This window comes from Roseateles sp. GW821-FHT09B06 (assembly GCF_059418245.1).
On sequence record NZ_JBWKPM010000011.1, the window covers coordinates 1 to 114058 of the forward strand.

Consider the following 114058-nt stretch of genomic DNA (forward strand, 5'->3'; position numbering starts at 1 on the left):
CGGTGGCCGATACCGCACCGGCCGCGGCCGCCGCGGCCGCCAGCGCGGCCTCCGCCGCCAACGCGGCCGCCGTCAACGCCGACTCGGCCGCGAGCGCGGCCATCCCGGCAGCGGCAACGCCGGCCAGCGCCCCGAAGCCCTGATCCGATCCGCCGCGCGCCACCCATGGCGGCACGAAGTATGTACAATCAATGCATACTTTTCACTCCATATCACGGAGAGCCGCCATGGAAGCCACCGTTGCCGAGCGCGGGCAGATCACGCTGCCCAAGGCCGTTCGTGATGCACTGGGGCTGACCAAGGGCACGACGCTGAAGGTCGAGCTCGACGGCGCGCGCATCATCCTGCGCAAGAACGTCGACGACGCGATCTCCCGCGCCCGCGGCAAGTTCAAGCTGGACGACGGCTTCGAGTCCGTGGACGACGCGATGCGCGCGATCCGCGGCCGCGCCCCTGGCGACCCGGTGGAACGCTGAGCGCCGATGATCGCCATCGATTCCTCGGTATTGATCGACCTGCTGTCCGGCAACGTGCGCGCCGACATGGCCGAGGCCGCGCTGCGTGAGGCGCTGAGCCATGGCCCGGTGGTGGTCTGCGACGTTGTCGTCTCCGAGGTCTCGTCCTCGCTGCAGGGCGGCGATCTCGCGATGCAGGTGCTCGAGGAGATGGGCGTGCGCTACAGCCCGGTCGAGCAGAAGGCCGCGATCCGCGCCGGCGAGATGCAGCGCCGCTACCGCACGCGCGGCGGCCCACATACCCAAGGCGGTCAGCGAGCCGTTCCCGATTTCATCGTCGGCGCCCATGCGCTGCTGCAATGCAGCGCGCTGATCACCGCCGACGACGCATTTTTCCGCGACTACTTCAAGGGGCTGAAGCTCATCGTGCCGACGACGCCGGCCTGATGGCGCACTGCCCCATCCCCACCTACTGCCAGCCAACCAGGAGTCGACATGCTGCAAGCCTATCGCCAACATCAGTCCGAGCGCGCCGCGCTGGGCATCCCCCCGCTGCCCTTGGACGCCAAGCAGGTCGCCGAGCTGATCGAGCTGATCAAGAACCCGCCGGCCGGAGAGGACGCCTTCCTGCTGGACCTGCTGACGCATCGCGTGCCTCCGGGCGTCGATGACGCCGCCAAGGTCAAGGCCAGCTTCCTGGCCGCGGTCGCCCATGGCGACCTGAAGGTGGCCCTGGTCTCCAAGGCCAAGGCCACCGAGCTGCTGGGCACCATGGTCGGCGGCTACAACGTGCATCCGCTGATCGAACTGCTGGACGATGCCGAAGTCGCCGAGGTCGCCGCCGCGGGCCTGAAGAAGACCCTGCTGATGTTCGACTACTTCAACGACGTGGCCGCCAAGGCCAAGGCCGGCAATGCCAAGGCCAAGGAAGTGATGCAGAGCTGGGCCGATGCCGAGTGGTTCACCTCGCGCCCCGAGGTCGAGAAGAAGATCACCGTCACCGTCTTCAAGGTGCCCGGAGAGACCAACACCGATGACCTGTCGCCTGCCCCCGACGCCTGGAGCCGCCCGGACATCCCGCTGCACTACCTGGCGATGCTGAAGAACACCCGTCCCGACTCGGCCTTCAAGCCCGAGGAAGACGGCAAGCGCGGCCCGATGCAGTTCATCGAGGACCTGAAGAAGAAGGGCCACCTGGTCGCCTATGTGGGCGACGTGGTCGGCACCGGCTCCAGCCGCAAGTCCGCCACCAACTCGGTGATCTGGGCTACCGGATCGGACATCCCCTTCGTGCCGAACAAGCGCTTCGGCGGCGTGACCCTGGGCGGCAAGATCGCCCCGATCTTCTTCAACACGCAGGAAGACTCGGGCTCGCTGCCGATCGAGGTGGACGTGTCCAAGCTGGAAATGGGCGACGTGATCGACGTGCTGCCCTATGAGGGCAAGCTGGTGAAGAACGGTGAGACGGTCGCCGAGTTCAAGCTGAAGAGCGACGTGCTGTTCGACGAGGTGCGCGCCGGCGGCCGCATCAACCTGATCATCGGCCGCTCGCTGACCGCCAAGGCACGCGAGTTCCTGGGCCTGGCAGCAAGCACGCTGTTCCGCCTGCCGCAGGCTCCCGCCGAAACCAAGGCCGGCTTCACCCTGGCCCAGAAGATGGTCGGCCGCGCCGTCGGCCTGCCCGAGGGCCAGGGCGTGCGCCCGGGCACCTACTGCGAGCCCAAGATGACCACGGTCGGTTCGCAGGACACCACCGGCCCGATGACCCGCGACGAGCTGAAGGACCTGGCCTGCCTGGGCTTCTCGGCCGACCTGGTGATGCAGAGCTTCTGCCATACCGCCGCCTATCCGAAGCCGGTCGACGTCAAGACCCACCGCGATCTGCCCGCCTTCATCAGCAACCGCGGCGGCGTTTCGCTGCGTCCGGGCGACGGCGTGATCCACAGCTGGCTGAACCGCCTGCTGCTGCCCGACACCGTCGGCACCGGCGGCGACTCGCACACCCGCTTCCCGATCGGCATCAGCTTCCCGGCCGGTTCCGGCCTGGTGGCCTTCGGCGCCGCCACCGGCGTGATGCCGCTGGACATGCCCGAATCGGTGCTGGTGCGATTCAAGGGCCAGATGCAACCCGGCGTCACCCTGCGTGACCTGGTGCATGCGATTCCGCTGTACGCGATCAAGGCCGGTCTGCTAACCGTCGCAAAGGCAGGCAAGATCAACGCCTTCTCGGGCCGCATCCTGGAAATCGAAGGTCTGCCGGACCTGAAGGTCGAGCAAGCCTTCGAACTGAGCGACGCCTCGGCCGAGCGCTCGGCCGCCGGCTGCACGATCAAGCTGAACCCCGCGCCGATCAAGGAATACCTCACCAGCAACATCGTGCTGATGAAGAACATGATCGCCGACGGTTACGCCGACGCGAAGACCCTGCAGCGCCGCATCGAAAAGGTCGAAGCCTGGCTGGCCAAACCCGAGCTGCTGGAAGCCGACAAGGACGCCGAATACGCGCATGTCATCGAGATCGATCTGGCCGACATCAAGGAGCCGATCGTCTGCTGCCCCAACGATCCGGACGATGCCAAGTTCATGTCCGAGGTCGCCGGCACCAAGATCGACGAGGCCTTCATCGGTTCCTGCATGACCAATATCGGCCACTTCCGCGCCGCGGCCAAGCTGCTGGGCGGACAGCGCGACATCCCGGTCAAGCTGTGGGTCGCGCCGCCGACCAAGATGGACCAGAGCGAGCTGATCAAGGAAGGCCATTACGCCGCCTTCGGCACCGCCGGTGCGCGCACCGAGATGCCCGGCTGCTCGCTGTGCATGGGCAACCAGGCCCAGGTCCGCGAGGGCGCGACCGTCATCTCGACCTCGACCCGCAACTTCCCGAACCGCCTGGGCAAGAACACCAATGTGTTCCTGGGCTCGGCCGAGCTGGCCGCGATCGCATCCAAGCTGGGCAAGATCCCGAGCGTGGCCGAGTACCACGAGGCGATGGGCATCATCAACAAGGATGCGGACAGCGTCTACCGCTACATGAACTTCGACCAGATCGAGGAGTATGTCGAGGGCGCGAAGGCCGTGCCGGCCTGCTGAGCTTCGCATCGTCCGATCCAAGCCCGCTTCGGCGGGCTTTTTTTGCGCCCGCGTCGCGCCGCTTTGTTGCTAGCATCGCGGGCGGGAGGCGAAGACCGATCCATGACCATGCCCAAGCCCACCAGCGCCTTCAAGGTGCTGGTGATCGACGACCAGCAGCAGGTGCGGCACATCATCCGCGAGTCGCTGTACCGCCTGGGCATCCGCCAGGTGCTGCTGGCCGCCAACGCGGCCGAGGCGCTGAAGGCCCTGCGCGCCGACAAGGTCGACCTGGTGCTGAGCGACTACAACCTCGGCGAAGGCCCCGACGGCCAGCAACTGCTGGAAGCCGCGCGCGGCGGCCGGCTGCTCAGCCCGGTGGCGCCCTGGGTCTACATCACGGCCAATGCGCTGCGCGCCGACATCCTGGCCGCCGGCGACTTCATGCCCGACGGCTATATCGTCAAGCCCTTCACCGACCAGCTGCTGTCGCGCTACATCGAGGGCCTGTCGGCTCGCAAGCAGGCGCTGGCGCCGCTGCTGCTGGCGACCGATGCCCGGCAATGGGACCAGGTGCTGGTCGAGGCCGAGCGTTTCATCAAGCGCGGCGACGCGCTCTCCATTGAGGGCCTGAAGCAGAAGGCTCAGGCGCTGATGCGGCTGGCCCGCTTCGACGAGGCCCAGGCCTGCTACGGCCTCGCGCTGGACCTCAACTCCGAGCTGGCCTGGGCGCGCCTGGGCCATGCGCAGGCGCTGCGTGCCCAGGGCAAGCTGGAGGCCGCGCGCAGTGCGCTGGAGCAGCTCACCAAGAGCCAGCCCTCCTTTGCCAGCGCCTACGACATCCTGCTGGAGATCGCCGAGGAGCAAGGCGACCAGCAGGCCGCGCTGGACACCGCGCGCACCGTGGCCGAGCTGGTGCCCAATGCCAAGCGCAAGATCCGCCTGGGCAGCATGGCCCTGGCCGCCGGCGAGGCCGAGCTGGCCGTCAAGGCCCTGGAGCAGGCCGTGGCCAGGAATCGCCATGCGGTCACGCCCTCTCACCGGGAAAGCGTGCTGCTGGCCCAGGCCCTGCTGGACAGCGGCGAGCCCGGCCGCGCCGCGACCCTGGCGGCCGAGGTGGCCAAGCGCTTCGGCGACCAGGCCGAGGCCCGGCTGCTGGCCAGGGCCGTCAATGCCCAGGCCCAGCAGCGCCTGGGCAACGAGAGCGCGGCGGCGGCGCTGATGGACGAGGTGGCGCAAGACCTGGCACCCGGCGGCGCACTGGGCGCGCTGGACGAGCAGCACAAGCTGCTGCTGGCCAAGAGCGCGCTGGCCACCGGCCGCAACGAGCTGGGCCAGCAGCTGATCGCCGAGGTGGCGCGCAGCGACCGCCCGCTGCTGCTGGCCAGCGCGCTGCGCGCCGCCGCGGGCACCCCGGCCGAGGCCGAATGCCGCGCGCTGGTCGAGCGGGCCAATGCGGAGATGGCCGAGGCCCTGGCCGGACTGCAGCGCGCCAAGCGCAGCGGCGACATGGCCCAGGCCCTGGAGGTGGGCGAGCGGGCGCTGCAGCTCGCGCCGCAGAACTTCAATGTGCTGATCGAGCTCTGCACCCTGCACCTGATCGCGATGGGCCGCTCGGGCCAGGCCGAGCCGCACCGCGAGCGCGCGCGCGACCTGCTGGCCCGGCTGGAACGCGACCACCCGAATCACGACCGCGTGGCCGCGGCCCGCAAGTTCTTCCGCGAGCGCGCCGGCGCCGCCTGAGCGACAGATCCTCATGACCGGCCTCGACCCGCGACTCAGCGCCCTGGTCGTGCATGACCTGAAAAACCGCCTCGCGATCCTGACCGACGAGCTGGCGCGGCTGGGCCGCCTGCCCCTGCCCGCAGCGGCCCATGGCCATGCGCGGCATGCCGGCGAGCAGGCCCATCTGCTGACCCGCCGGCTGATGGAATTCCTGACCGCGCACCGCGCCGCCGAACAGGGCGGACTGCGCGCCCTGCCCGTGGAGGACATGCCGGACGCCCTGCTGCTGGAGCTGGCCGCCGATGCCCAGCCGCTGCTGCACGGCCGGCTGGCGATCCATCAACGGCTCGACGAGGCGCCGCCCTTCTGGTTCTTCGACCGCCAGCTGGTGCGCCTGGCGCTGGATTCGGCCATCTACAACGCGCTGCGCTTTGCCCGCAGCCGCATCACCCTGGGCCTGCGGTGCGAGGACGGCATGCTGTGCTTCTACGTCTGGGACGACGGTCCTGGCCTGCAGAGCAAGCCCTCGACCACCTCGACCGGCCTGGGGCGCCTGGTCTGCGACGAGGTCGCCCGGGCGCACCTGAACCATGGCCGCCGCGGCCGCAGCCTGCTGCGCGACCATCAGCAAGGCGGCGCGGTGTTCGAGCTGTTCCTGCCCTGAATAACCCTTCCCCCATTCACGGGGATCACGTCGGCACGCCGACCCGAGTCCGGGTTAGCCCCTTGGACGCCGGGGTGCGGGCGCCACGATCATCGCGGCACCGAAAGCCATCGCGCGCTTGCGCGCCAGGCAAAACCATTGGGGGACCAGCGCCGCGTCGATGTCGTCCGCAGGGCCGCGGCGGGTGCTGGATGGGCATCGTTTCATTGCATTGGGTCGGCGCCGCCCCCAGCCCGACGATGCGCAGATGAGAGGCTTCACCATGAAGAGTTCGCACACGGCGCGCGGCGCCATCGTGGCCAGCACCCTGGCCCTGGCCATCGCCGGCGCCTATGCGCAAAGCCTGCCCCTGTCGGCGAGCGAGGGCAGCAATCTCTGGTTCGTCGAGCTGTCCGGCGCCCCGGAGGCCGACGGCAACAGCCGCGCGGCGGTCAAGGCCGAGAAGGCCGCCTTCCGCAATGCGGCGGCCGCGGCGGGCGTCCAGTTCAAGGAACGGCGCAGCTACGACAGCCTGTTCAACGGCTTCGCCGTCGAGGTCGGCCCGGCCGAGCGCAACAAGCTGGCCCGCCTGCCCGGCTTCAAGGCCATGTACCCGATCGAGATCATCATGGCGCCCAAGCCCGAGGGCGGCGCCGGTGCCGCGCCCGACATGATCTCGGCCGTGGGCATGACCGGCGCCAATGTGGCGCAGGCGGCCGGCTGGACCGGCGCCGGCGTCAAGGTCGGCATCATCGACTCGGGCATCGACATCGACCACCCGGCCCTGGGCGGCAACGGCAGCCCGGGCTCGACCCCCTTCCCCAGCAGCCGCGTGGCCTATGGTTGGGACTTCGTCGGCGACGCCTACAACGCCGACTCCTCCAGCCCCGCCTACAACCCGAATCCGGTGGAGGACTTCAACCCCGACGACTGCGGCGGCCATGGCACCCATGTGGCCGGCATCGTCGGCGCCAATGGCGCGGTCAAGGGCGTGGCCCCGGGCGTGACCTTCGGCGCCTACCGCGTCTTCGGCTGCGCCGGCTCGACCAGTTCCGACATCATCCTGGCGGCGCTGGAGCGCGCCCATGCCGACGGCATGCAGGTGATCAACCAGAGCCTGGGCTCGGGCCGCCAATGGCCCCAGTACCCCACCGCCCAGGCCACCAGCCGCCTGGCGGGCAAGGGCGTGGTGGTGGTGGCCTCGATCGGCAACAACGGCCCGGGCGGATCCTCGCCGGACGGTCTCTACGCGGCCGGCGCCCCGGGCGTCGGCGAGAAGGTGATCGGCGTGGCCGCCTTTGACAACGCCCAGCAGGCCTTCAAGGTCAACGGCACGCCCTACGGCTACAACGCCGCCACCGGCGCGCCGCTGCCGCCCACCAGCGGCAGCCTGCCGCTGACGCGCACCGGCACCACCACCACCACCAACGACGCCTGCGTTGCGCTGCCGGCCGGCAGCCTGGCCGGCAAGGCCGTGCTGATCCGTCGCGGCAGCTGCAGTTTCTACATCAAGGCCGCCAATGCCCAGGCGGCGGGCGCCGCGGCCGTGGTGCTCTACAACAATGCCGCCGGCGCCCTGAATGCCACGGTGGCCGGCACGCCGGCCATCGGCATCCCGGTGGTGGGCATCACCGCCGACCATGGCGCGGCGCTGGACGGCCTGATCGCGGCCGGCGCGACGATGCTGAACTGGAGCGGCGACTATGTCAGCTATCCCTATGGCAGCGGCGGCCTGATCTCGGGCTTCAGCTCCTTCGGCCTGGCCGCCGACCTGAGCATCAAGCCCAATATCGGCGCGCCCGGCGGCAATATCTACTCCACCTATCCGCTGGAGGCCGGCGGCTTTGCCACGCTCTCGGGCACCTCGATGTCCTCGCCCCATGTGGCCGGCGGCGTGGCCCTGCTGCTGCAGGCGCGCCCCAAGACCCAGGTGGACGAGGTCAAGGTGCTGCTGCAGAACAGCGCCGATCCCAAGCGCTGGGCGGGCAATCCGGCCCTGGGCTTCCTGGACAATGTGCACCGCCAGGGCGCCGGCATGCTGGACATCCCGGCCGCGATCGCCGCCAAGACCGTGGTCGAACCCAGCGAGATCGCGCTGGGCGAGAGCGAGGGCGGCCCGGTCAGGACCAAGCTGCAGATCAAGAACCTGGGCCATGCCGGCGTCGTCTACGACATCAGCCATGAGCCCGGCTTGGCCACCGGCCCCAACACCTTCAGCCAGCAGGGCATCCAGTACCGCGTTGCGCCCGCCACGGTGAGCTTCAGCAAGTCCACGCTCACGGTGCAGGCCGCCAGCAACCAGAACGTCGACGTGACCATCGCCGCGCCGACCGGCGCCACGCTGGAGGACCGCGGCATCTATGGCGGCTACATCGTGCTCACGCCCCAGGGCGGCGGCGAGACGCTGCGGGTGCCGTTTGCCGGCTACAAGGGCGACTACCAGGCCATCCAGGTGCTGGCCCCAACCGCCAACGGCTTCCCCTGGCTGGCCAAGCTGTCGAGCGGCAGCTTCTTCAACCAGCCCGCGGGGGCCAGCTACAGCCTGGTCGGCGGCGACATTCCCTACTTCCTGCTGCACCTCGACCACCATTCCGAGATGGTGCTGCTGGAGGCGCTGGACGCCGGCACCGGCGAGCTCAGGGGCAAGGTCAGCGTGGAGGAATGGGTGACGCGCAACACCACGCCCACCGGCTTCTTCAACTTCACCTGGGACGGCACGGTCTTCAAGAAGGACCCGAACAAGCCCAATCAGTGGAGCACCCTGCCCAACGGCGCCTACAAGGTGCGGGTGACCGTCAAGAAGGCGCTGGCCGACAAGAAGAACGAGGCCCATTACGAGACCTGGACCTCGCCGGTGATCACGCTGGCGCGTCCCTGAGCGTCGCGCCGACGGCGCCGCCGCCTCGCGGTGGCTCCGTCCTCTGGCCGGGCGCGCTGCTAGCATGCCGGCTCGAATCGATTCGAGCCCTCAAGCCAGCATGCGAGCCCAGCCCATTCATTCGTTCATCATCCGTGCCGCCGCCGCCCTGCTGGGCGCGGCGGCTTTTTTGTCGAGCAGCGCCCGGGCCGCCGAGCTGCAGTTGCGCATCCTGCAGACCACGGATGTGCACATGAACCTGCTCAACTACGACTACTACCAGGACAAACCCACCGACGAGTACGGCCTCGCCAAGGCGGCTGCCCTGATCAGGGCGGCGCGCGCCGAGGCGACGAACAGCCTGCTGTTCGACAATGGCGATCTGCTGCAGGGCAACCCGCTGGGCGACCTGATCGCACGCGTGAAGCCGCTCCCCCGCGGCGCGGTGCACCCGGCCTACAAGGTTTTGAACCTCTTGAACGTGGACGCCGCCAATATCGGCAACCACGAGTTCAATTACGGCCTGTCCTTCCTGCGCCAGGCCATTGCGGGCGCCGAATTCCCCTACGTCAGCGCCAATGTGGTCGAGGCGGCGAGCGGCCGGCCGGCCTTCACGCCCTATGTGATCCTGGAGCGCAGCCTGCGCGACGAGGGCGGCGCGGCGCGCAAGCTCAAGATCGGCGTGATCGGCTTCGTGCCGCCGCAGATCATGCAGTGGGACCGCCAGCACCTGGAAGGCAGGGTCAGGGCCTTGGACATCGTCGAGACCGCGCAGCGCCTGATCCCCGAGATGCGCGCCAAGGGCGCGGACCTGGTGGTGGTGATCGCGCACAGCGGCATCGAGAAGATCGAGCAGCCGCGCTTCGCGGAAAACGTCGCGGCCCAGTTGGCACGGATCCCGGGCGTCGATGCGCTGCTGCTGGGCCATGCCCATGCCGAGTTCCCGGGGCCGGGCTTCGCCGGCTTTCCCGGCGTGGACCTGGCGCGCGGCAGCATCCACGGCGTGCCCAGCGTGATGCCGGGCCGATGGGGCGATCATCTGGGCGTGATCGACCTGAGCCTGGACGATGCCGGCGGCCGCTGGAAGGTGGTCGGCAGCCAGGCCAGCCTCCGGCCGATCTTTCAGCGCGGCACGCGCAAGGCCCTGGTCGAGGCCGACCCGGCTGTGGCCCAGGTCATCGCAGACGAACATCAGGCCACCCTCGACTATGTGCGCAGTCAGGTGGCCGTCACCGAGGCACCGATCCACAGCTATTTCGCCCAGGTGGGCGACGACCCCTCGGTGCAGTTGGTGGCGCAGGCCCAGCTGGCCTATGCCCAGCGCGCCGTGCGCGGCACCGTCTATGAAAAGCTGCCGCTGCTGTCGGCCGCGGCGCCCTTCAAGTCGGGCGGTCGTCAGGGCACGGGCAACTACACCGACATCCCGGCCGGACCGGTGGCGATCAAGCATGTGGCCGATCTCTACGTCTACCCCAACACGGTCAAGATCGTGAAGATCACGGGCGCCGAATTGCGCGAGTGGCTGGAGATGTCGGCCGGCCAGTTCAAGCGCATCGACCCGCGGGGGCCGGCAGCGCAGGAGCTGCTGGACCCGGCCTTCCGCTCCTACAACTTCGACATGATCGAGGGGGTCAGCTACCAGATCGACGTGAGCCAGGCCGCGCGCTACACGGCCGAGGGCCGGCGCACCGAGGCCCAGGGCCAGCGCATCGTCAACCTGCGCCATCAGGGCAAGCCGATCGACGAGAAGGCCGATTTCCTGGTGGTCACCAACAACTACCGTGCCAATGGCGGCGGCGGCTTCCCCGGCCTGTCCGGCGAGCGCATCGTGGTGGACGCGCCGGACGAGAACCGCGAGACCCTGGCCCGGTACCTGGCCTCGGCCAAGCGCTTCAACCCCAGCGCCGACGACAACTGGCAGATCCTGCCGGTCAAGGGCGTCAAGCTGCGCTTCCTGTCCGGCGCCGGCGGCATCGCGCATTTGCCGCGCACACCCTCGGTCAGGCTGGTCGGGGACCAGGGCGACGGCTCGGCCCTGTACGAGCTGGCGGACTGAGCGGCAGGCCGGCAGCGCGCCTCAGCCGACCAGCACCTCGGCGCAGCCGGGGTGCCCCAGGAAGCGCTGCGGGCTGGCGCTGGCGCCATAGGCGCCCGACTGGAACACGACGGCCAGGTCACCGACCTCGGCCGCCGGCAGCTCCATCCGGTCGGCCAGCAGGTCCAGCGGCGTGCACAGCGGGCCGACGACCGAGGCACTTTCGAGCCCCGTCTCGCCGCGGGTCTGGCTGATCGTCACCGGATAGTTCTTGCGCAGCACCTGGCCGAAATTGCCCGAGGCGGAGAGGTGGTGGTGCAGGCCGCCATCGGTGACGAGAAAGACCTGACCCCGCGAGACCTTGCGATCGACGACGCGCCCCACATAGACGCCCGCCTCGCCCACCAGATAGCGGCCCAGCTCGATCACGAGGCTGGCCGCCGGCAGCTCGCCGGCGGCTCGCTCGCTCAGGGCCTGCAGATTGGCGCCGATCGGCGCCAGCTCCAGCGGCGTCTCGCCCGGGAAATAGGGAATGCCGAAGCCGCCGCCCAGGTTCAGGAAGCGCACCGGCGACGGCGCCTGCTCGGCCAGACGCAGGGCCAGCGCATAGGACTTCTGCTGCGCCTCGCAGATCGACTCGGCCTTCAGGTTCTGCGAACCGGCGAACAGATGGAAACCCTCGAAGGCCAGCCCCAGGCGCCCGATCTCGGCCAGCACCGCAGGCACCAGCTCGGTGTCGATGCCGAACTGCTTGGGGCCGCCGCCCATCTTCATGCCCGAGCCCTTGAGCTCGAAGTCCGGGTTGACGCGCAGCGCCACCCTGGCCGGCAGCCCCAGCGCCTGCGAGGCCGCGGCCAGCACGGGCAGCTCGCGCGCCGATTCCACATTGACCAGCACGCCGGCCGCCACCGCCTGGCGCAGCTCGATGTCGCGCTTGCCCGGCCCGGCGAAACTGATCTCCGCCGGGTCGGCGCCGGCATCCAGCGCCACCTGCAGCTCGCCCGCCGAGGCCACATCGATGCCGTCGACCAGCCCCGCCATCAGGCCCACCAGGGCCGGCATCGGGTTGGCCTTCATCGCGTAATGCAGCTTCACCGCGCGCGGCAGCGCCGCGCGCAGCAGCGCCACCCGTTCGCGCAGCAGGCGCCGGTCATAGGCGTAGAACGGCGTCTGGCCGATGCGCTCGGCCAGCACCGACAGACGCTGGCCGCCGACGATCAGCTCGCCGTCGCGCAGGGGGAATTGCGCCATCGGCGCGTGGACGGGCGGGCGCTTGGGCGGCACGGCTTCACTCATAGATTTTTCTCCACCCAGGCGGTGGACAGCAGTTTGCGATCGATCTTGCCGTTCGGGTTGCGCGGCAGCGGTCCGGGCTGCTGTTCGATGCCGGCGGGCACCATATAGGCCGGCATGCGCTTCCTGCACTCGGTCTGCAAGGCCGCAAGGTCGACGTTGCTCGCGCCGGCCGGCGCCGTCGCGATGATCTGGATGGCCTGGCCCAGGCTCGCATGGTCGACGCCGAAGGCCACGCATTCGCCGACCAGCTGGGTGGCGTAGAGGATCTCCTCGACCTCGGTCGGGCTGACCCGGTAGCCCGAGGTCTTGATCATCTCGTCGCGCCGGCCGATGAAATACAGAAAGCCCTCGGCATCGCGGCGCACCGTGTCGCCGGAGAACACCGCGTACTCGGGCAGCTGCAGGCCGCCCTCGCGCCCGCCCACGCCGGCGGGCAGCGGCCTGTAGCGCTCGGCGGTCTTCTCGGCATCGTTCCAGTAGCCCTGCCCGACCAGCGCGCCGCGATGCACCAGCTCGCCCGGCTCCTCGGGCGCGCATTCGCTGCCGTCCTCGCGCAGCACCAGGATCTCGGCGTTCGGGATCGCGCGGCCGATCGAATCGGGCCGCCGATCGACCTCTTCGGGCGGCAGGTAGGTCGAGCGGAAGGCCTCGGTCAGGCCGTACATCAGGAAGGGCTTCGCGGCGGGCACGCGCCGACGCAGCAGGTCCAGGGTATCGCGCGGCATGCGGCCGCCGGTGTTGGCGAAGTAGCGCAGGTGCCGGTCGATCACGGCCGGCCATTCCAGCTGCGCCAGCTGGATGTACAGCGGCGGCACCGCGGTCAGGCCCGTGACCTGCTCGCGCTCCATCGCCTTCAGCACGTCGCGCGGCAGCAGGTAGTTCAGCAGCACGACGCGTGCACCGGCATGGAAGGCCGTGGTCAGCTGGCTGAAGCCGGCATCGAAGGACAGGGGCAGCGCCGCCAGCAGGGTGTCGTCGGCCCGGTTGTCCAGGTAGGAGGCCACGCTCTTGGCGCCCGCCACCATATTGCGGTGTGACAGCACGACGCCCTTGGGCTTGCCGGTTGACCCGGAGGTGTAGAGGATGGCGGTCAGATCGGTGTCGATGACGCGGTGGCCGGCGCACGGCTCGGCATCGAGCAACGCGCTCCAGCGATGCAGGGCATGGCCGGGCTGCGCCGCCGGTTCGCCGGCGGAATCGGTCAGCACCACATGGCGCAGCGCCGGGCAGGCCGCCAGCACCGCGGGCAGCGAGGCATAGCGGTCCGGCGAGGTGACGAGCACGCGCACATCGCAGTCGCGCAGGATGAAGCCGACCTGCTCGGGTTTCAGCAGCGGATTGAGGGGCACGAAAACACCGCCCGCGGCCGGCGCGCCGAAACTGGCGATGACCGTCTCGAAGCGCTTCTCCAGATAGATCGCGACGCGCTCGCCGCGCGCCAGCCCCAGCGCGATGCAGCCGGCCGCAAATCCCTGCACCCCATCGGCCAGGGCCTGATAGTCCAGGCCCGTCTCGCCATGGCGCAGGGCCTCGCCCTCGGGACGGCCGCTTGCCGCGTTCAGGATCAGTTCATGCAAGAGGGTCGATTCGGGCATGCTGCGCGGGGTCTGCACCAGGGAGAACCAGGGAGAAAAAGTATCGCACAGCGACCGCGCACGCCCCCCGTGCAAAGCTCGGCCGAAGGGCCCCGATCTTGGGGGGCCGAGCCAGCCGGCGGTGCTGGGCCTGCCGTTATGATGCCGCCACCCTAGGCGCCGGCGCCGCGCTTGCCGCACCGCGCGTCCCAGTCCGCGCAACGCGCGCCTCCGAGAGCAGCTCATGGACATAGAAAAACAGGTTCTTCGCATTCTGGACGAGGTACTGAGCCTGGAGGGCCGCAGCAGCGCCTTCACGCGCGACACCGCCCTGCTGGGCGCGATTCCCGAGCTCGACTCGATGGCCGTCGTGTCCCTGATCACCGCGCTCGAGGAGCAGCTGGGGATGAGCGTCGACGACGACGAGATCGATGGCGAGACCTTCGCCAGCGTCGGCGCCCTGGTGGATTTCGCGCGGAGCAAGACCCAGCTCTGACGCTGCCATGCAGGCCTTCTTTCTGACGGCAGGCGATGGCGGTCAGCGCTTTTGCGTCTACCACCCGGCCCGGGGCGAGGTGGCGCGCGGCGCGCTGCTCTATGTCCATCCGTTCGCGGAGGAAATGAACAAGGCCCGGCGCATGGCGGCCCTGCAGGCCCGCGCGCTGGCCGAGGCCGGCTATGCCGTGCTGCAGATCGACCTGCGCGGCTGCGGCGACAGCAGCGACGATTTTGGCGATGCCGGCTGGAGCGATTGGCTGGCCGATGTCGAGCTGGGCCTGGACTGGCTGGCGGGCCAGCACCCCGGCCGACCTCTGTGGCTGTGGGGCCTACGCGCGGGCTGCCTGCTGGCTAGCCAAGCCGCCCAGCGCCGCGCAAGCGACGTCGCGGGCCTGATCTACTGGCAACCGATGCTGAGCGGCAAGCCGCAGCTGCAGCAGTTCCTGCGCCTGCGCCTGGCGGCCGATCTGGCCGGCGGGCAGGGCCAGGCCCAGATGGCTGATCTGCGCGCGGAGTTGCGTGCGGGCCGATCGGTCGAGATCGCCGGCTATGTCTTGGCGGCGGCACTGGCCGAGGGCCTGGAGGCCGCGCTGCTCTGCGCACCCGCCCCGCAGCAGACGCTGCTGTGGCTGGAGCTGTCGGCGCGGCAGGAGTTGCTGCCGGCGTCGCAGGCCTGGCTGGAACCGCATGCGGGGGATGCCCGTATATCGGCGCATGCGCCGGCCGGGCCGGCCTTCTGGAGCACCACCGAGATCGAGGACGCGCCCGACCTGATCGCCGCGACGCTGGCGGGACTGCTGGCGCACAGCCCGACCGGCCACGAGGTGCCGGCATGAACTCTCTGGAGCAGGTGCTGCCGCTGCGCTGCCAGGGCGAGCCACTGATCGGCGTGCTGAGCCGCCCGGCCGGGAATGCTCAGCCGCAGCAGAGCGACACCGCCGTGCTGATCATCGTCGGCGGCCCGCAGTACCGCGTCGGCAGCCACCGCCAGTTCGTGCTGCTGGCGCGCCGGCTGGCCGAGGCGGGACATGCGACGCTGCGCTTCGACCATCGCGGCCTGGGCGACAGCGGCGGCGCGCTGCGCGGCTTCGAGCAGCTGGACGAGGACATCGGCGTCGCGCTCGACGCGCTGCAGCAGGCCCAGCCGGCGTGCCGGCGCGTGGTGCTGTGGGGCCTGTGCGATGCGGCCTCGGCCGCCCTGCTTTATTGCCAGCGCCGGCGCGACCCGCGCGTGGCCGGCCTGTGCCTGCTCAACCCCTGGGTCCGCTCGGCCGTCAGCCAGGCCCGCACCCAGGTCAAGCATTACTACCTGCGACGCCTGCTGAGCCGCGGTTTCTGGGGCAAGCTCTTGCGCGGCGGCGTGGCGCTGTCGGCACCGCTCGAGCTGTTGCGTGCGCTGCTGCGCATGCGCGGCGGCAGGATGGCAGACCAGGCCTCGATGGCCTATCAGGAGCGCATGGCCGAGGGCTGGCTGGGCTTCGCGGGCCCGATCCTGCTGCAGCTCAGCGAGCTCGACTACACGGCGCGCGAGTTCATCGAATATGCACAGGGCTCGCCGCTGTGGAGCCGGGCGCTGCGGCGCCAGGGCCTGCGGCGTGAACTGTTGAGGGGTGCGGATCACACCCTGTCCTTGAGTTCGGCCCGCCGCGAGGCCGAGAATCAATTGCTGGACTGGCTGCAACAACTGGGATCGGCCCCGGCCCTTCCTCACCCGCCGAGCGCTTACACATGAACATCTCCACCGCCGCTCCCTCCTGCCCCGCCCGCCCCGCCGGCCTTGGTTCGCGCCCTGGGACCGCCATGCTGCTGGCCATGCTGCTCGCCGCCGCGCCGGCATGGGCCCAGGACGACAACACCTGCGGACCGCTGACCAGCTCCTACGGCCCGTTCGACTACCGGCTCGAGCGCAACGGCCAGCTGAAGGTGGTCGATGCCCATCACTTCACCAGCGAGGTCGAGGGCCTGCTGCGCGGCAAGACCGGCAGCATCGGGGGCGACATCGACTATGTGCTGCATACCTCGCCGAACCATCACCGCGCCCTGATCTCCCTGCAGCGCTATGCGGCCAAGCTACGCCTGCCGCGCGTCCCCGATATGCGTTACTCGGTGGACTGCTTCTTCGAGCGCGCCCTGCGCTTCAAGCGCGACGATCAGGTCGCCCGGATGATCTTCGTCACCCATTTGCTGGCCACCCAGCGCGCGGACATGGCGCGCGGCGAACTGGCCACCGTCGCCGCGGCGGCGGGCGACAATGCTTTCACCCATTACAACCTGGGCCTGCTGTACTTCGAGATCAAAGACTATGACAAGGCGCTCGAGCATGCCCATCGCAGCCAGGCCCTGGGCCTGCAGCGCCCCGACCTGCGCGACAAGCTGACACAGGTCGGCCGCTGGCAGGAACCGCCCCCGCCGCCCGCCGAGGCTGCGTCCGAGGCCCAGGCGGCCTCGGCACCCCGGTCCTGAGTGCGGCCGCACGCATGAAGAAGGTCCTGCTGATCGCCTACCATTTCCCGCCGCTGGCCGGCAGCAGCGGCATCCAGCGCGGCCTGCGCTTTGCCCAGCAACTGCCGCAGTTCGGCTGGCAGCCGCTGGTCCTCTCTGCGCATCCGCGCGCCTACGAGCGCTGCAGCGACGAACTGCTCGATCAGATTCCGCCCGGCATGCCGGTACGGCGCGCCTTCGCGCTCGATGCGGCGCGCCATCTGTCATTGCGCGGCCGCTACGCCGGTTTCACGGCCCGGCCCGATCGCTGGGTCAGCTGGCGCTTCGATGCCCTGCGTCAAGGTCTGGCCATGATCCGTGAATTTCGCCCCGATGCGATCTGGTCGACCTATCCGATCGCCACTGCGCACCTGATCGGCCGCGGCCTGATGCAGCGCAGCGGCCTTCCCTGGATCGCCGACTTTCGCGACCCCATGGCCCAGGACGGCTACCCGAGCGACCCCAAGGTCTGGCAATCGTTCAAGGATATCGAATCGATGGCGCTCGCCGAGGCCCGGTTCTGCACCTTCACGACGCCGTCGGCGGCACGCGGCTACGGCCTGCGCTATCCGGCCGCGGCGGAGCGCATCGCGACCCTGGAGAATGGCTACGACGAGGAGAGCTTCGCCGGCCTCGGCGAGTTCGAGCGCCAGCCGCTCAATCCGGGTGCGCTGACCTTGCTGCACAGCGGCATCGTCTATCCCGAGGAGCGCGACCCCACGCAGCTGATCGAGGCGCTGGCGCTGCTGGCGGCGCGCGGACAGATCGCGCCGGGCCGCTTCAGGCTGAGATTTCGAGCCGCTGTGCACGAGCAACTGCTGCGCGACCTGGCGGCACGGCACGGCATGGCCGACTACATCGAGCTGTTGCCGCCCCTGCCCTATGCCGAGGCGCTGCGGGAAATGATGCGTGCCGATGCGCTGCTGGTGCTGCAGGCCGCCAATTGCAACGAGCAGGTACCGGCCAAGCTCTACGAATACCTGCGCGCCGGCCGGCCCATCCTGGCGCTGACCGACCCGGGCGGCGATACGGGACAGGTCCTGCGCGCGGCGGGCATCACCGACCAGGCTCGCCTCGACGCCGCGGGCGATATCGCCGCGCTGCTGGCACGGCTGCTCGCACGCGCACCCGGGCTGCGCCTGCTCCCCAGCCAGGCGGCCGTGGCGGGCGCCTCGCGCCTGGCACGCACCAGGCAACTTGCGCAGCTGCTGGACCTGGCCACCACGCCAAGCGCCTCATGAAGGCCTGGCTGGCCCGGCTCGGCGCACCCTGGCGGAAGCTGGGGGCGCTGGATGGTTCGCTCTACCTGATCAATCGCCTGCTGGAGCGTCTCAGCGGCGGCCGGGCACGTCTGCACAAATATTATCTGGTGGCGCAGCCGGTGCGGCCCGCCGCCCAGGCGCTGCGTCCCAGCGCCGACACGGTGATCGCGCCGGCCGCGCCCGACTCGCCCTTGCGCGCGAGCTTCCCGCGCCCGGCCGAGGTGATCGAGCAGCGCTACCGCGACGGGGCCCTGTGCTTCGCGGCCGTGGTGAAGGCGCAGTTCGCCGGCTTCCTCTGGCTGCAGCGCGAGCGCTACCGGGAGGACGAGGTGCGCTGCGACTATCTGCTTGTCCAGCCGGCGGTCTCGGTCTGGGACTACGACGTCTATGTCGAACCTCGCTATCGACTGGGCCGCTGCCTGGCCCGCCTCTGGGACGAGGCCAACCGCCATCTGCAGGCCGAGGGGGTGCGCTGGACCTTCAGCCGCATATCGGCCTACAACCCGGCCTCGCTGAAGGCTCATGCCCGCCTCGATGCCCGGCCGCTGCACAGCGCGCTGTTCCTGTGCCTGGGTCGCCTGCAGTTCAGCTGGTTGCCGCAGGCGCCTCATCTCCATCTCTCGCTGGGCCCGCAGCAACGCCCCTGCATCCCGCTGGCCCCCCCGGCGGAGTCGCCGTGATGAAGACAGAACACGCCTTCCTCGCCGGACTCAAATGGGTGGCCATCGGCCGCTTCTCGGCCCAGCTGATCTCATGGGTGGGCACCATCTACGTGATGCGGACGCTGGCGCCGCAGGACTTCGGCCTGGCGGCAATCTGCTCGACCCTGGTTGCCATCATCACGATGGGCGCGGAATTCGGCATCGGCGCCGGCATCATCCAGGCCCAGTCGCTGGACAAGACCCAGGTGCGCAGCGTCTTCGGCGCGGCCCTGCTGTTCGGCCTGGCCGGCGCCCTGCTGATGCTGGTTGCCGCGCCGGCCATGACCTGGTACTTTCGCGCGCCCGAGGCCCTGCTGTTGATCCAGGTCTCGGCCCTGCACCTGCTGCTGGCGCCGCTGGCGACCATTCCCGACGCCTTCTTGCGCCGGGCCATGCAGTTCCGGGGCGCCTCGCTGGTCGAGTTCGGCAGCGCCCTTGCGGCCACGCTCGGCACGGTCTCGCTGGCCTGGGCGGGCAAGGGAGTCTGGGCGCTGGTGCTGGGGCCGCTCGGCGGCGCCGCGGCCCGCGTGCTGCTGCTCCATGCACTGGCGCCGCAGCGCCTGAGCCCCAGCCTGGACCTGCGTCCGGCGCGCGGCTTGATCGGCTTCGGGCTCAAGGTGGCCGTGTCGCGGGTCGGCAGCTATGTGTTCGGCCAGAGCGACGTGCTGGTGGCCGGCCGCAGCCTGTCGAAGACCGCGCTGGGCGAGTACTCGGTGGCGATGCATCTGGCCATGCTGCCCGTCAGCAAGGTCATGAACATCGTCAACACGGTGGCCTACCCGACCATTGCGCAGATGAATCGCGACGGGGAAAGCGTGCGGCCGGCGCTGCTGACCGGGCTGCGCCTGTTCGCCTACCTGCTGGTCCCGGTGCTGTGGGGGCTGGCGACCGTCGCGCCCTGGCTGATCGAACTGCTGCTGGGGACGCCCTGGGCCGGTGCCGTGCTGCCGCTGCAGATCGTCTGTGCCGTGCTGCCGCTGCGCCTGGTCAGCGTGCTGCTGTCCAGCGTGCTGCAGGGCCTGGGGCATGCGGGGCTGGAGCTGCGCAATACCCTGACCGGCGTGATCCTGCTGCTGCCCTGCTTCGTGCTGGGTGCGCAGTTCGGCGCCGTCGGCCTGGCGGGCGGCTGGGTGCTGGGCCTGCCGCTGATGGTGGCGCTGAACCTGCGCCGCGCGCATGGCGTGCTGCAGATCGGCATACTCGACGCGCTGCGCGCCGTCGGCCGGCCGATGCTGTGCAGCGGCCTGATGTGCGCCGGCGTCACCGCCGCCGGCCTGGCCCTGGGCCGGCAGGGCAGCACGGTGCTCGGCGTCATGGGCTTGGTACTGACCGGCATGCTGGCCTACGCGCTGGCGCTGTGGCTGCTCGATCGCGCGAGCGCGATCCGTCTGCTGGGCCTGGCCCGCGGCGTCGCCCACTGATTCCCGACCACAAGATTCGATAGGAGCAAGCGCATGGCCGTCTTTCTTGCCGCATATGCCCTGCAACCGGAGGCATTGGATCCGCGCCTGGGCGAGCGCCTGGGCGAGATCCTGCGGGAGGCCGGCGACGTCCGGCTGGTGCAGACGCCTCATTGCCAGATCGCCCATGTCGATCTGGGCCTGTGGCCGGGTGCATCGTCATTGCAGCAGGGGGACGACATGGCGGTGTTCGCCGGCGACCCGGTGGTGGAGGCCGACGGCGTCGAACTGGACCGCCCGCAGGGCCTGGCCTGGCTTGCGGAGCGCCTGCTGGCCGGCCCCGCGACGGCGGCGGCGCAGGCCCATGGCACCTTCAGCGGGCTGCTGTACCGCAGTGCCGACCGCGAGCTGCTGGCCATCACCGACAAGCTGGGTGTGCGGCCGATCTACTGGGCCCGCTGCGGCGGGCTCGTCTTCGTCTCGTCGGCACTGTGGGCGCTGGAGCGGCTGGACGAGCTTGACAAGACGCCCGACTGGCGCGCCGCCGCCGAGAGTGCGGCCTTTGGATTTCCGCTGGGCGACCGCAGCCCCTATCTGGCCGTGCAGTTGCTGACACCGGGCACGCTGCTGCGACTACACAGGGATGGCATCGAGCTGTTGCGCTATTTCGACTGGGCGGCCCTGCGGCCGCACGGCCTGCAGGGTCAGGCCTTGCGGGAGCGGGTGCAGCAAGCCTTTGCGCGGGCCTGCGCTCAGCGCGGCCGAGGGCAGCCGGAGGTGATGGCCTTCCTGTCCGGTGGCATGGACTCGCGGCTGCTGGTGTCCGCGCTGCGTAGCGGTGGCCACGCCGTGCACAGCCTGAATTTCGCGCCCGAAGGCTCGCAGGACCTCGTGTACGGCCGCCTGGCGGCGCGGTCGCTAGGCAGTTCGCATTTCGAGTACGGGGCCGGCGAGGAGAGTTTCGCCGTGCGCCAGGGCCAGGCGCTGCGGGCCTGGCGCGAGGCGCATCCGGCCGTGCATGCAAGGCTGCATTGCCCGCGCCTGATCTGGTCGGGCGACGGCGGCAGCGTAGGCCTGGGGCATGTCTACCTGAACCAGGCCATCGTCGATGCGGCCCGCAGCCAGGGCTTGGACGCGGCCGCGGCCCTGATCCAGCAGGCCAACCGGTCCTGGGTCTCGCCGCATGTTTTCAAGAGGGCCTCGCGCCCGCTGGCAGATCTGCCGCTGCGCTCGATCCGCGAAGACCTGGCCCAGCGTCCGGACGTCGAGCCCGGGCGCAACTGCCATCTCTTCTTCATGCTCAACGATCAGCGTCGCCATCTGACGCGCCACTACGAGCAGGTGCACCGCCATCGCATCGACCTGGTGCTGCCCTTCTTCGACAGCCGTTTTCTGCAGGTCGTCATCGGCGCCGCGGTCGATCCCTTCATTGGCCACCGGCTCTACAACGAATTGCTGCTGAGCCTGCCGGACGGATGCGGCCGGATCCCCTGGCAGTCCTACCCGGGCCACCAGCCCTGCCCCGTCGAGTTGCCGGAATCCCTGCGCGAAAGCCTGCGCGCCCAATGGTCGGACGGCTGGTTCGATGCGCATGCGCTGCGTCGCCAGCGCCGCGCCGCCTTGCGCCAACGCTGGCAGCTGCTGGCCGGCTGCCCCGAGTCGGCCCAGATACTGAACCGCCCGCTGTTGCTGGGGCTCAACGCACTGGCCCTGGCCGGCCCGGCGCGCTTCGATCACCTGATCGAGGCGAGCCGGCCCTTTCTGCGCGCGCTGCGACCGGGTGTGGCGATCGACGGTCTTTAAGGCGGACCGTCGGCCCCGCAACGCTCAGGCGCGGCGGCGGCGCTGCATCAGCAGCAGCCCGGCCAAGCCGGCGAGCATCATCGCCCAGCTGCTGGCTTCGGGCACCGGGACCGTCAGGTCGAAAGGCTTGTAGAGCCAGACGCCGGCGTCGTTGTTGCGGAACTCGTCGAGCGCGATGAACGCTCCCAGCTCGGCCGAATACTGCCACTTGCCCAGCACGCCGGTGACGAAATTGCCCTCGGGCTGCGCGGCCGTGCTGCTGGTGCGCTTGACGACCTCCCAGGTCGTCAGCAACTGCCCCTGGGCATCGCGCATCACATGGGTCGAGTAGACGGTCCCCTGCTTCTTGCCGTCCCAGATCAGGAACTGGCCGTTGGCCGCGTCGTACTCGACCGCCATGAAGGAGTTGACGCTGAAGTCGGTGCCATCGCCATAGACCAGGCGGATGGGCCGGTCCTTGTTGGCGTCGGGATTGCCGGGCGTGGCCAAGCCCAGATCCCACAGCGTCAGATCGTAGTCGGCCGCCGTGTTGCTGTTCACGGTTCGCACATAGTAGTTATTGGCCGAATCGAGCGTGGCCGTTCCTTGATAGCCGGCGCTGTACCACATGCGTCCGATCGCCTCCCAGCTGTCACTGCCGCCCTGGCGCACATCGCCGAGCGTGTAGCGGTACAGGGTCGGGAAGCCGGAGGCATTGCTGTCCGATGTCAGATAGACGACGTCCTTGCCGTTCTCGCTGCGATAGGCCGTCGTGCTGTTGACATAGCTCGGGCCTTCGTTGCCGGTCCAATGCCCTTGGCGGTTGGTCCACATCTGACCACCCAGCGAGCTGGGGTCATAGCCGGAGCCGGTCGTGCCGCCGACCTTGTTCGGATCGGCCTTGGTGGGATCCCACAGCCAAGGACCGGTGCGGCCCCCTGCACTGGCGAAGTTGCCACCGCTCTGGAACGCCGCCCCACCCAGCGTCAGGAACATGCCATTGTTCTTCAGGTAGAGGTTGTTGTCGTAGGTGTGGGCCGACTGCGGAGCGGCATTGTCGACAACGTAGTAGTTGGCATCGAGACGGCTGGCCAGCGAGCCGCGTGACCAGTTGCCACTGGCACCGTCCCAGGCGTAGACCTCATTGCCGGCATAGTTGGCGTGGCCACCGCCCCAGAGCAGCAGGTCGCCGCGGGTGGAGTCCCAGGCAAAAGAACTCCAGGCGGTGACGATGGACGCCGGGTTGCTATAGCTGGGGAGATTGACCGCGGTCGAACCGGTGGCCCAGGCCTCGGGGAAGGTGCCGATGCTGGCCTTCACCCAGCCTCCCTGCGGCGTGGCGGCGAGCAGGCCGGCGAGCCGATCGAATTCATTCGCCTCGGCAATCGGGAAGCCGCTCGCCAGCAGGCAAGCGACGGCAATCCGGCGGACGCGGGCTGAGGGAGAAATGCAGCGAACGGTGGTCATGCGGATGCCCCCTGAGTTGTCTATATCGGAGCGCGAATGCTAGCAAGCCCCTAATACCGATCAACACTCATTCATGGGATGTCGCAAGGCTGGGCGCCGACAAACTCTGGCACACTGCGCCGCAATCCGGCAGGCCCCTCTGCACACGATAAAAAACAATGCCATCGCCCGAGTCTTTGTCCCTCCTCAGCCGCGGCAACCCGAAATTCCAAGATCAGGAACTGGCCCGCATTGCAGCAGAGCATGGCGCCGGCGTCGCCTGGACTCAGGCCTTCGCAAGGCTCGGTGGCATGGCCGCGGCGCAGGTGGGTGGCGACTTCGCGGTGCTGGTGCACGATGCCGAGCGCCGCAGCAGCTTCGCGGCGGTCGACCGTTTCGCGATCCGGAGCCTGTGTTATCGGGTGGTGGATGGTGAGTTGCGCTGCGCCGAGCGCGCCGACCAGTTGGCGGACGCCGCGACGGACATCGACCCGCAGGCGCTGTTCGACTACCTCTACTTTCACTGCATCCCCTCGCCGCGCACGGTCTTCAAGGGCGTCTACCGCTTGCCTCCCGGCCATTGCGCGCTGCTGGAGAACGGCCGGCTGACCGTCCGCCCCTACTGGCAGCCGGCCTTCCGGGAGCCGCAGGACGCGGATTTCCCGGCACTGAAGGCGCGCTTCCAGACCCTGTTGCAGCAGGCCGTGGCCGACGAACTCGACGCGGGCAAGGCCGGTTGCTTCCTCAGCGGCGGCACCGACAGTTCGACCGTCGCCGGCATGATCGGTCGGGTGCAGGGCCGTCCCGGTGCGAGCTATTCGATCGGCTTCGATGCCGAAGGCTATGACGAGATGGTGTATGCGCGCCTCGCCGCCAAGGCCTTCGGCACCGAGCACCATGAATACTATGTGACGCCGCAGGACCTGGTGGACAGCGTTCCCGCCATGGCCGCCCACTGCGACCAGCCCTTTGGCAATTCTTCGGTGCTGCCGGCCTACTACTGCGCGCGCATGGCGCGTGCCGATGGCGTGACCAAGCTGCTGGCCGGCGACGGCGGCGACGAGCTGTTCGGTGGCAACAGCCGCTATGCCAAGCAGCGCGTGTTCGGTGGCTACCAGGTGCTGCCCGCGGCATTGCGCGGCTGCCTGGTCGAGCCCCTGCTGGAGCGCACGCCGCTGGGTGGCCTGCCGCTGCTGAAGAAGGGGCGCAGCTATGTGGAGCAGGCCAAGGTGCCCATGCCCGATCGCCTGCAGATGTACAACCTGCTGCTGCGCCTGGGGCCGGCCGAGGTGCTGACGCCGGCGCTGCTGGCCCAGGTGTCGCTGCAAGCCCCCGCGGAACTGCAGCGCCAGGTCTGGGCCCAGGCCGGCGACTGTAGCGAACTGAACCGCACCCTGGCCTTCGACTGGCGCTTCACGCTGGCCGAAAGCGATCTGCCCAAGGTCCGCAGCAGCTGCGGACTGGCCGGCATCGCGGTCGGCTTCCCGATGCTGAGCCAGGATTTGCTGGATTTCTCGCTCGGCCTGCCGACCGCCTACAAGCTGCGCGGGCTCAGGCTGCGCTGGTTCTTCAAGGAAGCGCTGCGCGGCTTCCTGCCAGACGAGATCCTCAGCAAGAAGAAACAGGGCTTCGGACTGCCCTTCGGCGTCTGGCTGACGCGCACGCCCGCCCTGATGGAGTTGGCCCGCGCCTCGCTGGACAGCCTGCGCGGACGCGGCCTGGTGCGGGCCGAGTTCCTGGACGCGCTGCTGCGGCAGCATCTGCCCGCCCACCCGGGCTATTACGGCGAGATGGTCTGGATCCTGATGATGCTGGAGCAATGGTTGCAGGCCCATGCTCCGGCCTATAGGCTGGCGTGAGCGCCGGGGCTCAGACCCGGACCGGCCGGCGCCGGTAGTTGTCCAGCATGCGCAGGCCCCAACGCAGGGGATCCCGGTCCCAGGGTGAAAAGCGTGGCAGCTGATAGGGGTCGCTGGCGCCGTCGGCCGCGCCCCAGGCCGTCGTGAACGCCGCGGCAAAGCCCAGTTCCCGTGCCAGCTCGACGCTCTCGGCCTTGAAGTCGGTGTGCGGCTTGCCATTGGGATAGGCGAACAGGCTGATCTCCTCGCCCAATGCGGCCCGCAGCGCCTCCCTGCCCATCAGCATCTCGCGGCGTGCCTCGGCCCGGTCCAGGGTCGCCAGGATCGGGTGGCGCACCGTGTGCCCGCCGATCTGCATGCCGGCAGCGCGCAGCCCGCGCAGCTGTGCCGTGCTCATCATCAAGGCATCGCTGGGCGTGGCCCGGCAGCGCTGCAGCAGCTCCGCCGCCCAGCGTTCGCGTTCCGCCAGCTCGCAGTACTTGAGGCTGCCGATCAAGCGCTGCACGGCCTCGCGCTTGTCGTCCCAGTTGTCCAGCGCCAGCGTCGAGGCCCCGTCGGCCCGATCCGGCAGCCAGCCGTCAAGGTCCAAGCGGGCGACGCGCGCGTGCCGCACCGCCTCGATCACGGTGTCGTTCCACATGCGCCCGCCATCGAGAAAGCCGCTGGCCACGAAGAAGCAGGCCGGCAAGCCATGCTCGCGCAGGATCGGCAACGCCACCTCGTGGTTGTCCGCGTAGCCGTCATCGAAGGTGATGGCCAGCGCGCGCGCCGGCAGGCTGCCCTGCTTGAGCCGCTCGGTGGCCTGGTCCAGCGGCAGGACCTGAAACCAGCGCTTGAACCATCCGCACAGGCGCGCGAACTGGGCCGCGTCGACCTCGCCGGGAAACAGCGGGTCGGGCGCGGGCAGCACACGGTGGAAGATCACGATGGCCAGCCGGCCTCCCGCGCCGGGCGGTGACGCCAGCCGCAGCGCGGCCCTGAACATCATGGCTTGGCCTCGGCCGGCGGAGTCGGCCCGATGCCCAGCAGGCGCCACCAGCGGGCCACCGGTACGGTCTCGGTCTGCCATGACTTGGTCTCGACCCAGACACGCGTCGCCACCAGCACCGCCATCAGGTTGTAGGGCAGATCGAAGTACGACAGGCTCAGGAAGGCCCCACCGACCGCATAGCCGACCAGCGCCACTTGGCAGTAGTTGCCCAGGTCGACCGTCCAGGCGGCCTCGGGAATCTTGGCGCCGTGCACCCGCAGCCAGCCCGCGATCCGCCAGCTCGAGATCCAGATCGCCAAGAACAGGCCCAGGCCGACAAAGCCGTGGTTGCCGAGGATCTGGAAATAGATGCTGTGCGCCGCGTGCACGAACTCGGGATAGGGCGAGAAACGCGCGAACAGCTCGGGCCTGGCGGCATTGAAGCCCACGCCCAGGGGGTAGTGGAAGGCCAGGTTCCAGGCATTCCACCAGGCACTGATGCGGCCCATCGCCGAACGGTCCTCCTCATAGGTCTCGATCGAGTTCATGCGCGTGACCCATTCGTCCGGCATGAAGGCGATCAGCCCGATGGCCACCGCGCCGATCACCAGGGCGCCCAGCCCCTTGCTCCTGCTGCGCCACCACAGGAACAGGGCCATGGCGCTGATGGCCAGCAGGCCGCCGCGCGAATGACTGCCCAGGGCTGCGGCCGCGCACAGCAGCATCAGCAGGGTCATGCCTGTGCTGACCCAGCGCTGCTGCACCTGGAGTTGGAGGAAGCGCAGCAGCGGGATCGTGATCACCAGCGCGCAGGCGAATTCGTTGTTGTCGGCAATGAAGGAGCCCGACGGCCCCCAGACCCGGAAATTGCCCCCGTTCAGGACCGTGAACAGTCCGCCCTTGGCCCCCAGCAGCGCCAGCGAGCCCGCAGCCACCCACAGCAGCGTCATGATTTGCAGCTTGCTGCGCATCAGCGCCAACGCGACCAGGATCATCAGATCGACCTTCATCACCTTGGACCATTGCACATAGTCGTCGGCGACATCCAGCCCATTGAGCCAGGACAAGGTCATCCACACCATCAGCACCGCCAGCAGAATGGGCGCCGGAGCCGTGAAGGGCGAATGCTTGTCGCGGGTGATCAGCAGGCCGACCAGCGTGGCCGCCGCCGCCAGCGCAGCCAGCGGCGCATCGTAGGCAAAGCCCCAGGAATAGCGATGCGGATTCATGATGCTGAGCCAGGTCCAGACCAGCACGCCGATCCAGGGCCGGCGCAGCGCCACCAGCGAGCCCCAGACCACCAGGGAGACAACGATCAGATCACGCATAGCACCCCAAATTCAGACCGCATGGCTGACCACATAGCGGAACTTGCCCGATTGTTCGGTCGGGATGGTCTCGACCAGCCGCACATTCACCTCCACCGTCGCACCCAGGCGCTTCTTGAAGCCCGCGACGATCTGCGCCGGCGCACCCGGCGCGAAATCGGGCTCGGCCACCAGCAACACCTCGGTGTGGCTGCGGCTGTGCTGCACCACCTTGAACGAGCGCAGCCCGGCCAGGTCGCGCAGGATATAGATCAGCGCCAGGCCATGCATCACGGTGCCGTCGGCCGCGACGACGAAGTCGGTGCTGCGCCCCTGGATCTCCTTGAGCATGGGCAGGCCGCGGCCGCAGGCGCAGCGCTGGGTGTCCAGCACCGCGATGTCGCCGGTACGGTAGCGCACGAAGGGGAAGTCGCCGGTCGCCAGATGGGTGACGACGATCTCGCCGGCCGCGCCGGCCAGTACCGGGCAGCCCTCGCGGTCGACCAGTTCGACGACCACATCCTCGGCCGTCAGGTGCATGCCGCCCGAAGGGCATTGATGGGCGATGAAGCCGGCGTCGCGGCCGCCATAGCCATTGGCCACCCGGCAGCCGAAGACGCGCTCGAGCAGCGCGCGCTGCTCGTCGTAGAGCCGCTCCGAGGTCACGAACGCCACCGCAATGCCCAGGTCATCCATGCGCTGGCCCTGCTGCTCGGCATGGCGCGCGATATGCGACAGGGCCGAGGGATAGCCGAACAGCATCTTCGGCCGCTTGCGTCGGATCGCGGCGACGAATCCGTCCAGCTTGGCCGGTGACATCTGGAAGGCGGGCAACAGCTCGGTGCGCAGCAGTCGGTCGCGCCAGGCGCGCACGCGGTCCTGTGCCCCCAGCTCGATCGGCGAGCCCCAGACCACCATCTCCGGGTCGCCGATGTCGACGCCCCACCAGCGGGTCGCGCGCCACTTGGCCGCCACGTCATGGCTGACGCGCTGTTTGCCGATGAAAAACACCAGAGGCTCCCCCGAGGAGCCGCCGGTGTTGAAGCGGGCCAGCCCCTGCGCCGCAGCGCTCTTCAAGGCTTCCGTATGGGCGCGTATCAGGGGTTTGGTCAGAAAGGGCAGGCGCTGCAGGTCGGAGAGCCGCGTGAACCGGCCGGCGGCAATGCCTTCGCGCGCGAACAGCTCGCGGTAGTAGGGCACGTCGCGGGCCGCATCGCGCAGCAGCGTGTTGAGCCGCTGCAGCTGCAGCGCCTCCAGCTCGGCCGGCGCCAGCCATTGACTGCGCTCCAGCTCTTGGCGCAGGCGCACGCTGTCATGGCCCTTCAGCCGCTCGTGCAGCGGAAAGATCAGCGAGGAGACCAGGCGGGTATAGACGGACATGGCTCAGGGATGCGGGGCAAGAAGATCGGCCGCCGGGGTCTGGAGGCTGCGCCGGTAATAGGCGGCCAGCTGGGGTCCGATCTGGGACCATGTGTAGCGCTGCACCTCGTCCAGTCCGTTGCGGCGCAGCGCGGCGCGCAGCGCGGCATCGCCCAGCAGGCGCAAGATGGCATCGCTCATCGCCTGGACATCCTGCGGCGGCACCAGCAAGGCGGTCACGCCGTCCTGGACCAGATGGGGCACGCCGCCCACATTGGTCGAGATCACCGGCACGCCGCTGGCCAGCGACTCCAGCACCGAGTTGGGCATATTGTCGGCCAGGCTGGGGTTCAGGCTCAGCGCGCTGTCGCGGTACAGCGCCGCCATCGCCTCGCGTTCGACCCGGCCGGCCAGGCACAGCGCCTCGCCCAGACCCAGGCTGTCGCCCAGCTCGCGCAGGCGCTGCGCCTCGGGCCCGGTGCCGGCCACCGTCATGCGCAGCCCGGGCAGGCACTCGCGTGCCCGGGCAAACGCGCGGATCGCCGTGGCGTTGTCGTACAGCGGCTCCAGGTTGCGCGCCACCAGCAGGTGCGACGCCGCCGCTACAGGCTCGGCGGACTCGGCCGGCCGAAAGCGCTGCAGGTCGACCACATTGGGCAGGATCTCGGCCCGAAAGCCATGGCGCGCGAACACCTGCTGCAGAAAGCCCGAAGGCACCAGCAGGGCCGAGGCGCGGCGCAGGCTCAGCCCCACCAGGCCGGCCGAGCGCGCCAGGAAGCTGCCGGCCTCGCCGCCGCGGTAGTTGACCAGCACCGGCACACCGCGCAGGCTTGCGATCCAGATCGCCGGCGCGGCGAACAGATGCCAGGACCAGCCCGAGTTGGCCATCAGATGCATCAGTTCGGCGCGCCCGGCGGCCCGCCACAGCGCCCACAGATAGGGCAGCAGCCGGCAAAACGCCCGCAGTCCCGGCACGCCCTCGATCCAGGCCGGGCGGTAGGCGGCATTGGTCTGCACCAGTTCGATCCGCGCGCCCTCCCCGCGCAGCAGCTCGGCCAACTGGCGCGTCTGGTTGGCCATGCCGCCAGCCGGTGGCGGCAGCGGCCCCACCAACGCGATGCGCAGTCCTTGCATGTCCATCAGGCCAGCGCCTCCGCGCCGGATGCGTCCAGCAGCCCCCGGTAGACGGCCGGGTAATGCGCCACCGAAGCGCGCCAGTTGCGCTCGGTTTCGACGAAACGGCGGCCCTGCGCGCGCAGCTCCGGCCAGCGGGCCGGATCGCCCAGCAGGCGCAGCACGGCCGCGGCCAGGGCATCGGCGTGGCCGGCGGCAAACAGCAGACCGGTCTCGCCGTCGCGGATCAGTTCCTTGTGACCGCCCACGTCCGAGGCCACCAGGATGCGTCCCTGGGCCATTGCCTCCAGCGGCTTGAGCGGCGTCACCAGTTCGGTCAATCGCATCGAGTGGCGCGGATAGACCAGGGCATCGACCAGGTCGTAGTAGCGGTTCACCTCGGCATGCGGCACGCGGCCGGTGAACACCACCTTGTCCTGCAGGCCCAGCGCCCGGGCCTGGGCCTTCAGCGCCGCCTCCTGCGGGCCACCGCCGACCAGCAGCACGCGAACGTCGGGACGCGCGGTCAGGATGGCCGGCAGCGCCCGCAGCAGCAGGTCCAGGCCTTCGTAGGCGTAGAAGGAGCCGATGAAGCCCAGCAAGGTGCAGCCGGCCAGGCCCAGGCTCGCCTTCAGCGCCTCGTCGGGCCGGCCGCCGGGCTCGAAGGACTCGATGTCGACCGCGTTCGGGATCACCGTCACCTTGGCCGCGGGAATGCCGCGCGCGACGATGTCGCCGCGCAGGCCTTCGCAAATCGTGAACACATGGTCGGCGCGCTTCAGCGCATGGGTTTCCATCGCGCGCGTCAGCCGGTAGCGCAAGCTGCCCTCGCGCGTCGTGCCATGGTCGACCGCCGCGTCCTCCCAGAAGGCGCGCACCTCGTAGACCACCGGGATGCCCAAGCGCCGGCCCACCTTCAGGGCCGGCAGCGCATTCAGCACCGGCGAATGGGCATGGATGATCTGCGGCCGCAGCGCCTCGGCCACCTGCTGCAGGCGGGTCTCCAGGCGGCGCATCAGGCGCAGCTCGCCCAGGCCCGGCAGGCCACCGGCCGGCAGCGTTGGCGTGCGGTGGAAATGCCAGCCGTCGACCGTTTCCTCCAGGGCGCCGGCCACCTGCTCGGCCTTGTCGGCCAGGCCGGCCGCATGTTTGGGGCTGGTCAGGTGATGCGTGTCCCAGCCCAGGCGCCGCTGCTCGCGCAGCAGCGACAGGGTGCGGAAGGTGTAGCCGCTGTGCAGCGGGATCGAGTGATCCAGGACATGAAGAACGCGCAGACTCATGGCAGGGCAAGCGCCTCCTCGCCGGTATGCGTGGGCCTGGGGGCGAACGGCAGCGAGGCCTCGCCGCCGTCCACCACCTGACGCAGAAAGGCCTCGAACATCAGCAGGGTCCACAGCGGCGCGCTGTGGTCGCTGGCGCCGCTCTGGTGGCTGTCGACCAGCTGGCGCAGGTAGTCTGCGTTGAACCAGCCGCTGTCGGCCAGGCGCTCGCCCAGCACCGCATCGCGCACGCGCTGCTTCAGCGGGCCGCGGAACCAGCGCGCCAGCGGCACGGCGAAGCCCATCTTGGGACGGTAGAGGATGTCGTCGGAGAGCTGCGGCTCCAGCGCCTTCTTGAGCAGGTACTTGCCCTCCTGGCCGCGGATCTTCAGGCTCGAGGGCAAGGTGGCCAGCCACTCCACCAGCTCATGGTCCATCAGCGGCTCGCGCACCTCCAGCGAATGGGCCATGCTGGCGCGGTCGACCTTGGTGTTGATGTCGCCGACCAGATAGGTCTTCAGGTCCAGGTACTGGATCAGGGCCAGGGGGTCGTCGGTGCCGGCGCGCAGCGCGTGGCGCTCGAACACCTGGCGCGCGTCGTAGCCGGCCAGCTCGCTCTTGAAGCGACGGCCGAACAGCTGCTCGCGCTGGGCCCCGCGCAGGATCGAGACCGAGTGGAAATAGGCCTCCACCGAGCCGCGCGCCATGCCTTCGAAGGTGGTCTTGGCGCGCAGCACGCGCGGCGCCCAGTCCGCCTTGGGATAGACCCGGCCCAGCAGGCCGAACAGCGGCTGGCGCAGGCCGGCCGGCAGGGCCGAGCGCATGCGCTCCTCCATCAGATGCAGGCGGTAGCGGCGGTAGCCGCCGAAGCTCTCGTCGCCGCCGTCGCCGGACAGCGCCACCGTCACATGCTTGCGCGCCAGCTGGCAGACACGGTAGGTCGGGATCGCCGAGCTGTCGGCATAGGGCTCGTCGTAGAGCCGCGCCAGCCGGTCGATCAGCTCGAAGTCGTCGCTCTTGACGGTCTCGACGCGGTGGTTGGTGCGGTAGCGGTCGGCGACGATCTGAGCGAAGGCCGATTCATTGAACTTCGGATCGTCGAAGGCGATCGAGCAGGTGTTGACCGGCCCGTCGGACAGGCCTGCCATCGCCGCCACCACGGCGCTGGAATCGACGCCGCCCGACAGGAAGGCGCCCAGCGGCACCTCGGCGATCATGCGCAGGCGCACCGATTCGCGCAGGCGCTCGCGCAGCTCGGCCTCGGCATCCTGCCGGCCGATCGGGTTGTCCAGCGTGAAGCGCACATCCCAGTACTCGCGCGGCTGCGGCACGGGCTGGCCGCGGCGTAACGTCAGGCAGTGGCCGGGAGCCAGCTTGCGGGCCTGCTTGAAGATGCAGCGCGGCTCGGCCACATAGCCCAGCGCGAAATACTCCTCCACCGCCAGCGGATCGATCTCGCGCCGCATCTCCCCATGGGCCAGCAGGGACTTCAGCTCGGAGCCGAACAGCAGCATGCCGTCGTCCAGCAGCGCCCAGTACATCGGCTTGACGCCCAGGCGATCGCGCGCGATGAAGAGCGTCTGCCGATTGCGGTCCCAGATCGCGAACGCGAACATGCCGCGCAAGCGCTTGACGCAGTCCTCGCCCCAGGCCTCCCAGGCGTGGACGATCACCTCGGTGTCGCTCTTGGTGTGGAAGCGGTAGCCCAGCGCCTGCAGCTCGGCCATCAATGCCTGGTAGTTGTAGATCTCTCCGTTGAAGACGATCACGACCGAACGGTCGGCGTTGAACAGCGGCTGCTGGCCGGTGGCGATGTCGATGATGGAGAGGCGGCGATGCCCGAAACCCAGGCCCGGCTCGAGATGCAGCGAGCCCTCGTCCGGGCCGCGGTGCCATTGCGAGTCGTTCATGCGCTGCAGCCGGGCGGGGGCGATATCGCGCCCCGCTCGGGTGTCAAAGATTCCGGTGATTCCGCACATCGCTCAACTCCTCGTCCCGATGACCGCGGCCTGCCCTGCCCCCGCCTGCGGTCGATTGTCATACACGGCCTGGTAGCCCTCCAGCATCGCTTGCATGCTGAAACGGCGCTCGACCCGCTGTCTCCCGCCCTGCCCCATGCGACGCGCCAGCGCGGCATCGGTCGCCAGTCGCACCAGGGCCTCGGCCAGCGCGCTCGGCTCGGCCGGCGGCAGCAGCAGCCCGGTCTGTCCCTCGTCCACCAGCTCGGCATTGCCGCCGACCCGGGTCGCCAGCACCGGCAGACCGCTGGCCATCGCCTCCAGGATGGTGTTGGAGACGCCCTCCGCCAGCGAAGGCAGGACGAAACAGTCGAACCCGCGCATCAGCTGCGCCACATCGCTGCGGTCGCCAGGCAGCCAGGCCAGCTCGGCCAGGCCCTGGGCTTGCAGCTCGGCCTGCAGCTCGGCGCGCAGCGGCCCAGCGCCCACCATCACCAGGCGCAGCCGCGACCGCAGGGCGGGCGCGATCTGCAGCGCCAGTGCGAAGGCCCGAGCCAGGTTCAGCGGATCCTTGACCGCCTGCATGCGGCCGACGCTGCCGATGATGAATTGCTCCGGCGCGCCGAAGGGGCAGCCGGCCATGGCCTCGCGGGCACCGGCCGCCGGATGGAAAGCCGCGGTGTCGACGCCGTTGTAGATCTGTCGGATCCGCTGCGGCGCGATGCCGACCTTGCGCTCCAGATAGTCGCCGAGGTCGCGCGACAGCGCCACATAGCGATGGACGAAGGGGCTGTAGGCGCGACGCAGCCATTGGTAGCGGCGCCGGTTGCCGTCCAGGTCGCTGACGTCGCGGCCATGCTCGCCATGCACGCGCAGCGGCACGCGCGCGGCCCAGGCCGCCAGCTGGAACTCGAGCGCCGCCAGGTTGCGCGTGTGTACGACCGCCGGCCGCAGCCGGCGCAGCAAGCGGTACAGCCGCGGGTACAGCCCCCAGCCATGGCCCGGAGGTTTGTGCAGCGCGATGAACTCGACCCCGGGCTGCAGCACGCGCAGACGGAAGTCGGTGACCTCGGTCAGCGCGATCACCACATGGCGGTAGCGCCCCGGCGGCAGGCGGTTGATCAGGTTGACGACGCCGTTCTCCAGCCCGCCGGTATCGAAGCGATACAGCAGATGGACGATCAGCGGCGGCGTGGTCTCGTTGGCCATGTTCAGCGCCCCGCCTCGCACCAGGGATCGTCCTTCGGCACGCGATACAGCGAGGCCGCTTGCGGCTGCGCCAAGGCGGCCAGTCGCGGCTCGACCCGCGCCAGGCCCGGCACGCCGGCGGCCAACCGCGCCAGTCCGCCGGCCAGCAGATTGCCCGCCCCCAGCTCGACCGGCTGCAAGGCCTCGATCCGCTGCCAGCAGGCCGGCACCCGGCTCGGTGCCGCCGCCCCGGCGAACCAGGCCGCGGTCTGCGGATCATGGACGCCGTAGACGGCGCCGCTGCGCCGCAGGGCCTCGGACAGCAGTGCCGGCTCGCCACGCGCCTCGCGCCAGCTGAGCACCTGCAGGGGCTGGCCGGCCTGCCGGCCCAGCATCGTCGCCAGGCTGGCATTGTTGGTCGAGCCCAGCACCAGATCCTGCGGATGCGCGGCGGCGAAGGCCGCCACGGCCTTGCTGTTGGCCGTGAAGGCGCGATAGTCGGCCTGCTGCAGCGCCGCCAGCGCGATGCCCAGCAGCGCCGCCAGCGCCATCACCCAGCGCGCGCGGCGCGCGGGCCATTGCGCCAGCAAGGCCCCCGCCAGAACGGCCAGTGGCGCCAGCAGCAGACTCAGGTAGTTGGACTGCTTGAGCGTGAAGCGCAAGGGCGCCAGCGACACCGGGAAGCAGCTCAGCACCAGCAGCAGCCCGGCGGCCCACAAGGTCAGGAACAGCCGCACCGATGGCTGCTGCGCTTGCTGTTGGGGCGGCGGACGGCGCCACAGCGCCACCAGCCCCAGCAGGCTCATCCAGCCCAGCAGCCCGACATGGCGCAGGTCGACGAACAGCAGCGGCAGGTAGTACCAAGCCTCGTCGCGCCCGTCGCCGCCCTGGACAAAATTGCGCTGCAGGGCGCCGAGCACCACCTTGATCGGGTGCAGCGGGTCGCCGGCAATCCAGATCATCAGCAGGCCGTTGAGCATCAGCATCAGCAGCACGCCGGCCAGCACGCTGAGCACACGGCTCGGCTTGCCGCGGAAGAAATACAGCAGCGGCAGGTAGGCGAAATAGCAGACCGCGGCCAGTTCCTTGGCCCAATAGACGAAGCCCATCGCCAGGCCGGCGCCAAACAGCAGCCGCGGGCTGTCGAGGCGCAGGCCATGGTAGAGCCCGACGAAGCCCCAGGTCAGCGCCGCAGAGACGATCGGATCGGCATGGATGCGCGTGGCCACCGCCACCTGCAGCGGCGTGCAGGCCAGCAGCAGGCCGGCATAGAGCGCCGCCGTGCGGCCGAAGGCGCTGCGCGCCAGGCCGTAGACCGCGACCAGTTCGGACAGCGAGCACAGCAGCGACCACAGATTGGCGGCCGCCACGCTGTGCCCGAACAGATACATCAGCGCGCCGGCCGGGAGGTTGAAGCCGTAGCGCAGCGCGCCGTTGTACTGGGCGCTCGACCAGTCCCCCCGGGCGACGTCCCAGGCGCGCTGGAAGTAGGTGACGTCGTCGGAGCCGAAGGCACCGTTGAACAGAGCCAGGCGCAGCAGCAGGCCCAGCCCGAGTACCAGCAGCCAGTCCGCCCAGGCGCCCGACTCTGGGCGCCCGCTCGCGAGGGGAAGGCTGGCCGCGCTCATCAGACGCTCCGTTCGATGAAGTAGCGTGGCCGACGCTTGGTTTCGAGATAGATCTTGGACACGTACTCGCCAAGAATGCCGACGCACAGCAGCTGAATGCCACCGAGGAAATAGATCGGCACGACCGAGGACGCCCAGCCGGGAATCGCCGCCTTCAGCACCAGGGTGCCGTACAGGATGAAGACGATCATCGCGAAGCTGAGCGCCGACACGGTCAGGCCCAGCAAGGTGATCAGGCGCAGCGGCACCACGCTCAGCGAGGTGATGCCCTCGATCGCGAACGCCAGCATCTTGCGCAGCGGATATTTGGACACGCCCGCGAAGCGCTCGGCGCGGTCGTACTTCACCGTGGTGGCGCGGTAGCCGATCATGGGCACGACGCCGCGCAGGAACATATTGACCTCGCCATAATCGCGCAGGGCATCGACGGCGCGACGCCCCATCAGGCGAAAGTCGGCATGGTTGTGGACCAGGTCCACCCCCATGCGCCGCAGCAGGCGGTAATAGGTCAGTGCGGTGTTGCGCTTGAAGGCGCTGTCGCTGTCGCGTGAATCGCGCACGCCATAGACGATTTCTGCGCCGGCGATGAATTCCCGCACCATCGCCTCGATCACCGTCACATCGTCCTGCAGATCGGCGTCGATGCTCACAACGGCATCCCCTTCGACGCTCAGCATGCCCGCCATCAGGGCCGACTGGTGCCCCTGGTTGCGCGACAGCTTGAAACCATGCACGCGCGCATCCGCGCCGGCCATCTCCTCGATCAATGCCCAGGTGCGATCGCGGCTGCCATCGTCGACATAGTGGATGGCGCTGGTCGATGTGGTCAGACCGAGTTCGTGCAAGCGCGTCAGCACATCGAGCAGCCTGCGGTTGGTCTCCGGCAGCACTTCCTCTTCGTTGTAGCAGGGCACGACGATGGCGAGTCGAACGCTCATAGATGACTCTCCTGGCAAGCCTTGCTGCCGTCGCCGGCTTGCGGAAGCTCATGGAAAACGTAGAACTTCTGCACCAGGTAGGAGGCCAGCGCGGTCGGCGGCAAGGCGACGGCCCCGGCCCAATAGGCATCCAGCCCGCAACGCATCAGCAGACCGATCAGCAGGATGTTGGCCAGCCAGATGAGCATCCAGTTGCCGAAGAACCGAACCATGCGCCGCGGATCGGTGTTGCGGAACACGAGTTGGCCGTGCGAACGGAAGCTGAAGAGGATGCCCAGCACCGTCGCCACCAGGTTGGCAAGGACATAGTTCAGCCCCAGCCAAACCAGGCCCGCATACAGCCCGTAGCTGAAGGCCGTATTCACCCCGCCGATCAGCAGGAAGCGAATGAACTGATAGTTCAGAAGTCGCCGCATCCCGTCAACTCCGTCCCATGCTTCGGTTGATTCTGGAACTCATCGCCATGATCAGCCACCCCATGAGTTGCTTCCATACCGGATACAGCCATTTCACCAGGCCGCGCGCATGACGCGACTGGACCGCCTGCGCCTCCTGCAGAGAAACCCGGCGGTTGGAGATCGTCAGTGATCCCGGGTGCCAGCAGAATGCGGCCTGAACCCGCGGGGCCTTCACGAAGCGCCCCAGGCGCCGCAGCTTCAACAGCAGATCCAGATCCATCGTGTACTGGAGGCTCTCGTCCAGCCCACCGGATTCGATCAGCGCCGCGCGTCGGAAAAGGCAGGTTTCCTGCTTGATCAGGCCGGGCACGAACTGCAGCAGAAAGGGCGAGCACCCAGGCGGCGTGCGGGTGAACAGCAATTGCCCGTCGATGTCGATGTAGTCGCAATCACCGTAGCAGACAACGGCGCCGGGATCACCATCCAGCAGACCGCTCGCCACGGCGAGCGCATCGGGACGCAGCAGATCGTCGTCCCCCAGCCAGAGAGCGAATCGATGGACCGCGGTCGCTTGTGCAAAGCCGGCATTCACCGCGGCCGAGATATGTCCGGGGTTCAGCAGCAGGCCGGCGCCATGCCGCTGCGCCAGTTGTGCCAGTTCCGGGCTGGCCTGCTTGCCAACCAGCCAGATGTCGACGGCGACACCGGCCTGGCTGGCGATGGAGTCGAGCGCTCGATCCAGCGTGTCCAGCCGTCGACCCAGCGTGGGAATGACCGCCAATATGCGCGCCGCTTGATCGGCGGACGCGCCCGCGACGGAAGACCCTGCCATGGCACTGGGCGCATCGGCCACCGGCGACTCCGTGAATTCGCTGTTCATGTGGGCCCGCTCAAATGCGCCGGGCTGCCCGCGGCAGAAAGTGCATCCCCCCGTAGCGCGACGATCTCGATGGAGCGATAGCGAGGGATCGGCAGCGCCAAGGCCTCCATCCAGGCCATCGATGGCTTGAGAAACATGCGCTGCACATCCGGGATGCGGCGTCGGGCATGCAAGCAGCGAACCAAGGGATGCACCAGGGGAAAGAACAAGCGTGACAGTCGGATCCGCCGGATCACGAAGCCGCCGGCCTCAACGAGCCGCACGACGTCCGGCACGGATGCATATTCACGGACATGGGTCGAATCCAGCACCCTGCGCCCGTCAGGGGCCTTGCGGAAGTACCAGGCACCACGCTTGCGGATCACGGTGCTGAGATAAAGAAGCCCGCCCGGCTTGGTGATGCGGCCCAGTTCGCGCGCATGACCCAGATCATCCGGCACATGCTCGATGACCATCGTGCTCAGGGTCAGATCCACCGTGCCGGTGCCCAGCGCCGGGATGCGGTGCCCCTCCGGCATGATGCCGGAGTACCCTGTAAAGGCATGAAAACGCTGCAGCCGCAAGGGCGAAAGATCCACGCCGATCACCTTCGCGCCAGGCGGGAGATGCCCCGTGTCCGACAGCGCCCAGACCAGATGACCATCACCACATCCCACGTCGACGATGGTCGCCCCCTCATCCATGCCCCTCAATGCTTCCGACAGAAGTTCCGGCACCTGCCGGCTGAAAAAATGGACCGACTGCTCGGAGTACTCCTCGAAACTTGGTTCCGACATATCGCACTCCCGTAGTTCCCGTCAGATCACGCGCGTTGGGCTGAGGCTGCAGCGAATGCCTTGGCGTCGCGGCTCATCCCATCGCACATCGCTGCGCACGTCGGCTCACAAACGCCAGACCTTGTAGCCGGCCTCGACCAGGGCCGGCTGGTCGAAGGCCGCCTTGACATCGATGAAGGCGCCGTTCTTGACCAGCTTGCGGCCCAGCTCGTCGATGCCCAGCGCCTCGAATTCCCGGTGCGCCACCGCCGCCACGATGGCGTCCGCACGTGGCAGCTGCTCCCAGGGCAGCAGGTTCACGCCGTATTCGTGCATCGCCTCCTCGGCCTCGGCCTGCGGGTCGGTGACGAACACCTCGACGCCATAGCTCTTCAGCTCGTGGATGATGTCGATCACCTTGGAATTGCGCAGGTCGCCGCAGTTTTCCTTGAAGGTCAGCCCCAGCACGTTCACCTTGGCACCCTTGATGTAGCTGCCGCCGGCGATCATGTGCTTGATGGTCTGCTCGGCGATGAACTTGCCCATGCTGTCGTTGATGCGCCGGCCGGCCAGGATGACCTGCGGGTGGTAGCCGATCATGTCGGCCTTGTGCGTCAGGTAATAGGGATCGACGCCGATGCAGTGACCGCCCACCAGGCCCGGCTTGAACTTCAGGAAATTCCACTTGGTGCCGGCCGCCTGCAGCACCTCGGTGGTGTCGATGCCGATCTTGTCGAAGATGATGGCCAGCTCGTTCATCAGCGCGATGTTCAGATCGCGCTGGGTGTTCTCGATCACCTTGGCGGCCTCGGCGGCCTTGATGCTGGAGGCGCGGTGCACGCCGGGGATGATGATGGTCTCGTACAGCTGGGCCACCTTGTCCAGGGTGGCCGGGCTGTCGCCCGAGACGATCTTCAGGATCTTGGTCAGCGTGTGTTCCTTGTCGCCCGGGTTGATGCGCTCGGGGCTGTAGCCGATGAAGAAGTCCTGCTTCCACTTCAGGCCGGACTCGCGTTCCAGCACCGGGATGCAGACCTCCTCGGTGGCGCCGGGGTAGACGGTCGATTCATAGACCACCGTCACGCCCTTCTTCATGTGGCGGCCGACGCTGGTCGAGGCGCCGATCAGCGGCCGGAAATCGGGAATATGGGCCTCGTCGACGGGCGTGGGCACGGCGACGATGATCATGTCGGCCTCGGCCAGCAGGGCCGGATCGGCCGTATAGACCGCCTGCTTGGCCTCGCGCACCTGCTCGTCGCTGAGTTCGCGCGAGGGATCGACGCCGCGCTGGCAGGATTCGACCTTGGGCACAGAGATATCGAAGCCGATGGTGCGCATGTGCTTGCCGAACTCCACCACCAGGGGCAGGCCCACATATCCCAGGCCGATCACCGCAACCGTGCTCATCTGTCAAATCCTTTCGATGGGAAATACCGCATTACCGTTCAGGGAGCGGCTCGCGCCCGCTCCAGTTGCGCTTGCACAGGGGCCCAGTTGTCCCGCAGGAAGCCCGTGAGTCGCTGGCGTGCCTGCACGCCATTGTCAGCGTCCTTGGGCGTAGCAAGAATGATGGCCGCCGCGTCGTCGCCGCGGCCCAGCAGGCGGTCCAGCACACCATAGGCCTTGGCACGCAGGTCGCTGGCGGTCAGCCGGCCATTGACCCAGTAGAACTGCCAGACCAAGAGGCGCTGCTCGGGTTGGCCGGGGCCCATCAGCGCACGCAACTCGACCTCGCGCAACCGCAGCGGCTCGCCGCCAAGCTCCATGCCGTGAGTCGCACTGCCCACGCGGGCCCAGCGCCGGTCTTCTTCCAGCACGAGCTGGTTCTGCGACGTGATCAGCTTGCTATGGAAGTCCTGATGCCGGTAATAGGCCAGGTGCAGCCCGACCCTTGCGGCCGGATCCGCTCCCGCATAGGTTGCCTGCAACTCGGCCGCCGGGTTCTCGAACAGGGGCTTCCAATCGCTCAGCGGCCCGGCCGTCGCCCGCCAACCCGGCAGGGTCGGCGCGTCCAGGGGGGGCCTGGGCCCGCCGTCTCGATGATCGTAGGCACGCAGCAGCTGCAGCGGCGCGGCCAGCAGCGCCAAGGCCAGGGCGGCCGCCGCCCAGACCGGCCACGCTCCGCCGGTCCTCTCGGGCCATGCTGCGACCGGGACCGGGGCCGGCTGCGCCATAGGTTCGGCCCAGCGGGCACCGATCATGAACATGATCAGCATGACGAAGCCAAAGAAGACCCAGCCGTAGATCAGGTGGTCGGCGCCGGTGGCCAGCTCGTTGTTCGACAGATGGCCCAGCATCACGATCAGGTAGGCCCGCACCCAGTTGGCCACCAGCGGCAACAGGATCGAGAACGCGACAAAGCCGAGCCGGCGCCACATCGACCGATAGTTCAGATGGGCGAACAGGGTGCCCACCATCACCGAGGCCATCAGATAGCGCAGCCCGCTGCAGGCCTCCACCACCGACCAGTTGCCCGACGGAATGACGAAATGCTGCCCCTCGCGGTAGACCGGGATGCCGCTGAGCCGCAGCGCCGCGACGGTGAAGTCCGCCGTGGTCTCCATCAGTTGCGGCATCATGAACTCGCCGATCGGCACCGCGAAGAAAAGGAAACCGAGCGGAAAGACCAGCGCGCGCGCGACCCGGGGCCCGAGCAGCAGCGGCACCAGCAGCACCAGCATGGCGACCAGGGCCAGATGGGTCAGGGCATTGACGGCTGCCAAGTCACCCAGCGCCGCGAGCAGGGCCGCCAGTGCCAGTGGCAGGAGAAACCAGTAACAGGGCCGCGGCTGCAACAGCGCCAGCGCGGCGCGCTGGCGCCAGATCAGCCAGGCCGAGATCGGCGGCACGACAAAGGCATGGGCAAAGGTGGCGGAACGCTCCCAGATCCCGACCATCGCGAGCGCGGACTCGCGGTACAGCAGCAGCAGGCCCAGCACCGCCACCAGGATGGCGGGCAGCGCGGCGCGCCAGGCCGGCGGCAGCGGGCGGACTCCCGGCATTGGCGGCAGCACGCTGCTCATGCGGCCTCCACCGCCGCCGAGGCCGCCGCTACGGCACCCGGCGCCAGGTAGCGATCGATGCCGCCCAGATGGGCCTCCCAGCTGTAGCCCTGCAGGACCCGCTCGCGACCGGCCCGACCGATCGCGGCGGCCTGCTCCGGCGCGGCCAGCAGCCGGCTCAGCGCCTGCACATAGTCCTGCGGATGCTGTGCCGCCAGCAGCTCGCTGCCGATGCGCGCGTCGATGGCCTCGGCACAGCCTTGCGCGGCCACCACCGGACGCCCCATCGCCATCGCCTCCAGCACCTTGTTCTGGATACCGCGCGCCAGCCGCAGCGGCGCCACCACCGCAGCGGCATGCTGCAGATAGGGGCGGACATCGGCCACGGTGCCGGTGACCACGACATCGGAGCCGGCCAGGGCCTGCACCGCCGGGCTCGGGCTGCGCCCCACGATGTAGAAACGCAAGGCGGGCCAGGCTTGGCGCAGCGCGGGCAGCACCTCGGCGGCGAACCAGGCGACCGCGTCGACATTGGGCCAGTAGTCCATCGCGCCGGTGAACACCAGCGGCAGCACCCCGGCGGGATAGGGCGAGGCCCGCGCGGCATCCGGCGCGAAGAACGCCGCATCGACGCCATTGCCCAGGGCCTCGATCGTGGCGCGGCATGTCGGTGCCAGGCGCCGGAACAGCGCGGTCTCCTTGTCGGTCACGAAAAAGGCACAGGCCGCCCGCTCGGCGATGCGCGACTCGAAGTCCAGCAGGCGCTCGCCTTCGCGCCGGTACAGCCAGGACAGCGGCCAGGCATGGGCCCCGGCATACTCGCTCCACTTGGCCGAATCGACATCGACGAAGTCGACCAGCATCGGCAAGCTCGGCAGCTCGCTCGCATATTGGGCCATCGAGGAAGAGAACACGACCATGGCGTCCAGCGTCTCCCGCTCGGCCACGCGCCGCACCCAGCGCGCCAGACCGGCATCCCGATAGTAGGGCAAGGTCAGTGCCTCGCCGGTCAGCAGCCCGCGCAGGCTGGCCAGCTTGGCCGCACCGGGGCTCAGCCGCGCCACATGCAGATCGGCGCACAGCTCCCGCACCACCGGCAGATACTGCTCGTCGTCCGGGTCGTCGATGAAGGTGCCCAGGTAGACCTCGTGCCGCGCCGCCAGATGCTTGAGCAAATGGTAGGAGCGCACCTTGTCGCCCTTGTTGGGCGGGTAAGGCAGGCGGTGGACGAGGTAGAGCAGCTTGGCCATGCCGTCCTCAGCCCAGATTCCGCACGATGAACGGTCCCAGCCAGTTGGCCCAGCTGAGGGGCATGCGCCGCCAGGTCTTGATCAGCAACTGATACTTGGCGTTGGCGGGATTGTTCTGAGGCACGGCGTCACGCTTGTAAAGGCAGTACTCGTAATGCAGGGGCGTGGGCTCGAAACCCCAGTTCTTCTTAAAGGCATAGGAACCCGTGCCCTGCTTGCTGCGGCCATAGTCGAAGACCTTGAGCCCGCGGGCACAGGCCCGGCGCATCAGTTCCCAATATTTGAAGTCATTCGCCGCCAGATCGCGCGCGCTCTGGGCGTCGCCGGCATAGTAGGGCAGCACTTCATCACGAAAGTAAAAGCTGAGCACCGAACTGAGGGGGGTGTCACTCGCATCGGTGACGGTCAGGACCTCGCAGTCCGCACCGAACTCGCGCTGCAGGGCCTCGAAATAGCGCTTGGGCAGGGCCGGCGTGCCGTGGCGATGCACGTTGTCGGCATAGAGCGCGAAGAAGCGGTCGACGCTCGTATCCCGATGGGCCAGCAAACCGTTCTTGATGCCCTTGCGCACCATCGCCCGCTGCTTGCGCGGGATCGCCAGCAGATTGGCCTCCTCCTCGGGCAGGATCTCCTTGCGGAAGGTCACATACAGGTCCTGCCGCGGCCAGTCGGGATGGCGCGGCTCGATATTGCGCAGTTCCAGGTGCTCCGCATCGAGCCGGCGCGCCAGGCGCTGCGCCTCCTGCTCCAGCGCGTCCGCGGCCTCGAGGCTGTCCGCGGCGACGCCGCCGTACACGGCGAACGGCAGACCGACCAGCGCATGGCCGAACAGGCGGCTCTTGACCTGGGCCAGCGGCAGCACGCCCTCGATACGCCCGCCCCGCTCGGCATAGAGGAAATGGCAGGCATGGCCGAACACCTCGCCGATCAGGCGCTGCCACGCGGCGCGATGGAAGAAGGTGGCCTGCGGGCAGTCCAGCACAAAGGCGTCCCAGGCGGCGCAGGCCGGAACGTCAGCGGCCGACAGGCGCCGGACTTGCAGCGCGCCGCTCATGCGACGCGCGCGGCCGCGCTTGCCTGGCCCAGGAAAATCTCGTCCATGCGCCCCCAGGCAAAATCTTGCAGCAGTCGGCCGATGCGCGCCTCGGTACGGGAGATATTGACGTAGTGGCGGAAGCGGGTCCTGGCGTCGATGCCGGCCACGCGCGGCTGCTCGACATCGATCTCCCACGGGTGGAAATAGAACACCGCCGACTGCTGATCGACGCGATTGACCTGGCCGATCATCCAGCGCGACAGTGCATAGGGCAGCAGGCGGAAATAGCCCCCGCCGCTGGACGGCAGATTCCGGCCGCGCAGGCGCAGGGTCGTCACCGGCACCTCCAGCAGCCCGTCGCGCACCGGGTAGGCGAAGCGCGGCGAATCGGGCATGCCGTAGTGGTCGTGCCGAATCGGGTAGATGCTGGAGCTGTAGCGGTAGCCGGCTTCCCGCAGCAGGTCGAAGGCCCAGAGATTGGCCTCGGCGATCGAGAAGCTCGGCGCCCGATAGCCCAGCACCGCCCGCCCGCCGATGTCCTCCAGCAGGGCCTTGGCGCGGGTCACGTCGGCGCGGAACTGCGCGGGGCTCAGATCGCTGGCGCGCTCGTGGCCATAGCCGTGGCTGGCCAGCTCATGACCCGCCGCGACGATGCGGCGCACCATGGCCGGATAGCGCTCGGCCACCCAGCCCAGCGTGAAGAAGGTGGCGCGGGTGTCATGGCGCTCGAGCAGCGCCAGGATGCGCTCGATATTGCGCTCGACCCGGCATTCGCAGGCGTCCCAGGCGCCGCGCGCGATATAGGGCGCGAAGGCGGACACCTGAAAGTAGTCCTCCACGTCGATCGTCATCGCGTTGCGCAGCGGTGGCCGGTGCTGTGCCATCAGCATCGCGAACCTCCCCCGGCATTGCGATGCATGCGCCGCAATGCGGCCGACAAGCGAATGGCGGCCAGGCTCATGGTGGCGTCTCGCTCGATGAGGGCTTGACGGCCTCGACCAGCTTCTGCATCAGACCCAGGGTCTGCAGATTGATATGCTCCAGACGCATCAGGCTGGCCTCCAATCGCCCCAGACGTTCCGCCTGCTGCTCACGCGACAGCGCAGCGATTTCCCCGGCCAGACCGCCAAGATCGCCCGATTGGAAACGGCCCGGGTCGATCTCCCCCAGCCCCGGCAGGCTCGGATGGGCGCCGTTGAGCGCCGGTTTTCCCGCGGGTATTTCGCTCTCGCGCGCGATGTCCTGCAGCACCTCTTCGACGTCGCTCAGACTCAGGTGCGCCTTGTCCGCCATGAAGCCCAGCAGCAGCAGGCGGTCACACAGCGAGTTGATGCGCCGCGGAATGCCCTGGCTGGCCCGGTGGATCGCGGGGAAGGCATCGGCCTCGAAACTGGGCTTCCCGCTGCTGCCGGCACATTTGAGCCGATGCTCGATGTAGCGTTGGGTTTCGTCCTCGTCGAGCGGACCGATATGGCAGGTCGCCGCAACGCGCTGGCGGAACTGCTCCATCTCGGGCCGCTGCAGGATGTTGCGGAACTCCGGCTGGCCGACCAGGAAGGTCTGCAGCAAGGACTGGTTGCCGAACTGGAAGTTGGACAGCATGCGCAGTTCCTCGACCGCGCGCGCGGTGAGGTTCTGCGCCTCATCGACCACCAGCAGGCAGCGCTTGCCCAGGCTGGTCTGATTGACGAAGAAGGCCTCCAGCGTCATCAGCAGCTCGGACTTGGGCTGGTCCTTGACCCGCACGCCGAATGCCGCCCCGACCATGCGCAAGGTGTCTTCCGCGTCCAGCTGGGTCGTGACGAGGTTGCCGATCACGACATTGCTGCGGTTCAGGCTGTCCAGCAGACCGCGCAGCAAGGTGGTCTTCCCGGCGCCGATCTCGCCCGTGATGACGATGAAGCCGTCGTTGCGCAGCACGCCATAGTCCAGATAGGCCTTGGCGCGACGGTGCTGCTTGCTGCCGAAATAGAAACTGGGGTCCGGGCTCAGCTGGAACGGCTTGCTGCTCAGCCCGTAGAAGGCTTCATACATGGGCTAGAACTGCTGAACGAAGGTGGCAAAGATGGCGTTCTCCCGGTACGGCTGCGATAGGCTGTCGAACTCCGCATGCCGCACGCCCAGTTGCACGCTGGTGCGCATTCCCAGGCGCCTGGTCCAGTTCCCCACGATGGTCTTCAGCTCACTGGAGAGACTGCTGCTGTCGCCGCGATTCTCCTGGCGCATCAGGATCAGAGACAGCGACGAGGTGGGCGTCAGTTGATAGGCCAAATTGGCGGTGACGCCGCGCTGCAGCACATGGGTCGATTGCGACAGGTCATCCTGCACCTGGGCCAGCGCGTCGAGCCGGCGGCTGTTGCTGCGGCTGAGGAGCAGGGTCAGGGTCGTGCGCACCCCCAGCAGGGCCAGCGACAACTCCTGGCGACGCGCCAGGCTGGCCGCGTTGGTCAGAAAGCCCGAGGTCGCGATCGCATCGGGGCTCAGGCCGTTGCGCTGCAAAAAGCTGTTGACCAGTTGCTCGCGCCTGATCGGATCGGGCTCGATCGAGGCGAACTGCAGAAACAGCAGATCGTGGTTGCTCTGCCGACCCGAACCGTTTTGCTGGCCGCTGTTGTTGACGCTTTGGGAATCGACCACACGCCAGACCGAGCGTGCCATCCGGTGCTCGACGCTGAAATTGTGCGTGTTGCCATAGGAGTGGTACTGCCAGTCGGCATTGGTCGTGGTACGCGGCGTCGGCGTCCAGTTCACGGTCAGGCCGTAGGTGTTGTCACCGCGCTTGGCGCTGGAACTGAAGTCGTTGCGTTCGCGCCCGCCGGTCAGGGTGAAGTGCCAGTCGACATCCGGCCGCACGTGCAAGGAACCGGTGAGCGACTCGGTCTCGGTCCGCCGCCCATCGCCGGGCTTCGACCGCTGCGTCTGCAGCAAGGCGGACCAGTTCAGCAGCCGCTGACTGCCCAGGCCGTCAAGGCGGATCAGTCCGCCGCGGTTGCTGGCATCGCCGGACGACGTGTCCTTGGCACGGCTCTCGGACAGATCGGCGCGCACCTGGTAGTTGGCCAGTCCTGCCAGCTGCCCTTTCACATAGGGAGACAGCCCCAGGCTGTATACATCGGTGCGATTCTGCTTGCCCAGGCGCCCGTCGGAGGCGACCACCCCGAAGGCCGAACGCGTCTGCTGCGAGATGCTGGCACGGGCGTCGACATAGAACCAGTTGCTGATGGCCTCGACATTGCCCTGGGCGGCCAAGGCCTGCTGAATGCGATCCTTCTCCGTGGTCTTGTTGTAGACCACCGCGCTGAGCGAGTAGTCCAGCGAGCCGCGCACCCGGCCGCGATTGGAAAACACCGCGATACCCGGGGTGACGGTGGTGATGAAGCCATCGTCCTTGTCCGTCGTGAGCCTCACGTTGTCGGACACGATCTGCGACACAGAAATACGCGGCTGAACCAGCTGGACCTTGCGGGCCTCTCCCTGCTCATCAGCCTGGCCGTGCGCGAGTGCCGGCCCCAGGACCGCACAGAGCAGCAAGCCCCGGTGCGCGGCCCGGATCGGACGAGGATGTCGCAACTCAGGTTTTCTGCACGTCATTGCCATACCCGTAGCCATAGCCATAGCCATAGCCATAGCCATAACCATAGCCACCGGCCACATTGGAACGGGCCTGATTGAGCAGCAGCATCTTGACGGGGCAGGCCTCGATGGTCGCCACGGCCTGCTGAACCGCACTCTGCGGCGTTTTGTCGGCATGGACGACGACGACGATCTGCCCCATGTGCGAGGCCACCACCCGAGATTCGGTCGTCAGCAGCAGCGGCGGCGAATCGAAAATGATGATGCGGTCGGCGTAGCGCCGGGCCATGTCATCAAGCAGATGACTCATCGCCTCGCTGGCCAGCAATTCCGTCGCGCGCGCGTGCGGCGTACCGCTGGGCAGGATCGTCAGCTTGTCGACATTGGTCCGCATCAGCACGCTGGCCATGTCGATCTGGTCCTCCAGCACGTCAAGCAACCCCGGCCCCGGCGGCAAGCCCAGCATGCGCAACACCGAGGGTCGCGCCACATCGGCATCGACCAGCATCACCGTGTTGTCCATCTCGGCGGCGATGCTCATCGCCAGGTTCAGCGAGGTGAAGCTCTTGCCCTCCCCCGCCAGCGCGCTGGTGACCATGATCAGATTGGCATGGTTCAGCGTCGCCGCGCCCTTGCCCATTGCGTTCTTGATCAGTGGACGCTTGATGACGCGGTACTGGTCGGCAATGTGGCTGCGGGGTGAGTGGGGCGTCAGGAAGCCCTGCGCGGCCAGGGCATCGAGGTCCAGTTCGACCCGTTTTGAATGCGGATGGACGGGCTCCTCGACGGGCCCGACCTCGACCGGCACGGCCGCAGCCGCAGGCGGGGCGATGCCGACCGACGGACGCGCCGTGTCGCTGGGCAGTTCCACCCCGGCCTGACGCAGCTGCTCCAGGCGCTGCGCTGCTTGTTCGATAAGACTATTCATGAAATCCGCCTACCTGCCAATCAGAACAGCCATTGCGACCAACCCCAGGGCGAAGGCTCCGACCAAGCCCCCGGAAGCAGCACCGAAACGCATCAAGTCCAGTCGTTCGCGCCGCCGGTCGACATCGGTCACGATGCGCGACACCACACCGAGAATCGGCAGCTCGGTACGCAGTCGCAGCTGGTTGCCATCATGGAAGACCGGGCGCAGCTGGCTGGCTGCAAATGCGGTGAACAAGCCCGCCACCAGGGCCAGCAGCAGCACCCCGGCCAGCAGCAGCAGGCGGTTCGGCGCCACCGGCTTGGACGAGGCCCGCGGCGGATCGATCAGGCGGAAGTCGGCCATGCCGGAAGCCACCTCCAGCTCGCCCGATATCGCGGCCGACTCGCGCCGGGCCACCAGGTCCTCGTAGTTCTTCTTGTGGACCGCATAGTCGCGATTGAGCTGGGCCGCTTCAGCCTCCAGCTGCGGCGAGGACTTGACCGAGGCCAGCGCCTGGTTGTAGCGGGTGGAGTATTCGGCCACCCGGGCCTGAAGGGCCGCCACCTGCACCTCGGCGGTCGCCAGCATGCGGGCCAGTTCCTGGTTCACCAGGCTGTTGCCGGAGCCGCTGCCCAAGGGGGCCGACATCGCGGTCTTGCGCAGCTCTGCCACTTCCTTGCGCTTTTGTTCTTCCAGGTCCTTGATCAGCTTGCGGGTCGCGACGATGTCGGGATGCTGGTCGGTATAGCGCTGAAGCAGCGCATCCAGATTGCGACGCAGCGCATCGATGCGGCCATCGAGTTCGGGGGTGGAGACCGCCAGCGACGACTCCTGCAGCAGACTCTGCGTGGTGGTATTGGCGGCACGCGAGCGCTCGCCATCCAACTGCTGCCTGGCCGAATCGCGCGCATGCTGGGCCTCGCGCAACTCGAGGCGCGCTCGCTCCAACTGGGCGCTCAATTCGCTCAGGCGCGTGGCGGAATCCTTGCCGTCACCGGACATGCGTTCGATATTGCGCAGACGGAACTCCTTCAGCCGTGCCTCCGCTTCTTCGAGCTTGGCCTCGTAGTTCTTGATCTGCTCGCCGATGAAGGTGGCTGCGGTCGCCGTGTCCTTGCGACTCGCCCCCAGGCCGGACTCCACGAAAATCGAAACCAGGGACTGCACCACCCGCTTGGCCGTTTCCGGGTCAACGTCGCGATATGACAAGGTGTAGAGGTTGTCACGCGCGGTGCTCTGAATCGACAGCGACTTGGTCACGGTCTCGATCGTCGCCTCCTGCTGCGCCTTGGACTGGTTCTTCAGGTCCAGATCGGCCATGCGCACCAGTTTCTCGACATTGGGCCGACTGATCAGAGTCCGGCTCAGCATCACCACCTGCTGCTCGACGTTGGGCTGGACCGCCAGCCCCGACATCAAGGGCTTGAGGATCGATTGCGTGTCCACATAGATCCGAGCGCTGGCCTCATAGCGGTCGGGCATCATGACCACGACCACCGCCCCAATGAGTCCGGCGACCCACGCGACGAGCAGGCCGGGCCATCGGTACTTCCACATGCTCCGGGCAATGGAGAAAATCTGCGCAATCAATGAATCCATCGAGATCGGCAAGCAAAGGGTGGACGATGACAATGCGGCACGGTCAAGTGCCGCCCAAGAGCCTGGCTACTCAGCGCTCAGAAGAAACTTTGGGGAATGATCAAGATGTCGCCCGGGCGCATCTCGACATTGGCGGACACATCACCCCGCTTGAGCAGGTCCTTGAGCCGCACCGCGTATTGCTTGTTGCCCTCGGATGAGCGCAGGATGGTCGCCTCGTTGCCCGCAGCAAAATCGGTCAACCCTCCAACCGCAATCATCACATCCAGCACCGTCATCTTTTGCTTGAACGGCAGGAACTGCGGCTTGGCGGCCTCCCCGACCACGCGAATTTGTTCGCTGTAAGGGCCGACAAAACTGGTCACGATCACCGTGACAACCGGATCGCGCACATATTTGCTGAGTTGCTTTTCGATGTCGCGAGCAATCTCGATTGAGTTTTTGCCCTGCGCTGCCATTTCGTCGATCAGCGGCGTGGAAATTTTCCCATCCGGCCGCACCGGCACCGACATGGACAACTCCGGATTGCGCCAGACAATGATGTTGAGATTGTCGCCGGCCCCCACCACGTAGCTGTAGTCCGGGCTTGCAGCCGACGCCGGAGCCGGCGGATATTTGGCCGCCCCGATGGCACAGGCCCCGAGCGACAGGGCGACGGCCCCATATGTCAGCCAACGAGCGACGGACCTTGCACACTTAGCGTAGTTCTTCAAGACGACTCCTCTCCAATATTAAAAAGGCGCGAGCTCACCGTCATCTCGCGAAGCACAACCAACTGCTCGCCACGGACGCACGGCCAAGGCTTCGACAGCAATATATTGATCAGCTTGACGCCGCTGGACATCATGCCATAGTGACTGACCGGCTTCCGCCCGGGAAGCCACGGAGTTACAGGGAATCAGCGCAACTTTTCCCATATTTCAAATGACCAGCCGAATTCAAGCAGCAGTTCACGATTGGCAAGCATTGCTGGGCCCGGAACAGGTCCTGAACGCGGAGGCAGCTCAACAAAACTACGGCCAGGACACCAGCGGCCTTCATCGTGCCATGCCGGCCGCTTTGCGCATCAGCGACCCGGCGACCTTGCCATCGGTGTTGCGCATTGCACAACAACACGGCGTTGCTGTGTACCCCATAAGCACGGGGCGCAACTGGGGCTATGGCTCTGCGCTGCCCGTGCAGCAGGACTGCGCCCTGATTGACTTGTCGCCAATGAACCGGATCCTGCATTTCGATGCCGATCTGGGTGTGGTGACGGTCGAACCGGGCGTCACCCAGGGCATGCTGGCAGACTTTCTCGATGCCGGCGGTCATGATTTCATGGTGCCGGTCACCGGCGCCGGCCCCAGCTGCAGCTTGCTGGGCAACGCGCTGGAACGAGGCTACGGCATCACGCCGTACACCGATCATTTCGGCGCGGTCACCGACCTGGAAGCCGTTCTGGCCGACGGCAGCCTCTATCGCAGCGCGCTCCGCGAAGCCGGCAGCGAGGAACTCGCGCGGCTTTTCAAGTGGAACCTGGGCCCCTATACGAATGGGCTTTTCACGCAGAGCGGCTTCGGGATCGTGACACGCATGAGCATCCTGCTGGCCAGGCGTCCCGAGTGCATCCGTGTCTGCCTGTTCAGCCTGAAGGACGACGCCTTGCTGGAACCCGCGATCGATCGTATCCATGCAATTTTGAGCGGCCTGCCCGGCATCGTGGGCGGCCTCAACCTGATGAACCGACACCGGGTGTTGGCCATGACAGCCCCCTACCCCGAGGCCTCGCAACTGGATGCAGACGGACTCATTCCCGGCGAACTGCTCAATGCCATGGGGCGTGCCTATCAAATTGCCCCATGGACCGGTTTTGCCAGCCTTTACGGACCGCGGAGCATCGTCAAGGCCGCGCAGCGTGAGATTCGACGCCACCTGGCGGGAGTCGCCAGCCGCCTGCTATTTCTGTCGCAAGGGCAGGCTCAGACCTTGGCAAGAATGGCCTCCTGGGCGCCCGGAAAATTGGGGCACAAACTGACGCAAACCGCCACCACCCTGGCCTCCGCGCTTGAGCTGGTATCCGGCCGCCCGAATGAAACAGCCCTGCCACTGGCCTACTGGCGCGGGGGCCGCCCGTCCGGAGCCCAGGTGCGCAACCCTGCCACCGAGGGTGGCGGGGTCAGCTGGTATGCACCGCTCGTACCGATGCGCGCGAGCATGTTGCGCGAGTACGTCAACTTCGTTCACGGCACGACCCGGCGCTTCGGAATAGAACCCCTGATCACCTTCACCAGCATTGGTGAGCGCTTGTTTGATAGCACGGTGCCACTGCTCTTCGACAGAGTAGACACCGAGGCGGTGGCGCAGGCACGGAACTGCCTGGAAAACCTGATCGAAGAAGGCCGGCACAAGGGCTTTCATCCCTACCGACTGAATATCGATTCAATGCCGAGCTTCGCCTCTCGACATCCATGCTCGTCGGCCCTGGTCTCGAAGCTCCGTAAGGCCGTGGACCCCGGCAGCCTGATCGCGCCGGGACGCTATGCCTGACATGTCGGCCATGTCGGCCATGTCGGCCATGTCGGCCATGTCGGATAGTTTTACAGCCCACATGGCAGCCTCTCTTCATTTCACCGGTTTTTTTGCTTTTATCTTTTATAAATCAACAACTTAAGTATCAGCCACAAAATTGGCACGCATCATGCTTTATTGAGGACAGTCACCTTGACTGCACTGGAGACCTCAATGAATCTCAAGCAAACGAAGATCCTCGTCGCAATGGCTGCGGCGCTGGCCGGCGTTGCTGCGGCCCCGGCATATGCGGGCGCGTTGGCGGCAGCCGACCTGAATGTCACCGCGCTCTATCTGTCTGACGCGGCCGGCATCCCGCTCGCCGCGAATGCCAGCCTGGTCATCGGATCGGAATCGCGCACCGGCACCGCCAATGCGAACTACAACGGCGTGTCCGCCATTGGTCCCGGCCCCGGCAGCCTGAGTTCCAATGCGATTGGCGCCCCTATCGATGTGCTGGCACGCTGTGTTGGCCCGGATTGCGGCACCGTGGCCGGCACGTTGTACGGCGGCAACTACGAAAACAATGGGACGGCGCATATCCTGCCGCCGCCCACGGCGAACTTTGCGCTGGGCGACATGAACATCAGCGGTTCGGCTGTTGGTGGGGCGGTGCAAGGCCTGACCCGGGCCGATGCAGCCGCCATTGGCCCGAACAACGAGGGCGGCAGCAATGCCACCATCCTGAATTCGGCCTCGGTCACCTCGACTTTCACGGTCGGCACCAGTTTCAACGGACGGGTTGCCATCACGGCCGATGCCTATCATGCGCTGTGGGTGAGCAATGCCCTGAACCGCAAGGACCAAGCCTCGGGTGGCATCTCTTGGCTGATGACCCTGAATTGCAACCCGGGAAATGGGCAGAGTTGCGCTTCGTTCGGCTCCACCTTGGTCTTCCAGCCCACCGAACTCAACAAGACCGGGTTCGTGACCGACAGCGCATTCAACACCAGCTACAGCTTCAGCGGTACGGCAATATCTGATGCCCGCGACTTCGTTGCTGGCAACACCTATACCCTGTCCATCATCCAGGCGAGTAACGTAACCGTGATCAGCGCCACCCCCGAGCCGGCCAGCTTGGCCTTGGTAGGCGCCGCGCTGCTGGGTCTGGGCGTCGCTTCGCGCCGTCGCAGCAAGAAGTAAATTCCGCCGTCAGGCAAACCCAAAGGGGCCACTTGGCCCCTTTTTTGTTTATCTAGATGTCCCGTTTGATCTCGACCACCGGCCCGCGCCCTGCGTCGGCGGTGCGGCAGTCGATCTTCATCAAGCTGAAGTCCCCCGGGACGTCAGCAAGCTGGTACGTCTTCTCACGCGCATTGCAATAGGTCGTCCGACGTATGCCCCACCTCGAGCGCTGCCACACAGCGCCGCCAGGCAGCGTCTGGCTCATCCAGCTTGAAGCCGAAGAACTCGCTGGACTCGCTTTGCTTCTTGCGCACGGCCTTCACGTGGATCAACGAACGCTCCCCTTCGCCCAAATCAATGACGGCCTCGCCATCAATGTCCAGGGGAAGATCCAGTTTCGACTCGGCTTGAAAACCAGATAGTGATACCTCAACGACAGTCAGCATAAAGACCCGATCGCTGCCTTCCAATTGGAATCGGACTTGTCCAGGGCAACGCAACGAATAGCGCTGGTGCCGTCGCAAAGGGTGATCTCCTGTCGCATTGCTGCCGAGCATTGGTAAAACCCAACGGTACTCCGTCAGTTGATAGATGGACCACAGCAAAGCCTTGCGCCTGTCATCGAGTCTTGCGAAGGTGTCGCTGCATTTGTTGAAAAAGTGATCGAGCAGCACCGGCGTCATCACTGGATCATTGGTCGTGAAATACCTCCGCTTCGGAAAGCGAATATTCTGCAGGCGTAATCCAACAAAGTATTTGTAGAGATTTTTTCGCGGACGACGACGCCCGTAGATCTCGCGGAAGACCTCCGGCGCAACTCCCAGGTCCAAACTGGCCCCAACGGCCGGCGCACCATTGGCAAAGTCATAGTGATCCACCGGCCGCTCACGCAGGCGCCTGAAAAACAAGAGGGACTCGTAGAGTTCGATTTTCTCCGGATTGACCGCGATGACCAAATGGCGCGTATCGAAAAACTCCGTGCAGTATTCATACATGAACTTCATTAACGGAAACAGGATCGCTCCGCCCGTCTTCCGAAAGTCCGGGTGCACGGCCAGCGCCGAGATCTCAGCGATGTTTCCCGCCTGAGCCCGTACCGGCTCGAGGTCGAAAATCTGCTGCAGCGGGAAACCGAACACCCCCTCCCGCACCATCGACATGGTGCCGACCACCTTACCCTCATACTTGGCGCACAAGGTCGTCGTGGTCGGCAATGCGTGATAGATGGTGATGCGCATGCCCGATGGGTCCGGCTTCATGAAGCCACTTGCCACATAGGCATCGTGCAATATTCGGAAACACGCTTCCAGGTCTTCTTTGGTCTTCGCGATCTCCAGCACCAGGCGCGAATCTGGCTCTGGATCGCAATCGATCATGTGTCGGTAGACTGCGAACCGTGCATCGGTCGGCAGATAGCCAAACAGGCGACGCAATCCCTGATGGAGTCTTTTACGCAAACTTGATCGACGAATCTTTTTCATGGTCTGCCCCCTATGTACGCCCGCCCAGCCATGCCCCCTTGCTCAACAGCAGCAATTCAACAGTTCGACAACAAGTCACGCTCAAAGTGACATTGACAGTTTCTTAACGTCGGCCTGCTGTGCGAATTTATCGCCAAGCTTTGCTAAGCGATCCAACTCCTCCTTCGCCTCCGATTTCCTGCCTGCCGCGACAAGAAATTTCGCGAGATGCAGGCGATGCAAGTGGTATTCGGGCGCCAAGGCAATCGACTTCTTCTGCAAATCGATCGCTTCGTTCAATCGACCCTGGCCCGCATGGATTTCAGCCAAGGTATCCATGAATTCCGGCCTGTTCGGCACAGCTTTATTGGCACGCTCGGCCAGTTCCAGTGCACCCTCTCTCTTCTGGCGGTAGAGCATCCAGGCCAGATTGTTCAACGCCGCACCATTGTTCTGATCCATCTCCAGCAATCGCCGGTAGTACCGCTCCGCAACATCCAGTTGCCCTTGGGCAGTGGCGAGATCAGCCAGGTAGGTAATGAAGAACGCATCGTTCGGCACACGCTGCAGCCTTTGCTTTTCCAGGGCCGTGGCCTCGTCACGCTTGCCCATGGCCACGAGCGTTCGATGCAGACGGATGGCCAGCCCCGGAGCGCCGGTCCGATCAAGCCCCTGTTTGAAGACGGCCGCGGCGCCCGACAAGTTCTTTTGGGCAAGAGCGATGTCTCCCTCCAGCATATAGCCCGTGAAATCACTCGTCTGCCGAGACTGCGCCATGCGCGCGATTTCCAGAGCCTGCTTGTGCCGTCCGGCCGCCATTTCCAAGGCAACCAGGGCTTGATAGCTTGGCATATGGTCGGGTACCGCAGCGATGGCCCGCCTATAGGTTTGCAGCACCTGCGCGTCGTTCCTGCTCCGTGCGTAGGCGTCCGCCAGGAGCATATAGGGCTGCGGCAATTCCGGCCGCTTGGCAATCAGTTTGGAATAAGTGCTGATGGCCTGATTCAGATCGCCACTCGCCTGCTGAGCCTGCCCCAACAGCTGAAGCAACTCGGCGTCGTCCGCAATCGCGGCATTGGCTTCCTGAGCAGACAGCAGAGCTTGTTTGACATCAGGCTTGGACAGATGAAGCCGGATCAGCATGGCACGCGCCTCGCGCTCATTGGGCGCGCTCTTGATGGCTTTCGACACCTGCTTCACCAGGTCGTCATAACCAGCCCCCGCCGTTGCACTCATGCGGACCAGAGCCAATTGGGCACGCGCGTTATTGGGTTCAACTTCCAACAGCTTGTCGAGGCGCCGGCGTGCCTGATCGGCATGTTTGTCCTGGATATCCATCGACACAAGGCTCAGCACCGCGGGAAGATGGGTGGGGGTGATCTTCAATGCGGCCTCGAAAGCCTCTCGCGCCGCATCGCGCTTGCCTCTGGACAGTTCGACCCGGCCTCGCAGACTGGCCACATTGACCTGGCCCGGCTGCTTCTTTTCCAACGCATCCAGGGCCGCGACCGCTTCGTCGATCCGGTTACGTCGCCACAGCACGCCAACCAATGCCATATCGGCGGCAATGCCCTTTTCCGAAGCAGCGACCTCCCTCAATGCACCGACTCCGGCATCGACTTGCCCCTTGCCAATTTGTGCTAGGGCGAGCGCAATGCGACTCGTGACATTGGACGGATCCTGTTTGGCGGCGCGTGCAAACAGCTGTTCGGCCTTGTCAGACTCGCCGGCCATGAGTTGAGCCTCGGCGGCAAACACGAGGGCCTGGGTCGGTGGGGTCGGAAGACTCAGCAATGGCTGGAGCGTCGCGAGCGCCTTCACCGAATCCCCACGCCGCAATTGCACCTGCGTCATCTGCAGACGCACCGCAGCCATGCTCGGTGCGATGCTCAAGGCCTTGGCAAGGTGATCTTCCGCCAGCGTCAGGGCATTGCGCCGCATCTCAATCGAACCGGCTAGATACAACACATCGGCGTTGTCCGGCATGAACTTCAACAAGGCCTGCGTCTGCTCTGAGGCGAGTGCCAGATCATTTGTTTCCAGCGCCAACCAGCCCTTGAAGAAACGCGTTCGCGTATGGTTGGGCGCCACCTTCTCCAAACGGGCCAGCAAATCCCCAGCCGCCTTCAACTCGCGGCCATGAATCAGGATGGGCATCAGGCCACCGTAGGCCGCCAGATTGTTGCGATCCAACTCAATGGCTTGCTCATAGGCGACGCGAGCCTTGTCGGCCCCTTGCGGCTCAGCCATCAAGAGGTCGCCCTTCAGCTGCAGCGCGCTGGAATTCTTGGGAGACTGGTCGAGCACCCGCTGCAAAGCCGCGTTCGCCCCAGCCAAGTCCCGGCTGGCAGCCAACACCCGCACCGACAGCAACTGCGCGTCAATGTGATTGGGGATCGCTTGGAGTGCTGCCTGAACTGCGGCCGTGGCCGCACCGAAATTTCCATTGGCGGCATAGGCGGCCCCCAAGGCCACCTGGAGATCTGCAACTGCTGCAGGCGCCTTCAGTTCCGTTTTCCCATAGCGCGCAATCAGTTTGTCGAACGACTGCTGGGCAAGCAGCGCCCGACCAAGGGCGGGCGCGACAAGGTCGGGTGAGTAACCCAATTCCTCCGCCTTGCTCAGCTCCACCGTCGCCCCCACGGCGTCCCCGCCTTCGAGCAGCACCGTCCCCAGCAGATAGCGCGCCTCGGCCAGCGAGGGATTCTTCTGCAATGCATTTTTCAGCTGGATAAGGGCTGCCTTGCGATCCTTCTTCTCAATATGACTCTTGGCCGACGCCATCAACGCCTCGGGCGACTCGCCCAGGCAGCCTGCCAAAGCAAGCACCAAGGTCAGACTGCCCCATTTAATCGCCTTGCTCACGTGCCTCAAGTTGCTCACCCTGCCCTTTTCTTATACCTATTTGATCTGCAATCGCGCCATCAGGTCGTACAGCGTGGGCCGGCTGACGCCGAGCAGTTCCGCTGCCTTCACGATGTTGCCGTCGGTGTGTGCCAACGCCGTGACCACGGCCTGCCTCTCGGCGCGCTCGCGCACGGTCCGCAGATCGATCGGTGGCGGCTCCCGCTCGGCTGCATCGCCCCGCGGCAGGCCCAAATCATCACAGCCGATACGGTCAGCGTCGACCATGATCGACATACGCTTCATCAGATTCTGAAGTTCGCGCACATTGCCGGGCCAGGCATGCGCCTCGATCACCCGCGCTGCCTCCTCGCCAATGCTCAGTTGGGAGCGACGCTGCTCGGTGGCATATCGTCTCAGGAAGAAATGCGACAACAACACCGCATCGCCGCTGCGCTCGCGCAACGGCGGGATGTCCACAACGATCTCCGCCAGTCGATAGTAGAGATCCTCGCGAAACAATCCGTCGCCGATCAGCTTGCGAAGATTCTGATGCGTGGCGCCGACGATGCGCACATCGACCGGGATCTCTTGCCGACCGCCCAGTCGCTCGATGGACCGCTGCTGCAGGAAGCGCAGCAGCTTTCCCTGCAGGGACAAGGGCAGATCACCAATCTCGTCCAGCATCAAGGTGCCGCCATTCGCTGTCTCGATCTTGCCGACGGTCGTCTTCGTCGCCCCGGTGAACGCCCCCTTCTCGTAGCCGAAGAGCTCGCTCTCCAGAAGGTTCTCGGGAATCGCAGCACAATTGATCGCGACAAAACGCCCTTTGCGCTTCGAAGCGTCGTGCAGTCCTTGTGCAAGCAGTTCCTTGCCGGTTCCGCTCTCCCCCAGCAGCAGTACGGTGGCATCGCTGGATGCGACCTTCTCGATGGTGCGGCAGATCTTCAGCATGCGCTCGTCGCGCGTGATCAGGCCACCGATGCCCTCGCCCGTGACCAGCGACTGCAAGCGACGATTCTGCTGCTGCAAGTCGTAAAGGCGATAAGCGCGTTCGACGGTCAGGCTGAGGACATCCGGATCGATGGGCTTGGCCAGGAAATCATAGGCCCCCAGCCGGATTGCCCGCAGAGCATTGGCTTGGTCGTTCTGGCCGGTCAGCACAATGACCTTGACGGCCGGATCCTGCTCCAGCAACTGCTCCAGAAGCTTGAAGCCCTCCGACACCGAATCCTGGTCCGGCGGCAACCCCAAATCCATGGTCACGACCGCGGGGCCGTGACGGCGGAACTGCGCCAGAGCCGAAGGCACATCGTCGGCAAGCACAGACTCGAAGCGGTCGAGCGACCACTTGATCTGCTTCTGCAACGCCAGGTCGTCCTCGACGATCAGTAGCGGCGGGGAACTGCTGCTCACTTGACGCCCAGCATGTCAAGATCCGAGACCGGGGATGCATGGAACAACGGCAGCAGAATGGTGATCCGGGTTCCTCGATTCAGTTCGCTGTCCACTTTGATCTGTCCCCCTAGTTCGTTCAAATACTGGAAACTCTCGTAGGCACCAATGCCCATGCCGCTGGTCTTGGTCGACTGGAACGGCTTGAAGAGCCTGGTCCTGATGAACTCCTCCGACATGCCGCAGCCCGTATCGCCCACCTCGACGCGCGCATAGCTACCGGCGGCTCCCAGATGGAACCACACTTTGCCCTGCTCCGGCGTGGCATCGAGCGCGTTCTGCACCACATGGCCCAACACGCGCTCGATACGCTCCTCATGACCGCGGGTGCTGACCGCGGCCTCGACCTGCAGCACCAACTCGCGCCCCTTGCTTCTCGCCGCGGCGGCCAAGCGCCTCGCTATGGGCTCGAGATCGACGCCACCGGCGACACCCTGCGGCCGCTCCCCCTCGCGCAGTTGCAGCATCAGCTGGCGCATCTTCGCCAGCGAGTTCTCGACCGTCGCCAACATATCGTCCTGGAATTCCGGGTTGTCGCGCAGACGATAAGCATTCTTCATCATCATCGACAACTGCGTCACGATGTTTTTCAGATCATGGACGACGAACGCCGACATGCGGTTGAATGCATCGAACTTGCGCGCTTCCAGCAAGGCCTCGGTCGCCATCATCAAGGCAAGATAGCTGGACGCCTGGCTGCTGGCCGTCCGCAGCAGATCGCGTACCTCCCAGTTCAGATCCAAGTGCGTTCGCGGCCGCGCCAATGCGACGAAACCGATCATCTCCGGACCGGTCCCCAGCGGCAGCAACAGCCAGTAGCGCTCATCCCGCAGCGACCAGGCCGGCAATTCGCACCCAGAATAACGGCCGGGGAACCGCCTCAATTCGTCCAGATCCACGATCCAACTCTTGGAACGGAGATAGATCATCAGCGGTGTTTCGGCATCCTCTGCCTGGCCATGAATGGGCATGTTCCAGGCCGCGACTTGGCGAAACTCCGTATGTGCCCCTTGCTTCAGCCACAAGGCCCCGGCCGGACTCTCCACCAAGTTGGCCAAGCCCTTGATCACCGAGTTCCCCAGTTCCTGCGGTGAATTCTGAGAACTCAGCATGACGGTGAAGCGCAACCACTCCTCGCGATAGTCGTAGCGGTAGCGGAAGAAATGCTTGCTGATGTAGACCTTCAGCTTGGCTCGCATCGCACCGGACAGCAGCACGATGGCCAGCGCCAGCAGCGCAACGAAGACCAGCGCGATCTGGAGCGCGCGCCCCCAGTCGCCGCCTGTATAGCGAACGTAGTAGCCAACCGCCGAAATGAGCAACAGGTAGGCGCCGGCAATCAGCAAGGTGGCCGAATGGAAGACGGCCACGCGAGAAACATGCAGCTTGGTCAGCCAGTTGGCATCACGCCGCGAGGCCAGGTACAGCAATGGGAGCACGATACTGTGCACGGCCGGCCGGATGGCCAGTGCATCGCCATCGAATTGCCGAAACAAGGCGGCCTGCGAGTAGACGTAGACGTCAAAGATGAACAGCGAACTCAATGCCAAGCCGATGGGCTTGACGCTCCAACGTGCTTCCGTCGATACACCGCGAAGCAGTTGCTCCACGAGCATCAAGCCGAGCAATGCCAAGGCAAGCATCAAAAACGCATTGGGCCGCTGGAAATCGGGCTCGGGATAGGGGCCGTAATAGGCGAATATCGACATGCCGATCATGCCCAGCAGCGCGGCGAGCATCACGAGGATCAGCTGGCGCACAGGACGGCCGACTCTGTGCGAGGTTCTGGGCAGCAGCAGCAGCGCAAAGCTGAACCACAGCCCATAGCGCAGGGCATCGGCGAGCGGTAGCAGCAAGTCGTCGAAGCCGCGACGCGGCCAATACTGCACGGCCAGACCCGCCCCCACCCACAGCAAGCTGGCCACCAAGGCGCCCAAGAGCGCCCAGGCGCTGGCAGTGCGTGCGACTTGACTGCGCCATTGGCGCAGCATGTAGTCCGCCAAAAACATCAGATAGCTGCCTGCCGCGAACGCGTAGGACAGAAATCCTATATCCATGCTGCTTTGAAGCATTCGCTATTCAAACATGCCTAAAGCAGCCCCGGCCATCGGCGCGAACGCCCGCGGCATATATTTGCCGAACCTAGCGAGCACCCTTGCCCGTCAGCACCACCGCCACGGTTTCCAGCAGGATCAGAAGATCGAGGAACAGCGTGTGATTCTTGACGTAGTAGAGGTCGTACTGAAGTTTCTCGACGGAGTCTTCCACGGTCGAGCCATACTCGTAGCGAACCTGCGCCCAACCCGTCACACCCGGCTTGACGCTGTGCCGGACAGCGAAGTACGGGATCTTGGCGACCAGCTCATCGACAAAGTACTGCCGCTCCGGACGGGGGCCGACCAAGCTCATCTCCCCCTTCAGCACGTTGATCAACTGCGGCAGCTCGTCGATGCGAACGCGGCGGATGAAGCGACCGACCCGGGTCACCCGGTCATCATTCTTGCTGGCCCAGCGCGGCTTGCCATCCTTCTCGGCATCGGTGCACATGCTGCGAAACTTGATCACCTTGAATTGTCGGCCGTTCAAGCCGACACGCTCCTGCCGATAGAACACGGGGCCGCGCGATTCAAGCGCCACCGCCAGGGCGGTGACCAGCATGATGGGCGCCGCCGCCAAAAGGATGGCGAAGGAGAACAGCAGATCGAAGCCTCGCTTGACCGCGGTGCGGAGCACGCCCTGGTTGAAACCATCCCCGAAGATCAGCCAGCCCGCATTGACGTGACTGATCTTGATCTGCGCCAGCGTCTTCTCGAAATAGGTCGCGATATCGACCACCTGGATGCCATACAGCTTGCAGTCCAGCAGCTGCCGCAAGGGCATGCTTCCACCACGGCGCTCCGACAGGGCCACCACGATCTCGTCAACGCCCAGGCGCAGCGCGGTCTCGGTCAGACTCCCCTGAGGTTCGACCAATTCGGCGCGAGCCACTTCGGGCTGGATTTCATTGGGGCCCGCGAAATAGCCCACGATGTGCACATGTGGGTCCGCAGCCTTGAGGGTCAGGCCGACGGTCTTGGCAATCTGACCGCAGCCAAAAATCAGGATCTTGGTCTTGGCCTGGGCCTGCACACCCGAATGAGCCGCATAGACACGATGCGCCAGTACCGCGGCGACGGCCGCCATGGCCGCGAAGGTCAGCAACTCGCGGTGATCTGCATTGGCGGGCAACAGGCTGAAGATGCCATAGGCCAAGGGCAAGGCGATCAGCAGGGCCAGCAGACCACGGGCGCATGACTCGGTGATCGAGCGGTTGTGAACATGCTGGTAGAAGCCGGTCGCCGAATTGATCACGAACATGCAACCCGCCAGCGACAGGCCATGCGAGGCCGCGAACGGGATGATTTTCCCCGCGCCTTCGCCCTGACTCAGAACCACGGCAAAAAGCGCCACGATGATCAGACCCACATCGAAGAAGATCTGTAGCAGTGTGCGCCTGTGCAAATAGTGATTGAATATCCGAACCATGCTCATCCCCAGTCGCATTGCTCAAATGCCGATTGCTGCATCCGAGCTGGATTTCTTGCTTGCCCCAGAACTCATTGGCGGTCGGTCCACTCTCTTTGACTCGGCGCCAGCACCGTACTGCAACATCGGCACCAGGATGCCTCTTGCGAGGCTGGGCAATGATGGAAACCCGCTGTGCGGCCGCATCATGCCCTCCTGTCTGGGTCTTGAAAGCCCCTCGTTTAAAGGGTCCTCTACGCTTGAAGAAGCCCCCTTGATCTTGACGACAGGGAGGGGCTGCGCAAGCACCCCTAATTCATAGGGATTCCCGTGAGGCGCCCTGATTGACCTGCGTCAGGAGTCTGTAACAAGCACAGTAGAGCCGAAGTTCCCGTCATCTCGACATCTTCAAAGCATTCGCCGCGTGCGTATTGCACACGGCTCTCGGCCACGATTGGTTTCGCCAACCGATATCACCGCAGCAAAGAAAAAGCGCCCACCGAAGTGGGCGCTTTCGCGAAGGGAGAGAAGCCTGCTTAGCGCACCACGGCGATCTGCTCGCGGGCACCGGCCTTGTAGGTGAACAAGGTCAGCGCGCCGTTCTTGATGTCGCCCTTGTTGTCGAAGGCGATCGTGCCGGTCACACCCTTGTAGCCTTCGGTCTTGGCCAGCACCGGCAGGTACTTGGCCGGGTCGGCGGAGCCGGCCTTGACCATCGCGGCGGCCATCACGTTCACGGCGTCGTACACATAGGGCGCGTAAATCTGCACGTCGACCTTGTACTTTTCCTTGAACTTGGCCTTGAAGGCATCGGTCGACTTCTTGGCATCGCCCTCGACGCCACCGGCCTCGGCGCACACCACCTGGCCGTCGCCCATGGTGCCGGCGGCCAGCTTGGGCAGCTCGCCCGAGCAGATGCCGTCGCCGCCCATGAACTTGGCCTCGATGCCCAACTGCTTCATCTGGCGCAGCATCGGGCCGGCCACCGCGTCCATGCCGCCGAAGAACACCACATCCGGCTTCTTGGCCTTCAGGCTGGTCAGGATGGCGGTGAAGTCCGTGGCCTTGTCGTTGGTGAACTCGCGGCCGACGACCTTGCCGCCCGCCCCCTTGACGCCCTTCTCGAACTCGTCGGCCACGCCCTGGCCGTAGGCCGTGCGGTCGTCGATCACGGCGATGTTCTTGCCCTTCAGCTCCTTGACGGCGTACTTGCCCAGCGTGCCGCCCAGATGCACGTCATCGGCCACCACGCGGAAGGTGGTCTTGTAGCCGTTGCGGGTGAACTTGGGGTTGGTCGCCGACGGCGAGATCTGCGGGATGCCGGCATCGCTGTAGACCTTGGACGCGGGGATCGAGGTGCCCGAGTTCAGGTGGCCCACCACGCCGTTGACCTTGGAGTCGACCAGCTTCTGCGCCGCGGCCGTGCCCTGCTTCGGATCGCCGGCGTCGTCTTCGGCCAGCAGTTCGAACTTGGCCTTCTTGCCGCCGATGGTGACGCCCTTGGCGTTCAGGTCATCGATGGCCATGCGGGCGCCCAACTCATTGTCCTTGCCCAGGTGAGCGATGGCACCGCTGGTCGGACCCACGTGGCCGATCTTGACCACCAGATCCTGGGCCATCGCGGTGCCGCTCAACACCACAGCCACCGCACCCACGATCACATTCAACTTTGCTTGCATGTATTAACCTCCGAGTTGGAAGAAGGAGAACTCTTGCTGTTGAGATATCAACCCAAGGAACATACCCCAAATCCCCAGCCGTCTCCATGGGGAAAGCGTGAGCTTCGATGCAGACTCGGCGCAGGCTTCGGGGCATGACGGCAGACCCTGCCGCCCTCGTACGCTGACGGCCGAATCGGCGACGGCCAAGCGGCTCAACGCCGCCGGGCGCAGCCGGTTGACAGGGCCCTCCCGCCCTTAGCGCAACAAGCGATCACGCTCCTGCTGCAGCACCTCGTTCAGGGTTTTCCGCAACAAGGCTTCCATCTGCGGCGCAAGCAACTCGCGCAGCTCCTGCAGCAAACCCCGAGCATGGCGCGCGGCGGCCTGCTCGATGCGCTCACGCAACTCCTGCTCCAGCCATTCGTCCAGCGCCAGATCGAACGCCTGGCCGGCGCGCTGACGCAACGCGGCCTCCAGCGCCTCAAAGAAAGCCTGGTCGGGCTGCGCCGCCAGCACAGCCGGCGCCGGGGCAATCGCGGGAACCCGGGACGACATGGCCGATTCCGCGGCCAGCCCCAGGTCCAGGTCCAGGTCCAGTTCGAAGTCATCCTCGGCCGAGGGTGGCAACGGTGGAGGCGCATCGAAAGCCTCGAATGCGGGCTCGACCGGCGCGACGACCGGCGCCACGGGCGGCGGCGCCGCCTGCACCGCCGCGGCGGCAAGCGGCCCCTGCGGCAATACGGCCGGGCCGGAGCTACGGAACACCGTCTCGTCCAGCACCTCGGTCAAGGTCGGGACCACACGCGGCGGATGCAAGCTCATCGTGACTCCTCGCGCACGGTATTCGTCATGCCGACACCACATGATGGTTCACGGCATACCCGAGCTGCTTGTACTGCTTGAAGCGCCGGCGTCCGGCCTCCACCTGCTCCGGGTCGACGCCCACCACCTCCAGCACCCGCTGGAACTGCTCGAAGCCCTCCGGCAGCTCGCCGCCCAGGTTCAGTAGCACCTCGCGATGCGGCTGCGCCGCGGCCTGTTCCGCCAGCAGCAGCGGCGTGCGCGGCAGCACGGCCGATTCCGTTCCGGGGCGCACTCGCAAATGGGGCACGAACTCCGTGGATTCGAAATCCCACAAGGCCTGGTCCAGCCGGTCCAGCAGCGGCGCCGGACCGACCACCGCGACGCGCGCGCCACTCAGCTGCGCCTTGCGCAGCAGCCGGCAGACATAACCCAGCCGCTCGGGCACGCCGGTGTAGAAGCTGACCTCGGTCATGCGCGTGCCCGTCGTCCGCGTCTCAATGCGCCTGCGACAGCACGAAGTGCGTCAGCAGGCCCACCGGACGGCCCGTGCTGCCCTTGGCACCGCCGCCCTTCCAGGCGGTGCCGGCGATGTCCAGATGGCCCCAGCGGTACTTGCTGGCGAAGCGCTGCAGGAACTTGGCGGCGGTGATCGAGCCGCCCTCGCGGCCGGCCACGTTGGCGACGTCGGCGAAGTTGCTCTTCAGGCCGTCGTCGTACTCTTCGTCCAGCGGCATGCGCCAGCAGGGGTCCAGCGAGACATCGCCGGCCGCCAGCAGCGCGCCGGCCAGTTCGTCGTCGCTGGCGTACATGCCGCTGCGCACGCCGCCCAGCGCGATCACGCAGGCGCCGGTCAGGGTCGCGATATCCACCACCACGGCCGGCTTGAAGCGCTCGGCATAGGTCAGCGCGTCGCACAGGATCAGGCGCCCTTCGGCGTCGGTGTTGAGGATCTCGATGGTCTGGCCCGACATCGAGGTCACCACGTCGCCCGGCTTGACCGCGTTGCCGGCCGGCATGTTCTCGCAGGCGGCAATGATGGCCACCAGGTTCAGCTTGGGCTTGAGCTCGGCCACCGCGCGCAGCGTGCCCAGCACGCTGGCCGCGCCGCCCATGTCGAACTTCATCTCGTCCATGCCGGCGCCCGGCTTCAGCGAGATGCCGCCCGAATCGAAGGTGATGCCCTTGCCCACCAGCACCACCGGCGCCACCGTCTTGGCCGCGCCCTCGTAGCGGGCGACGATGAAGCGCAGCGGCTCGGTCGAGCCCTTGGCCACGGCCAGGAAGCTGCCCATGCCCAGCTTCTCCACGGCCTTCTGGTCCAGCACCTCGACCTTCAGGCCATGGCTGCGGCCCAGGGCCTTGACCTGCTCGCCCAGATAGCTGGGCGTGGCGTAGTTGGGCGGCCGGTTGGCCGCCTCGCGGGCCAGCTCGATGCCGGCGGCGATCGCCTCGCCACGCGCCAGGCCGGTCTTGACGGCCTTGGCCGCGTCCTTCGGTGCCAGCAGGGTCAGCTTGCCCAGTGCGGCGGGGGCCGGCGCGCTGGGTTTGGTGTGACGGTAGACATAGACCACCTCGGCGGCGCCCAGCACGGTCTGCTCGACCAGGCTCTCGCTCAGGCTCTCGAACCCGGCATAGGCGATCGCGGCATGCGCGGCGCCGCGCCCTTTCAAGGCTCCCAGGCCGGCCTGCACGGCGGCGCGCGCCGCCTTCAGCGTCGGCTTGCCGACACCCGCCAGCACCAGCCGCGGCGCCTTCACGCCGGCCACGCGCTGCAGCACCAGGGTCTTGCCCGCCTTCAGCTCGAAGTCGCCCAGCTTGATGGCGTCCTTGATCGCGGCGGCGAGCGTGGCATCCAGGTCCGTCGGCACAGCATCGCCGGCCAGCAGCAGAACCAGCGCATCGGCGGAGACGCCGGCCAATGCGTCCAGGGAGGCAGACTGAGTACGGAAGTCCATAATATCGGGGAAAAGATAAAGTGCCCGGATGTTATTCGATTCCACCGTACGCAAAGAGTTGGCGCGCAGCTTCGGTGTGACCCTGGTGGTCATCCTGACCATCGTGCTCACCATGATGCTGATCGGCGCGCTGCGCCAGGCCGCCGGCGGGCGCGTCGCACCCCAGGACGTGCTGCTGCTGATGGGCTATACGGCCCTCGGCCATCTGCCGACCATACTCAGCCTGTCGCTGTTCATCGCCGTGGTGGCCACCCTGGGCCGCATGTACCGGGAGTCCGAGATGACGATCTGGTTCGCCAGCGGCGTGGGCCTGACGCGCTTCGTGCGCCCCGTGCTGAACACCGCCTGGCCGGTGCTGCTGGTGATCGTGCTGCTGCTGGTTTTCGTCTGGCCCTGGGGCAACCGCAACAGCACCCAGCTGAAGGACAGCTACGAAAAGCGCTCCGACCTCTCGCGCGTCGCACCGGGCCAGTTCCAGAGCTCGCGCGACGGCAGCCGCGTCTTCTTCATCGACCGCGACAGCGAGGCCGGCGACGGCGGCCGCACCGGCCGCAATGTCTTCATCCTGACCAGCAAGGACCAGACCGAGGCCGTCACCACCGCCCACAAGGGCCATATCGAGCTGCAGGAGGGCGACCGCCAGCTGGTGCTTGAAAAAGGCCAGCGCAACGAGATCGATGCCAAGACCGGCAACAAGACCCTGGCCCGCTTCGACAGCTACCGCCTGTTGGTCGACCCCCAGGTGATGCGCGCCACCGAAACCCTGCCGCCCAAGGCCACCGACAGCGCCGATCTGCTGCTCAACCCGACGCCCCGCAATCTGGGCGAGCTGACCTGGCGGGTCGGCCTGGCCCTCGGCGCCTTCAACATGGTGCTGCTGGGCGTGGGCATGTCGGCCTCCAATCCACGCCGCCCCAACAACTGGGGCCTGCTGTTCGCCCTGCTGAGCTTCGTCGTGTATTTCAACCTGATCAACCTGTCCCAGTCCTGGGTCGCCGCCGGGCGCCTGAGCATGGGCGCCGCGCTGGCCCTGGTGCATGGCAGCGCCCTGGCCGTCGCGCTGCTGCTGATCGCGCTGCGCGACCAGGGCAACCGCCTGAGCCTGCGCCGCGCCGCCGCAGGGGCCACTGCATGAAGACGGTCCGTCGCCTGCTCTATCGCGATCTCATCGGCTCCGTACTCTTCGTGGCCCTGGCCTTTCTGTCGTTGTTCTATTTCATCGACTTCGTCGACGATCTCGACGACCTGGGCCGCAAGGGCGTGAGCGCCGGCAAGGCCGCCTGGCTGGCCCTGCTGGAAGTCCCCGGGCATTTCTATGAGCTGTTCCCGATCGCGGTGCTGATCGGCAGCATTTATTCCCTGGCCCGCATGGCCCAGTCCAGCGAATTCACCATCCTGCGCACCGCCGGCCTGGGCCCGGGCAGGGCCTTGAGCCTGCTGACCAGCCTGGCCCTGGCCTTTGCGGCGCTGACCTTCGTGGTCGGCGACTACGTCGCCCCGGCGGTCGACCGCTATGGCGAGGCGCAACGCGCCCTGTTCATGGGCGAGCGCACGCGCGTCAATGGCGGCGCCTGGCTGAAGGACCGACAAACGGTGGACGGCGCCGAACGCAGCTATTCGGTGCATGTGGGCCGCGTGCGCGCCCCCGGCGAGCTGGAACGGGTGCGGGTGTTCGAGTTCGACGCCCAGGGCGCCCTGCTCTCGCGCATCGAGGCGGCCCATGCCCGCGTCGACGCGGGCGGCCTGTGGCGCTTTGGCGAGGTGCTGCGCACCCGCTGGATGGGCGGCCTGGCCCCCGAGGTCAGCGAGCAGCGCCTGCCCACGCTGGACTGGCGCAGCGGCCTGAATGTGGGCGTGATCACGGCCGCGCTGCTGCCGGCCAAGGACATGTCCACCGCCGAGCTCTACAACTACACCCGCCATCTCTCGGCCCAGGAACAGTCGGCCCAGCAGTACGACATCCAGTTCTGGCGCAAGGCCTTCTACCCCTTCGCCTGCCTCGTGATGGTGGCCCTGGCCCTGCCCTTCGCCTATCTGCACGGGCGCGCCGGTGGCATCAGCCTGAAGGTGTTCGGCGGCATCATGCTGGGCATCAGCTTCGTGGTGCTGAACAACCTGGCCGGCCATCTGGGTCTGCTGAAGGGCTGGACGCCCTGGGCCGTGGCCGCCACGCCCAGCCTGATCTACCTCGCCATCTCGCTGGCCGCCTTCGGCTGGCTCGTCCGTTATCGCTGAAGGACGGCGGACATGGAAGGCCTGCTGCTCTTTGCCCATGGCGCCCGCGATCCCACCTGGGCCCGGCCCTTCGAGGCCATCGCGGCGCGCATCCGCGCCGACCGGCCCGGGCTGCCGCTGGCCTTGGCCTACCTGGAGCTGATGGCGCCCGACATCGAGACCGCCGCCGCGCAGCTGGTCGCGGCCGGCTGCACCCGCATCCACATCGTGCCGATGTTCCTCGGCGCCAGCGGCCATGTGCGGCGCGATGTGCCGCCGCTGCTCGACAGCCTGCGCGCCCGCCATGGCCTGGAATGGCTGCTGCATCCCGCCATCGGCGAACAGGACGCGGTGATGCGGGCCATGGCCGACGCCAGTCTCGACTTCCTCTCGAAGCCCCACGCATGAACCTGCACCAATTCCGCTTCGTCCAGGAGGCGGCGCGCCGCAACCTGAACCTGACCGAGACCGCCAAGGCGCTCTTCACCTCCCAGCCGGGCGTCTCCAAGGCCATCCTGGAGCTGGAGGAGGAGCTGGGCGTCGATATCTTCTCGCGCCACGGCAAGCGCCTGCGCCGCATCACCGAGCCGGGCCAGCAGGTGCTGAAGTCGATCGAGATCATCATGCGCGAGGTCGGCAACCTGAAGCGCATCGGCGAGGAATATTCCAAGCAGGACATCGGCACGCTGTCGATCGCCACCACCCACACCCAGGCGCGCTATGTGCTGCCCGAGCCGGTGGCGCAACTGCGCCGCCGGTTCCCCCAGGTGCATGTCAGCCTGCACCAGGGCAATCCCGAGCAGGTGGCGCGCATGCTGATCGACGAAAGCGCCGATGTGGGTCTGGCCACCGAATCGCTGTCCGAACACACCGAGCTGGTGACCCTGCCCTGCTACGAATGGCAGCATGTGCTGGTCGTGCCCCGGGACCATCCGCTGGCCGGCGTGGAGCGCATCAGCCTGGAGCTGCTGGCCGAGCATCCGCTGGTGTCCTACCACCCCAGCTTCACCGGCCGCACCCGCATCGACCGCGCCTTCGCCGCGCGCCATCTGCAACCCAAGATCGTGCTGGAGGCGATCGACTCGGACGTCATCAAGACCTACGTGAAGCTGGGTATGGGCGTGGGCATCGTCGCCGAGATGGCGGTGCGCGAGGACCCGCCCGGCAGCGACCTGGTCGCGCGCCCGCTGGGCCATCTGTTCGGCCAGAACGTGGCGCGCATCGCCTTCAAGCGCGGCGCCTATCTGCGCAACTATGTCTACGCCTTCGCCGAGTTGCTCTCCAGCCGCCTCAACAAGCCTCTGCTGGAGCGCGCCATGAATGGCGAGGCCAGCGACTACGACCTCTGACACCCGAGCTCATTTGCCCATGTCGATCCCCAGCCCGAGCAGCCGTCTGCCGCAAGTCGGCACCACCATCTTCAGCACCATGTCGGCGCTGGCCCACGCGCATGGCGCAGTCAACCTGGGTCAGGGCTTTCCGGATTTCGACTGCGATCCGGCCCTGGTGAACGCGGTCGCCCACGCCATGCGCGACGGCCACAATCAATACCCGCCGATGCCCGGCGTGCCGGCGCTGCGCGAGGCCGTGGCCGCCAAGATCGCCACGCTCTACGGCCACCGCTACGACCCCGGCAGCGAGATCACCATCACCGCCGGCGCCACCCAGGCCATCTTCACCGCCCTGCTGGCCATCGTGCATCCGGGCGACGAGGTGATCGTGCTGGAGCCCTGCTACGACAGCTACGCGCCCAATATCGAGCTGTGCGGCGGCACCGTGGTGCGCGTGCCGCTGACACCGGGCAGCTTCCGGCCCGACTTCGAGCGCATCCGGTCCGCCCTGAGCCCGCGCACCCGCGCGCTCATCATCAACACCCCGCACAACCCCAGCGCTACGGTCTGGAGCGATGCCGACATGCGCGCGCTCGCTGCGCTGCTGGCGCCCACCGGGGTGCTGCTGATCAGCGACGAGGTCTACGAGCACATGGTGTTCGATGCCGCGGTGCACCAGAGTGTGGCGCGCTTCCCGGAGCTGGCCGCGCGCAGCTTCATCGTCTCCAGCTTCGGCAAGACCTATCACGTCACCGGCTGGAAGGTCGGCTATGTGGCCGCCCCCGCCGCGCTGACGGCCGAGTTCCGCAAGGTGCACCAGTTCAATGTATTCACGGTCAACACGCCGGTGCAGCATGGCCTGGCCGCGTTCATGGCCGATCCGACCCCCTATCTGGAGCTGCCGGCCTTCTACCAGGCCAAGCGCGACCTGTTCCGCGCCGGCCTGGCCGCCACGCGCTTCAAGCTGCTGCCCTCGCAGGGCAGCTACTTCCAGTGTGTCGACTACAGCGCCTACAGCAGCCAGGGCGATGCGGCCTTCTGCGAGTGGCTGACGCGCGAGATCGGCGTCGCGGCCATCCCGCTGTCGGCCTTCTATGCCGCCGGCAGCGACGCGCCCATCATCCGCTTCTGCTTCGCCAAGAAGGACGCGACGCTGCGGCTCGCGCTGGACAAGCTCAGCCGCCTTTGAACTGCGGCACGTCGTCCAGCGGAATGTCCACCTGCAGCGGCGCGCCGGCATGCCCGCCGGCCGTCGTCTGCCACATCATGGTCGCCATCATGTCGGACGAGGCCTTGGCCGAGGGCGAGTCCAGCGGCAGAAAGAGATCGATCTCCTCGCCCCGCACATCGTGCTCGGACAGGTCGCGCGCCACCGCATAGAGCAGCAGCAGCTCACGGCTGGCCGGCAATCCCAGACCGGCACCGCCCGGACCGACCAGCAACTCGTGCAGCAAGGCCATCGCGGCACCGCGGTCATGCCAGCGCCGCTGCAGCCGGGCCAGCACCTCGCCCTGCCCTTCCAAGCCCGGCCCCGCCTTGAAGTCCGACTCCCAGGTCGGTGCCGGCACGCCGAAACGTTGCGCGTAATCGGCGGCCTCCGCCTCGTAGGCCGCCCGCTCGCCGCGGCGCTGCTGCAGCTCCATCAGTTTCAGGTACGGCAACGCGCCGCCGCCCAGATGCGCCTGCAGCAGTTCGAGCGCCGCCTGTTCCTGGCCCAGCACCAGGAAAAAGTCGACCTGCTGCTCCAGATCGATCAGCTCCTCCACGGTGCCGCGCACGATGGCGGGCTGCGTAGTCCTGGGCCGAGTCGGCTCCTGATTCGGCACCTGACCCGGCATCGGGTCCAGCAGCTGGAGACTGATCGGCTCCGGCTCGATGGCCGTCCCGGGCGTCTCGAACGCGGGTTCGGCAGCGGCCGGCATATGCGGCGCCAGGCCGGCCCACGCGGCATCGGCCATGGGGTGCGTTTCGGGGCCCAGTTCCGGCTCGGAAAGCGGCATGGCCGCCGAGGGCTGCGCCATGCGCGCTTCCGCGTCGACCTCCGCCTTGGGCAAGGGTCTCTGCGCCGTGGCCTTCTCCTCATCCCACCAGACCGCCGCCTGGCGCCTGCGATCCTGTTCGCGCGCGCGCCACAGCCAGAGGCAGCCCAGGGCCAGCAGCAGGCTGAGCAGCCCCAGGGCATAGCTGAGCAGGTTCGAGGGCTGTGCAGCAGCCAGCCTGGCCTGCGCCAGCTCGACCTGCAGGGCGGCCAGGCGCGCCTCCGTGGCCCGCTGCTGGGTCTGCATGGCCTGCAGGCTTTGCTCCAGCTCGCCCATGCGCTGCTGGGCCTGTGGATCGACGGCCGGCGGGCTCGCCGCCAAGGCCTCCGCGGGTTCCAGCCGCAGGCGCGGCGCGCCTGCCTCGGCCTGGATCGCCGGGGCCGGCGCCGCCACCGGACGACGCTTGCGCACCGGGGGCTTGCGCGGTGGCGTCTTGGCGGTCTCGGTGTCGAGGCGCGCCGCCGCCGCAGCGGGCACCGGCGGGGCCTGCAGGACCGACGGCCTGGCATCGACGGTGCCGAGCGCGGCACGCAGGGCCGGCGAATGATCGGGCAGTTGCGGCGTCTCGGCGACCGCCGAAGGCTCGGTGCTGCCCGGCGGATCCATGAAGACGGTGAACTGGCGCATCAGACGCACCGGACAGCCCAGGCTCAGGCTGACCGTCACCAGGGGCTCGTCCACCTGCACCAGGCTGCGCACCCGCAGTGCGCGTACCGAGGCCTCGCCCTCGCCTTCCAACTGCACCAGCACCTGGTTCTGCGGCAGGCGCGCATCGCCGGCCAGCACCTCGGCCTGTGCACAAGCGGTTCCCAGCGTCTCGCCGGCCGCGAGCCGCACCGGGACTATGAAGTTCAGCGCTTGCCCCAGCGCCGACTGCGTCTGCGCGCGCCCCAGGCCGATGGCATGCGCCCCGGGCAGGCTGGCGCCCAGCGCCATGCTGGCGATCAGGGTCTTGAGTGCTAGTGGGGATCGGGGCATCTGCAAATGCCGGCCTCGCCTGTTTGTTTGCAGGCACTCTAGCATGGGGCGCCGCGCTGCCGGCAGCGGGTGCAGGCCCCAAATAGGTGGTCGGCGGCCCGGGTTGTCTCCTAGTTCATACATTGCCGCCCCCTCAAGCCGACTCGTGGACAATGGCTGGGCCCGGCAGCCGCCTGCTGTCACGTCAGCGACTAAGCATGAATAGCACGGTTCTTACAATCCCCGAACGCAGCAATATCGAGTCGGGGTCGTGGTTCTCCAAACTGTCTCTGCCCTTGCGCAGCGACATTCTTTCGCGCGCCTTTGTCCGCCGCCTGAACGACGGAGCCCTGATGTCCTGCCGCGGCGAGCCCGCGGAGGAATGGATCGGCGTGGCCAAGGGCGCGGTGCGGGTCAGTTCGGTCTCTCTCTCGGGCAAGCAGATCACCTTGACCTATGTGGAGCCCGGCACCTGGTTCGGCGACATCTCGCTGTTCGACGGCCTGCCGCGCACCCACGATGCCACGGCCCATGGCGAGACCACCCTGCTGGTGGTGCGCAAGCCCGATTTCAAGGAGCTGCTGGCGCGCCACTCCGAACTCTACGAGGCGCTGCTGCGCCTGAATTGCCGGCGTCTGCGCCTGATGTTCGACGTCGTCGAGGACCTCAACACCCGCCCGCTGGCGGCGCGCCTGGCCAAGCAGATCCTGCTGCTGGCGCGCTCCTACGGCGTGCCGCAGGGCGAGGAGATCCGCATCGGCCTGCAACTGGCGCAGGAAGACTTGGCGCAGATGCTGGGCGCCTCGCGCCAGCGCGTCAACCAGGAGCTCAAGGGCTTCGAGCGCGACGGCGCGGTGCGCGTCGAGCCCACCCGCCTGGTGGTGCTGAGCAAGGAAAAGCTGATGGCCATCGCCGGCCGCTAGCGCGGCGCGCCATGGGCCGCCTGATCCACAAAAACCAAGGAGACCCATGGAAGACTTCACCGGAACCCGCGCCCTCTCGCAGTCGCTCGACGACAAGGCCCTGTCCGCCTGGCTGGCCGGCGCGGTGCCAGGTTTTGCCGGCCCGCTGACGGTCGAGCAGTTCAAGGGCGGGCAATCGAACCCGACCTACAAGCTGATCACCCCCGGCGCCCGCTATGTGATGCGCAGCAAGCCGGGCCCGCAAGCCAAGCTGCTGCCCTCGGCCCATGCGATCGAGCGCGAGTTCAAGGTGATGCAGGCGCTGGCCGGCTCGGACGTGCCGGTGCCGCGCATGCTGGCCCTGTGCGAGGACGAATCGGTGATCGGCCGCGCCTTCTACATCATGGAATGCGTCGAAGGCCGCGTGCTGTGGGACCAGAGCCTGCCCGGCATGAGCCCCGCCGAGCGCGGCGCCCTCTACGACGAGATGAACCGCGTGATCGCGGCCCTGCACCGCGTCGACTTCAAGACCATCGGTCTGGCCGACTATGGCAAGCCCGGCAACTATTTCGAGCGCCAGATCGGCCGCTGGAGCAAGCAGTACATCGCATCGGCGACCCAGCCCATCGAGGCCATGGACCGGCTGATCGAATGGCTGCCGCAGCATATCCCGGCCTCGGCCCTCGATGCATCCGAAGTCGCCATCGTGCACGGCGACTACCGCCTCGACAACCTGATGTTCCACCCCACCGAACCGCGCGTGCTGGCCGTGCTGGACTGGGAGCTCTCGACCCTCGGTCATCCGCTGGCCGACTTCAGCTACCACTGCATGTCCTGGCATATCCAGACCTCGGGCGCGGCGCGCGGCCTGGGCGGCAAGGACCTGGCCGCCCTGGGCATCCCGGACGAACTGAGCTATGTGCGGCAGTATTGCGAGCGCAGCGGCCGGGCCGATGTGGCCGCGGTGATGCAGGACTGGAACTTCTACCTGGCCTACAACCTGTTCCGCATCGCCGCGATCCTGCAGGGCATCGCCAAGCGGGTGGAGGCCGGCACGGCCTCCAGCGAACGGGCCCGCGAGGCCGGTGCCGGCGCGCGGCCGATGGCCGAACTGGGCTGGGCCTTCGCCCAAAAGGCCCGGAACTGAGAGCGCGGCGGGCAGGCCCTGCATCCCCGGCCAAACCCGGGGGCCGGGCGCAGCGCCCAGGGGATGGACCGATCAGCCGGCCGGCTGGCTCTGCCAGGCCACCGAGGTGGTGGTCGGCCAGGGGCCGCCGTCGACCAGCCGCGCATTGACGCGCTGGGCCTCGCGGCAGGCGATCTCGAGCAGCTTCACCAGGCCCTGGATCTCGCCCAGCGTGGGCTCGGCCATCGCCACGCGCAGGTACACATTGCCGCGCAGCGCCATCAGCACGAAGGGCCGCTCGGGCTGCAGCAGTTCCTGACCGGCCTGCACCAGCTGTTCGCTCAGGGACCCCTCCAGCCAGACGGCCGCCACCTCCTGGTTCACGCCCAGCACGCCGAAGCGCTCCTTGAGCAGTTTGTGCGGATAGTTCTTCAGCTTGGCGAACATCACCAGCCAGCGCATCTCTTCCGGCGTATCGGTGTCGACGCGGGTCTTCAGCGTGTCGGTGTAGGCCTCGAACACCGCCTTCTCCAGCCGCTCCATCAGGGAGCGCGCCAGCACCATCATCTGCAGGTCGGTATGCAGGCCCAGCTCGCAGCGCATGCGCAGCTCGTGGCCTTCGATATAGCTGCGCTGCGAGGGCGCCCACTCGATGCGCAACGAGCCCGGCGTCGCCTTGGCCTGCTCGATCTGAAAACCGCTGGCATCGCGGTTCTGCCGGAAAGCACCACCGCGCTGCTCGGCCCAGTCGGCCACGGTGCGCCAACGCGCGGCATTGGCGCGGGCCACAAACCAGCGTTTGACTTGCTTAATTAACATGAGCTAGCACAATGAGTCGGCGCAGTCTGGAGAAAGAACAATGATCGAAGTCTATTCATGGCCCACACCGAATGGGCACAAGGTTCACATCATGTTGGAAGAATGTGACCTCCCGTATAAGGTGATCCCCGTGGACATTGGTGCGGGGGCACAGTTCGAGCCGCATTTCCTGTCCATCAGCCCCAACAACAAGATTCCCGCCATCATCGACCCCGAGGGTCCGGAAGGCAGGCCGATCTCGCTGTTCGAATCGGGCGCCATTCTGCTCTACCTGGCGAGCAAGACCGGGCGCCTGTTGCCCAAGGACACGACCGGCAAGTACGAAGTGCTGCAATGGCTGATGTTCCAGATGGGCGGCGTCGGTCCGATGCTGGGCCAGGCCCATCACTTCCGCATCTACGCGCCCGAGAAGATCGACTATGCGATCAAGCGCTACACCAACGAAGCCCTGCGCCTCTACGGCGTGATCAACAGTCGCCTGGCCGTCAGCAAATACCTGGGCGGGTCCGAGTTCTCGATCGCCGACATCGCCACCTTCCCCTGGCTGCGCTCCTGGAAGAACCAGGGCGTCGAGCTGTCGGACTATCCGCACCTGAAGGGCTGGTTCGACGAGATCGCCGCGCGGCCGGCGGTGCAGCGCGGCGTCGAGACCCTGAGCCAGCAGCGCAAGCCGCTGGTGACCGACCAGGCGCGCGAGATGCTGTTCGGGGCCACCCAATACAAGCGGCACTGAGCCCCCCACCCCCCTACGCGCTGCGCGCGCCCCCTCGAGGGGCGCCACCGGCAGGCCGGCAAAGCCGGATCCGCGGCGTCCGCTGGGGAGTTCCGTTCGTTTGAGGCACTGGGCAAGGCCCCGCCGGTCCTGCTACTCTTCGCCGGCCCGCCGCCGGGCGACGCCAGCTCAAGCAGGAGTGATCCATGGCCCAACTGCATGTCAACGGCAAGCTGCACAGCATCGAGGTCGAGCCCGACACGCCCCTCCTGTGGGTGCTGCGCGAACAGCTCGGACTGACCGGCAGCAAGTACGGCTGCGGCATCGCGCAATGCGGTGCCTGCACGGTCCACATCGACGGGCAGCCGACACGCTCCTGCGTGCGCCCCGTGTCGACGCTGGACGCCAAGGAGAAGATCGTCACGATCGAGGGCCTGAGCCCCGATGGCAGCCACCCGGTGCAGCAGGCCTGGGCGCAGCTCGACGTGCCGCAATGCGGCTTCTGCCAGAGCGGCATGATCATGGCCGCCGCGGCGCTGCTGAAGAGCAAGCCCAAGCCGAGCGATGCCGACATCGACGCGGCGATCAGCAATATCTGCCGCTGCGGCACCTACAACCGGGTGCGCGCCGCGATCCACCATGTGGCCGGCGGCGCCAAGCGTGCGGCCATCCCCATCAGCATTGTCGGCATCGTCGATGGAGGTGAGGCATGAGCCGCGCAGCCGCAGCCACCCGCCGCCAGTTCCTGCAGAGCGGCGCCGCGCTCGGTGGAGGCCTGATGCTGGGCTTCCACATCCCCGAGACCGCGCGGGCCCAGAGCAGCAGCCACCCCGAGATCAACGCCTGGGTGCTGATCAAGCCGGACGACACGGTCGTGATCCGCATCGCCCGCTCCGAGATGGGCCAGGGCTCGCTGACCGGCCTGGCCCAGCTGGTGGCCGAGGAACTGGAATGCGATTGGGCCAAGGTCCAGACCGAATACCCGACCCCGGGGCAAAACCTGGCACGCCAGCGCGTCTGGGGCAATTTTTCCACTGGCGGCAGCAGGGGCATCCGCGAATCGCACGACTATGTGCGCAAGGGCGGCGCGGCCGCGCGGCTGATGCTGGTGCAGGCCGCGGCCGAGCGCTGGGGCGTGCCGGCCGCCGAATGCACGACGGCCAGGAGCCTGGTCAGCCACCGGGCCAGCGGCCGCTCGGCCAGCTACGGCCAGCTCGCCGAGGCCGCGGCCAGGCTGGCGCTGCCGGCCGACGTGAAGCTGAAGGACGCCAGTGCCTGGACCCTGGCCGGCAAGCCGCTGCGGCGCCTGGACACCAAGGACAAGCTGACCGGTGCCCAGGTCTACGGCATGGACCTGAAGCTGCCCGGCATGCTGAACGCGGCGATCAAAGACTGTCCGGTATTCGGCGGCAAGCTCAAGAGCTATGACGAAGCGGCGGTGCTGAAGCGCCCCGGCGTCAAGGCCGTGCTGAAGGTCGGCGACAGCGCCGTCGCGGTGGTGGCCGACACCTGGTGGCGCGCCAAGACCGCACTGGATCTGCTGCCCATCGTCTGGGACGAGGGCCCGAATGCCAAGCTCGGCAGCGCCGACATCCAGGCCACCCTGAAGGAAGGCCTGGACGCCAAGGAGGCCGTCTCCGGCAACAAGCAGGGCGATGCGCCGGCCGCCATCGCGGGCGCGGCGCGCAGGCTGGAGGCGGTCTACAGCTACCCGTTCCAGAACCACGCGACGATGGAGACCATGAACGCTACCGCCAAGATCACGCCATCTGCGCCAGGGACGCCCGAGCGCTGCGAGGTCTGGACCCCGACGCAGAACGGCGAAGGCGCCTTGGCCGCCGCGGCCGAGGCCGCCGGGCTGCCGCCGGCGCAATGCGAGGTCTACAAGCTGCACCTGGGCGGCGGCTTCGGCCGGCGCGGCGCGGTGCACGACTGGGTGCGCCAGGCCGTGGCCATCGCCAGGCAGTTGCCCGGCACGCCGGTGAAGCTGATCTGGTCGCGCGAGGAGGACATGCTGCACGGCCGCTACCACCCGGTCACGCAGTGCAAGCTGACGGCCGGCCTGGACGCGCAGGGCCAGGTCACCGGCCTGCACATGCGCATCTCCGGGCAGTCCATCGTCGCCGGCATCTTCCCGCAGAACATCCGCGACGGCCGCGATCCGGTGGTGTTCCAGGGCCTGAACCCGGATGGTCCCGAGGGCCATCTGGGCTACCGGTTCCCGGCCGTGCTGATCGAGCATGCGATGCGCAACCCGCCGGTGCCGCCCGGCTTCTGGCGCGGGGTCAATCTGAACCAGAACGCGATCTACATGGAATGTTTCCTCGACGAGATCGCCCATGCCACGAAGAAGGACCCGCTGGCCCTGCGCCGCGAGCTGCTGGCCGGCGCGCCCAAGCATCTGGCGGTGCTGAACGCGGTGGCCGAAAAGGCCGGCTGGGGCAGGCCCGCGCCGAAGGGGCACCATCGCGGCCTGGCCCAGATCATGGGCTTCGGCAGCTATGTGGCGGCCTGCGCCGAGGTCTCGGTCACGAAGGGCCAGCTGAAGATCCACCGCATCGTCGCCGCCACCGACTGCGGCCATGCGGTCAATCCGCAGCAGATCGAGGCCCAGGTCGAGGGCAGCTTCGTCTACGGCCTCTCCGCCGCGCTGTGGGGCGAATGCACCTTGAAGGACGGCCGCATGGAGCAGGACAACTTCCACACCTACCCGGTGCTGAAGATGGAGCATATGCCCAAGGTCGAGACCATCGTGATGCCCTCGGGCGGCTTCTGGGGCGGCGTGGGCGAGCCGACCATCGCGGTGGCGGCGCCGGCGGTGCTGAATGCGATCTTCGCGGCCACCGGCAAGCGCATCCGCGAGCTGCCGCTGAAGAACCAGCTCGCCGCTTGACCGAGCGATGTGGCGGGGGCTGGCCTTGATGCTGCTGATGCTGAACCAGGCACCGGGACGGCCCGCCCCGGCGGGGGATGCGCAGCGCGGCCGCGCCATCGTCGCCGACCGCCAGCAGGGCCTGTGCCTGCTGTGCCACCAGGCGCCCATCGCCGAGGAGCGCTTCCAGGGCGATCTGGCACCCGACCTGGCCGGCGCCGGCGCGCGCTGGAGCGCGGCCGAGTTGCGCGCGCGCCTGGCCGACGGCCGGCCCGGCTCCATCATGCCGGCCTATGGCCGCCGCGATGGCCTGAGCCGCGTCGGCCGCGCCTGGCAGGGCAGGCCCATCCTCGACGCGCAGCAGATCGAGGATGTCGTGGCCTATCTGCAAACCCTGCAATGAGTCAAGCCGGCAGCGCCCTGCCCCGCCGCACCCTGCTGGCCGCCGGCTTGGCGCTGTGGCTGCGCCCGGCCGCGGCCACGCGCGCCGAGCTGCAGGCGGCGATCCAGGCCTTCGCGGCCGGCACCACGCCGCAGCGCGGCCGCATCGCGATCGAGATCGCGCCCCTGGTCGAGAACGGCAATGCCGTGCCGCTGACCGTCACGGTCGACAGCCCGATGACGCGCGAGCAGCATGTCCGGGAAATCGCGCTCTATACCGAGCTGAACCCGCAATGCGAGGTGGCGCGCTACCGGCTCGGGCCTCACGCCGGCCAGGCGCTGGTGGCCACGCGCATCCGCCTGGCCACCAGCCAGCAGCTGGTGGCGCTGGCGCGGCTCAGCGATGGCTCGGTGTGGACCCACAGCGTCGATGTGGTCGTCACCCTCGCCGCCTGCGTGGAGGGCGGCTGAGATGGCCCGCGCGCTGATCACGATGCCGGCCAGCGCGCCGCGCGGCAGCCTGGTCGAGATCCGCACCCTGATCGCACACCCGATGGAAACCGGCTACCGCCGCGACGGCGACGGCACGCTGCTGCCGCGCAATATCCTGCGCCGCTTCGAATGCCGCTTCAACGGCGAGCTGGTGTTCGCGGCCGAACTCTTTCCCGCCATCGCCGCCAACCCCTATCTGGCCTTCCAGCTGCGCGCCAGCGAGAGCGGCAGCTTGAGCTTCACATGGCAGGGTGACGGGGGCTTCGAACAGACCGAGACCGCGAGCATCACCGTCACATGAGGCGTCACATGGGGCGTTGCATGAGGGCCTGGCTGCCGGCATTGCTGATCCTGCTGGCGCCCCCAGCCCGGGCCGGCTCCGGCTTCGAGCTGATGAGTCCCGCCCTGCAGGCCATGCAGCGCGACGACGGCCAGAACCCGGCCATGCTCTGGGTGCAGGGCGGCGCCCAGGCCTGGCAGCGCGACTGCGCGGCCTGCCACGGCAAGGCCGAGCACAGCATGCGCGGCGTCGCCGCACGCTACCCGGCCTTCGATGCGCGGACCGGCACGGCGCTGAACCTGGCCCAGCGCGTCAATGCCTGCCGGGCCCGCCATCTGAAGCAGCCACCGCTGGCGCCCGAGAGCGAGGAGCTGCTGAGTCTGACGGCCCTCCTCGGCCTGCAGTCGCGCGGCCTGCCCCTGAACCCGCCGGACGACCCGAGACTGGGGCCGGGACGCGAACGCGGCCGCCTGCTCTACAACACCCGCATCGGCCAGTTGAATCTCGCCTGCGCCCAATGCCATGACGCGAACGCCGGCCGGCGCCTGGCCGGCAGCCTGATCCCGCCGGGCCATGTCAATGGCTATCCGCTGTACCGGCTGGAATGGCAGGGTCTGGGCTCGCTGCAGCGGCGCCTGCGCGGCTGCATGACGGGGGTGCGCGCCGAGCCTTATGCCTGGGAGGCCCGGGAGCTGCTGGACCTGGAGCTCTACCTGACACAGCGCGGCGCCGGCCTGCCGATGGAGACGCCGGCGGTGCGTCCCTGAAGCGGCGCGGCCGCACCGCTACAGTGGAGGCCGGAGATCGACCAGGAGACTTTATGGATCAGGTGAGTCCGGCACGGCTGGCGGTGCTGACCAGCGGTGGCGACGCCCCCGGCATGAATGCCGCGCTGCGCGCCGTGGTCCGCGTGGGCGCCGCGCGCGGCTTCGAGGTCTTCGGGGTGCGACATGGCTTCAGCGGCCTGATCGCAGGCGACATCGCGCGGCTGGGCCCGCGCGATGTGGGCGGCATCATCGAACGCGGCGGCACCCTGCTGGGCAGCGCACGCTGCCCGGCGCTGAAAACCCCGGCCGGCCAGCACGAGGCGCTGGCGCAACTGCGCAGCCGCAGCATCGATCGGCTGGTGGTGATCGGCGGCAACGGTTCGCAGACCGGTGCCTGGACCCTGTCGCAGCGCGGGCTGGCAGTGGTGGGCGTGGCCTCCACCATCGACAACGACCTGCTCGGTTCCGACCTGACGATAGGCTGCACCACCGCCGTCGACGTGGCGCTGGAATCGGTGGACCGGCTGCGCACCACGGCCTCCTCGCAGGGCCGCGTGTTCCTGGTCGAGGTGATGGGGCGCGACTGCGGCTACCTGGCGCTGCAGGTGGGCATCGGCAGCGGGGCCGAGCTGATCGTCACGCCCGAGGCGCCGCTGGCGCCCGAAGCGATCGCCGCCGGCGTGCAGGACGCCTATGCGCGCGGCAAGAGCCACGCCATCGTGATCGTCGCCGAGGGCGCGCCGCTGGATGCCGCGGCGCTGGCACGCCATTTCGAGCAGCAGCATGCCAATCTGGGCTACGAGCTGCGCGTCTGCCAGCTCGGTCATGTGCAGCGCGGCGGGGCGCCGGGCGCCGTGGACCGGCTGCTGGCCACGCGGCTCGGCGCCGCGGCGGTGGACTGCCTGGCCGAAGGCGTGCACGGCGTGCTGGTGGGCATGATCGCCGGCCGGCCGGCGCGCACGCCGCTGGCCGAAGTGGCGGGCCGCACCAAGGCGCCGGACCCGGCGCTGCTGGCCCTGGCGCAGACCCTGGCTCGGTAGGCCCGCTGCCCCGCGTCAGCGCCCGGCCGGCTCGCCGCGCAGATCCTGCATCAGGCGCCGCCACTCCGGGCTGGCCGCCAGCGCCTCGCGCGCATAGCGCTGCAGCGCCCTGGCGTCCTCGGGGTCGATGCGCAGCGAGGTGCTGGCCTCGTTCAGCGGCGGGCGCTTGACGCCCTGTGGAGGCGCCACCAGGCTGATCTCGATCACGTAGAAATCGGCATCGCGCTCGAAGGTGCCGGCCAGCTGGGCATCGGCCGCGAAATAGAGCTGGGCGCGCCAGCGCAGCACCTCGCTCTTCAGCGTATTGATGCTGCCGGCGCTGTAGCGGTCGATCGGGATGTCGATCAGCGAGCGGAACTGGCGGATCAGCCCCGGCGTGTTGGACAGCGCGTCCTCCTGGAAGCGCTGCTGCACCTGGGCGTTAACGATGATGAAGACCGCCTTGCGCACGCCGCGCAGGCCGGCCTGGCGCACCGTCTCGACGATGCTGCCGCGCGCCGACACCGCCTCCAGCGTGGTCTGCACCCCCGTGTTGTCGGCCAGGCCGCCGTCCAGCAGATGCAGGTAGCGCCCATGGGCCGGCCAACTCTCATCCTCGGCGATCACCACCGGGCATCGCTCCTGGTGGTTCCACAGGGTCACCGGCGAGAACACCAGCGGCGCCGCCATCGTCGCGGCCACCGCGCGGCTGATCGGAAAGGCATTCAGGTCGGAACAGATCTGGTCGAACTGGTCCTGCGTGAACTCGAAGCGCCCGCCCAGCTGCATGTCGGTGGCGTGCAGGGTCACCACCGGCCGACGCCGCGTCAGGTCGGCAAAGGTCTTGCCGTGGAAGATGCCTTCGTCCAGCACCTCGGCCAGGATGTCGCCGCGACCGAAATGGCTGGAGCTCTGGCGCCAGATGCCGCGCGGCGTCAGCGCGCGCCCGACGAAGGCCGACTGCAGGTCGTGGCGCAGCACCTCGGACTCGAAACGCTCGAAGGTGGCATCGCGGTTCAGCCCATAGTAGGCCGCCAGCAGCCCGCCGCCGGACACGCCGCTCAGCACGTCCAGCTCGGCCAGCATCGTGGTATCGCGGCCATCCCAATGCACCGGGGTCTGGCGCAACGCGTCCAGCACGCCCAGGCCCAGCGCCGCGGCCCGATAGCCACCGCCGGAAACCGTGGCGATCAGCAGCAGGCTGTCGCTGTTGTCCTCGGACGCCAGCCGGCTGGCCGTATAGGCAAAGGCGCCGGGTTCGGCCGCCAGGGGTTGGTTGACGAAGTAATGGGTTTGCGAGCAGCCCGCCAGGGATGCGGCCAGCAGCAGGTTCTTGCCCGCTCGCCGAGCCAGCCACCCCGCCGCCGATAACGTTCCTGATGCCGCCGCTCTCAGACCCATCGCCCATCCTCCGGGCTCCGAGTCTAACGGCGCCGGGCGCCGCCTCGAGCCGGATTCAGCCGCCGGATTCCAGGCGCGCCGGGCGGGCGTTCAAGGCATCGTAGGAAGCCGGCGTGGCCGCCACACGCACGATGCGCGCCTGCTGTCGGCTCGGCAAGGCCAGGCCGTAGAGCTCGGGGCGGAAGCCACCGCGGCTGCCGTTGGCCCGCGCCCGTGCCAGCTCGCCCTCCAGCTCGGCCACCATCTGGCGGCGCTGGGCCTGCTGCTCGACCTCGCTGCCCGTGGTCTTGGCGCAAGGCAGGACCAGACCGAAGCGCGCCGCCTGCTCGATGCCGATCTCGCGCGGCACATGGGTGGCATGGCGGGCCGCCAGCGCCGCTTCGGCCTGGGCCGTCGGGCAGTCGGGCTGACCCGTCTGCGCAGCCACCGACAGCGAAGCCGCCAGCGCCGCGATGCCGATCAAGGTCTTTGCAATGCTCCAGGTCTTCATGGTCTGCCCTTGCTGATGTGTTTCTCTGCTCGATGGCTGAAATTTAGAGGCAAGCCCGGCGATGAAAAACCCGTGCGCTCGCAATGCAGCGCTTCAAAAATATGAATGATCGGGCGGCGGCGGTCTTCAAAGTCCCAGTTCGCTAAGCCCCGGATGCGGGTCCGGGCGGCGCCCCAGCGGCCAATGGAATTGGCGGTCGGCCTCGCGGATCGGCACATCATTGATGCTGGCGTGGCGGTGCGTCATCAGCCCCTGCGCATTGAACTCCCAGTTCTCGTTGCCATGGCTGCGGAACCAGTGACCCGAGTCGTCGTGCCACTCATAGACGAAGCGCACCGCGATGCGGGGACCGCCCCAGGCCCAGACCTCCTTGATCAGCCGGTAGTCCAGCTCGCGCGCCCACTTGCGTTCCAGCAGGGCCTGGGCGGCCGCGCGGCCCTGCAGGAACTCGGCACGGTTGCGCCAGCGCGTGTCCTCGCTGTAGGCCAGCACCACGCGCGCCGGATCGCGCGAGTTCCAGCCGTCTTCGGCCAGACGCACCTTCTGGACGGCGGATTCGAGCGTGAAGGGCGGCAGCGGCGGGCGGATGTCCATGGAGAAGTCCTTTCAGGGTATGACCAGTACGTAGACAGATCTGTCTATGCACGGCACTCTAGTTCATGTAGACAAGTCTGTCTACAATGACCCCATGCTCTTCCTCTTCCCCACCCCCGCCGACCTGATGGAGCGCCCGGCTCGCGAGCGCATCCTGCTGACCGCCCACGAACTCTTCTACCGCGAGGGCATACGCGCCACCGGCATCGACCGCGTGATCGCCGAGTCGGGCGTGGCCAAGCTGACCTTCTACCGACACTTCGCCAGCAAGCAGGCCCTGGTGTTGGCCTATCTGGAATTGCGCCACCGGGTTTGGATCGAATGGTTCCAGGCCGCGCTGGCGCGCCATGCCCAGCCCGGTCGCGCGGCGGGCGACATCCTGACCGAGGCCGTGGCGGAATGGCTGGGCGACGCGGGCTACCGCGGCTGCGCCTTCATCAACGGCGTGGTGGAGCTGGGCGGCACCGAACCCGAGGTGCGGCGGCTGGCCCAGGCACACAAGCAGGCGATGCGCGCCGCCATCGTCGCCATGCTGCCGGCCGGCCCGCGGCAGCAGGCCCGGGCCGATGCGCTGGCCATGGCCATGGACGGTGCCATCGTGCGTGCGCAACTGGATGGCGGCGCCGCCGCGGCCCTGAGTACGCTGCGACAGCTGGCCGCGGCAGCGCTGCAGACCGCCGACTAGCTGCGCCCGCACGGGCGCCCCGTACCGCCCGTACCGCCCCACGGTTTCCCCAGCCCGCGGGATGGCGGCCCCGACTCGCGGGACCACACTCCAGTCCCCAACAGGCGGGAGCCGTCCATGAAAGTCCGCCCCCAAGCGATCGGCGTCGCGACCCTGGCGCTGCTGATGATCGGAGGCTGCGCCAGCACGAGCGCGCCGGTCGACCAGATCCGCTACTTCTCCCAGGCCTTCAACGCGGTCAACACCGTGGGCCAGCCGCTGCTGGACGATCTGGCCCTGGCCGAGCGCGCGCAGGGCAAGGCCGTGGCCGTACGGCGCGCGCAGGGCCTGAGCGATCAGGGCGCCGCCGCATGTCCGCCGGCCAAGCTGCCATGGCAGCTGGCGCTGGACGGCAAGAGCGGCATCATCAACGGCTTCTGCCTGCCGGATGCCGCCTACTTCGCCGAGCTGGGCGACCCGCCGGCCACCGCGCAGCTGCGCGGCGGGCTGCGCGTGGTCGAGCGTTATGCCGAGTGCTGTCCATCCTGGCCGAGGGACGCAATCTGGAGCAGGCCTTGGGCCAGGTGGAGGCGCTGGGGCAGGACATCGGCGGCCTGCTTGCGCTGGCCGGCGGGGCAGCGCTGGCCATTGCGCCGGCTCTCACGGCGCTGCGCCCCTTGCTCGAGCATGCGGCGCGCCAGGCCAATGCCGAGGAAGCGCGGCGCCTGATCCTGGAGGGCACACCGCGCGTCACGGCGCTGATTGCGGCGCTGCGCGAGTCGGCCCCGGCGGTCTTCGGCACCTTGATCGAGGCGGCGGCGGCGCGCCTGCTGCAGCCCGCGGCGGCCCAGGGCAGCATGTCGGCCGACATCGTCGCCCAGGTGGAGGCGCGGCGCGCGGCCGTCTCGCAATACGTCGTGCTGCTGGAGCGGCTGCAGGTGGCCTGGGACAGCACCGTCGTGGCGGCGCGCAGCCCCGATCAAGGCCGCCTCGCGGTGCTGGTGGCGCGCACGGCCGAGTTGCGCACCGATGCGGAGGCGGTGCGGCGCGGCCTGGCCGCCTTGCGCGCCGGCACCGCGCCCGCACGCTGAACACCATCACCCACCAAGGAGTGCCCGATGATCACCGAAAGCCGAGGCGACCTGGTCGCCGCCATGAACGTGCTGGTGCGCCGGCGCGCCAGCACCGCCGATGCCGAAGAGCAGGCCGGCATCGATGCCGCGCTCGCGCGGCTGGCCGGCTTCATGCAGGACCTGAACCAGGCCTCGCTGCTGGAAGCCGCCGGGGTCGTTGCGCGCGCCAGCGACGAGTTGGAGCGGGTGGTGGCCTCGGCCCGCCTGGGCCCTTTCGACAATTTTCTGGCCGATATGCAAGCGGTGATCGGCCGCCTGCAGGGCCGGCTGGGCCGCATGCAGGGCTCGGAGCGTCTGCCGCCGGCTCCGGCGCCGGCCGCGCGCACAGCGCGAGCCGCGCGAACCGCGTCCCCCACCACCGCCGCCGCCACCGAGCCCGCACCAGCCTCCGCGGGCGGCGATATCCCGGCACCGCGCAACAGTCGCAGCTTCGACGAACTGCGCGAGGAGTACGCCGACCTCTTCGCACGCTGCCGGCTGCGCCCGGAATTTGCCGGCAATGTGGAGTTCTACATTTCGCGCCTCGTGAAGTTCAAGCCCAGCTATGCCCAGCTGGGCGGCGACCTGGGCATCCCCTGGGCCTTCATCGGCGTGATCCACGGCATGGAATGTGGCTTCAATTTCGGCACCCATCTGCACAACGGCGACCCGCTGACACGGCGCACGGTGCAGGTGCCCAAGGGCCGACCGCTGGAGGGCTCGCCTCCCTTCACCTGGATCGAGAGCGCGCGCGATGCGCTGCAACTCAAGAAGCTGGACCAGGTGAGCGACTGGGACCTGCCGCGCATGCTCTATCTCTGGGAGGCCTACAACGGCTTCGGCTACCGCCCCATCGGCATCCCCACGCCCTATCTATGGAGCTTCTCCAACCTCTATCAATCGGGCAAGTTCGTGGCCGACAAGCGCTTCGACCCCGCCGCCATCTCCAAGCAATGCGGCGCGGCGCTGATGCTCAAGGTGCTGGATGAGCGTGGCGCCCTGTAGGAGCTGCACGGGCATGCGTCCTACGAATGCGGCTTCAATGCCCGCCGGCTCAGGGGAATGGAGCAATTTGATTGCTTCCATCACGGAACAAGCAAATCTCCGTCAAGCGTCTTTGTTGCTCGGGCCAATGAGCCCACCATTCCTTCACCGGCAACCGAGATTGGATTCCATCATGAGCACCTCCGACCAAGCCGTCCTCCTGTATACGGCCGAGACGAATACCACGGGCGGCCGCGACGGCGCCTCGCGAAGCACCGACGGGCGCTTGGATGTCAAGCTGTCACGCCCCGGCTCGCACGCTACCGGCACCAATCCGGAACAGCTCTTCGCCGCAGGTTGGTCGGCATGCTTCATCAGCGCGATGGATCTCGAAGCGCGCAGGATGAAGATCGCCGTGCCGGCCGAGCGCTTCATCAACGCGCAGGTCGACCTGCTCAACGACGAGGGCTCCTACTTTATCCGCGTGCGCATGAACGTCAGCCTGCCGGGCCTTGATCGGGACACCGCGCAGGCGCTGATCGATGCCACGCATCAGACCTGCATCTACTCAAAGGCAACGCGCGGAAACATCGACGTCGCGATTCAACTCGTCTGAGTTTGAGGAGACATCACATGGCCTTGCGTTTCCTCATCACCGGCGTCAGCACGGGCCTGAGCCGTGCGCTGGGCGAAGCCGCCCTGGCCGCCGGTCATTTCGTGACGGGTACCGTGCGCGCCCCCGCCGATGCGGCCTCCTTCGCTGCGCTGCACACACAACGCGCCAGGGCCGTCGTGCTCGACGTGACGCACTTCGACGACGTGGCTGCGCGTGTGCCCGGTCTCGGTCCCATCGACGTGCTGGTCAACAACGCCGGCTACGGACACGAAGGCACGCTGGAAGAATCCACCATGGCCGATCTGCAACGACAGTTCAACGTCAACGTGTTCGGCGCCGTGGCGATGGCGAGGGCGGTGCTGCCGGGCATGCGCGAGCGGCACTTCGGTCGCATCATCAACATCACCTCGATGGCCGGGCTTGTAGGCTTGGCCGGCGTCACGTACTACTCGGGCAGCAAATTCGCGCTGGAAGGCATCTCCGAGGCGCTGGACAAGGAAGTCGGTGGCCTTGGCATCCGCGTGACCGCGGTCGCCCCGGGGCCGTTCCGAACCGACTGGGCGGGGCGCTCGATGGTGCGAGCACCGCGCTCGATCCCTGACTACGACGCGGTGTTCGATCCGATCCGCACGCGCCGACAGCAGGCGCATGGCCGGCAGTTGGGTGACCCCGCACTTGGGGCGCAGGCGCTGCTCAAGCTGGTCACGGCGGACAACCCGCCGCGCCACTTGGTGCTGGGCGATGACGCGCTGACGTTGCTCGACAAGGCCCTGGCGGAGCGAAGCCAGGAGAGGCACGAATGGGACGGCGTATCGCGTTCCACCGACTATGCCGCGGGCTGACTATTCCATGACCCTGCCCATCGCCGCGGGCCGCGATTGCAGCCGCGCAAGCTGATTCGGTATCCATGGCCGCCATCTCCATCGGTGATGAAGTCCATGGAAATGCTGGCCTGAGGCCCGCGTTTGGCACCGGCTCGCCCATCGGTGGGTCCTTGGAGCGAAGCTTGCACCGCCGCCGGCAGGTCGACGTGGCGGAGAAGCCTTGAGTTGGGCGGCGCGGTTTGGTCTGGCGACGTGGAGCCTTCGCCGGTCAAGGTGCAGATGCCATCACCGCACTCGGTGAACCGGCCTCGCAAGGCCTGGCGGGGCTTGCCCGGCAAGGCGGAGATCGCACAGCCGGAACCGGGCTGAGCTGAACTGCAGGCGCTCGAGAGGAGCGTGCTGGCCTTCGTGCGTGGCTGCGATCTCGAGCTCGCGGTCGTAGACTGGCGCTTCTTCATTCGAGCAAAGAACAAGCACCATGGGACGCCGTCTCGAAGACGTGATGATCAGCAGCCTCGAACTGTTCTGCCTGGCCGCCGAGCAGCAGAGCTTCACCGCGGCCGCGCAGGCCGCGGGGCTCAACCCGGCGGCCGTCAGCCGCTCGATCGCAAGGCTGGAAGACCGGCTCGGCGTGCGGCTCTTCGTGCGCACGACGCGCCGCATCCACCTGACCGAAGGCGGGCGCACCTACTTCGAGCATTGCCGCAAGGCGCTGAACCTCATGCGCAGCGCGGAGAGCCAGCTCACCGGCGAGCAGCAGGCGCCCAGCGGCCTGGTGCGCCTCAGCGTCGCCTCGCCCTACGGGCACTATCGCGTGCTGCCGCTGCTGCCGCGCTTCCGTGCGCGCTATCCGCAGGTGCAGATCGAGATCCACCTGAGCAACCGCAACATCGATTTCACGGTTGACGACTTCGACCTCGCCATCCGCGGCCGCGCGCCGCCGGACTCGACGCTGATCGCGCGCAGGCTCGAGGACGCCGAGCTCGTGCTGGTGGCTGCGCCGTCCTACCTGGCGCGGGCGGGCATGCCGAAATCGCTGGACGAGCTGGCGCGTCACGAGTGCCTGCAGTTCGTGCTGCCCAGCACCGGGCAGTTCATCCCCTGGCTCTTCAAGCGCGACGGCAAGGACGTGGAGCTCCACACGCCCTCGCCCGGCTACCGCTGCGGCGACGACTACCTGGCGATGGTGACGCTGGCGCGCCTGGGAGCCGGGCTGCTCCAGACCTACCGCTACATCGTGCAGGACGACCTGGCGCAAGGCCGCCTGCACGAATTGCTGCCCGAGACGGGCGGGCGCTCGCGGCCGTTCTCGCTGATCTATCCCGATCGCGAGCACACCGCCTTGCGCGTGCGCTCGCTCATCGACTTCCTCACCGAGGAGCTGTCCGCCGGCGACAAGCGCGCAGCGGCTGCCTAAGCGTCGGCCTTGCTGGTGATGGCCGCGCGCAGGTCGGCAATGCTGGCGCGCAGCTCGTCGGCGCTGCGATAGCCCGGCGCCACTTGGTAGAGCTCGCCGTCGACAGCCGCCAGCAGTGCCGGGAAGCTGTTGACGCCCCAGCGGCGCGCCTTGCGGAAGTCTTCGCGCGCCTCGGCGATCGTCGCGGGATCCTGGTACTGCTGCATCACCGCGGCCTCGGTCGTGGCGTGGCCGGCGGCGGTGAGCGCATCGGCGGTCACGCGGACCAGCGTCGTTGGATCGGTGGTGTCCAGGCCGTCGACATAGAAGGCACGCTGCAGCGCGCGGAAGATGTCCAGCAACGGCGCCTCCGGCGCCAGCCTGCGCGCGGCCACCACCGCGCGACAGATGGGCTCGGTGTCGTAGATGAAGCCCTGGCGCGCCATCAGCGCGTCGCGATTGAAGGGCAGACCGCTGAGCGCTTCCACGCGCGCCCAATGCGTCAGGCGGAACTGTTTGGCCGCTTCGTCGAGCAGCTCGGTGCCGCCGGCGCGCAGGCCGCCGACCACGATCTGCAGCGACAGGTCCGGATCGGCGTCGAGCACCGAGGAGAGTTCCTTGCCAAAGCCGTAGCACCATGAGCACATCGGGTCGCCGACATAGATGAGTTGCATATCGAATGCTCCAAAGGGGAAGAAGGAATTGAGGGGCCGGCGAGATGTTAGGCAGCGAGCCGCGGGCATTGAAGCACCGGCACGGCAGTTCAGTCATTACATCGTGGCCCTTCAAAGGTCGGAGGCCAGCACCTAGATTTCGCTCCACGGTCAAGGACGACCGAAGAGCATGTCGCCACTCCCAACGGCGAAGAAAGAATCGGACATCATGAGCAGCAATCAGCAGAAAGTCGCCGTCATCACCGGCGCATCCCAGGGCATCGGCGAGGCCCTCGTGAAGGCCTACCGTGCACGCGGCTACAACGTCGTGGCCACCTCGCGTTCCATCAAGCCCTCGGACGACCCGGGCGTGCTGGCCGTGGCCGGCGACATCGGCTCGCCCGAGACCGCCAGGCGCGTGGTGGCCGAAGGCCTGAAGAAGTTCGGCCGTATCGATGCGCTGGTGAACAACGCCGGCATCTTCATCGCCAAGCCCTTCACGGAGTACACCCAGGAAGACTACGCCGCGAAGGTCGCCACCAACCTGACCGGCTTCTTCAGCATCACGCAGGCAGCGGTCGAGGCGATGCTCAAGACCGGCGCAGGACATGTGGTGAGCATCACGACCAGCCTGCTGCGCCACGCCAACTCGAACGTGCCTTCCGTGCTGGCCTCGCTGACCAAGGGCGGCATCGACGCGGCGACCCGCTCGCTCGCGATCGAGTACGCCAAGCGCGGCATCCGCTTCAACACGGTGGCCCCGGGCGTCATCAAGACGCCCATGCATCCGGAATCGACGCATGCCGCCCTCGCGGGCCTGCACCCGATGGGCCGCATGGGCGAGACCGATGAGGTCGTCGATGCCGTGATGTTCCTGGAATCTGCGGGTTTCGTGACCGGCGAAGTGCTGCATGTCGACGGCGGCCAGAGCGCCGGTCACTGATCAAGCACGCCAGAAGGAGCCCACCATGCCCATCGTTACCATCCAGGTCACGCGCGAAGGCACTCGGCCCGGTGCCGATTCCGTGACGGCCGAGGAGAAGGCCGCTCTCATCAAGGGTGCGAGCGAACTGCTGCGCGACGTGCTGAACAAGCCCGTCGAAAGCACCTTCGTGATCATCGAGGAGGTCCCCACCGACAACTGGGGGTGGGGTGGACTGCCGGCGCTGGAGTATCGCAAGTTGCGAGCTGCGGAGAAGTCGAAGTAGTCGCGGCGAACGCCAAGGCAGCGCTAGAGGCCCCACGGGCCCTTCGCGCTGCCTTGGCATCCACGTGCTGGCGCCGCGCCCGCAGCAGTCGGTGATCGGCCGCCCATCCGGACCGCGTCCGGACCGCGTCCGGACCGCGGGTAGGCGCAGCGCTCGTCGATCGATGATTCCTTGAGCGGATTCATCGCGGACCAGGCCCCCTTGAGGCCGGAGACTCGCTGCCTGCGAGGCTCCAGGCCCCGGTCATGCAGCTCATCCCCATGCGGCCGCCCGGTCGTGTCGACCGCAAAGCGCCACGGTACGCCGGCCAGATCCGCCGTTTGCGCGCCGAGGGCTACACCTCCGAGTCGATACGCCTGGCGCTGCTCGACGCCGGCCTCGGCGTCGGCCTCCCCCCCTCAAGCGCGAGGCGGCGAAGCGGCCGGCGATCGCCCCAGCCGCGAACCCGCGTCATGCGGCCCCGCCCTCTCCTTTGCCGCCGCCAGGCCCAACACCCGCGGCCCGCTCGCCCTTGTGGGAAGCGGCCGGCGAGCCACCAACGACCCTCCGCCTTTGCTGGCGATACCCGCAGCGGCAACCGCCGGAGCGGGTCGAGCAACCGAAGGGGGCTCGCGCGGCTGCGCCTTCAGGGAGTTAGGCAGCGTACTTCTCGCGCACCAGATTGCCGATGCCCATGCGATCGAGGATGTGCATCGGGCAGAGAAGCGTGACGCGCACGGTGCCCGGCAAGCGGCTGATTTCGATGGAGCCGTTGATGGTGGCGCGGTTGAGCACTTCGTCGTAGGGCAAGCCCGTGGCCGCCGCAGCGCGGGACAAGCCGTTGTGCGTGGCGTCGTTGAGGTTCTTGCCGCTGCCGATAAAGGTGATCGGACCGTTTTCCTCGACCTCATGCTGGCCCCAGCGTGCGCCCAGCTCGCGAACCTTCTGGCGCTGTTCGGCGCTCATCGGCCGGGCCATCGGCGGCAGATCATCGATGTTCTGCAGCAGGATCGGGCCGTCGATCGTGAGGTTCTTGATGACTTCGACCGTCACTTCGGTCTGGCCGCTCACGTCGGTCGCGTGGCCTGCAATCTCGCCGTTGCCTTGCTGCGCGTGCATGTCCCCCAGGTACACGCCAGCGCCGGGAACTTTCACCGGACAGATCACGATGCAGCCCTCACGCACGGAATTGGTATCCATATGGCCGTCGGTGCGTGCTGCGTCCAGCGCTTCCTGGGTCATGCCGTAGCGGTGCGGTGCGCCGACCAGGTACTGGCCGAAGTCGGCGCAGTTGTGCGAGTCCGGCAGGTCGCGCGACGGCGTGGTGCCGATGTTGCCAAGGAAGGGGCGCATGTGCGCCGCCAGGCCGGGAATGTCGGCACGTGCCAGCGACAGGATCGAATGCTGCTCCGCCAGTTCCGGCAAGGCCGACATTTCCGAGGCCTTGCCGGCCAGGCGATTGGCGACCTCCTGGTTGACGGTGAGGCTGACCTGGTTCTCTTCGTCGAACACGATGACATAGCCGTGGCTGAAGCGGAATGCGTTGACCTCGGAGCCGCAGTTGCTGCAGCGGATCGCGTCATCGCCGATGCCTTCGACATGGCTGGCCGGGTGCTCGGTGCCGCAGACCGAGCACAGTTTCGCCACGAAGGGGTCGCCACGATAGCGGCCTTCGACAAACTTCATCACGCCGGACGACGTTGCGATCGAGGTCACACGCAGGCGATCGATCTTCAGTGCCACCGCATCGCCGACCTCGGCGCCTTCAATGGCCACAGGTTGGGTCACTTCATGACCGCCCTGGAATGCGGGTGTGATCATGGGGCCCCAGCATCCGGGCGGCGTGCTGGTAATGAGCTTGCCGCCATTGGACAGGGGGCCCAGCATCGTCTGGCTTGGACCCAGGATGCCCTGCGTGTAGCTTTGCACCTGAAGCCGGCTGACGGCGTGAGTACTCTTCATGTGAATCTCTTTCGTTCAAAAGTCGTGGCAAACGCGGTGCCCAGGAGTCCAAGAGAAGTCGTGGGCAACTACGCAGCCGAATCGGGCGTTACCCGCCGCGACGAACCCGCACGAGTTCCCACACCGCGTCCGCGAACTCCCGCGGAGCTTCCTCGGGCAGGTTGTGTCCTGCGCCCTCGATCACGCGATGCGAGCGCGGTCCGGTGAACTTCGCCGCGGACGCCCGGCCGTCGGTTGCGGGCACCACCCCATCGGCCTTGCCGTCCATGGTGATGGTCGGCACCGTGATGGGAGGCAGTGCCGCGAGCCGCCGTTCCACGTCGGCATATGGCGCGTACCCGTCCGCAAGGCCCAGGCGGTGCCGATAGGAGTGGATCACCACGTCGACATAGTCCGGGTTGTCGAAGGCGCTTGCATGCCGGTCGAGTGTCGCCTCGTCGAAACGCCAGTGCGGCGAATTGCGGATCCAGAGCGTCTTTGCGATCTCGCGCCGGTTGGCCTCCAGACCAGCGCGTCCGCGCTCGGTCTGGAAGTAGTACTGGTACCAAAGCCCCGATTCGACCGCCGGCGCGATCGGGAGCTTGGCCTTCGCGATGTCTTGGATCAGATAGCCGTTGACGCAGACCAGGCCCGTGCAGCGCTCCGGCCAGAGGGCGGCGGCCACACAAGCGGCCCGGCCGCCCCAGTCATAGCCGGCGAGGACGGCCTGCTTCAACTTCAGTGCGTCCATCAGGGCGATCACGTCGACGCCGATCGCGCCCTGCTGGCCCGCGCGCGGCGTTGCGCTGTCGAGGAAGCGCGTCGAACCGTGCCCGCGCAGGTAGGGAACGATCACCCGGCATCCGCGGGCCGCAAGCAGGGGCGCCACTTCGACATAGCTGTCGATGGAGTAGGGGAATCCGTGCAACAGCAGCACGGGAGGTCCGTCGATCGGCCCGACCTCGTGGTAGCCGATGTCGAGCACGCCCGCCCTGATCTGCTTGACGGGCCCAAACCGAGGGTCTGGTCCGTTCGGTTTTCCGGGGCCGGCATACGCGGTGCGCGACACCGCGAGTCCTGCCATGACGATGCCGGCCGCGCTTGCGCCCAGAAAGCTGCGGCGCCTGGGTTGGATTTCCTTGGACACGCTGAATTCCTTCAATGGGCCATCACTTGCGCAGACTTCTGAAGCCCACGCGAAGCTCTTCCACAAAAACCTTCGGCTGTTCCCAGGCCGCGAAATGGCCGCCCTTTTCCAGCTTGTTGTAGTGGATGAGCTTGGGAAACGCGCGCTGCGCCCAGCTCCGCGGCGCCGTGTAGAGCTCGTCGGGAAAGGCGCTCACGGCCACCGGGATGGCGATGTTCTTGATGTCGAAGAAGGCCAGCTTGTTCTCCCAGTACAGGCGTGCCGAGGAGATGGCCGTTTCCGTCAACCAGTACAGCGTCACGTTGTCCAGGATGTCGTCCCGCGTGAGGCCTTCGGGGTGTCCGTCGAAGACCCGCGCAATGAGCGACAGGCTGCGCGCATCGTGGTCAAGCATCCAGGAGGCCAGGCCGATGGGGGAATCCTCGATCGCGTAGAGCGTCTGCGGGCGGTTGGACATCTCGATGGCGTAGCCCAGTCCGGTCTTGAAGAAGGAGTCGAGCTGTTGGTAGGCGTGCAGTTCCTCGGCGGACAGGCCCGCGGGCGGCGGTTCGCCGTTCTTGAGCGCCTTGGAGATATCGGGTGACAGGGTTGCGGGCATGTTGGTGTGAATGCCGAGCAGCTCCGGCGGCGCCAGCAACGCCATCTGCTCCGTCACGGCATCGCCCCAGTCGCCGCCCTGGGCCACGTATTTCGTGTAGCCGAGGCGCTGCATCAGCACGAGCCAGGCTTTTGCGACCCGGACCGGGTCCCAGCCGAGCGCGGTGGGCTTGCCAGAGAATCCGTGGCCCGGAATGGACGGGATCACGACGTCGAATGCGTCTTCCGCTCGTCCGCCGTGGGCGGTGGGATCGGTGAGCGGGCCGATGATCTTCAGCTGCTCGATGATCGAGCCGGGCCAGCCATGCGTGACGATGACCGGCAGCGCATTGGCATGCTTCGAACGCACGTGGATGAAGTGGATGTCCACCCCGTCGATCGTGGTCATGAACTGCGGGAATGAATTGAGCTTGGCCTCACCCTTGCGCCAGTCGTAGTCGGTCGACCAATAGCGGGCAAGCTTTTGCATCGTCGCAAGCCGCACGCCTTGAGTTTCATCGCCGACCAGCTCCCGGCTGGGCCAGCGCGTCGCGTCGATCCGGCGCCGCAGATCGACGAGCGCCTTCCTCGGGAAGGAGGCGCGGAACGGGCGGATGGCGCCGCTGGCATCGGCCGGCGCCGGCGCGGCCGCAGCAGCGTCGTTGGAAACCGACATCAGCCCCAGGCCCAAGGCACTCACGGCCGCGGAGGTGTTGAGGAACACGCGCCGGGTAAGCCCCGGGCTGGTGGGCGACTGAGTTTCGATAGCTTGTCTTTTCATGACTTTTCGAATGCGGTTGATGGACTCTTCGACGGATCGCAGATCAGCGCAGCGACTTGAACGCCGCGCGCAGTTCCTGGGCGAAGAGCTGGGGCTCTTCCCACGCGGCGAAGTGACCGCCCTTGTCCACCTTGTTGAAGTAGCTCAGCTTGGGAAACGCCTTGCCGGCCCAGCTGCGCGGCGCCTGATAGATCTCGCCGGGAAACACCGTCACGCCGACCGGCACCTTGATCTCGCGCGTGCGCTGCTCCACGACGTTGAAGTTGTTGTTGTTGTTCTCCCAGTAGAGCTGCGAGGCGGAGGTGGCGCTGTTGGTCAGCCAGTACAGCGTGATGTCGTCGAGCATGTCGTCCTTGCTGAGCGAGCGCTCGGGGTCGCCGCCGCTGAAGGTCCAGTCGGCGAACTTGTCATAGAACCACGCGGCCTGGCCGACCGGGGAGTCCGACAGGCTGTAGCCCAGGGTCTGCGGCCGGGTCACCATCACCCCGGCATAGCCGCCACCGCGGGTGTACAGCCGGTGCATGGCCTCGTAGGCCGCCTTCTCGTCGGCGGACAAGCCGGCCGGCGCCGGCGCGCCGCGCTGCAGCGCCCGGGCGATGTCCGCCGGCACGGTGGCCGGCATGTTCAGGTGGATGCCCAGCAGCCCCTGGGGCGCCTGGCGTCCTTGCGCCTGGGCCACGACCGAGCCCCAGTCGCCGCCCTGGGCCACGTAGCGGGTGTAGCCCAGGCGCTTCATCAGCACGTCCCAGGCGCTGGCCATGCGGTCGGGCCCCCAGCCCGTGCCCGTGGGCTTGCCGGAGAAGCCGTAACCCGGCATCGACGGAATCACCACATCGAAGGCGTCCTCGGCGCGGCCGCCGTGCGCGGTGGGGTCGGTCAGCGGAGCGATGACCTTCTCCAGCTCGAACACCGAGCCGGGCCAGCCATGCGTGATGATCAGCGGCAGCGCGTTCGCATGCTTGGAGCGGATGTGCAGGAAATGGATGTCCAGCCCGTCGATCTTGGTGATGAACTGGGGATGGGCGTTGAGCCTGGCCTCGGCCTTGCGCCAGTCGTAGCCGCTGCCCCAGTAGCGCACGAGACTCTGGATCTTGTCCAGCTGCGCGCCTTGGGAGCGATCGTTGACGGTCTCGCGCTCGGGCCAGCGGGTGGCGGCGATGCGCTGACGCAGCTCGGTGATGGCCGAGTCCGGGAAGCTGACGCGGAAGGGGCGGATCGATTGGTCCTCGGCCACCGCGCCCTGGACCTTGGCGGCCGCGGCGGCCGTGTTGGTCTGGGCATGGCCGGGCAAGGAAAACAGGGCGAGGCCGATGGCGCTCATGGTGGCCACCGTGGTCACGGTGGCCAGGAGTCTGGACTTGGAATTCATGTCGGGTCTATCTGATAAAGAGGGGACGTAGGGATCAGCTCAGCGGCGTGGATTTGGCGTCAGCACATTGAAGCCGCTGCATGTATTGGGTGTGTGTCGAGCGGGGCCAGGTCTTGTATGCCTGCGTATGCCAGCGTTCGGGGGGGGATACACGGGCATACAAACCGCCGTTGCTCGCATCTGGCTCAAAGGACCGGGTAGGGCCGCGCAGGGCCTTCAGTGCGACGCGGCGATGATGGTGTCGGCGACGTCCTTTGGCCGCGATTGCTGAGGCACGTGGCTGGTCGGCAGGCTCACGACCTTCGCCCCGATCGTCTTGGCCATGGCTTCCTGCAGGGCCGGCTGGATCATGTGGTCTTGCTGACTCAGGACGTACCAGGAGGGGCGCGTCTTCCACGCCGCGATGCTCGTCTTCTCCTCGAAGTTGGTGCCGCGCACCGGCCCTTGAGTGACCGCCATCAGATTCGTCTTGGCCGCGGGCAGATCCTGGGCAAAGTGCTTGGCGACGCCTTCGGGCGTCAACGTGACGAAGCCTTCCTTGTCCGTCACGAGGTGCTTGAACCCCGGGGGCGGCGCATAGTCCTTCGACAGATCGGCCACGGACTGACCTTCGGAGGGTGCGAAGGCCGCCACGTAGACCAGCGACTTGACGCGCGCATGCTGGCCGACTTCGGAGATCACGACGCCTCCCCAGGAATGGCCCACCAGGACGACGGGGCCGGATTGGGCATCGAGCACACGCTTGGTTGCGGCCACATCGTCGGCCAGTGAAGTCAGCGGGTTCTGGACGGACACGACCTTCAAGCCTTTGGCTTGCAGGCGTGGCACCACGCGATTCCACGCGGAGCCATCGGCGAAGGCACCGTGCACCAGCACGACGGTCGTGGGCGCCGACGACTCGCGCGCGGCGGGCACCGCGCCAGCGGCGAGACTCAGCCCGATGACGGCAGCAGCCAGGGCGCTCTTGATGAGTTTGGGCATGAAAGTCTGTTTCGAGAGGAGGAGAGTCGGTCAAGCGTCCGCGAAGATCGGGTCGTGCAGCGGGCCGCTGCGCTCGAGCGCGACAGGTTGGGGCCGAGTGCCCTGCGGGCCGCGTCGAAACGCTCCCAATCGGCCGCGTCCGGCAACGACGGGAGCCACCAGGAGCAGGTCATGCCCACGCCGGGCCATCCGGTCCGCGTAGACCGCGCCGATGCCGCTGGAGGCGCCGGTCACCAGCGCAGCGCCCCTGGCCGTTCGATTCGCGCTCATCTGTCTTCCTTCGTAAGTCCTGTACCCCGGGGGGGGGTGGAATGGGTACGGTCCCGCGCTGGGCCCGCTGCGGTTTGACGGGTACAAGATAGAGGCATACGCCGCGTCTTGAATGACAAATCTCCCTCGATTCAGGACAGCATGAAACGCGTCGGTCTGGTGGTGTTCCCCGGCTTCCAGATCCTGGACATGGCGGCCGTCTCGGTGTTCGAGATGGCCAACCTCGATGCGCCCAAGGCGGTCTACGACATTCATGTCGCCTCCGAAGGCGGCGGCGCGGTGAAGAGCTCGATTGGGGGCGTCGATTCGGACGATTGCGCTCCTGCGCCTGCTCGCGCGCGCGCTCGAGCCCACGCTGCGCATCGTCAGCATCTGCACCGGCGCCTTCGTCTTGGCCGAGGCCGGGATCTTGGACGGCCGTCGCGTAAGGACGCACTGGCAGTCGCGAGCAGTCGCCAAGAAGCTCGTGGTTCATCGCCGCCATGCAGGCGGGCAGTCCCAGTTCTCGGCGCTGTCGGAGCTCGAATCCAGGTCCGATCGCATCCGGGCGGCACTGACCTGCGCGAAGAGCACCTACACGAGGACCTGTCGGTGGAGCGGCTCGCCCATGCCGTCCACATGAGCCCGCGCCACTTCGGCCGCGAGTTCCGGCTGAACACCGGTCAAGCTCCGGCGCGTGCCCTTGAGCGGCTGCGCGCCGAAACGGCGCGCAGCCTGGCCGAGGCGGATCGACTCACGATCGAGCGCATCGCCAGTCAAACGGAGTTCTCCGACCCGGAGCGCATGCGATGGGCATTTCTGCGCGTCTTCGGCGAACCGCCCCAGGCGTTGAAGCGGGCCGCCCGCATGCGGCAGGCGGCGGATGCGGCTCTGACGTGAACAGCTGACCCACCCTGCCGGACTTGCGTTCACGCACGCCGGCGGCGCCCCGCTACGTTCGTTTGACAGCACGAGGTCTTTCCCCCCGAGGACCTTTCTTCACCGATTGGGTTGGACGGCTGCCGTCGTGCTGGCCGCCTCGGCCGCCTCGGCCGCATCCCAGCCGCCGCCCAGGGCGCGGAACGAGGCGATGGCCGCGCGCGCCGACTCGGTCTGCGCCTGCACGCGGGCGTCGCGCGTCTGCAGCAGGCCGGCGTCGGCATCGAGCACCTCGATCAGGCTGACCACGCCGGCCTTGTAGGCGGCCAGGGAGGCGTCGCGGGCGCGGGCCAGGGCGGTTTCGCCGCCGGCCAGTGTCCGCTCCTGGGCTTCGCGCCTGACCAGGATGGAAAAGGCATCCTCGACGTCCTGCGAGGCGCGCAGGACGGCCAGGCGGTAGGCGGCCAGGGCCTCCGCGTTGGCGCCCTTCGCCGCGGCGATCTCGGCGTTGATGCGGCCGAAGTCGAAGAGCCGCCAGCGCAGTCCGAGCACGCCCTGCGCCTGGTTGGCACCGCGCTCGAACAGATTGCCCGCCGACGTCGTGGCGGAGCCCAGCAGCCCGCTCAGCGAGACCTTGGGGTAGTACTCGGACATGGCGGCGCCGATGCGCGCATTCGACGCCGCGAGCCGGCGCTCGGCCAGGATCAGGTCGGGGCGGCGCCGCAGCAGGTCGGGGGGCGAACCCGTGGCGACCAGGCCGGGCGCGCTCGGGATGGGCAGCAGCGCTGCGAGTTCGGACCGGTGGGTGCCGGGCGGCGTGCCGAGCATCACGTCCAGCGCGTTCATCGCGGCCTCGAGGCCGGCCTCGAGAACCGGCACGTTCGCGGCGAACTGCGCCACCGCCCCCTCGGCCTGCCGCATCTGCAACTCGGCGGCGAGGCCCTTCTCGAACTGCAGCTTGACGGTGTCGGCCAGGCGCTGGCTCGTCTCGACCTGCTGCCTGGCGATGGCGAGGCGGCTTTGCAGGCCCCGGATCGTCACATAGGTGTCGGCGGTCTGCGCGGCGACCGCCAGGCGGGTCGCGGCCACCCCGGCCCGGGAGGCCTGGTATTCGGCCACCGCCGACTCGCGGGAGCGCCGCAGGCCGCCAAACAGGTCGGCTTCCCAGCCGGCGGCCAGGTTCGCTTCGAAGTATTCGCCGTTGCGGTCGAAGTTCGGCGTGGCATTGAGCAAGCGCCCCTGCGGGGTTTCGAGCGACTGGTGGCCGCGCGCCGCTGCGGCGCTCACGCTGCCCGAGGGCAGCTGCGCGGCCGTGGCATGGCCCAGGGCGGCACGCGATTGCGCGACGCGGGCGATGGCCTGGGCGAGATCGAGGTTCTGCGCGAGCGCCAAATCGATGTAGCGGGTCAGCTGCGGGTCGCCGAAGCCGCCCCACCAGCGCGCGAGCTCGGCCGTCCGCGCGGTGACGCGCTGCGCCACGGCCGCCTCGCCCATGTAGCGCTCCGGCATGGCGACCTCGGGACGGACATAGTCGGGCCCGACCGCGCAGCCCGCCAGCAGGCCGGTCGCGACGAGCAGAGGAAGAAATCGTTTGGCAGCAAGCATATAAGCGCCTCAGAATAGCGCGACAGCGCCGATCGTGACCATTGTACAATTTGGTCACTTGCTGTCAATGAATGAACTCTGGAGCACCAATACGATATGACTGACAGCGCTCAACTCCCGAGCGGACAGCGCGGCCCCCAGGAGCACAGCGTCCGGGACCAGATCATCGAGGCCGCCGGCAAGCATTTCAGCCACTACGGCTATGACAAGACGACGGTGTCGGACCTGGCCAAGGCGATCGGCTTCTCCAAGGCCTATATCTACAAGTTCTTCGACTCCAAGCAGGCCATCGGCGAAGCCATCTGCACCAGCACGCTGGCGACGATGATGGACAAGGTGCGGGCCGGCGTGGACGCGGGCGAGTCCGCCACCGAAAAGTTGCGGCGTCTGTTCGAGATGCTCGCTGCGGTGGGGGCCGAGCAGTTCTTCGAGGATCGCAAGCTCTACGACATCGCGGCTCATTCCGCGGCCGAGAACTGGCAGCCCGCGCTGGATCACCAGCAGCAGGTGAAGGGGCTGCTCGAGGACATTCTTCGCCAGGGGCGCGAGAGCGGTGAGTTCGAGCGCAAGACCCCGCCGGACGAGGTCGTGCGCTCGGTGCTGCTGGTCATGCAGCCCTTCATCAACCCCCTGCTCCTGCAATACAACCTGGACCAGCTCCCGCATGGCCCGCGCGAGGTCGTTAACCTGGTGCTGCGCAGCCTGGCCCCTTAGATGCCAGGAATTTGTGACCAGTGACCATTGACTAATTTAGTCATCAATATAAGAATGCAGCTCTCGTTAACCCGGAGAGTTGCATATGTCCTACGTTCGCCGGGCGACGCCCGCGCTCCTCGCCGCCGCTCTCGCGATGGGGCTGTCGGCGTGCGGTCCTGATCGCCAAGACGACCCCCGAACCCAGGCGACGCTGGTGCGCGCCGCGACCGTCAAATCGTTCGAGCATGGCAGCCGGAACTTCACCGGCATCGTGGTCGCTCGCATCGAGAGCGATCTGGGGTTCCGGGTGCCGGGCAAGATCATCGAGCGCCTGGTGGACACCGGCCAGGCCGTCAAGCACGGGCAGCCGCTGATGCGGATCGATCCCACGGACCTGGCGCTGGCCACCCGCGCCCGTCAGGAGGCCGTGGCGGCCGCGCAGGCTCGGGTGCAGCAAACCTCCGCCGACGAGAAGCGCTTCCGTGACCTGGTCGGTGCCGGCGCGGTATCGGCCTCGGCCTACGACCGGGCAAAGGCGGCCGCCGAAACCGCGCTCGCCGAGCTGAGTGCGGCTCAAGCGCAGGCGAACGTCGCCCGCAACGAAGCGGGCTACGCCGTGCTGCTGGCCGACGCGGACGGCGTGGTGATGACCACCCTCGCCGAACCGGGACAGGTCGTGACCGCAGGGCAGCCCGTGGTCCGCATCGCCCGTTCCGGGCCGCGCGAGGCGCGCGTCGACTTGCCCGAGACGCTGCGGCCGGCCATCGGCTCCAAGTCGACCGCAACGCTGTACGGCGGCAGCGGCGCCGCGGAGCACGCCGTGCTGCGACAGCTGTCCAATGCGGCCGATCGCCAGACGCGCACCTACGAGGCCCGCTACGTGCTGCAAGGCAGCGCCGCCCAAGCCCCGCTGGGCGCGACGGTGTCCATCGCGCTGCCGGATGCCGCGGCCGCCCCCACGGTAGTCGTGCCGCTCGCGGCCCTCCATGACAACGGCAAGGGTCCCGGTGTGTGGCTGATCTCGGGCGAGCCCGTCAAGGTGAGCTGGCAGGCGGTGACGGTGGAGCGACTCGGCGAGGAAACCGCGACGATCAGCTCCGGGCTGAAGCCGCGGGACCGATTCGTGGCGCTGGGCGCCCACCTGCTGCACGAGGGTGAGCCGGTGCGCATCGCGGGTGAGGCGGCCGTGCGCGTCGCGGGTGCGGCGGAGGCGGCCCAATGAGCGGATTCAATCTCTCGGCGATTGCCGTGCGCGAGCGCGCGGTGACGCTGTTCCTGATCGTCGCGATCACGTTGGCAGGCGCCTATGCCTTCCTGAAGCTGGGCCGCGCGGAAGATCCCAAGTTCACCGTGAAGGTGATGACCGTTGCATTGGCCTGGCCGGGCGCGACCGCGCAGGAGATGCAGGACCAGGTCGCCGAGCCGCTCGAGAAGCGGCTGCAGGAGCTGACCTGGTACGAGCGGACCGAAACCTTCACCCGCCCCGGCTTCGCGTTCATGACGCTGACCCTGCGCGACTCGACGCCGCCCGCCGCGGTGCAGGAGGAGTTCTACCAGGCCCGCAAGAAGCTCGGCGACGAAGCGGCCAGGCTGCCGCGCGGCGTCATCGGGCCCTTGGTCAACGACGAGTACTCGGACGTGACCTTCGCCCTGTACGCACTGAAGGCCAAGGGCGAACCTCACCGCCTGCTGGTGCGCGAGGCGGAAACCTTGCGCCAGCGCCTGCTGCGCCTGAGCGGCGTCAAGAAGGTCAACATCATCGGCGAGCGTCCCGAGCGCATCTTCGTGGAATTCTCCTACGCCAGGCTCGCGACGCTCGGGATCGCGCCGCAGGACATCTTCCAGGCGCTGAACGGGCAGAACCTCATCACGCCGGCCGGCTCCATCGAGACCGACGGGCCGCAGGTCCAGGTTCGGCTGGACGGCGCGTTCGACAGGCTGGACAAGATCCGCGACACGCCCATCGTCGCCGGCGGCCGCACGCTCAAGCTGTCCGACATCGCCGAGGTCAAGCGCGGCTACGAGGACCCGGCCAACTTCCTGATCCGCAACCAGGGCGAGCCTGCGCTGCTGCTCGGCGTCGTGATGCAGGACCGCTACAACGGCCTCGAGCTGGGCAAGGCGCTGGAAGCCGAATCCGAGGCGATCTCCGCTGAACTCCCGCTGGGGCTGAGCTTCACGAAGATCACCGACCAGTCGGTGAACATCGAGGAGTCCTACGACGAGTTCATGCTGAAGTTCTTCGTCGCCCTGGCCGTGGTCATCACCGTCAGCCTGATCAGCCTGGGCTGGCGCGTGGGCATCGTGGTCGCCGCCGCGGTTCCGCTGACCCTGGCCGGCGTGTTCGTGATCATGCTGGCCACCGGGCGCGACTTCGATCGCATCACGCTCGGCGCGCTAATCCTGGCGCTGGGCCTGCTGGTGGACGACGCGATCATCGTCATCGAGACGATGGTGGTGGCGATGGAGGAAGGCTTCGATCGCATCAAGGCCTCGGCCCAGGCCTGGGTGACGACGGCCTCGCCGCGACTGGCTGGCGCCCTGGTCACCTCGATCGGCCTGATGCCGGTCGGCTTTGCGGCTTCGACCGCGGGCGAGTACGCCGGCAACATCTTCTGGATCGTGGCGTTCGCCCTGCTGACCTCCTGGGTGGTGGCCGGCGCCTTCACGCCGTATCTGGGCGTGAAGCTGTTGCCGAACATCAAGCCCATCCAGGGCGGCCACGCCGCGATCTACGGCACGCCGAGCTACCGGCGCCTGCGCCGGCTCATCGAGTGGTGCGTCCTGCATCGCAAGAAGGTCGTGGCCGGTGTTGTCGGCGTCTTCGTGCTGGCCGTCCTGGGCATGGGCGCGCTCAAGCAGCAATTCTTCCCTCTGTCCGACCGGCCGGAAGTGCTGATCGAGGTCCAACTGCCGGAAGGCACCGGCATCGAGGCCACCAGCGGCGCGGCCGCCAAGGTCGAGGCCTGGCTGAAGCGGCAGCCGGAAGCCAAGCTCGTGACCGCCTACATCGGTCAGGGCGCGCCGCGCTTCTTCCTGGCCCTGGCGCCCGAGCTGCCGGATCCGTCCTTCGCCAAGATCGTGGTGCTCACCGACAACGAGCAGGCGCGCGACGCCCTGAAATGGCGTGCCCGCCAGGCGATCGCCGACGGCCTGGCCCCCGAGGCGCGGCTGCGCGTGACCCAGCTCGTGTTCGGCCCCTACTCACCGTTCCCGGTCGCCTTCCGCGTCATGGGCCCGCAGGAGGACAAGGTCCGGGAGATCTCCGGGGAGCTGCGCCAGCTCATGCTGAAGAACGGCGCAATGCGTCAGGTCAACACCGACTGGGGCGAGCGCGCACCAACCGCGCATTTCGAGCTGAACCAGGATCGCCTGCGCGCCTTCGGGCTCAGCTCCAGCGATGCCGCGCAGCAGCTGCAGTTCCTGCTGACCGGCATCCCGGTGACCCAGGTGCGCGAGAACATCCGCTCGGTGGACGTGATCGCGCGCAGCGCCGGGCCGGAGCGCCTGGATCCCGCACGCCTGGGAGCGTTCACGCTGATCGGCGCCCGGGGCGAGAAGATTCCGCTCGACCAGATCGGCAAGGTCGACGTGCGCATGGAGAACCCGATCCAGCGCCGCCGCGACCGCCTGGTCACGATCACGGTCCGCGGCGACATCGACGACGCCTTCCAGCCGCCCGATGTCTCGCAGCAGCTCATCAAGGACATGGCCCCGCTCGTCGCCAAGCTGCCCGTTGGCTACCGGATCGAGACGGCCGCGGCGCTGGAGGAAGCCGGCAAGGCCAACAAGGCGCTGGCCGCGGTGTTCCCGCTGATGCTGATCCTGATGATGATCGTGATCATCTTCCAGGTCCGCTCGATCTCGGCGATGGTGATGGTGCTGCTGACCGCGCCGCTGGCATTGGTGGGCGTTGTGCCGACGCTGATCCTGTTCGGCCAGCCCTTCGGTTTCAACGCCATCCTCGGCCTGATCGGTCTGGCCGGGATCATCATGCGCAACACCCTGATCCTGATCGGCCAGATCCATTTCAACGAGCACGAGGGGCTCAACGTCTACGACGCCGTGGTCGAGGCCACCGTGCAGCGTGCCCGCCCGGTCATCCTGACCGCGCTGGCGGCGGTACTGGCCTTCGTCCCTCTGACTCTATCGGTGTTCTGGGGCTCCATGGCCTACACGCTCATCGGAGGCACGATCGTCGGAACGGTGCTGACGCTGGTGTTCCTACCCGCGCTGTACGCCGCCTGGTTCAAGGTCCGGATGCCGGATCGCGGCACCGCGCAGGCCGCATCGGCGCCGACTCACGCGCACCAGGCGGTGCATTCCATTGACTATTTGCAGAAGGAACCAGCATGAGCACATCTTCTTCATCATCGAGCGGTCTGGGCACCGTCGGCCTCACACAAGTGACGAAAAGGGGGATCCAATGAACAGCATCGCACTGGCCTGCACCGCCGTCCTTGGCCTGCTCCTCTTCACTCTTGGACTGGCCATCTCGATCCAACGCACTCGCGCCGGCGTGTTGAGCGGCCACCGGCCGCGACTCCAGCGTCCGTACCACCTGGCCACTTCATCGGTCTGACCCAAGGCGCGAATCAGTTCTTGCCTCTGCGGCGGCGTCAGTTTCGATGTCTGGGCCGCACCCTCTTGAGTTCTCGACCGCGCATCTGTGGCTCCTGCTGCCCCGACCTCCGGGACCATGTCGCCCCTGCCCCCTACAGGTGGCTCGCCACATGAGCCATCACCAGTCAATGCGCAAAGAGTCAAAAAAAAGGCCTAGGTGCTTGATTCACCTAGGCCTTTTGGATTTCCCGGGACCGTCTGTGACGTCCTGAGATGTGTCGATGGTGGAGCCGGCGGGAATTGAACCCGCGTCCGCAAGCCATCACCGGGCAGTTCTACATGCGTAGCCGTCTGATTTGAATCTCGCGTTCAGGTCGCGCAGCGGCACGCTACCTTTCCCGCCAGTCACTTAATCTTGTTCCGCAACGAGTGACCCGCTACGAAACCAGCCCATGTGAATGACTTCTCAGCTTTCCGTCTTGCGACTTGAGCCCGGCCCATGGGCCTGCCGTTGAGAAGCTCAACTGCAATTAAGCAGCGAGTGCGAACGTAGAGTCGTTTGCAGTTACTTTGTTTCCAGTGGTTTTACGAGCGGACTGGTGCTCGGCATGCCCTACTCCGGATCCGCACCCACGTCGAAACCAGGTCGGCCCCAGGAGGTAAAGATTATGCCAGTTGCCTGGGTTTCAAGGGCCTCGCCCGGCCGTGATGCCTGCTTTTCTTTTCGGGACGCCGAGACAGCGGACCGGCCCCATGCGCCGCTCCGCGACATGGGCGGCATGTCAGGCCCGCAACGAGCGGTTCACCAGTTCAAGCAAGCGCTGCGGCGCATCGATGACGGCATCGGCGCCCCAGGCCTCGATCGGCTCGCCCTGCCCCAGATAGCCCCAGGCGGCCGCCACGGTCTGCATGCCGGCGGCACGCCCGGCCAGGATGTCGCGCGCATCGTCGCCGACATAGACGCAATGCTCGGGCGCCACGCCGGCACGCCGCGCGGCCTCCAGCAGCGGTGCGGGATGCGGCTTGGTATGCGGCGTGGTGTCGCCGCCGATCACGGCCACGGCCTGGCCCGCCAGACCCAGACCGGCCGTCAGCGGCAGCGCGAAACGCTCGGACTTGTTGGTGACGATGCCCCAGCCGAGGCCTGCCGTCGTCAGCCCGTCCAGCAGCGCCGCAATGCCATCAAACGGCCGCGTCTCGCGCAGCAGGCGCGCTTCGTAGCGGTCGAAGAACTCGGCCTTCAGGGCCTCGAAGCGCGGATCCTGCGGCGTGACCCGAAAGGCCAGGCCCATCATGCCGCGCGCGCCGGCACCGGCCATGGGCCGCAACCGCTCGATCGGCAGCTCCGACAGGCCGCGGGCAGCCAGCATCTCGTTGGTGGCGCCGGCCAGATCGGGCGCGCTGTCGACCAGGGTGCCGTCCAGATCGAACAGCACGGCCTTGAGATCGCCGCGCAGCAGGCGCGACAGCGCAGGGGTGAGCACGGCCGCGTTCATGCCGGTTTGCGGCAGGCGATCAGGTAATTGACGTCGGTGTCGCTGCCGAGGCTATAGCGCTGCGTCAGGGGGTTGTAGCTCAGGCCCTTGGCGCTGTGCAGCTCCAGTTCGGCATCGCGGGCGAACTGGGCCAGCTCGGCGGGTTTGAGGAAGCGCGCGTATTCGTGCGTGCCGGCCGGCAGCATCTTCAGCAGATACTCAGCACCGACGATGGCCAGCAGGAAGGATTTGGCGTTGCGGTTGAGCGTCGAGAAGAACAGCCAGCCGCCCGGCTTGGCCAGCGCGGCACAGGCGCGCACCACCGAGGCCGGATCGGGCACATGCTCAAGCATTTCCATGCAGGTCACGGCGTCGAAGGATGCGGGACGCTCGGCCGCCAGCGCCTCGACCGCGATCTCGCGATAGTCGACGTTCTCGGTGCCGGCCTCCATCGCGTGCAGCTGCGCCACCTTGAGCGGCTTGGTGGACAGGTCGATGCCCAGCGCGTTGGCGCCCTTGCGTGCCATCGCATCGGTGAGGATGCCGCCGCCGCAGCCCACGTCCAGCACCGTCAGGCCGGCCAGCGGGCACAGGCCGTCGATCCAGTCCAGGCGCAGCGGGTTGATCTGGTGCAGGGGCTTGAATTCGCTGTCGGGATCCCACCAGCGATGGGCCAGCTCACCGAACTTGGCAAGCTCTTGAGGGTCGGCGTTGATCATGAACGAGATGGTAGCGGAAGGGGGCGCGGCAAAAAGAAAACCCCGCCGAGGCGGGGTTCGCAATGGCTGGCGGCACGCGGCCGCCGAACACATTTTTACTTGTTGCGGGTACCGACCACTTCGATTTCCACGCGACGGTTCTTGGCGCGGCCTTCGGCGGTCTTGTTGTCGGCGACGGGCTGCTTCTCGCCCTTGCCTTCGGTGTACACGCGGTTCTTCTCGACGCCCTTGGAGACCAGATAGGCCTTCACGGCTTCCGAACGACGGACCGACAGCTTCTGGTTGTAGGCATCGGAACCGACCGAGTCGGTGTGACCGACGGCGATGATGACTTCCAGGTTGATGCCACCGGTCTTGCCGACCAGGTCATCCAGCTTGGCCTTGGCTTCCGTCTTCAGGACCGACTTGTCGAAGTCGAAGAAGGCGTCAGCGGCGAACGTGACCTTCTCGCTCACCGGAGCGGGCGGCACGGGCGGTGCGGGCGGCTTCGGGGGGACCGGTGCCGGGGCCGGCGCCGGAGCAGGCGCTTCGACCTTCGGTGCCGGCTTCAGCGCGCCATCGCAATCCTTGGCGGCGGTAGCCGGGGTCCAGTTGGCATCGCGCCAGCACAGTTCGTTGGTACCGTTCTTCCAAACGGTGCCATCATTTGCACGCCAGTTATCCACGGTCTGGGCAAAGGCGCCAGACGTGGCAACAGCAGCGACTGCGAAGAGCGACGCCACGCGGTTCAGTTTCTTCATGATTCTCCTCTCAAGGAAGGCCGCAGTTGCCCTGCGAAATTGTCCAAAGCAGGAACAAAACCTCGGGATAAACCAGACTAGGGGTTTATCCCAGGGACTCGGTCATTGTGCCATCAGCTCACCCGGTCGGAAGCATTGTTGCCGCCGTCTTCGCGCGGCACGCGCTCAATGTTGCGCAGGTACTACAAGGCGGCGCAATTAGAATTCCGGCTTTCAGCCTCTATCGACGACGGTGTGCGCCCAGTGCCGCGCCGCGCCCTGCGCATGACCCAATTCGCCAAGGAAACTCTGCCCATCAGCCTCGAGGAGGAGATGCGGCGCTCCTATCTCGACTACGCGATGAGTGTGATCGTCGGCCGGGCCCTGCCCGATGCCCGCGATGGCCTGAAGCCGGTGCACCGTCGCGTGCTGTTCGCGATGCACGAGCTGAACAACGACTGGAATCGGCCTTACAAGAAATCGGCCCGTATCGTCGGCGATGTGATCGGTAAATACCACCCGCACGGAGATACCGCGGTATACGACACCATCGTGCGCATGGCGCAGGATTTCTCGCTGCGCCATATGTTGGTGGATGGTCAGGGCAATTTCGGTTCGGTGGATGGCGACAACGCCGCCGCCATGCGATACACCGAAATCCGGCTAGACAAGATCGCGCATGAAATGCTGGCCGACATCGACAAGGAAACTGTCGATTTCGGACCCAATTACGACGGCAGCGAAAAGGAGCCGCTGGTCCTGCCGACCCGGCTGCCGAACCTGCTGGTCAATGGCGCCACCGGCATTGCGGTGGGCATGGCCACCAACATCCCGCCGCACAACCTCAACGAGGTGGTCGACGCCTGCCTGCACGCGCTGAAGAACCCCGACTGCTCGATCGACGAGCTGATGGAGATCATTCCCGCGCCGGATTTCCCGACCGCCGGCATCATCTACGGCATGTCCGGCGTGCGCGACGGCTACCGCACCGGCCGCGGCAAGGTGGTGATGCGCGCGAAGGTCCATTTCGAGGACATCGACCGCGGCGCGCGCCAGGCCATCATCGTTGACGAGATCCCCTATCAGGTCAACAAGAAGACCCTGCTGGAACGCATCGCCGAGCTGGTGCACGAGAAGAAGATCGAGGGCATCAGCCACATCCAGGACGAGAGCGACAAGTCCGGCATGCGCGTCGTGATCGAGCTCAAGCGCGGCGAGGTGCCCGAGGTTGTCTTGAACAATCTCTACAAGCAGACCCAGCTGCAGGACAGCTTCGGCATGAACATGGTGGCGCTGATCGACGGTCAGCCCAAGCTGTGCAATCTGAAGGACCTGATCACGGTCTTCCTGGAGCACCGCCGCGAGGTGGTGACCCGCCGCACGATCTTCGAACTGCGCAAGGCGCGCGACCGCGGCCATGTGCTGGAAGGCCTGGCGGTCGCACTGGCCAATATCGACGAGTTCATCGAGACCATCAAGACATCGCCGACGCCGCCGGTGGCCAAGGCCGCCCTGATGGCCAAGAGCTGGGACAGCTCGCTGGTGCGCGAAATGCTGACCCGCGCCGAGGGCGAGACCTCGGGCGGCAGCGCGGCCTACCGCCCCGAGGGGCTGCCCGCCCATTACGGCCTGCAGAGCGACGGCCTGTACCGCCTCTCCGAAGACCAGGCCGGCGAGATCCTGCAGATGCGTCTGCAGCGCCTGACCGGGCTGGAGCAGGACAAGATCGTCAGCGAGTACAAGGACGTGATGTCCGTCATCGCCGACCTGCTGGACATTCTGGCCAAGCCCGAGCGCGTCACCATCATCATCGGCGAGGAGCTGATCCAGGTTCGCCAGGAGTTCGGTCAGACCAAGGTCGGCGCGCGCCGCAGCCTGATCGAGCACAACGCCCAGGAACTCGGCACCGAGGACCTGATCACGCCCACCGATATGGTGGTGACGCTCTCGCACACCGGCTACATCAAGAGCCAGGCGCTGAGCGAATACCGCGCCCAGAAACGCGGCGGCCGCGGCAAGCAGGCCACGCAGACCAAGGACGACGACTGGGTCGACCAGCTCTTCATCGCCAACACGCACGACTGGATCCTGTGCTTCTCCAACCGCGGCCGCGTCTACTGGCTGAAGGTCTGGGAAGTGCCGCAGGGCTCGCGCAACTCGCGCGGCAAGCCCATCGTCAACATGTTCCCGCTGCAGCAGGACGAGAAGATCACCGTCGTGCTGCCGCTGACCGGCGAGTTCCGCGTCTTCCCCGAGGATCACTTCATCTTCATGGCCACGGCCCTGGGCACGGTCAAGAAGACCTCGCTGAAGGACTTCAGCAACCCGCGCAAGGCCGGCATCATCGCGGTCGACCTCGACGAGGGCGACCACCTGATCGGCGCTGCGCTGACCGACGGCAAGCATGACGTGATGCTGTTCAGCGACGGCGGCAAGGCCGTGCGCTTCGACGAGGACGATGTGCGCCCGATGGGCCGCCAGGCGCGCGGCGTGCGCGGCATGATGCTGGAACCCGATCAGCGCCTGATCGCGATGCTGGTGGCCGAGGACGAGATGCAGAGCGTGCTGACCGCCACCGAGAACGGCTACGGCAAGCGCACCGCGATCACCGAATACACCCGCCACGGCCGCGGCACCAAGGGCATGATCGCGATCCAGCAGAGCGAGCGCAATGGTCGCGTCGTCGCCGCCACCCTGGTGCGCGCCGAGGACGAGATCATGCTGATCACCGACAAGGGCGTGCTGGTGCGCACCCGTGTCAGCGAGATCCGCGAACTGGGCCGCGCCACCCAAGGCGTGACCCTGATCGCGCTGGACGACGGCGCCAAGCTGTCGGGCCTGCAGCGCATCGTCGAGAACGATGCCAACGAAGGTAGTACCGAAGGGGCGGCAGAAGACGGTGCCGCAAGCGACGACAGCAGCAACAAGGAATGACTTTGAACATCCATGCCCTGAAGACCCT

Annotated in this window: 98 protein-coding genes, 1 other RNA gene and 1 pseudogene (1 of these 100 cut by a window edge); 49 read left to right on the forward strand and 51 right to left on the reverse strand. The window is 67.3% G+C overall.

The window, feature by feature from the left end:
- Window positions 1-227: 227 nt before the first annotated feature.
- The 7 genes from AC07OQ_RS11620 (at window position 228) to AC07OQ_RS11650 (ending at window position 10805) form a co-directional block, all read left to right on the forward strand.
- Window positions 228-476: an AbrB/MazE/SpoVT family DNA-binding domain-containing protein gene (locus AC07OQ_RS11620; RefSeq protein WP_495053286.1), complete on the forward strand. Its 249-nt coding sequence runs from the start codon at window positions 228-230 to the stop codon at window positions 474-476.
- Between the two features lie 6 nt (window positions 477-482).
- On the forward strand, window positions 483-902 hold the full coding sequence (locus AC07OQ_RS11625) for a type II toxin-antitoxin system VapC family toxin (RefSeq protein ID WP_495053287.1): 420 nt from the start codon (window positions 483-485) through the stop codon (window positions 900-902).
- A 48-nt stretch (window positions 903-950) separates the two neighbouring features.
- A complete protein-coding gene (gene acnB / locus AC07OQ_RS11630) occupies window positions 951-3545 on the forward strand; it encodes a bifunctional aconitate hydratase 2/2-methylisocitrate dehydratase (RefSeq protein ID WP_495053288.1) in 2595 nt (864 codons plus the stop codon).
- A 102-nt stretch (window positions 3546-3647) separates the two neighbouring features.
- Window positions 3648-5267, forward strand: a complete 1620-nt coding sequence (locus AC07OQ_RS11635; protein WP_495053289.1) for a response regulator — start codon at window positions 3648-3650, stop codon at window positions 5265-5267.
- 13 nt (window positions 5268-5280) lie between these two features.
- Window positions 5281-5913: an ATP-binding protein gene (locus tag AC07OQ_RS11640; RefSeq protein ID WP_495053290.1), complete on the forward strand. Its 633-nt coding sequence runs from the start codon at window positions 5281-5283 to the stop codon at window positions 5911-5913.
- Between the two features lie 247 nt (window positions 5914-6160).
- Entirely contained in the window at window positions 6161-8770 is a 2610-nt protein-coding gene (locus AC07OQ_RS11645) for a S8 family serine peptidase (RefSeq protein WP_495053291.1), read from the forward strand.
- 100 nt (window positions 8771-8870) lie between these two features.
- Complete coding sequence (locus AC07OQ_RS11650; protein WP_495053292.1) at window positions 8871-10805, forward strand: bifunctional 2',3'-cyclic-nucleotide 2'-phosphodiesterase/3'-nucleotidase; 1935 nt, start codon at window positions 8871-8873, stop codon at window positions 10803-10805.
- 21 nt (window positions 10806-10826) lie between these two features.
- On the opposite strand, the gene AC07OQ_RS11655 is transcribed toward AC07OQ_RS11650, so the two are convergent.
- A complete protein-coding gene (locus tag AC07OQ_RS11655; RefSeq protein WP_495053293.1) occupies window positions 10827-12080 on the reverse strand; it encodes a pyridoxal-dependent decarboxylase, exosortase A system-associated in 1254 nt (417 codons plus the stop codon).
- Window positions 12077-13675 (reverse strand): acyl-CoA ligase (AMP-forming), exosortase A system-associated, encoded by a 1599-nt coding sequence (locus AC07OQ_RS11660; protein WP_495053294.1) that lies wholly within the window; start codon window positions 13673-13675, stop codon window positions 12077-12079. Before AC07OQ_RS11660 ends, AC07OQ_RS11655 begins: the two co-directional genes overlap by 4 nt.
- 223 nt (window positions 13676-13898) lie before the next feature.
- Between AC07OQ_RS11660 and AC07OQ_RS11665 the strand changes: the two genes are divergently transcribed.
- Genes AC07OQ_RS11665 through AC07OQ_RS11700 form a run of 8 tightly spaced genes read left to right on the forward strand, consistent with a single transcriptional unit; the run spans window position 13899 to window position 21799 of the window.
- Window positions 13899-14150, forward strand: a complete 252-nt coding sequence (locus tag AC07OQ_RS11665; RefSeq protein ID WP_495053295.1) for an acyl carrier protein — start codon at window positions 13899-13901, stop codon at window positions 14148-14150.
- 7 nt (window positions 14151-14157) lie between these two features.
- Window positions 14158-14988, forward strand: a complete 831-nt coding sequence (locus AC07OQ_RS11670) for a hydrolase 2, exosortase A system-associated (RefSeq protein ID WP_495053296.1) — start codon at window positions 14158-14160, stop codon at window positions 14986-14988.
- On the forward strand, window positions 14985-15884 hold the full coding sequence (locus AC07OQ_RS11675) for a hydrolase 1, exosortase A system-associated (protein WP_495053297.1): 900 nt from the start codon (window positions 14985-14987) through the stop codon (window positions 15882-15884). Before AC07OQ_RS11670 ends, AC07OQ_RS11675 begins: the two co-directional genes overlap by 4 nt.
- Window positions 15881-16615, forward strand: a complete 735-nt coding sequence (locus tag AC07OQ_RS11680) for a tetratricopeptide repeat protein (RefSeq protein ID WP_495053298.1) — start codon at window positions 15881-15883, stop codon at window positions 16613-16615. The genes AC07OQ_RS11675 and AC07OQ_RS11680 overlap by 4 nt, the downstream gene beginning before the upstream one ends.
- 14 nt (window positions 16616-16629) lie before the next feature.
- Complete coding sequence (locus AC07OQ_RS11685; RefSeq protein WP_495053299.1) at window positions 16630-17874, forward strand: glycosyltransferase; 1245 nt, start codon at window positions 16630-16632, stop codon at window positions 17872-17874.
- Window positions 17871-18575 carry a GNAT family N-acetyltransferase gene (locus tag AC07OQ_RS11690; protein ID WP_495053300.1) on the forward strand — a complete coding sequence of 235 codons (705 nt, stop codon included), beginning with the start codon at window positions 17871-17873 and terminating at the stop codon, window positions 18573-18575. The genes AC07OQ_RS11685 and AC07OQ_RS11690 overlap by 4 nt, the downstream gene beginning before the upstream one ends.
- Complete coding sequence (locus AC07OQ_RS11695; protein WP_495053301.1) at window positions 18575-20017, forward strand: lipopolysaccharide biosynthesis protein; 1443 nt, start codon at window positions 18575-18577, stop codon at window positions 20015-20017. The genes AC07OQ_RS11690 and AC07OQ_RS11695 overlap by 1 nt, the downstream gene beginning before the upstream one ends.
- A 33-nt stretch (window positions 20018-20050) precedes the next feature.
- Entirely contained in the window at window positions 20051-21799 is a 1749-nt protein-coding gene (locus tag AC07OQ_RS11700) for an asparagine synthase-related protein (RefSeq protein ID WP_495053302.1), read from the forward strand.
- 24 nt (window positions 21800-21823) lie between these two features.
- Here AC07OQ_RS11700 and AC07OQ_RS11705 read toward each other — a convergent pair whose 3' ends face one another.
- On the reverse strand, window positions 21824-23245 hold the full coding sequence (locus AC07OQ_RS11705; RefSeq protein WP_495053303.1) for a hypothetical protein: 1422 nt from the start codon (window positions 23243-23245) through the stop codon (window positions 21824-21826).
- A gap of 176 nt (window positions 23246-23421) precedes the next feature.
- Between AC07OQ_RS11705 and AC07OQ_RS11710 the strand changes: the two genes are divergently transcribed.
- Window positions 23422-25083 carry an asparagine synthetase B family protein gene (locus AC07OQ_RS11710; protein WP_495053304.1) on the forward strand — a complete coding sequence of 554 codons (1662 nt, stop codon included), beginning with the start codon at window positions 23422-23424 and terminating at the stop codon, window positions 25081-25083.
- Window positions 25084-25093: 10 nt separating this feature from the next.
- Here the strand turns inward: AC07OQ_RS11710 and AC07OQ_RS11715 are convergent, their stop codons facing one another.
- From AC07OQ_RS11715 to AC07OQ_RS11820, 22 genes are all read right to left on the reverse strand, one after another.
- Window positions 25094-26071, reverse strand: a complete 978-nt coding sequence (locus tag AC07OQ_RS11715) for a polysaccharide deacetylase family protein (protein WP_495053305.1) — start codon at window positions 26069-26071, stop codon at window positions 25094-25096.
- Window positions 26068-27381 carry a putative O-glycosylation ligase, exosortase A system-associated gene (locus tag AC07OQ_RS11720; protein WP_495053306.1) on the reverse strand — a complete coding sequence of 438 codons (1314 nt, stop codon included), beginning with the start codon at window positions 27379-27381 and terminating at the stop codon, window positions 26068-26070. The genes AC07OQ_RS11715 and AC07OQ_RS11720 overlap by 4 nt, the downstream gene beginning before the upstream one ends.
- Window positions 27382-27393: 12 nt before the next feature.
- Window positions 27394-28740 (reverse strand): phenylacetate--CoA ligase family protein, encoded by a 1347-nt coding sequence (locus tag AC07OQ_RS11725; RefSeq protein ID WP_495053307.1) that lies wholly within the window; start codon window positions 28738-28740, stop codon window positions 27394-27396.
- Window positions 28741-28743: 3 nt separating this feature from the next.
- A complete protein-coding gene (locus tag AC07OQ_RS11730) occupies window positions 28744-29859 on the reverse strand; it encodes a glycosyltransferase family 4 protein (RefSeq protein ID WP_495053308.1) in 1116 nt (371 codons plus the stop codon).
- Window positions 29859-31106, reverse strand: a complete 1248-nt coding sequence (locus AC07OQ_RS11735) for a TIGR04063 family PEP-CTERM/XrtA system glycosyltransferase (protein WP_495053419.1) — start codon at window positions 31104-31106, stop codon at window positions 29859-29861. The genes AC07OQ_RS11730 and AC07OQ_RS11735 overlap by 1 nt, the downstream gene beginning before the upstream one ends.
- Window positions 31107-31108: 2 nt before the next feature.
- Window positions 31109-33070: an XrtA/PEP-CTERM system amidotransferase gene (locus AC07OQ_RS11740; RefSeq protein WP_495053309.1), complete on the reverse strand. Its 1962-nt coding sequence runs from the start codon at window positions 33068-33070 to the stop codon at window positions 31109-31111.
- Window positions 33071-33073: 3 nt separating this feature from the next.
- The gene (locus tag AC07OQ_RS11745) at window positions 33074-34258 is read right to left on the reverse strand and encodes a TIGR03088 family PEP-CTERM/XrtA system glycosyltransferase (protein ID WP_495053310.1); all 1185 of its coding nucleotides are present in this window, start codon (window positions 34256-34258) and stop codon (window positions 33074-33076) included.
- A 2-nt stretch (window positions 34259-34260) separates the two neighbouring features.
- The gene (locus AC07OQ_RS11750; protein WP_495053311.1) at window positions 34261-35865 is read right to left on the reverse strand and encodes an ArnT family glycosyltransferase; all 1605 of its coding nucleotides are present in this window, start codon (window positions 35863-35865) and stop codon (window positions 34261-34263) included.
- Window positions 35865-36803, reverse strand: coding sequence for a glycosyltransferase family 2 protein (locus AC07OQ_RS11755; protein ID WP_495053312.1), 939 nt, complete (start codon window positions 36801-36803; stop codon window positions 35865-35867). The genes AC07OQ_RS11750 and AC07OQ_RS11755 overlap by 1 nt, the downstream gene beginning before the upstream one ends.
- Window positions 36800-37219: a GtrA family protein gene (locus AC07OQ_RS11760; protein ID WP_495053313.1), complete on the reverse strand. Its 420-nt coding sequence runs from the start codon at window positions 37217-37219 to the stop codon at window positions 36800-36802. The genes AC07OQ_RS11755 and AC07OQ_RS11760 overlap by 4 nt, the downstream gene beginning before the upstream one ends.
- Window positions 37220-37223: 4 nt before the next feature.
- The gene (locus AC07OQ_RS11765; RefSeq protein WP_495053314.1) at window positions 37224-38081 is read right to left on the reverse strand and encodes a glycosyltransferase; all 858 of its coding nucleotides are present in this window, start codon (window positions 38079-38081) and stop codon (window positions 37224-37226) included.
- Window positions 38078-38857: a class I SAM-dependent methyltransferase gene (locus tag AC07OQ_RS11770; protein WP_495053315.1), complete on the reverse strand. Its 780-nt coding sequence runs from the start codon at window positions 38855-38857 to the stop codon at window positions 38078-38080. The genes AC07OQ_RS11765 and AC07OQ_RS11770 overlap by 4 nt, the downstream gene beginning before the upstream one ends.
- A 105-nt stretch (window positions 38858-38962) precedes the next feature.
- Window positions 38963-40243 carry a nucleotide sugar dehydrogenase gene (locus tag AC07OQ_RS11775; protein WP_495053316.1) on the reverse strand — a complete coding sequence of 427 codons (1281 nt, stop codon included), beginning with the start codon at window positions 40241-40243 and terminating at the stop codon, window positions 38963-38965.
- A gap of 38 nt (window positions 40244-40281) precedes the next feature.
- Window positions 40282-41859 (reverse strand): exosortase A, encoded by a 1578-nt coding sequence (xrtA, locus tag AC07OQ_RS11780; RefSeq protein WP_495053317.1) that lies wholly within the window; start codon window positions 41857-41859, stop codon window positions 40282-40284.
- Window positions 41856-43088, reverse strand: coding sequence for a TIGR03087 family PEP-CTERM/XrtA system glycosyltransferase (locus AC07OQ_RS11785; RefSeq protein ID WP_495053318.1), 1233 nt, complete (start codon window positions 43086-43088; stop codon window positions 41856-41858). Before AC07OQ_RS11785 ends, xrtA begins: the two co-directional genes overlap by 4 nt.
- Before the next feature lie 7 nt (window positions 43089-43095).
- Window positions 43096-44142, reverse strand: a complete 1047-nt coding sequence (locus tag AC07OQ_RS11790) for a FemAB family XrtA/PEP-CTERM system-associated protein (protein WP_495053319.1) — start codon at window positions 44140-44142, stop codon at window positions 43096-43098.
- The gene (locus AC07OQ_RS11795) at window positions 44139-45014 is read right to left on the reverse strand and encodes an XrtA system polysaccharide deacetylase (protein ID WP_495053320.1); all 876 of its coding nucleotides are present in this window, start codon (window positions 45012-45014) and stop codon (window positions 44139-44141) included. Before AC07OQ_RS11795 ends, AC07OQ_RS11790 begins: the two co-directional genes overlap by 4 nt.
- A gap of 67 nt (window positions 45015-45081) precedes the next feature.
- Window positions 45082-46158, reverse strand: coding sequence for an XrtA/PEP-CTERM system-associated ATPase (locus tag AC07OQ_RS11800; RefSeq protein WP_495053321.1), 1077 nt, complete (start codon window positions 46156-46158; stop codon window positions 45082-45084).
- 3 nt (window positions 46159-46161) lie between these two features.
- Entirely contained in the window at window positions 46162-47721 is a 1560-nt protein-coding gene (locus tag AC07OQ_RS11805) for a TIGR03016 family PEP-CTERM system-associated outer membrane protein (RefSeq protein WP_495053322.1), read from the reverse strand.
- Complete coding sequence (locus tag AC07OQ_RS11810; RefSeq protein ID WP_495053323.1) at window positions 47696-48625, reverse strand: XrtA-associated tyrosine autokinase; 930 nt, start codon at window positions 48623-48625, stop codon at window positions 47696-47698. Before AC07OQ_RS11810 ends, AC07OQ_RS11805 begins: the two co-directional genes overlap by 26 nt.
- A 9-nt stretch (window positions 48626-48634) precedes the next feature.
- Complete coding sequence (locus tag AC07OQ_RS11815; protein ID WP_495053324.1) at window positions 48635-50218, reverse strand: XrtA system polysaccharide chain length determinant; 1584 nt, start codon at window positions 50216-50218, stop codon at window positions 48635-48637.
- A 65-nt stretch (window positions 50219-50283) separates the two neighbouring features.
- The gene (locus tag AC07OQ_RS11820) at window positions 50284-50877 is read right to left on the reverse strand and encodes an XrtA/PEP-CTERM system exopolysaccharide export protein (RefSeq protein ID WP_495053420.1); all 594 of its coding nucleotides are present in this window, start codon (window positions 50875-50877) and stop codon (window positions 50284-50286) included.
- Between the two features lie 253 nt (window positions 50878-51130).
- Here AC07OQ_RS11820 and AC07OQ_RS11825 point away from each other — a divergent pair, with 253 nt between their 5' ends.
- Together AC07OQ_RS11825 and AC07OQ_RS11830 are read left to right on the forward strand one after the other, a co-directional pair.
- On the forward strand, window positions 51131-52735 hold the full coding sequence (locus AC07OQ_RS11825) for an FAD-binding oxidoreductase (protein WP_495053325.1): 1605 nt from the start codon (window positions 51131-51133) through the stop codon (window positions 52733-52735).
- 195 nt (window positions 52736-52930) lie between these two features.
- On the forward strand, window positions 52931-53899 hold the full coding sequence (locus AC07OQ_RS11830; RefSeq protein ID WP_495053326.1) for an EDSAP-1 family PEP-CTERM protein: 969 nt from the start codon (window positions 52931-52933) through the stop codon (window positions 53897-53899).
- Window positions 53900-54063: 164 nt separating this feature from the next.
- On the opposite strand, the gene AC07OQ_RS11835 is transcribed toward AC07OQ_RS11830, so the two are convergent.
- The 9 genes from AC07OQ_RS11835 to AC07OQ_RS11875 form a co-directional block, all read right to left on the reverse strand.
- On the reverse strand, window positions 54064-55362 hold the full coding sequence (locus AC07OQ_RS11835; protein WP_495053327.1) for a GNAT family N-acetyltransferase: 1299 nt from the start codon (window positions 55360-55362) through the stop codon (window positions 54064-54066).
- 81 nt (window positions 55363-55443) lie between these two features.
- Window positions 55444-58206, reverse strand: coding sequence for an XrtA/PEP-CTERM system TPR-repeat protein PrsT (prsT, locus tag AC07OQ_RS11840; protein ID WP_495053328.1), 2763 nt, complete (start codon window positions 58204-58206; stop codon window positions 55444-55446).
- Between the two features lie 36 nt (window positions 58207-58242).
- The gene (gene prsR, locus AC07OQ_RS11845; RefSeq protein WP_495053329.1) at window positions 58243-59601 is read right to left on the reverse strand and encodes a PEP-CTERM-box response regulator transcription factor; all 1359 of its coding nucleotides are present in this window, start codon (window positions 59599-59601) and stop codon (window positions 58243-58245) included.
- Window positions 59598-61712 carry an XrtA/PEP-CTERM system histidine kinase PrsK gene (gene prsK / locus AC07OQ_RS11850; protein WP_495053330.1) on the reverse strand — a complete coding sequence of 705 codons (2115 nt, stop codon included), beginning with the start codon at window positions 61710-61712 and terminating at the stop codon, window positions 59598-59600. The genes prsR and prsK overlap by 4 nt, the downstream gene beginning before the upstream one ends.
- 70 nt (window positions 61713-61782) lie before the next feature.
- On the reverse strand, window positions 61783-63171 hold the full coding sequence (locus AC07OQ_RS11855; protein WP_495053331.1) for a TIGR03013 family XrtA/PEP-CTERM system glycosyltransferase: 1389 nt from the start codon (window positions 63169-63171) through the stop codon (window positions 61783-61785).
- Between the two features lie 509 nt (window positions 63172-63680).
- Window positions 63681-64823, reverse strand: coding sequence for a branched-chain amino acid ABC transporter substrate-binding protein (locus AC07OQ_RS11860; protein WP_495053332.1), 1143 nt, complete (start codon window positions 64821-64823; stop codon window positions 63681-63683).
- 237 nt (window positions 64824-65060) lie between these two features.
- Window positions 65061-65594, reverse strand: a complete 534-nt coding sequence (locus AC07OQ_RS11865; RefSeq protein ID WP_495053333.1) for a hypothetical protein — start codon at window positions 65592-65594, stop codon at window positions 65061-65063.
- Window positions 65595-65652: 58 nt separating this feature from the next.
- Window positions 65653-66081, reverse strand: a complete 429-nt coding sequence (locus AC07OQ_RS11870) for a DNA polymerase III subunit chi (protein ID WP_495053334.1) — start codon at window positions 66079-66081, stop codon at window positions 65653-65655.
- Window positions 66082-66103: 22 nt separating this feature from the next.
- The gene (locus tag AC07OQ_RS11875) at window positions 66104-67564 is read right to left on the reverse strand and encodes a leucyl aminopeptidase (RefSeq protein WP_495053335.1); all 1461 of its coding nucleotides are present in this window, start codon (window positions 67562-67564) and stop codon (window positions 66104-66106) included.
- Between the two features lie 28 nt (window positions 67565-67592).
- Here AC07OQ_RS11875 and lptF point away from each other — a divergent pair, with 28 nt between their 5' ends.
- Genes lptF through AC07OQ_RS11900 form a run of 5 tightly spaced genes read left to right on the forward strand, consistent with a single transcriptional unit; the run spans window position 67593 to window position 72298 of the window.
- Window positions 67593-68699 carry an LPS export ABC transporter permease LptF gene (lptF, locus tag AC07OQ_RS11880; RefSeq protein WP_495053336.1) on the forward strand — a complete coding sequence of 369 codons (1107 nt, stop codon included), beginning with the start codon at window positions 67593-67595 and terminating at the stop codon, window positions 68697-68699.
- On the forward strand, window positions 68696-69799 hold the full coding sequence (gene lptG, locus AC07OQ_RS11885; RefSeq protein WP_495053337.1) for an LPS export ABC transporter permease LptG: 1104 nt from the start codon (window positions 68696-68698) through the stop codon (window positions 69797-69799). The genes lptF and lptG overlap by 4 nt, the downstream gene beginning before the upstream one ends.
- Window positions 69800-69811: 12 nt before the next feature.
- Entirely contained in the window at window positions 69812-70186 is a 375-nt protein-coding gene (locus tag AC07OQ_RS11890; protein WP_495053338.1) for a sirohydrochlorin chelatase, read from the forward strand.
- Window positions 70183-71127, forward strand: coding sequence for a CysB family HTH-type transcriptional regulator (locus tag AC07OQ_RS11895; protein ID WP_495053339.1), 945 nt, complete (start codon window positions 70183-70185; stop codon window positions 71125-71127). The genes AC07OQ_RS11890 and AC07OQ_RS11895 overlap by 4 nt, the downstream gene beginning before the upstream one ends.
- A gap of 19 nt (window positions 71128-71146) precedes the next feature.
- On the forward strand, window positions 71147-72298 hold the full coding sequence (locus AC07OQ_RS11900) for a pyridoxal phosphate-dependent aminotransferase (RefSeq protein WP_495053340.1): 1152 nt from the start codon (window positions 71147-71149) through the stop codon (window positions 72296-72298).
- Here AC07OQ_RS11900 and AC07OQ_RS11905 read toward each other — a convergent pair.
- The gene (locus tag AC07OQ_RS11905; RefSeq protein WP_495053341.1) at window positions 72285-74126 is read right to left on the reverse strand and encodes a type IV pilus assembly protein FimV; all 1842 of its coding nucleotides are present in this window, start codon (window positions 74124-74126) and stop codon (window positions 72285-72287) included. The genes AC07OQ_RS11900 and AC07OQ_RS11905 overlap by 14 nt on opposite strands.
- A 197-nt stretch (window positions 74127-74323) precedes the next feature.
- Here AC07OQ_RS11905 and AC07OQ_RS11910 point away from each other — a divergent pair, with 197 nt between their 5' ends.
- Together AC07OQ_RS11910 and AC07OQ_RS11915 are read left to right on the forward strand one after the other, a co-directional pair.
- Window positions 74324-75028 (forward strand): Crp/Fnr family transcriptional regulator, encoded by a 705-nt coding sequence (locus AC07OQ_RS11910; RefSeq protein ID WP_495053342.1) that lies wholly within the window; start codon window positions 74324-74326, stop codon window positions 75026-75028.
- Window positions 75029-75074: 46 nt separating this feature from the next.
- Entirely contained in the window at window positions 75075-76154 is a 1080-nt protein-coding gene (locus tag AC07OQ_RS11915) for a phosphotransferase (protein WP_495053343.1), read from the forward strand.
- A 72-nt stretch (window positions 76155-76226) separates the two neighbouring features.
- Here the strand turns inward: AC07OQ_RS11915 and AC07OQ_RS11920 are convergent, their stop codons facing one another.
- The gene (locus tag AC07OQ_RS11920) at window positions 76227-76952 is read right to left on the reverse strand and encodes a hypothetical protein (RefSeq protein ID WP_495053344.1); all 726 of its coding nucleotides are present in this window, start codon (window positions 76950-76952) and stop codon (window positions 76227-76229) included.
- Between the two features lie 40 nt (window positions 76953-76992).
- Between AC07OQ_RS11920 and AC07OQ_RS11925 the strand changes: the two genes are divergently transcribed.
- The 8 genes from AC07OQ_RS11925 (at window position 76993) to AC07OQ_RS11960 (ending at window position 83496) form a co-directional block, all read left to right on the forward strand.
- The gene (locus tag AC07OQ_RS11925; RefSeq protein WP_495053345.1) at window positions 76993-77685 is read left to right on the forward strand and encodes a glutathione binding-like protein; all 693 of its coding nucleotides are present in this window, start codon (window positions 76993-76995) and stop codon (window positions 77683-77685) included.
- 185 nt (window positions 77686-77870) lie between these two features.
- Entirely contained in the window at window positions 77871-78377 is a 507-nt protein-coding gene (locus AC07OQ_RS11930; RefSeq protein WP_495053346.1) for a (2Fe-2S)-binding protein, read from the forward strand.
- Window positions 78374-80557 carry a xanthine dehydrogenase family protein molybdopterin-binding subunit gene (locus AC07OQ_RS11935; protein WP_495053347.1) on the forward strand — a complete coding sequence of 728 codons (2184 nt, stop codon included), beginning with the start codon at window positions 78374-78376 and terminating at the stop codon, window positions 80555-80557. Before AC07OQ_RS11930 ends, AC07OQ_RS11935 begins: the two co-directional genes overlap by 4 nt.
- 7 nt (window positions 80558-80564) lie before the next feature.
- Window positions 80565-80939: a sulfur oxidation c-type cytochrome SoxX gene (soxX, locus tag AC07OQ_RS11940; protein WP_495053348.1), complete on the forward strand. Its 375-nt coding sequence runs from the start codon at window positions 80565-80567 to the stop codon at window positions 80937-80939.
- The gene (locus AC07OQ_RS11945; RefSeq protein ID WP_495053349.1) at window positions 80936-81388 is read left to right on the forward strand and encodes a SoxY-related AACIE arm protein; all 453 of its coding nucleotides are present in this window, start codon (window positions 80936-80938) and stop codon (window positions 81386-81388) included. Before soxX ends, AC07OQ_RS11945 begins: the two co-directional genes overlap by 4 nt.
- Window position 81389: 1 nt before the next feature.
- The gene (gene soxZ, locus AC07OQ_RS11950; protein WP_495053350.1) at window positions 81390-81710 is read left to right on the forward strand and encodes a thiosulfate oxidation carrier complex protein SoxZ; all 321 of its coding nucleotides are present in this window, start codon (window positions 81390-81392) and stop codon (window positions 81708-81710) included.
- 20 nt (window positions 81711-81730) lie between these two features.
- Window positions 81731-82456 (forward strand): sulfur oxidation c-type cytochrome SoxA, encoded by a 726-nt coding sequence (gene soxA / locus AC07OQ_RS11955; protein WP_495053351.1) that lies wholly within the window; start codon window positions 81731-81733, stop codon window positions 82454-82456.
- 53 nt (window positions 82457-82509) lie between these two features.
- Window positions 82510-83496 carry an ATP-dependent 6-phosphofructokinase gene (locus AC07OQ_RS11960; protein WP_495053352.1) on the forward strand — a complete coding sequence of 329 codons (987 nt, stop codon included), beginning with the start codon at window positions 82510-82512 and terminating at the stop codon, window positions 83494-83496.
- A gap of 15 nt (window positions 83497-83511) precedes the next feature.
- On the opposite strand, the gene AC07OQ_RS11965 is transcribed toward AC07OQ_RS11960, so the two are convergent.
- The 3 genes from AC07OQ_RS11965 to AC07OQ_RS11975 form a co-directional block, all read right to left on the reverse strand.
- Window positions 83512-84876, reverse strand: coding sequence for a patatin-like phospholipase family protein (locus AC07OQ_RS11965; protein WP_495053353.1), 1365 nt, complete (start codon window positions 84874-84876; stop codon window positions 83512-83514).
- 55 nt (window positions 84877-84931) lie between these two features.
- Entirely contained in the window at window positions 84932-85366 is a 435-nt protein-coding gene (locus AC07OQ_RS11970) for a hypothetical protein (protein WP_495053354.1), read from the reverse strand.
- Between the two features lie 126 nt (window positions 85367-85492).
- Window positions 85493-85960: a nuclear transport factor 2 family protein gene (locus AC07OQ_RS11975; RefSeq protein ID WP_495053355.1), complete on the reverse strand. Its 468-nt coding sequence runs from the start codon at window positions 85958-85960 to the stop codon at window positions 85493-85495.
- A 94-nt stretch (window positions 85961-86054) separates the two neighbouring features.
- Between AC07OQ_RS11975 and AC07OQ_RS11980 the strand changes: the two genes are divergently transcribed.
- The 7 genes from AC07OQ_RS11980 (at window position 86055) to AC07OQ_RS12010 (ending at window position 91577) form a co-directional block, all read left to right on the forward strand.
- The gene (locus AC07OQ_RS11980; RefSeq protein WP_495053356.1) at window positions 86055-86645 is read left to right on the forward strand and encodes a TetR/AcrR family transcriptional regulator; all 591 of its coding nucleotides are present in this window, start codon (window positions 86055-86057) and stop codon (window positions 86643-86645) included.
- A 117-nt stretch (window positions 86646-86762) separates the two neighbouring features.
- Window positions 86763-87353, forward strand: a complete 591-nt coding sequence (locus tag AC07OQ_RS11985; RefSeq protein ID WP_495053357.1) for a hypothetical protein — start codon at window positions 86763-86765, stop codon at window positions 87351-87353.
- Complete coding sequence (locus AC07OQ_RS11990) at window positions 87302-87715, forward strand: hypothetical protein (protein ID WP_495053358.1); 414 nt, start codon at window positions 87302-87304, stop codon at window positions 87713-87715. Before AC07OQ_RS11985 ends, AC07OQ_RS11990 begins: the two co-directional genes overlap by 52 nt.
- Before the next feature lie 27 nt (window positions 87716-87742).
- A complete protein-coding gene (locus AC07OQ_RS11995) occupies window positions 87743-88741 on the forward strand; it encodes a hypothetical protein (protein ID WP_495053359.1) in 999 nt (332 codons plus the stop codon).
- A 172-nt stretch (window positions 88742-88913) separates the two neighbouring features.
- Window positions 88914-89336 (forward strand): organic hydroperoxide resistance protein, encoded by a 423-nt coding sequence (locus AC07OQ_RS12000; protein WP_495053360.1) that lies wholly within the window; start codon window positions 88914-88916, stop codon window positions 89334-89336.
- 17 nt (window positions 89337-89353) lie between these two features.
- Window positions 89354-90178: an oxidoreductase gene (locus tag AC07OQ_RS12005; RefSeq protein ID WP_495053361.1), complete on the forward strand. Its 825-nt coding sequence runs from the start codon at window positions 89354-89356 to the stop codon at window positions 90176-90178.
- A gap of 460 nt (window positions 90179-90638) precedes the next feature.
- Window positions 90639-91577: a LysR family transcriptional regulator gene (locus AC07OQ_RS12010; protein ID WP_495053362.1), complete on the forward strand. Its 939-nt coding sequence runs from the start codon at window positions 90639-90641 to the stop codon at window positions 91575-91577.
- Here the strand turns inward: AC07OQ_RS12010 and AC07OQ_RS12015 are convergent.
- The gene (locus AC07OQ_RS12015; RefSeq protein WP_495053363.1) at window positions 91574-92230 is read right to left on the reverse strand and encodes a DsbA family protein; all 657 of its coding nucleotides are present in this window, start codon (window positions 92228-92230) and stop codon (window positions 91574-91576) included. The genes AC07OQ_RS12010 and AC07OQ_RS12015 overlap by 4 nt on opposite strands.
- A gap of 208 nt (window positions 92231-92438) precedes the next feature.
- Between AC07OQ_RS12015 and AC07OQ_RS12020 the strand changes: the two genes are divergently transcribed.
- Both AC07OQ_RS12020 and AC07OQ_RS12025 read left to right on the forward strand, forming a co-directional pair.
- Window positions 92439-93152 carry an SDR family NAD(P)-dependent oxidoreductase gene (locus AC07OQ_RS12020; protein ID WP_495053364.1) on the forward strand — a complete coding sequence of 238 codons (714 nt, stop codon included), beginning with the start codon at window positions 92439-92441 and terminating at the stop codon, window positions 93150-93152.
- A 25-nt stretch (window positions 93153-93177) separates the two neighbouring features.
- The gene (locus AC07OQ_RS12025; RefSeq protein WP_495053365.1) at window positions 93178-93417 is read left to right on the forward strand and encodes a tautomerase family protein; all 240 of its coding nucleotides are present in this window, start codon (window positions 93178-93180) and stop codon (window positions 93415-93417) included.
- Between the two features lie 633 nt (window positions 93418-94050).
- On the opposite strand, the gene AC07OQ_RS12030 is transcribed toward AC07OQ_RS12025, so the two are convergent.
- The 6 genes from AC07OQ_RS12030 to AC07OQ_RS12055 all read right to left on the reverse strand — a co-directional run bounded on the left by AC07OQ_RS12030 (window position 94051) and on the right by AC07OQ_RS12055 (window position 100461).
- Window positions 94051-95358 carry an acetamidase/formamidase family protein gene (locus AC07OQ_RS12030; RefSeq protein WP_495053366.1) on the reverse strand — a complete coding sequence of 436 codons (1308 nt, stop codon included), beginning with the start codon at window positions 95356-95358 and terminating at the stop codon, window positions 94051-94053.
- An 88-nt stretch (window positions 95359-95446) separates the two neighbouring features.
- On the reverse strand, window positions 95447-96484 hold the full coding sequence (locus tag AC07OQ_RS12035) for an alpha/beta fold hydrolase (protein ID WP_495053367.1): 1038 nt from the start codon (window positions 96482-96484) through the stop codon (window positions 95447-95449).
- Between the two features lie 22 nt (window positions 96485-96506).
- Window positions 96507-97841, reverse strand: a complete 1335-nt coding sequence (locus AC07OQ_RS12040) for an epoxide hydrolase family protein (protein ID WP_495053368.1) — start codon at window positions 97839-97841, stop codon at window positions 96507-96509.
- Between the two features lie 43 nt (window positions 97842-97884).
- Window positions 97885-99210 (reverse strand): epoxide hydrolase family protein, encoded by a 1326-nt coding sequence (locus AC07OQ_RS12045; protein ID WP_495053369.1) that lies wholly within the window; start codon window positions 99208-99210, stop codon window positions 97885-97887.
- A gap of 216 nt (window positions 99211-99426) precedes the next feature.
- Complete coding sequence (locus tag AC07OQ_RS12050; RefSeq protein ID WP_495053370.1) at window positions 99427-100191, reverse strand: alpha/beta fold hydrolase; 765 nt, start codon at window positions 100189-100191, stop codon at window positions 99427-99429.
- A gap of 30 nt (window positions 100192-100221) precedes the next feature.
- Complete coding sequence (locus AC07OQ_RS12055) at window positions 100222-100461, reverse strand: hypothetical protein (RefSeq protein ID WP_495053425.1); 240 nt, start codon at window positions 100459-100461, stop codon at window positions 100222-100224.
- A 141-nt stretch (window positions 100462-100602) separates the two neighbouring features.
- Between AC07OQ_RS12055 and AC07OQ_RS12060 the strand changes: the two are divergent.
- A pseudogene (locus AC07OQ_RS12060) lies at window positions 100603-101340 on the forward strand (GlxA family transcriptional regulator).
- A 99-nt stretch (window positions 101341-101439) separates the two neighbouring features.
- Here AC07OQ_RS12060 and AC07OQ_RS12065 read toward each other — a convergent pair.
- On the reverse strand, window positions 101440-102924 hold the full coding sequence (locus AC07OQ_RS12065; RefSeq protein ID WP_495053371.1) for an efflux transporter outer membrane subunit: 1485 nt from the start codon (window positions 102922-102924) through the stop codon (window positions 101440-101442).
- Window positions 102925-103020: 96 nt separating this feature from the next.
- On the opposite strand from AC07OQ_RS12065, the gene AC07OQ_RS12070 reads away from it, so the two are divergent.
- From AC07OQ_RS12070 to AC07OQ_RS12085, 4 genes are all read left to right on the forward strand, one after another.
- Entirely contained in the window at window positions 103021-103638 is a 618-nt protein-coding gene (locus tag AC07OQ_RS12070) for a TetR/AcrR family transcriptional regulator (RefSeq protein WP_495053372.1), read from the forward strand.
- Window positions 103639-103723: 85 nt separating this feature from the next.
- Window positions 103724-104842, forward strand: coding sequence for an efflux RND transporter periplasmic adaptor subunit (locus AC07OQ_RS12075; RefSeq protein WP_495053373.1), 1119 nt, complete (start codon window positions 103724-103726; stop codon window positions 104840-104842).
- Window positions 104839-107976 (forward strand): efflux RND transporter permease subunit, encoded by a 3138-nt coding sequence (locus tag AC07OQ_RS12080; protein WP_495053374.1) that lies wholly within the window; start codon window positions 104839-104841, stop codon window positions 107974-107976. The genes AC07OQ_RS12075 and AC07OQ_RS12080 overlap by 4 nt, the downstream gene beginning before the upstream one ends.
- 70 nt (window positions 107977-108046) lie before the next feature.
- Entirely contained in the window at window positions 108047-108202 is a 156-nt protein-coding gene (locus AC07OQ_RS12085; protein ID WP_495053375.1) for a hypothetical protein, read from the forward strand.
- Between the two features lie 263 nt (window positions 108203-108465).
- Here the strand turns inward: AC07OQ_RS12085 and ssrA are convergent.
- The 4 genes from ssrA to ompA form a co-directional block, all read right to left on the reverse strand.
- Window positions 108466-108837, reverse strand: a transfer-messenger RNA (tmRNA) gene (ssrA, locus tag AC07OQ_RS12090).
- Window positions 108838-108965: 128 nt separating this feature from the next.
- On the reverse strand, window positions 108966-109667 hold the full coding sequence (gene gph, locus AC07OQ_RS12095; protein ID WP_495053376.1) for a phosphoglycolate phosphatase: 702 nt from the start codon (window positions 109665-109667) through the stop codon (window positions 108966-108968).
- 8 nt (window positions 109668-109675) lie between these two features.
- Window positions 109676-110377, reverse strand: a complete 702-nt coding sequence (ubiG, locus tag AC07OQ_RS12100; RefSeq protein ID WP_495053377.1) for a bifunctional 2-polyprenyl-6-hydroxyphenol methylase/3-demethylubiquinol 3-O-methyltransferase UbiG — start codon at window positions 110375-110377, stop codon at window positions 109676-109678.
- Between the two features lie 95 nt (window positions 110378-110472).
- Entirely contained in the window at window positions 110473-111117 is a 645-nt protein-coding gene (ompA, locus tag AC07OQ_RS12105) for an outer membrane protein OmpA (RefSeq protein ID WP_495053378.1), read from the reverse strand.
- Window positions 111118-111381: 264 nt separating this feature from the next.
- Between ompA and gyrA the strand changes: the two genes are divergently transcribed.
- The gene (gene gyrA, locus AC07OQ_RS12110; RefSeq protein ID WP_495053379.1) at window positions 111382-114030 is read left to right on the forward strand and encodes a DNA gyrase subunit A; all 2649 of its coding nucleotides are present in this window, start codon (window positions 111382-111384) and stop codon (window positions 114028-114030) included.
- A protein-coding gene (locus AC07OQ_RS12115) for a DUF2059 domain-containing protein (RefSeq protein WP_495053380.1) crosses the window boundary here: on the forward strand, window positions 114027-114058 show its beginning. The gene runs 604 nt beyond the window's last position; 32 of the gene's 636 nt are visible here — the first part of the coding sequence; its start codon is at window positions 114027-114029; the stop codon falls past the right edge of the window. Before gyrA ends, AC07OQ_RS12115 begins: the two co-directional genes overlap by 4 nt.

Bases quoted from the DNA above. Each gene is read 5' to 3' on its own strand.
- AC07OQ_RS11975 (WP_495053355.1), bottom strand. From the start codon at position 85,960: ATGGACATCCGCCCGCCGCTGCCGCCCTTCACGCTCGAATCCGCCGTC.
- AC07OQ_RS11890 (WP_495053338.1), top strand. From the start codon at position 69,812: ATGGAAGGCCTGCTGCTCTTTGCCCATGGCGCCCGCGATCCCACCTGG.
- AC07OQ_RS11825 (WP_495053325.1), top strand. From the start codon at position 51,131: ATGACCAGCCGAATTCAAGCAGCAGTTCACGATTGGCAAGCATTGCTG.
- AC07OQ_RS11750 (WP_495053311.1), bottom strand. From the start codon at position 35,865: ATGAGCGCGGCCAGCCTTCCCCTCGCGAGCGGGCGCCCAGAGTCGGGC.
- AC07OQ_RS11995 (WP_495053359.1), top strand. From the start codon at position 87,743: ATGATCACCGAAAGCCGAGGCGACCTGGTCGCCGCCATGAACGTGCTG.
- AC07OQ_RS11980 (WP_495053356.1), top strand. From the start codon at position 86,055: ATGCTCTTCCTCTTCCCCACCCCCGCCGACCTGATGGAGCGCCCGGCT.
- AC07OQ_RS11680 (WP_495053298.1), top strand. From the start codon at position 15,881: ATGAACATCTCCACCGCCGCTCCCTCCTGCCCCGCCCGCCCCGCCGGC.
- AC07OQ_RS11725 (WP_495053307.1), bottom strand. From the start codon at position 28,740: ATGTCCGTCTATACCCGCCTGGTCTCCTCGCTGATCTTTCCGCTGCAC.
- AC07OQ_RS11620 (WP_495053286.1), top strand. From the start codon at position 228: ATGGAAGCCACCGTTGCCGAGCGCGGGCAGATCACGCTGCCCAAGGCC.
- AC07OQ_RS11930 (WP_495053346.1), top strand. From the start codon at position 77,871: ATGGCCCAACTGCATGTCAACGGCAAGCTGCACAGCATCGAGGTCGAG.
- AC07OQ_RS11985 (WP_495053357.1), top strand. From the start codon at position 86,763: ATGAAAGTCCGCCCCCAAGCGATCGGCGTCGCGACCCTGGCGCTGCTG.
- AC07OQ_RS11900 (WP_495053340.1), top strand. From the start codon at position 71,147: ATGTCGATCCCCAGCCCGAGCAGCCGTCTGCCGCAAGTCGGCACCACC.
- AC07OQ_RS11640 (WP_495053290.1), top strand. From the start codon at position 5,281: ATGACCGGCCTCGACCCGCGACTCAGCGCCCTGGTCGTGCATGACCTG.
- AC07OQ_RS11770 (WP_495053315.1), bottom strand. From the start codon at position 38,857: ATGTCGGAACCAAGTTTCGAGGAGTACTCCGAGCAGTCGGTCCATTTT.
- AC07OQ_RS11760 (WP_495053313.1), bottom strand. From the start codon at position 37,219: ATGCGGCGACTTCTGAACTATCAGTTCATTCGCTTCCTGCTGATCGGC.
- AC07OQ_RS11830 (WP_495053326.1), top strand. From the start codon at position 52,931: ATGAATCTCAAGCAAACGAAGATCCTCGTCGCAATGGCTGCGGCGCTG.
- AC07OQ_RS12010 (WP_495053362.1), top strand. From the start codon at position 90,639: ATGGGACGCCGTCTCGAAGACGTGATGATCAGCAGCCTCGAACTGTTC.
- acnB (WP_495053288.1), top strand. From the start codon at position 951: ATGCTGCAAGCCTATCGCCAACATCAGTCCGAGCGCGCCGCGCTGGGC.
- AC07OQ_RS11730 (WP_495053308.1), bottom strand. From the start codon at position 29,859: ATGGACATGCAAGGACTGCGCATCGCGTTGGTGGGGCCGCTGCCGCCA.
- AC07OQ_RS12080 (WP_495053374.1), top strand. From the start codon at position 104,839: ATGAGCGGATTCAATCTCTCGGCGATTGCCGTGCGCGAGCGCGCGGTG.
- AC07OQ_RS12005 (WP_495053361.1), top strand. From the start codon at position 89,354: ATGGCCTTGCGTTTCCTCATCACCGGCGTCAGCACGGGCCTGAGCCGT.
- AC07OQ_RS11700 (WP_495053302.1), top strand. From the start codon at position 20,051: ATGGCCGTCTTTCTTGCCGCATATGCCCTGCAACCGGAGGCATTGGAT.
- AC07OQ_RS11625 (WP_495053287.1), top strand. From the start codon at position 483: ATGATCGCCATCGATTCCTCGGTATTGATCGACCTGCTGTCCGGCAAC.
- AC07OQ_RS11695 (WP_495053301.1), top strand. From the start codon at position 18,575: ATGAAGACAGAACACGCCTTCCTCGCCGGACTCAAATGGGTGGCCATC.
- AC07OQ_RS12045 (WP_495053369.1), bottom strand. From the start codon at position 99,210: ATGAATTCCAAGTCCAGACTCCTGGCCACCGTGACCACGGTGGCCACC.
- AC07OQ_RS11740 (WP_495053309.1), bottom strand. From the start codon at position 33,070: ATGTGCGGAATCACCGGAATCTTTGACACCCGAGCGGGGCGCGATATC.
- AC07OQ_RS11745 (WP_495053310.1), bottom strand. From the start codon at position 34,258: ATGGCCAACGAGACCACGCCGCCGCTGATCGTCCATCTGCTGTATCGC.
- AC07OQ_RS11635 (WP_495053289.1), top strand. From the start codon at position 3,648: ATGACCATGCCCAAGCCCACCAGCGCCTTCAAGGTGCTGGTGATCGAC.
- AC07OQ_RS11965 (WP_495053353.1), bottom strand. From the start codon at position 84,876: ATGGGTCTGAGAGCGGCGGCATCAGGAACGTTATCGGCGGCGGGGTGG.
- AC07OQ_RS11970 (WP_495053354.1), bottom strand. From the start codon at position 85,366: ATGAAGACCTGGAGCATTGCAAAGACCTTGATCGGCATCGCGGCGCTG.
- ubiG (WP_495053377.1), bottom strand. From the start codon at position 110,377: ATGATCAACGCCGACCCTCAAGAGCTTGCCAAGTTCGGTGAGCTGGCC.
- AC07OQ_RS11800 (WP_495053321.1), bottom strand. From the start codon at position 46,158: ATGTATGAAGCCTTCTACGGGCTGAGCAGCAAGCCGTTCCAGCTGAGC.
- AC07OQ_RS11920 (WP_495053344.1), bottom strand. From the start codon at position 76,952: ATGTTAATTAAGCAAGTCAAACGCTGGTTTGTGGCCCGCGCCAATGCC.
- AC07OQ_RS11765 (WP_495053314.1), bottom strand. From the start codon at position 38,081: ATGAACAGCGAATTCACGGAGTCGCCGGTGGCCGATGCGCCCAGTGCC.
- AC07OQ_RS11875 (WP_495053335.1), bottom strand. From the start codon at position 67,564: ATGGACTTCCGTACTCAGTCTGCCTCCCTGGACGCATTGGCCGGCGTC.
- soxZ (WP_495053350.1), top strand. From the start codon at position 81,390: ATGGCCCGCGCGCTGATCACGATGCCGGCCAGCGCGCCGCGCGGCAGC.
- AC07OQ_RS12030 (WP_495053366.1), bottom strand. From the start codon at position 95,358: ATGAAGAGTACTCACGCCGTCAGCCGGCTTCAGGTGCAAAGCTACACG.
- AC07OQ_RS11810 (WP_495053323.1), bottom strand. From the start codon at position 48,625: ATGAATAGTCTTATCGAACAAGCAGCGCAGCGCCTGGAGCAGCTGCGT.
- xrtA (WP_495053317.1), bottom strand. From the start codon at position 41,859: ATGAGCAGCGTGCTGCCGCCAATGCCGGGAGTCCGCCCGCTGCCGCCG.
- soxX (WP_495053348.1), top strand. From the start codon at position 80,565: ATGTGGCGGGGGCTGGCCTTGATGCTGCTGATGCTGAACCAGGCACCG.
- AC07OQ_RS11860 (WP_495053332.1), bottom strand. From the start codon at position 64,823: ATGCAAGCAAAGTTGAATGTGATCGTGGGTGCGGTGGCTGTGGTGTTG.
- AC07OQ_RS12050 (WP_495053370.1), bottom strand. From the start codon at position 100,191: ATGCCCAAACTCATCAAGAGCGCCCTGGCTGCTGCCGTCATCGGGCTG.
- AC07OQ_RS11775 (WP_495053316.1), bottom strand. From the start codon at position 40,243: ATGAGCACGGTTGCGGTGATCGGCCTGGGATATGTGGGCCTGCCCCTG.
- AC07OQ_RS12020 (WP_495053364.1), top strand. From the start codon at position 92,439: ATGAGCAGCAATCAGCAGAAAGTCGCCGTCATCACCGGCGCATCCCAG.
- AC07OQ_RS12070 (WP_495053372.1), top strand. From the start codon at position 103,021: ATGACTGACAGCGCTCAACTCCCGAGCGGACAGCGCGGCCCCCAGGAG.
- AC07OQ_RS12025 (WP_495053365.1), top strand. From the start codon at position 93,178: ATGCCCATCGTTACCATCCAGGTCACGCGCGAAGGCACTCGGCCCGGT.
- prsK (WP_495053330.1), bottom strand. From the start codon at position 61,712: ATGCTTCAAAGCAGCATGGATATAGGATTTCTGTCCTACGCGTTCGCG.
- AC07OQ_RS12055 (WP_495053425.1), bottom strand. From the start codon at position 100,461: ATGAGCGCGAATCGAACGGCCAGGGGCGCTGCGCTGGTGACCGGCGCC.
- AC07OQ_RS11895 (WP_495053339.1), top strand. From the start codon at position 70,183: ATGAACCTGCACCAATTCCGCTTCGTCCAGGAGGCGGCGCGCCGCAAC.
- AC07OQ_RS11655 (WP_495053293.1), bottom strand. From the start codon at position 12,080: ATGAGTGAAGCCGTGCCGCCCAAGCGCCCGCCCGTCCACGCGCCGATG.
- AC07OQ_RS11935 (WP_495053347.1), top strand. From the start codon at position 78,374: ATGAGCCGCGCAGCCGCAGCCACCCGCCGCCAGTTCCTGCAGAGCGGC.
- AC07OQ_RS11870 (WP_495053334.1), bottom strand. From the start codon at position 66,081: ATGACCGAGGTCAGCTTCTACACCGGCGTGCCCGAGCGGCTGGGTTAT.
- AC07OQ_RS11910 (WP_495053342.1), top strand. From the start codon at position 74,324: ATGAATAGCACGGTTCTTACAATCCCCGAACGCAGCAATATCGAGTCG.
- AC07OQ_RS11685 (WP_495053299.1), top strand. From the start codon at position 16,630: ATGAAGAAGGTCCTGCTGATCGCCTACCATTTCCCGCCGCTGGCCGGC.
- AC07OQ_RS12065 (WP_495053371.1), bottom strand. From the start codon at position 102,924: ATGCTTGCTGCCAAACGATTTCTTCCTCTGCTCGTCGCGACCGGCCTG.
- AC07OQ_RS12085 (WP_495053375.1), top strand. From the start codon at position 108,047: ATGAACAGCATCGCACTGGCCTGCACCGCCGTCCTTGGCCTGCTCCTC.
- AC07OQ_RS11905 (WP_495053341.1), bottom strand. From the start codon at position 74,126: ATGCCCCGATCCCCACTAGCACTCAAGACCCTGATCGCCAGCATGGCG.
- AC07OQ_RS11915 (WP_495053343.1), top strand. From the start codon at position 75,075: ATGGAAGACTTCACCGGAACCCGCGCCCTCTCGCAGTCGCTCGACGAC.
- AC07OQ_RS11785 (WP_495053318.1), bottom strand. From the start codon at position 43,088: ATGGCCAAGCTGCTCTACCTCGTCCACCGCCTGCCTTACCCGCCCAAC.
- AC07OQ_RS12000 (WP_495053360.1), top strand. From the start codon at position 88,914: ATGAGCACCTCCGACCAAGCCGTCCTCCTGTATACGGCCGAGACGAAT.
- lptF (WP_495053336.1), top strand. From the start codon at position 67,593: ATGTTATTCGATTCCACCGTACGCAAAGAGTTGGCGCGCAGCTTCGGT.
- AC07OQ_RS11805 (WP_495053322.1), bottom strand. From the start codon at position 47,721: ATGGCAATGACGTGCAGAAAACCTGAGTTGCGACATCCTCGTCCGATC.
- AC07OQ_RS11755 (WP_495053312.1), bottom strand. From the start codon at position 36,803: ATGAGCGTTCGACTCGCCATCGTCGTGCCCTGCTACAACGAAGAGGAA.
- AC07OQ_RS11675 (WP_495053297.1), top strand. From the start codon at position 14,985: ATGAACTCTCTGGAGCAGGTGCTGCCGCTGCGCTGCCAGGGCGAGCCA.
- AC07OQ_RS11645 (WP_495053291.1), top strand. From the start codon at position 6,161: ATGAGAGGCTTCACCATGAAGAGTTCGCACACGGCGCGCGGCGCCATC.
- AC07OQ_RS11660 (WP_495053294.1), bottom strand. From the start codon at position 13,675: ATGCCCGAATCGACCCTCTTGCATGAACTGATCCTGAACGCGGCAAGC.
- AC07OQ_RS11665 (WP_495053295.1), top strand. From the start codon at position 13,899: ATGGACATAGAAAAACAGGTTCTTCGCATTCTGGACGAGGTACTGAGC.
- AC07OQ_RS11945 (WP_495053349.1), top strand. From the start codon at position 80,936: ATGAGTCAAGCCGGCAGCGCCCTGCCCCGCCGCACCCTGCTGGCCGCC.
- gyrA (WP_495053379.1), top strand. From the start codon at position 111,382: ATGACCCAATTCGCCAAGGAAACTCTGCCCATCAGCCTCGAGGAGGAG.
- AC07OQ_RS11705 (WP_495053303.1), bottom strand. From the start codon at position 23,245: ATGACCACCGTTCGCTGCATTTCTCCCTCAGCCCGCGTCCGCCGGATT.
- AC07OQ_RS11720 (WP_495053306.1), bottom strand. From the start codon at position 27,381: ATGCGTGATCTGATCGTTGTCTCCCTGGTGGTCTGGGGCTCGCTGGTG.
- AC07OQ_RS12015 (WP_495053363.1), bottom strand. From the start codon at position 92,230: ATGCAACTCATCTATGTCGGCGACCCGATGTGCTCATGGTGCTACGGC.
- AC07OQ_RS11690 (WP_495053300.1), top strand. From the start codon at position 17,871: ATGAAGGCCTGGCTGGCCCGGCTCGGCGCACCCTGGCGGAAGCTGGGG.
- AC07OQ_RS11670 (WP_495053296.1), top strand. From the start codon at position 14,158: ATGCAGGCCTTCTTTCTGACGGCAGGCGATGGCGGTCAGCGCTTTTGC.
- AC07OQ_RS11960 (WP_495053352.1), top strand. From the start codon at position 82,510: ATGGATCAGGTGAGTCCGGCACGGCTGGCGGTGCTGACCAGCGGTGGC.
- AC07OQ_RS11715 (WP_495053305.1), bottom strand. From the start codon at position 26,071: ATGATGTTCAGGGCCGCGCTGCGGCTGGCGTCACCGCCCGGCGCGGGA.
- AC07OQ_RS11650 (WP_495053292.1), top strand. From the start codon at position 8,871: ATGCGAGCCCAGCCCATTCATTCGTTCATCATCCGTGCCGCCGCCGCC.
- lptG (WP_495053337.1), top strand. From the start codon at position 68,696: ATGAAGACGGTCCGTCGCCTGCTCTATCGCGATCTCATCGGCTCCGTA.
- AC07OQ_RS11790 (WP_495053319.1), bottom strand. From the start codon at position 44,142: ATGAGCGGCGCGCTGCAAGTCCGGCGCCTGTCGGCCGCTGACGTTCCG.
- AC07OQ_RS11835 (WP_495053327.1), bottom strand. From the start codon at position 55,362: ATGAAAAAGATTCGTCGATCAAGTTTGCGTAAAAGACTCCATCAGGGA.
- AC07OQ_RS11855 (WP_495053331.1), bottom strand. From the start codon at position 63,171: ATGAGCATGGTTCGGATATTCAATCACTATTTGCACAGGCGCACACTG.
- AC07OQ_RS11795 (WP_495053320.1), bottom strand. From the start codon at position 45,014: ATGCTGATGGCACAGCACCGGCCACCGCTGCGCAACGCGATGACGATC.
- soxA (WP_495053351.1), top strand. From the start codon at position 81,731: ATGAGGGCCTGGCTGCCGGCATTGCTGATCCTGCTGGCGCCCCCAGCC.
- AC07OQ_RS12075 (WP_495053373.1), top strand. From the start codon at position 103,724: ATGTCCTACGTTCGCCGGGCGACGCCCGCGCTCCTCGCCGCCGCTCTC.
- AC07OQ_RS12040 (WP_495053368.1), bottom strand. From the start codon at position 97,841: ATGAAAAGACAAGCTATCGAAACTCAGTCGCCCACCAGCCCGGGGCTT.
- ompA (WP_495053378.1), bottom strand. From the start codon at position 111,117: ATGAAGAAACTGAACCGCGTGGCGTCGCTCTTCGCAGTCGCTGCTGTT.
- AC07OQ_RS11925 (WP_495053345.1), top strand. From the start codon at position 76,993: ATGATCGAAGTCTATTCATGGCCCACACCGAATGGGCACAAGGTTCAC.